This is a genomic window from Motiliproteus sediminis (assembly GCF_017912535.1).
Taxonomy (GTDB): Bacteria; Pseudomonadota; Gammaproteobacteria; order Pseudomonadales; family Balneatricaceae; genus Motiliproteus; species Motiliproteus sediminis.
In genome coordinates, this window is sequence record NZ_JAERQK010000008.1 from 1 (window position 1) to 115343 (window position 115343).

Below are 115343 nucleotides of genomic sequence, written 5' to 3' on the forward strand. Positions count from 1 at the left end.
AGCACAGCATCAGCGGCGACTACGTCACCCACGTGCTGGACCGGATAGCCCAGTTCCGAGGTTATCCGAAAGCCATACGGACAGACCAAGGGCCGGAGTTTACCGGCAAAGCGCTGGACCAGTGGGCTTATCGACACGGTGTTGAACTGAAACTGATTCAGGCGGGCAAGCCGACCCAGAACGCCTACATTGAAAGCTTCAACGGTAAGTTCAGGGATGAATGCCTCAATGAACACTGGTTTACCAGCCTGCCTCACGCCCGTGATCTCATAGCGATCTGGCGGCAGGACTACAACGAGCACCGCCCACACTCGGCACTGAACTACGCGACCCCCGCCGAGTTTGCAGCCAAAGCACGGCAGCAGCCGAAGGGCGGTACAGAGCGGAAATCACGAGATAAATGAACAGGACTTTACTAGAGGAAAACTGGTACTAAATCTGGGGGCAGGTCATAACACCATTACTTTTCTCTTGTGCGAGATTTATAACGATATTAGTTCAGATTAATGTGGGGGCAGCAGGAAAAGCATGCCGTCCCTAGGGCCCTGTAATTTCTATCTTTGGCACCTGATAAGGAAATTACCTTGCGTCACCGGCATCTACGATATTCAGATAGCGCACCCAATAGTAGCCTTCCACCTTTCTTCTTAGCCCAACAAAAAAAGCCAGAGCATTGCTCTGGCTTTATAACCCTGGACAACTTATGCGCAAAAAGTAAGCAAACACTAACTTGCGCGTTTTACATCCCAAAAAATCCCTTTAAAATCAACTAGTGGCAGTTTATGCGCAAAAGCCCACCCTAACTCTTTGATTTACCGTACAAGTCGGGACAGCTTATGCGCAAAACAACAGTGTGTGTGGGTTGGGGCAAAAGATGTCCGAATTACTCCCTCATCATGCGGCCTCCAGAGATTTCTAGGAGCATAATGTGTCCTAGCGCCAGAGCATAAGCTGTCATTTTTGTCAGTTTTTGGAGCATAAAGTGCCAGCCCTCTCAACTCGGGGCTTTGCGGAAAGTCTACACCTGCTCCTGAACCTCGCAAGACTCCCAAACTAATCCGTTCTCGATAACATTGATAAAACGCTCTGCCGAGAAATCATTAGGGTACAGGGAAGTGACTACTGACGACTCTGAGGAGTTCGACGGGCCATTAGCAGCGAACATCCCCGCGGGATCATTAAGTAGGTGCCGATCATCTCGAAGCGCAATCAGAATTTCCTCAACAGAGATTTTCAGGAAGCCGGAAAAATGCTCATGATCATGTTCCAACGAGGTATCAACAATCCACCCACGAACATCTTGAACCGCTTTTCCCTCTTCTATTCCCAGGGACGAAGCCAGTTCCCTATCACTATCCAGTGCAACCGTTACCGCATCCACTTTTCGCCGAAGCTGCAACCCCGCTTTTCGAAGTGTCGTCACCTTATGTAACCAAGCATCCTTTAGCGAGCGACGCAGGTATGTCGATTTAACCTCCAGCACTAACACGTGTCCGTCTCTGAAGCAGATTAGATCTACCTCTCCAGGGTCATCATCGGCTGTGCGCACTGGTTGGTAGTTGGGAAGGACGGAAAAACCATGTCCTCTTAGCTGCTCAGCCAACCGCTGTTCTATTCGCGCTGTTTCGTCGCGAGCCTCAGCGCGCCTGGCTCCCAGCCTTCTTAGGTTGTTGATGGCAGCAGAGGAATTGTTTTGAACACTTGTCATCCACGGCAACTGGAACAGGTAACGGCCCATTTTCAAAATTGGCCGTTCAAATAGTTCTGGGGATTTTGTCCCCCCTTGTTTGCGCATCTCTGAAGACAATCCCCCTAGATCACTGGTCCAAAAATCTAGGATTGCCTCCGCCGCTTTAGCCAGCCCGTTGGGAAATGCCTCACTGACCGTCCACGGGCGTATGCTTTCTATTTTGGCTTTCTTTTCAGACCAGGTGATTGGAAACCTGTTTTGCAACCCCTCCATCAGGCCACCCACTGCGAGCCGGCTTAAGGCCTGTTGCCAACTGCCGGTCTGATTGAGGTAGTCGTTATACGGCATCACAAAATCAACGTGGTAAAAGATCGACATCAACTCCAGCGATAGCAGGGCCTGAAACAGATCTACGCGCAAACCCGTTTCTGTCTGCAGGGATTCACCAAGTCCATAGACATCGGTTAAGCGAAGCGTCGTTCTAAGTGCTTTGATATAAGCAAGCTGATTCTGTTCGCTGTTCTCTGCGCGCCCCATTTGCGCCTCTGCCAGCCCAGATCCCATAAAAACTTGTACAGCACGGTAAAACCAATACTGGTGCAACCGAGCAAGCTTTTCGCCATTGTGCTCCCAGATCTGACGAAGCCTGAGATCTCGCTCGACAATGACCAATTCTGAACCCGAAAACTCAAAGCGAATCCCATCGTCATAGCAAAACGCGTCTACTGACCGCGTCATAAAGCTATTGAACTCAAGCTGTGCGGAAACCAACGCGCCAAAAATGCGATAACGATCAAGGTGATCACGCGCAAATTCAGGTGATGGAAACAGAAATGGCGACAGATGCTCTCTTAAAGACGATCCCAGCATCTCCTCCGTCACACGAAAGTCGTCCGCAGAACTGAGCCCAAGCCTCCAGAGCAAGATGTCGTTGAGCGCCTCCCAACAATGTTGGGTTTCAATTCCACCATCACTCTCCGAGACGGAATCGGGCAAAAGATTTTCGAAGGCGTAGAGGCTTGAGTTGACCAAGAGCTCAAGAGGCGACAATTGCTTCAACTGACAACGCAAACTCTCGAGTTCAGAATGACGCTCCATATGCGCTTGGCGGAAGGTTTCGCAGATCCTCACCAACTCCCCAAACTCATGGGGCTGGGTGTTCGCTAGCTGCTTTATTTCCCCCCAACGCAGACTCTCTTGCCGCAGCACCAGGCCAGAGTATCTGACCGAACGCCAAACTACGTTTGGCGTCACCCTTGCCACATGTGCAAGTAACGGGAAACTGGCTACTCGCTCCTGGCGGAGATAGTTAGAGAGGGCCAACGAGAACGGCAGGCTTTCATAACTGTCGTCCGCAAGATCCCAAAGAAAAGCACACTGCCAAAAATCAGCATCGTTATCCGATGCTTTCCTCTTTCCCTTGCGCGGAGCCGGCTTGCCCGCCAAGTAGGCTTCTATGACCTCTATTGCCGCATCGGCGCTAGAAAGCCCCATCAAAGTGCATTGGCTGAACTTTCGCTCGTAGTAATTGCTACTGGCATCCATTCCTAAAACTCGAATCACTATCCATTAAGTGGAGGTGGTCTCACCTGCCCTTACTAGCCTGTTGATATATGTAGTCATCGCTTCTTAGACAACCACCAAATCCACAGAATGAACAAAAGAACAGCCGCACCTGGATATTTCATTGCCACCAACAGCAGGCCTATCGTTGCCAAGTCCATTTGGGCTTACCACCTCCATTACCTCATTTACTACCTTGTACTCACACCAATCTTAATCCGGCTATCCGCTCTTAAACTAGACGAACCTTGTTCACCATAACGACGTTTAGCAATAGATTCGAGCCTCTTTGATCTCCGTGGCAAGCCTCACGGATTCAAGAAACACCTATTGATCAGCCGGACAAAAAAGATTAAAAACACCAACAATTCATATTCTTATGCAGAGGGAACAGCATAGTGGCAACTTTTCTCAGATCTCTAGAGTACATGCTCCACAACCTGGCTCGCGGCATCGCGGGCACGTTGCTCTACTTCAGTTTTGGGCTCGCTGCACTTTGCGGCTTGTATCTCTTGCCATGGCTAATGTTTGAGCACAACGAGGGCCTGCGGGATTTAGATATGCTGGAGCTGGCAACGCTAATCCTCGTGGGATACAGCATAAGAACCTTCTTCTCTCGCTGTAAGCATGCCGGATGGCAACGGCGCCAGGCCCTGAAGCAACTGGGGTTTATTTTGGGGGCTTTTGTTCTCTTCGTATCGGCACTAGTACTCGCTGTTTGCTACTGGGGCCAAGACGACGGCCTGTATGCCTTCGAACTTCCGCGCCTATACAGCAACGGCTCACTACTCGCGATATATCTTGGATTGTCATTTTGCGTTTACGCCGCAGCACCTATCCAGCAAAAGGAGCCCCGCGTCGCTTCCGTCCCCCTATCAGAACAAAAGCACGAAGAGACAGATCCTTGGGGTAACGCCAATGGCACAAAGGAAAAAAGCACGACGGAGGGGGATAAATGAGAAAAATAGCCCTCATATCGTTGGCCACATTAGCTCTGCTTCCCTTGGATGCTCAGGCTAAAAGTGACCCTTTCACTAACAACGACTCGGCATTTTTGATCGAATCATGCAGGGAAGCCGTCGAGATATACCAAAAGCGGGACCAACAAAACCTTTTGGCCGGTATCGCAACATCCATGTCAGAGGCGCTTCGAGCAGGATTCTGTATCGGAGTGGTTCAACAGCATATCAACAGTTCTGATAACTGTTACGGTACAGACTGGTTAGAGGCCGCATCAACCATCGCTGCGCTATCAGTCACTACTCGATGGAATACGAGGAAGCGCCTGCTCCAAGAGGCTGTCTGCGATGACTGACGGCCTCACTATTCCCGAAGCGATTCGGCGCATTTTTGGCGTCGATGTCGCGACCGAAAGCCCTCTTCTCAAAAATAAAGCGATGTCGCTGGAGCGCAACGGTCTGATAAAAAGTTCAAGGACCAAGGCCGTTGAAAGGTCATCGATAATGATAGGCGTGGACCAGCTAACGCCGCTGCATAATGCACTGGTTCTGAACGCAGTGTTCTCCGATCCAAAGCAGGTAAAGAAAATTTTTACCGACCGGACCTACCGGACGGAATGTGCCCAGATTTTAAAAAAGCTGTTCGGAGAACGAGACAGCCTGCTGGGAATAGCGCTGCGGACAGACGCAGCATTTGCCCTCTCGGAGGCGCTCGACAGTAACTGGGATTTGAACGATAAACGACTGCCTAACCCATTCGAACAGCTCCCCCAAGTCGCCCTCGGAAAAGACCTAAGCGTATTGCAGGCTCTTCTCGCCCAGGCCAGTACCTTAGCTCCAGCAGACAGCGTTCTTTTAGCCTACCTGAAAGGTGACTTGAAAAGAGCCGCCGAACTGGTCGACGCCTGCGGCTTCCCGCCCGAGTCCGAAGTGGGGCTCCTGGGACATCACATCAAAGCAAAGCTCAAAGAGGCTGCTGATTTTGATGACCTCTTGGACATGCTAAGAAAATCCTAACTTTTTCTGTTTTAGCGCTTGTTAGTGCATTGCACTATCAGAAGGTGTCCTCGTGTTTAACAAAACGACGAGGAAAACCTCATGCTAAAAGTAAAATTCATCGGCGCAACCCAAGGCGTAACCGGCTCCTGCTCCTGGCTTTGGCACACCGAATCAGATACCCAGCTACTGATAGATTGTGGGCTCAATCAAGGCCGCCACGAAGATGAGTGGCACAATTATCAGGACTTCGAATTCAATCCCAAAGAAATCAAGTACGTCCTGCTGACGCACGCGCATATCGATCATTGCGGCCTGCTGCCCAAACTCATCCAGGGCGGGTTCAAAGGCTGGGTGTACTGCACTCAAGCGACACGCGACCTTGCCAAGGTAATGTTGGCCGATACTGCAAACAATTCAGATCTATTTACCCGCTCAGAAGTGGATGCGATCAAATGGGTAGCCATCGACGCCCACGGTTTTTACTGGAACAAATTATTCCGACTGGGAGATGGGCTCAGCGCAACGTTCAAGCGAAACAGCCATGTCCTAGGCTCATGTGCCATTTCAATCGCATGGGAGGCCACGCCCGGCATCGGCACCAAAGGACTAAAAAATATCTATTTCAGTGGAGATATCGGCTGCCAAACGGAAGACAACCCCTATCTACCCCTGCTCAAAGATGACCATGCACCGTATCCCAGTGCGGACTACATCGTTATCGAATCAACGTACGGAGGAAGAAACCGCCCCAGCGAGTACAAGGACGCCGAAGCTCGCGTTGAACGGTTAGGGCAAGAAATTACCCGCACAGTCTTCGAAAAAGGGGGGCGCGTCCTTATTCCAGCATTTTCATTTCATCGCACCCATGAGCTCATCATGGATCTTTATTGGTGGCAAACCGCCTGCTGGGAGAAATCGGACCTGGCCCATTACATGGGCACACTTCAGGAGAAGCCGAACGGTAAACACCGTTACGAAAACCCTCTCTGTGTTCTGGTCGAAAGCCCTCTCAGCGCCAAGCTCAATGAAATCTATGCACGGGAGCTTCGCAAGAAAACGTCGAATGGAAAATTCCAGTACCTGAACAATCAGCTGCCAGATCGACTAGGGATCTCCGCCCATGAAGTTGGCGGGCTGTTTGAGCAACTGGCCGACCAGAATAGCCTCTATAACGCGGGTCATCTCATCAGCTATGGACCCAAGACCGAGAAAAAGCGTAAAGCACAAACCGATCAGGAAAAGTTACTAAACAACCACGTTATCCTCGCAAGCTCGGGCATGTGCGATCATGGCGCAGCGGCACGGTTCCTCAAACTTATGCGAAATGATCCTCGAAATACCATTTTACTGACCGGCTTTCAGGCCTCTGGATCCGCAGGCGGGCACTTACAAAAGCAGGCCAAAGACGGCACGCAATCCGCTATGGCCGAAGTCGTTGACCTCTCAGCCTACTATTCGGGACATGCGGATCAGCAAAAGCTGCTTGATTATGCCTTCTGCTTGGGAACCTATGCGGGTGACGCCCGTCCAGCAACCATCTTCATAAACCACGGAGAGACCTCCCAGAAACAACAGCTGAGAGAGCAACTATTGAGCCGGGCGTCGGAAACATTCCCAGGAGACCGTCCCATCGATAATGTACTTATCGCCAATCGAAAGTGGTTTGACTTAGATAGCGGTAAATTTATCGAAGAGCATGAGTTTAACCGTGATATCGAGGAGCTATTCGCCAAGCTCTGTTCAGAAGTCAGCGGCATCAAAAACGAATTAGACCTCATTCGCAACACTCTTCCCCGCTGACGGCGACGGCGCTATCGGTTAAACGACAAAGGTCGTTCAATCCGATAGCGCCGTTACGCTCTTGTGCTTACAGACATTATTAATACTTAAACCATTCATCGCTTTAATGATCGAAAGCGCCCGGATCGAACGATATCACGTGAACAGTGCTGTCGTTTCTCGGGCATAAAGTGCTAATCCCAGAATAGCGAGGCTTCAAGGAAGCCAATCCTACTCAATTGAACATTCCCCAGCGGTGAGGAGCGCATCATAGCCCCCACGCCACTCCGTCCCGAGATAGTCGATAATTGTGTTTGCTAAGTGTCGCAATCATCAACATGCCTGCCAGCTGAAGTTAGAGCTTCTATGATTGGATCATAAAAGGTTATCCCTGTGATCGGGTCAAAACTGTCGCCAAGAGATTCAGAGCCGTCGATGAGTAGCTGAGCCTTAGATTCTGCAGCATTCATGAAAAAGAGCTGGGTAGCTAACCAATCCTCCTCTGTGTACTCATAACATGAGAAGTGCAAGCTGATGGTAAAGTGGCCGCCAAGTGCTGTTGCTGTGGCGTCAATGCTAATTTCGAAACTTTCCTGCTCTTCATCACCCATCTTCATTGACCCACGGAACGAGTATACCTCGTCAATCAAACAGACCAATCGGATACAGGAGAGTGTTCTAAGAGCTATATCGGTGGTGCAGTGATCGAGATCTTCTATAGGGCTGAGTACTGGGATTTGTGGGCTGATTCCTTTGGGATACTGCTGTTGGAGTTCAGTAAGTCGGTGGTGTGCGATTGCAATCTGTAATGGTTTTTGAAAATTCGAGGTGAGCGGGCCGAACTCATTGGCATGGGCGCATGCAGTCCAGTATGCTTCGGTGAGGCTCATTAAGTACTTCCACTGAGTGCTTTCGAGTTCCGGAAAAACGTGTTTAGCGGCTTCCAACATGTCGGTTAAGGGTAACAATGAGTTGCATGCACGTTCCGTGCTCTCGAACGTTTGCAACTCCTCTTTTAGCTGATTGAGGGTCTGTGTTTTGTCGAAGCAGATAATCTCAGTTGCACCGCCAAAGAACTTGCACGCGTCCCTCCAGGCTTCTGTAAATTTTGGATGTTTGTCGAAAAAATTATCCCCTACCGATAGTTCGTCTAGTTCTCCTGGGGCGATAGCGCAGTTAGGTTGTATGTACCGATGAAAGCCCTCTAACCCCTTCTTTGTGTCACTGTATCGGAGTAGGTTTATTTCCCATATTCTCCCCTGCGCCGTCGTTGAGAAGTACATAGCTACTCGTATCGACAATCTACACCTAAAGGCGCTGGATAAGTCGTATAGCGATTCTCGGGAAGTGGGGCGCAGTTTTTCGCCTGTTGTAGTCATGGACACTCTCTTATCCTCTTCGGTTGATCGAGAGGTAACAGGCTTTAGGAGGAGATAAGCGCCGTTTTTTTAAATAGTGCGTGGGCGTTCAACTTCGGCCTTGCGGGCTCGGACCTCCAAAAACCAGCGTTTTCGAAAACCAATTGTTAAACAAGGATCTGTTGATGGAAAAAACTTACTTTATCCGCCATTCGGGACAACTTGACGTTGATGATCACACGATTGATTTACTCTGGAATGGTGACTTTATCGGGCTTCACTTTCCTCAAGATAACGTCGCACCTTTCGAGGACGGGGACTCGAAAAGCTTAGACCCTAATGATTACAAAGATACGGCCCGACACTCATTGGAGCGTTTTCACACGCTTGCTCGGGAGGGTGGGTATGTTTTTGCCGCCTATAGGGATAAGGAAGGAGCTAAATTAGGGTACGTGGCTCCCGACTCTACGGTTGAACTTCTGAGAGGAAAATGGGGGCAATTGGATGAGTTCGAAGGCAGGGATGCGATCCTCAAGGTACTAAAACTATCTAGCACAAAACAACTCACGGCCCTACAAAGCATCTCTTTCAAGGCGGTGCAGCCTCAGCAAGGCACCTTTTGTCAGTGGCACAAAATCGGCCGACGTGTCGAAGCAACCTTCAACGGAGAGCGGCCAAGCACCCTCAACGACCTGACTCCCGACTTGCAAGAAGTCATGTGCATGGAATACCTGAGGACGGACCTAGCAAAACGGCACGGACTTCCAAAATTACAAACAACCATCCTGCCCGTGGGTCGCACATTGCTTGATCTTGATATCTTTGGCTTGGCTGAAGATGGACAAACAATTTCAGCTCAGGTCACCTTCCACAAACTCGGTGACGCCGATGAAAAACTGCACAGACTCAAGCCATATGCTGGAACGGGAAATCATGCTGTCTATTTCTGCAATTGCGCCGATTCCTGCGAAGTAGAGGGCGTAAAGGTCTTCCCAATAAGTACTGTTTTTGACGAGTTCTGCAAAGGGTCTAAAGACGGCATAAGGTGGTTTGAAGTCGCTGTAGGTGACAACACGTCTTTCTGACAGCGGGCTGGACACACCTATTGATAAGCCTAAATACTTAAACCATTCACCTTTCTTTAACGATCGAAGGCGTCCGGTTCAAGCTCTATAACGGGGACAGTGCTGTAACTCTGTTCCCATTCGCTCCTTTTGGCGCCTGCTTTCACTAGGACAATCGCACCGCTACGCACATAAAGATCAACGTCGTCGCCGATATCGACATCAAGCGCTTGCAACATCTCTGGCGTCAACGGGACCTCACGATTCCTTCCAATCTTCGTTCTCATAGTCTCCTCCAGATGCAGTCGCAGTTCATGCTATTGGCTTTCACTTCAGACTTTCTACCGGTAAGCCTCGAACCGCTGCAGCGATAGCCCGCGCATCTTCGAGTGCATGATGGGGTCGGTGAGCCGCATCTAAACGCGCCCTCAGTTCCGAATGCCAGAGTGGATGAAAGTGCTCGAAGAGGTACTGCACCACAAACGCTTGATCATTGGGTTGGGTAAGTCCCGCCCCAAGAAACAGTCGTTGAATCCACCAGCCGTCCCATTGTTCGCTGTCTGAAAGGACGACCTTACCCGCCAAGGCTTGGTTTAATCGCGCGCACGCATCGCGAACATCAAGGCCCTCGTCGATCAGGGTGCGGCGGCTAAGGTTGTGGAGTTTCTGCGCCTCGGTACTCCAGTGATCCCAGGGCTCAAGACTCGTGTCGGGATTGATTAGAAAACGATCCGAGTCGTCTGTTTTCAGGCACACCCAGCCAATCTCGATGGGGTAGGAGCGCGTATCCAATCCGCTTGCTTCAACATCGATAATAATCATGATGCACCTTCCTCCGTTAGTACTTACTGGCTGACCAGGCGCGAAACCGGGACTCGTTTGTCCTATCCCAAATAATCGCAATCTGCATGCGAGCGTTGCCCATTAAAACGACCACTTAGCCGAGGTTGATGCTTTTCTTCAGGGCACTGTACAGCTCAGCCGGGACCCAATAGGCGATGACCTGCCCGCGTTCGGTGATCGCCAACAGCTGCTGTTTACGCATCCATTGGCGTAGCTCACGCCGCAGCTTGGTTTTAGGTAAATACTGAATACTGTCCATCCCTTTGCTCCTCAAATACCTATCCCCTTTCGACCAAGCACGTGTATCACCCGAAGGATTCACGCAGGCACAGAGCAAGGGGTTCCCCTGTGCCAACAGTCTGACCGTTACCGGTCATGGCCGCGAAGCTCGATACCAATCGGCGGATCCGCAATAGAAGCGCGCATCGCTAATTTCGGTGGAGAGACAGAGCGTGTCGAGAAACGCATAACGATCCGGCTCTTCACGCCGCTTCGCCGCAACAAAACCCTCGACGCTGACGGGATAGGAGAGATCGATTTGGGACAGAGCCTCAAAGGGATCCTTGCTCGCCGCTTTGTCTTCAATCCACTTGAGCCATTCAATCTGCGTTCGAGTTAGTACTCCCGATAGGGCAAAGCGGGCGCGAGCTTCGCTGGCAAAATCACGCAATTCAGCGGCCTGAGCACGGCGTGCCATCAAGTCAGTGAGGTTGTCGTCGCAGGACTGTTGCCGCCGAATCGCCTCATTCACCAGCCGTCGCAGTTCCTGGCGATGCCCTTCGAGGACAAGCCGCTCCTTTTCCCGCCGCTCGGCGCGTTCCTGTTTGATGATCTCCTCTTCAAACGCTTCCAGTATGTCGTGGACCTGGTCCTCCAATTTTTGCCGTTTGCCATCCCGAAACGCCGCACCGTAGCGCCGACCAGTACGTATCTCGAGCCAACCCGCACCTGTGTAGGAGCGCTCCGTTTCTTGGAAGGAGTAACGTGATTTCACCTCAATGGCGGTCAAATGTTCGCGGATCAGAAAGGCTACCTCCCGGCCACCAATCTGCACCCAATTGGTCGGCTTGCGTTCATCCTCTCCTGTCCCGATACGCAGCCTCCACCGTCGTGTTTTGAACGCGCGCACCAACTGGTCATACAGCAGCAACGCCCGCTGGAGCGTTTCCGGAAACACATGCACGACCGGTATCCCCTCAACCGCTGGCGACAGGTAACGATGACGGTCATCGCGTGGGCAACGAGGTGAGGCATAGGAGCGATGGGCGCGTCGAATCAACGGTAACGCCTCGGCCATCTTCAGTTTACGTGGTGGGATGACGTCGGCAGGGCGCTCGTACGGTTCAAAACACGCCAACGGTGTGGTTTTTGTGCGGCTCGTTCTCCGCTTTTTCGGCGCGGGCATGACCACGGTAAGATCGGGGTTCCCCGACAACGCAGGTCGAAGCGGCGTCGTACTGAATGCCGCCTGCGTCCAGTAGCCGGCTGTCGGCAAGGGAATCTCCTGCTCTCGGCACAGCCGCGTCAGCTGCGCCGCAGTGACGCCCCACAGCACAGCCAAGCGACTGCGCGGCATTGACCACACGGCCTCATAAAGCGTCTGCCGGGTCAGTGATTGATCGGGTTCCATGCCACACCTCCAACATTTTTCAGCACCCTTGGCTTCACGCATTCACTCAGGTCACGCCAGATCCAATGACACCTGCAGCACACCGCGAGTACGCAAAAACTCAGCGGCGGTATCCAGCTTGCGGAACCGCCGCACCGACTCGCGCCGCGAACGCAGCTGAAAGCGCTCACGTCCCATCCGCGCCTGGATCGCATAGCCGCCCTCGCAGCGCACGATCAAAAATTCGCGAATCGCATGGGCGGCAATCAGCGTTGCCAAGGTCTCTTCTTTCAGCAGTTTCATCCGAACCTCCCACCAAAAAATCGAGCCACGGAACCAGGCATACCAGGTGTGGCTAGCCACTAGTGCCACCCCTGGCAACCACTAACTACACCCCGTCCGCCAAGGTCCCCACCTCAGGCGGTGCGTTTTGAACATAACCGCCTATTACGCGCAGTCGCTTCCTTGACGCATTTAGGCACCCGGTCTTGCACAGGGCAGCCCGCATACGGCCCACCGCACTGGATCCGCCCGGGATAAAGCACATCATTCACGATGGCATTTCTGTCAACCCAGCCCGGCCCGTTAAGTTGCCAGCGGCAATCCAAACTGATGACCTCGCCAATGTCGACGTTCAGCTCCCGTACCCTAAGGCAGCGAATAAGGCGACCAGGTGCGAACCTGCCCTCACGATCTGTCACCACTCTTCCGTAAACGATCAGGGGCATGAAATCGGGGTGTTTTTTAGCGAATTGGGCCCGCCACTGATCACATACAGGGGGATAATGCACACTCCAGTCTTCGATTACGTAGCTCAGCGGGAAGTCACGGTATTTTTCGTTATTAGCCATCAGGCGGCCCTCTCTTCATTGTTATTGTTATTCTCAAACCAACAGGCCCGCAGCAGCGGGGCGCCGATGAGCGGCTCCAGCTGCAGCAACTGCTGCTGATGGATAAAGGGCTGTGGCGCTCCCTTGCCACGCCGCGCGGCCCACAGCAGGGGGATGTCGTGATCAACGCAGTAGCGGCTGATACGTGACGACTGAGTGCCGGCCTCGCGGGCCAAAACCGCTAGTGGTGTGTACTGCTGCCGAAAAGCGTTGATCGAGGTGCGACAGATTCCTGCATCCTCAAAAGTGAGGTATTCGCGCGCAATAAGATCATCGATCACCAGAGGGTCACAGCCGATCAATTGCGATGCTTCGTAGGGCGTTAAACAGGCTCGGTGTGCCTTTTGCTCCGCCACCCAGGCCTCAACAGCCTGACGCGGCAGGCGCATCTGATTCAGAGCCTCGTCACGGGCTAGTGCGAAGGGCATCGTACCGTCCAGTACGCGTTTAATAAGACACGCCGCGATCTCTGGCCCCTTGAGTTTTTTGCGCAATACCTCGTCCAAGGTGCAGACTTCAGTCTCGCCCGAGGACGCCAGGATCCCAGTAGCAAATCGATCACGAAAGGCAGCCACATCGCTTTCACAGAATGAGGACGAGCGTTCTGGAATCGTGCGCACGCGAAATACGCGGCGACGACGCAACTCTTCAAGCACAGATTCGGGCAGCCCTAATCGCCGTGAGGCTTCCCGACCAATCAGACTGTCAGCGGTGGCGTCCTTGCACGGCAGCCCGCCATGGGTATCGATTAGCCAGCCGCGCCCTGAACCGCCCGGGTGTGCGGCCACACTACCCAATTTAATTAACGTGCGAACGGTCGGCACGTACACCCCGATCAATTCCGCTGCTTTATTGATCCCCACATAACGAGGCCCCTGCTCACCGACGGCCGACAGGTGACAAGGATGTAGTCGCGCAGGTTGCGTGCGCCCACCTGACCACTCGCAGAAAGCCTTGAACAGAAAATCACAGCCGGTCACGCGCTGTCCGGCCTTGAACAAGGCGCCATAAAGACGCTCGTTCTGAGCACGCAGCCCGAGAGCGGAAACAGCGTCATTGCCACTGCTCGCCACCCGGTCCAAGTACTGATGAAACCCACGCGGCCAGTCCGATAATGCCTCGGCTGTCGCAACCAACTCGCCCTCCAAACCCGCTACATAGTGCCCCTCACGCGGCCGCTGCCCACCAAGCTTCTTAATCAGTTTCAGCAGCGACTCGAGATCCAGTGCTATCAACTGGTCAACCGGAAACCGCTCGGCGGCCAAGCGTGCCTCATCCACCCACTCCTGCTGACAGCGAGCGTGGACCAGGTGAAGCAACGCCAGCACGGCCTTGTTTCCATAACCGGGCGCCTCGTGAGTTAGAAAGTCCGCTTCGCAGCGACAGACGCACAGATCCGGCCGCGACCACGACAGCTTCATGCCGCAATCTGGACAGTGGGTCACAGGACGACACTGATGAATCGGGCAGGCGATCGCATGCCCCAAACTCCAGTACTGCTGATAGTAACCATGCTCCTGCACGCACAGCGGGCAAACCTTACTGGACTTGAGGTCCAAGTACGGTTTGGTGGGTGTGGGTACACCGTTAGTAAACGCAGTGCGAAGACGCTCAAGTTCGTCATCGTTGCGATAGAGCAACGGCGACAAAGGCAGTATTGGAATAACGGCTGCACGGGCCGCATTTGGCTCCAAGTCAGCCATGGCCGTCAGCGAGTTGATGGACTCGTAGCCGTTCAGTGCCGCCAAGCGGAGCAAGTAGCCCCGCTGCGACTCACCATCAATGAGTGGAGGCGTGGAGACCAATTTATACAGGGGTAAGGTCACGTTCATTTTTTCAGCCCCAGCTTGCGCATCATGCGGTCATACACGGGCGTTTCCATCCCAAGAATCTGGGCAATAGCCGTCGTCGACGCCCGTTCCTCAAACTTCGGCGAGAAGGGGTTCTCGCCATTCAGGGGCAGCGTGCAGATCGCTGAACCGACAGCGTCGGCCAGGTGCTCCCACGTAACATAATTGCGTTGGTCGGTGTCACAATCAGCAACAACTTGGGCGAAAATGTGCGCCAACTGTCCTTTTTTACCGGACGACGCACAGTACAAACGCCACAGTGCGTCATCGGTTAGCAGCTCGGGAAACTCGATGGGGCTACAGACATCAACCATCGCCGCCACCGTATGGTAGAGCTGTGACTGGTCCTGAGGATCAGCGAAATTGAGCTGCTTGAGGATAATTGGCCGACACGCTCGTCGATCCAGTTGATCATTAGCGCTTGAGGCCTCCAAGACATCGGGCGTGCCGGCCAGCACAATGGCGATCTGCGTATCGCCAATGAGCAGCTTGATCTCATCAACAAAGTTCACCTGCTGCTTGGTAGTACGATGCTGAATAACATGCTGACTCTCATCAATGATCAGCATATTGATCCCCATCTGCTTGATGCCCTCGCGCAAAATCCGTCGCAATGGGCGGAGACGGAAGTTGTATTTGAACGGGATCTGCAGAGCCTCGAGGAGTTTGATGGTGAAGTCGTTGACGTTGGAGGCAGATTCCAACTCGCAATAACCGATTCGGGCTTGACGCTGATCGGGGCTATCTTGAGCCTGATGCCGGTTCGCAAAGGCTTTGACGATGGCCGATTTTCCAAGACCCGAATCCCCCGCGATGATAACGGCGAAGGGATTGAGTTTGGCCTGAGAGCGCACAAGCGCCTGCCCCATCAAGCGGTGTACCTGGTCGCTGACCGGACAGGATAAAAAAAGACAATCGAGATTGCGTAGGATCGTTTCGTACGGGACTTTCACGGGTAATACCTCATTTATTGTTGTTGTTATGAGAGGCGGCCATGACTACTGGCCGATGATTTCGTAAGCCCCGCGCTCGCGAACCGTCGGCTGAAAACGCACCGTCTCGGTATCAGAAGCTGGGGGGTTAGGGGCGGGGCCTTCAGCCAACGTCGACTGAGCTTTCTGTGCTGCCTTCGCGTCCTTGGCAACACGCGCTGCCCTTGCGTTCATGCGACGCTGTGTTTGGGTCTTGTTGTATTCATCCAACTCCATGTCGGCAATGTGGCGGTAAGCCCTCACAAGCTCATCAATGCTGGCCGAGCTCCCTTTGCGCGGAGCGTTGTCACGCAGAAACTTGTGGAGATAAAGGCTCATACCTGGCCCGTAATCCGGCCGTGAACAGTTAGCCACAATGGGCTCGCCCGTTTGGGGATGGATCACCCAAACCCGCCCGAGATCCAACGCGTTGTAGCGGAAGTCCACCTTTGTCTTGCCGACCTCGCGAAACATCGCGTTCAACTCGGGCGAGTTGTAGTGCATGTTGGCAAAGTTGACGCCTGTGTGGGATAAGGCGCGATCCGTTTGGGTATCACCCAGTAGCGGTTCCAAATTATCGGGATCGGGTACTTTTTTCACGTGATCAATCAGCATCCGCTCAGCCCATCGCGCCGCAGGGCTTGTGCCAAGCGAACGGTGGTATTGCTGGTGATACACGTTGGTCACCCAGTAGGAGAAGATACGGCGCAGCCCGTCGAGGGTAATGCACGCATGTTTTTTGGAGTCGTACTCACCGCGCATATTGGGATTCGACAGCGTGGTCCCACGCAGGGTATGGATCAACTGATCATTGGAGGTCCGAAACCAGCGTTCAATCGCCCCTTTTAGCCAACCGGTTTTGCGAGGACAGCGCCGCACATCGATACCGAACGCTTGTGTGAGACGCTTAAAGCTTTCCGAGTGAAACTCGGCGCCGTTATCAACCACCAAGATAACCGGCACCCCGTACATCAGCCACTCCTTGGCGCCCGGTTCATCCGACAGCGGTTTTGGCAACATGGCCAGCTTAAGGGCAAGGCTCGCCGTCAAATACGACGGTGGCTCAAGACCGATATAAAATCCGAGAATTGCGCCCGTGTTGCGACAGATGCAGGCCGTCAGATAGGGCCGCTGAATGGGATTTCCGGCCTTATCAACGATGATGATATCGAGCGGGGTATGATCAATCTCGACGTATGCAAGCGCCTGCTCACCAATGCGCTGTTCCAAGATACAGCGAAAATCTTCGCGAACGGCTTCCGGCCCCTCGCTGATAAAGGCCCGCTCGTAGGCGGTGAGCGCTTTAACTTCGTGGTTTATCACATCATAGGATGGATAGTCTAAGCGCAGTGACTTGGGCTGCTTCTCATTATCCGCTTGGATAAACTCACGCACCTTCTTCTGGATTTGCGTGATCTTCCAGGTTTTCTTATCACGTCGCGCCAGTTCGATGACGAGGTGAATGTAGTTGAGCGCTTCAGGGCAGACACGGCGAGTGCGGTTTCCTTTGCAATCATGTCGCGGTAGCAATGACGCGCTATTTTTTCCACTGAGCAAATACTTCTTAATCCAGCGGCGAAACGTTTTGTAATCCGTTTTTTTGTCGCGTTGTCCTTTGAAGCACCGCTTCATTGCCTCGGGGTCTTTTTGGTATGCCTTAAACCACTCGTTGTTACCCGCCTCCAACCGGGCGGCGTTAGTAACACTGTGCCCCAACGCCAGGATCACACGAACGACACGCGTCGCGACATCCATGATGAAAAAATCATCGTGGCTCAAATTGAGCATGCGACTGACCAGATTCTCTTGGTCCTCGGGGAGGTGGTTGCGCTTACCAAAAAGCGTCAAGTGACCTTGCTGCAATAGCTTAATGACTTCGCGCTGACTAATGACCCACGTGTGTTGAGATACTTTCTCCTGCAATTCGTAAAACCCGTCGTCAAGCCGCCGAACCACGGTGTACTCCTGCTCATGAATGGCGATGCATTCCGGATCAATGAGTTGAAGGCTCATACCGCGGCCCTCACTACCGTATCGAGGGTTATCGGTTGGTTGCGCGGATAGTCGATACTTCCCAGTAAGGCCATGCGACAGATGCCTTGAAACAGTCGTTCGCTTGGGTCAATTGCTAATGCGTCTCTCAGCGAAATCGACTTGCGATCAATCACGACTTTCATAACGTCACGCTCGAGAGAGGGCGGGCAAATAGACGCGGCGTGATACTTCAAGAAACGCGCGTTATCGAGCGCAGGCTGACAATCAAGTTCGGCACGGGTAATGAGTCGATAGGCTATACCCAACCGACCCAGTCGATCGATCATGAACTGGGTTCTTTCAATGACTCTTGGGGTCCGTGCTTCATCATCATCTTTGTTCTCGATAATTAGCGAACGCCCATCTAACGAGCGCGCTTCAAAATCGGGCACATGCGTCTTTACAACGCCTCCGAGCGTATAAGTAATCACGACTGGCTGTTCTTGATAGGAGCCGACAGTTAAGCAGGCCTCCAGGACGTAGGCCTGCATGTATTCGATATCGCTTTCGCACTGAACGGTGCGATTGAGCTTGCACGAGCTGAACTCTGACGTGGACCTCATATTGGACCGAGAAACGACGTCTCGGACACGGCCGTCTCGAACTCTGGGGTCCCCGAAGCGGAGATCGATGATGTCGTCGGAGGCCAGGAATTGCGCCTCTCTCACGGGAGAAAACTGGAATAAAAAATTTGCCATAACGGGTCTTGCTTCTTTTTATTGTTTTTGATATATTCATGCTGCGGTGCTATGCATAGGCTAATATTATGTTAGCATGCCTATCTGCGGGCGCAAGGTTTTTGCGCCCGATTCGCGTGCCTGCAATTCGAGCTACCGACCCTCCCTGCCTTGAACCGCGCGCCTTCATGCTGATCCCAAGTCCCGATGATCGCTGTAGCAAGCACTTCCATTACCGCGACTTCCTATTTTGCGGCGAAACTCAAAACAGACTAGACCTACCAAACACCCCAACGGATCCGCAGACCTATGAAGCGATTAAAGCCCTGGCCTGCGAGATCCTCGACAAGGTCGTCGACGAATTTGGTGATATTGAACTGACGTTCGCCTTCTGTTCAGCAGAGCTCGCCAAAAAGATCCGAAAAAATCCTCGCCCACGCATTGCTCCTGAGCGCGACCAGCACGCAGGCTACGAGCAGAATTCATGCGGCAAACAGATCTGTAACCGCGGAGGGTTTGCTGCCGACTTCCGACACCCCTCGGTGCCTAGCGACCAGTTGGCCCATTGGGTTATTGGCAAGTGCGCCTTCGACCGACTTTACTACTACGGCAGCAGCCACCCCCTTCATGTCAGCACTGGTCCCAACCACAGCCGCACGGTCGTCCTCATGCAGGAGCGAGATGGAAGGAGAGTTCCACGCGTCATCAAAGAAGACCAATTCAACACCCTCATAAATGCCGATGGACTTTGATACCTATCAGTCACTAATAAAAAACCTAAAAGGCGGCAAACAGCTACCAGACGCCACCTACCTGCACACCACCCTACTCGAAGACATCGCATCCGAACTGCACGAATTCGTGCAGCGCATTACCCAAGCCGTCAAGATTGATCCGGACTCTTGGAATGTCTTGAAATGCTACAAGCGCGACTTCCGCATCTCACTACTGCATTACCCCCAGTTTTTTGACGACGCCTATCCAGCACTCGCCCGAAGCACCACGATAGATTTAAAAAGCAAAACTATCCGACACAACGACTACCAGAACTCCGACAACCCCCCAATCCTCCACCGCAAAGAACTCTTCATCCCTGCATCGCATCCGGAACACATCAATTTTTGCGCAATCACCGAAGAAGGTGAGGCGGCAGGACTTTATGAGAACGCCCGCCTGATCGGTTTCCAGAAGTCCTGGGAGCGACTGGTCGAGCAACATGGCTACACCCTTATCGACGGCCGCTTGTTTAGGTCCGCAGCACTGACCCCAGCCTCAGATGATCCCACCGTTGATCGCCACAAAACCGCGATCCCACGCCAAGGGCTTTCAGCCCCCATGAAAGCCCTCGCCAAGCACGGTTACTTAAGCGGCGAGCACAGCGTATTTGATTACGGCTGCGGCCTCGGAGACGACCTCAGAGAACTCGAAGCGCATGGAATTGATGCAACCGGCTGGGACCCTGCGCACCGCCCCGACGCAGACATATTCTCCGCCGACATAGTCAACCTCGGCTTTGTCATCAATGTAATTGAGGATCGCGATGAACGGATTGAAGCCCTGCTCCGCGCCTATGAGCTGGCCGACAAAGTTCTGGTGGTTTCGGCGATGCTGGCTAGCGACAGCCATATCCAGAAATTTCAGCCTTACAAAGACGGCGTCCTGACTTCACGCAATACATTCCAAAAGTACTACGCGCAGTCAGAGCTACAGGCATTCATCGAACAGACGCTCGAAGAGAGCGCCATAGCGGTTGGCCCAGGTATCTTTTACGTCTTTCGAGACAAGCTCCAGGAGCAAGCCTTCTTTGCGCGCAAGCAACGTCGCCACCACCAATGGAGACAGCTAAGCCATCGTCCCACTCGCTCGGCCAGCAAAACCCAACGGCTGCTTGAAGAGCACCACGAGCTGTGTGAATCCTTCTGGCATACCTGCCTGGAACTGGGGCGCCTACCCGCTACTGATGAATTCGATAGAGCCCAATTCATCATTGATACCTTTGGCTCGCCCAAGCGACTGTTCAACGCACTGAACAAAAAAGAGAATCAGAGCGATTTCACCAGCTCCGTTGCCGCTCGAAAAGAAGACATGATCATTGCGCTGGCGCTTGCTCACTTTAGCAAACGGAAGCCCTACACCCGTCTTTCAGATGGATTCAAACGCGACATCAAAGCCCTCTTCAGCAACTACACCGAAGCCCTAACACTTGGAAAAGAAGCGCTTTACGAAGTCGCTGACACTACCTTGATACAGCAGGCATGCGAGGAAGCCCACCAACAGCTGCCCGCCAGCTTTTTGTCACCCGACCATTCGCTGACCCTACATGCCAAATTTCTAGAGCGACTGCCGAGAATTCTGCGCATTTACGTAGGTTGCGCCACTCAGCTTTATGGCGACGTAGACGAAGTCGATCTCATCAAAATTCACATCCGTTCAGGCAAAGTCAGCCTGATGGTCTACGAGGGCTTCAACAATTCGCCCTTACCACTGCTAAAGGAGCGCATCAAAATCAAAATGCGGGAGCAAGGTGTGGATTTCTTTGATTACGTTGATGAATTCCGCCCCCAGCCGCTGTACAACAAATCGCTACTGATCGACGAATCCTTTGATGACTTCAACAAGCAAACCTCTTTCGACAGGCAATTGAGAAAGCGCGTTCTCGTAGAAGAATTGATTGGACCTAGCGCCGATGAGCTTACCCAAGCCCTCGATAATCAAAACACTGAAATCAAGGGCTATCGATTCTTCTCAAGAGCGTCGTGAGCATTGCGCTCTGCCCATACCTGCCGCTTCTTCTCACTTCCAGAACGGCGTCTACGCTTAGACTTACCAACAACAAAACAAACTTAACAAAATGACGCTTCTAGTTATCGCCCTATGCTGCACGGCCGCCCTGGGCTATCTAGCCCAATCCGTTGGACTCTGCATGGTCCGCGGCGTGAACGAATGGCTAAACGGTAAACCGGAATTTTTGATAGCCATTCTCTTGGCCGGCACTACAGCATGGGTCGCCGCGGCCATAGCTTATTTCGCAGGCCTCCCACTACCCTTTAGGACATTTTCCGCCGACGGATGGGTTGTTTTAGGCGGACTGCTATTCGGGCTAGGTACCGCCTTCAACCAAGGCTGCGGTGTCTCGACTCTCAGCAAGCTGGCTCGCGGGCAACTGCAGATGACCTCAACACTTACAGGATGGGTAATCGGCTGGTGCATACTCGCTCAATGGCCAATACCACAGCACCCAGGGGAGCTAGAGCCTCCTTCCGTAATCACATTCAGCACCCTCGCCGCCTTATCGTTAGGACTGAGCCTTTGGGCTCTTCTCGGCGACCAAAAACGAAAAAAACTTTGGTTTAGCATGATGGGGATTGGACTGCTTGCTGGACTCCTATTTCTGTACGAGAGAAGCTGGCCTCCAAGCGGCTTCCTACACAACCTGAGTGCGGCATTGCTGCACAATGACAATTTAAGCTGGCCCACTACTCCCCAATACATGCTGCTGCTGGCATTGTTGGGAGGCATGGCTTTCTCCGCTTGGCGCACCAAGCATTTTGATCTTTACATCCCCCATTGGCACTCCTGGTTAATTCACCTAACGGCGGGAACCCTAATGGGATTGGGAGCTTCACTCGCCCTAGGCGGAAATGACTCGCAGCTGCTAATTGCCTTACCCGCTTTTTCACCAGCGGGAGCACTAGCGATTACAACCATGGTGCTTGGTATATTTTTAGGCCTTAAAGCCCGGAAGGTATGGGTCCAGCCACAGCCAATTTAAGACTCATTTTTTCTGCACCGCCCCCATGGTAGATTCATCCTTATAGAAATCTGGATGTGTGCCACTGCCACTCTTAATAAACAGACCTATGGACCTGGCTAGATAACCACATGGACGCAACGAAAAAGTTGACTATTGTTGACGCTGCCGAAGAGGCCCTCAAAAACCTTGGCGGCGAGGGGTCTGTGGCCGAGACATACGCCCGGATCATAGAGCTAGAGCTCTATAGATTTGGAGCCAAAGATCCACTAGCCGTCCTTCGCATCCAGATGGAGAGACACTGCGAATCTACTACCTGGTCTGGCTCAGCAAAAAAGAAGCGTTTCCGGAAGGATGACTATGGACGGTTTTCTCTGATTGATAACCAAAGGCCCTTAATCGAAAAACCAAAAAGTGACAGCCAACACCTGATCCGCCAGCTCGCAGACAAACTTAAGCAGGACACCATAGACAGAATAGTGGACCACCTTTACAGCCTTGAGCCCGAACAGTTCGAAAACTTTTGCTCCATCTTCCTTGAGCGATACGGCTTCGAGGAAATGTCAGTTACACCAAGGGGAAAAGATGGAGGCATTGATGCATTTGGAAAACTAGAAATCGGCATGTCCAAGCTAGATGTGGCCGCGCAGTGTAAGAGATACAAGCGCAACAACAAAGTATCAAGACCTGATATCGACCAATTTAGAGGTGCCATTCAAGGCAAATACCATCAAGGAATCTTTGTGACCACCAGCACCTTTTCAAAAGACGCCAAAGCGGCTGACATACAACCAGGCTGCGTACCCATTGTGCTAGTAGACGGAGAAAAACTAGCCGAAATCATGATAGAAAAAGGTATAGGGGTTTCCGTTCATAACATCCCAATCTACGACTTCGAGATGGATCTTGTGTAGCAGATGCAGGTCATGACCAATCAGCATCAAGGCTTTTCATAACAAAGGTGCTCCATTTAACCTCATGCCGGCTCAGAAAGTCCTCGCTCTTCCGAACGGCCACCAAACCAATCCCTTCTTTTATAGCAGCAGTGATAATAGATTGGTCGTCATGCTCGACCATAGTTCGCCCCCGCGGGGATGGGCCATGGCGCAAAGTCACCACCAATAATCCATTTACCCCCAACAGCTCGTTCAAGCGATGAAAGACCTCCCGCAAAGATGATGCGGGAATATGCATCAGCACAGCACTGACAAGGATCATATCGAAGCGACCCGAAATATTAACGAGCGAAGGCAAGGACGAAGAAGACCACTCGATGGGAGCTGAAGTGGATTTTCCCTGCGCCAGCTTACGAAACTCAGCACAGGGTTCAACTGCTACAACTCGGGCACTTCTATCTGCAAACCAACGCGCATCTCTTCCCGAGCCGGCACCAATATCGAGAACTTTTTCAACGCGATTTGGCAAAAAGGGCATCCATTCTCCATGAATGGATTCAAACGACAAAGAATCGTACTGCGCTAAAAGCTCTCGAGCTTGAACTTCGTATTCGGCCACCGACTGGTTAACAAAGCTCCGCACCATCAAGCCCACCTAGACTTTCAGTGCACTCAGACGCTCGCAAACTTCTCGCCATGGTATGTCCTTGGCCTCATGAGACCATGAAAATCTCAACGCCCCCTCTACCAGGTCTTCCGACAAACCCATTGCCGTCAGTACGTGGCTGGGTGTGTAGCTTGAGGAAGTACAAGCCGAACCATTGGAAATGGCCACCAGATCCTTTAACGCAACTATCGCCGCCTCAGAGTTAACGCCAGGGATCGAAAAGTTCAAGATATATGGAGCGGATCCATTTCCGTTGTACACCGCACCTAGAGAAGACAGAGCCTCTATCGCTTGCGCTTTAATCTCAGAGCAGGACGCCATCCTCGCCTCATGGTTCTTAAGCGCAAGCTCTGCGGTCAACCCTAAGCCTGCAATCAACGGAACAGGAAGGGTTCCTGGCCTCAGTCCTTTTTCTTGGCCGCCACCATACATGAGAGGCTTGAGTGGAACCCGTTGGTATCCCCTTCTGCGGGCCACCAGCGCCCCGATACCTTTCGGCGCATAGATTTTGTGACCACTAACAGAAATGAGATCGATGCGGGGGTTTCTTAGTGGCGCGATTATCTTTCCAAAGCTTTGCGCAGCATCCACATGCAGATAGGCACTATGCCCCTCCAGCGCCGCACAGTAACCATCTAAGTCCTGCACCACTCCCGTTTCATTATTCACGTGCATCAGCGATACCAGCAGCGTGTCCGAACGAAGGGACCCACTGAGAGCTTCAGCACTAATCCGACCATTCTCTTCAGGCTTCAGGTAGGTAACCTCAAAACCTCGCGACTCCAATACCCCCAAAGGCTCGAGCACCGCCTTATGCTCGATCGCGGAAGAGATTATGTGTTTCTTCCCTGTCTTTAGCCCCTCAACCTCCAGCCCCAACAGTGCGATGTTGTCGCTTTCCGTAGCCCCACTGGTAAAAGTAACTTCAGACTTATCAGCACCAACAACCTCGGCGATCTGCTGGCGCGCTTTCTCAACCGCACGCTTAGCCTGAACACCAAACTCATGGGTGCGACTACCCGAATTACCAAACTCATCGACCATCAAACGAGTAACCAATTCAGCAACTTCGGAGCAAACGGGAGTCGTTGCGCTGTAATCTAGATAGACCGGCATCACTTTACCTGAGAACTTTTCACAAAATGGTTGTTATGTACGTGACGATGTTTGTGTAAAATAACACAAACAAAGAGACAAGGTTACCTGCTAATCACCATGGATACGTCGTTCGAGTACATATTTCCCGCAATCAGGGGCATCCAGGCTGGGCGCGAGTATTACGTCTCGATGTGCCCCCTTAAGCTCATCCCAAGAATCTTCCTATTTGATGAAGAAGAGCTGGTCCCAGAGCTGCGAGCGCAGCGTATCCTGAACAACTCACGCATCCCACAACTCGCACGCTACATCGTAGAAAACGAAGACAATTACGTCTTCTCATCAATCACCGCGTCCATCGATGGCGACGTTCACTTTGAGGCGCTTGGCGATAAGGGAGAGGCCAGCAGAGTAGGCAGCCTCAAGATCGATATGAACTCCCAATTCATTATTAATGATGGGCAGCACAGACGTGCGGCCATCGAAGAGGCCATTAAAGCCAATCCCAAACTCGGCGATGAAACCATCTCGGTTGTTTTCTTCGTTGACCGAGGGCTCCAGCGTTGCCAACAGATGTTTGCCGATTTGAACCTAAACCAAGTCAAAACTAGTCGTTCGATTGGCATCTTGTACGACCACCGTGATGATCGCGCACAAGTCGCAAAACGCGTTGCCATCCAATCCAACGCTTTCAACGGTTTGGTCGAAATGGAACGCAACTCGTTGTCCCCCCGATCACGCAAACTCTTTACTCTAAGCGCCATCTACCAGGCCAACACAGCCCTACTACAAGACCTAGAGGTCGATTCCCAAGAAGCGGCTGGAACTCTGTGCATCGAATTTTGGGACGAGGTCTCTAAGCATATCGAAGAGTGGCAAAAGGTTAGAGAGCTGAAAATAACGTCTGGAGAAACACGCCAGGACTACATTCACTCGCACGCCATTGCACTGCAGTCCCTTGGTATCGTCGGCAACCGGTTGTTAAAGCGTAAGCCGAAATCCTGGCAACGCTATCTAAAAGACCTTTCCTCTATCGACTGGCGTCGGGACAACGCTAAAGAATGGGAAGGGCGCACGATGATAGGGGGGCGAATTTCTAAGGCCTCTCACAATATCACTCTGACCGTTAATCTGATCAAACAGAAGATAGGGCTCGACCTCTCACCAGAGGAGCTTCGCGCAGAAGAAGCCTATCAACGAGGCAATAATGAAAACTGAAAACAACTCTCGTTATTCCGCTTTTAACGAGCTAGGCCTTAAAGCTTCCATTGACGCACTAGTTGCCAAGACCCAAGAGATTTATCTGAGTGACGACATCCCATGGGTGCTCGGCTATAGCGGCGGCAAAGATTCCACGGCCATTCTACAGATCGTATGGCGAGCAATAGAAGAGCTTGCCCAGCAGGGAAAAGCGCACAAAACAGTCCACATCATCAGCACAGACACCCTGGTCGAAAATCCGGTTGTTTCTCTCTGGGTGCAAAAGTCTATTGAGCTGATGCAACAAACGGTCAAAGCTCGCGACCTCCCGCTGGCTCCGCAAATGCTCAAGCCCGAAATCAAAGACCGCTTTTGGGTGAATCTGGTTGGTCGAGGGTACCCCTCACCCCGAAACAAGTTTAGGTGGTGCACACCAAGACTCAAAATCGCACCTTCTAACAACTTCATTCGCAATGTAGTTAAGCAAAATGGTGAAGCCATTCTAGTGCTTGGTACTCGTAAGGCCGAGAGCTCCACCCGCTCGGCCAACATGAGCAAATACGAAGATAGTACCCGCGCAAACCTCAGCCGTAATAAGGAGCTCGATCGAGTATGGGTCTACACCCCAATTGGGGATTGGACAGACGACGATGTCTGGATGTACCTAATGCAAAATAAGAACCCTTGGGGATTAACAAACAATGACCTACTAGGGATGTATCAAGGTGCGACTGATGGAGGTGAGTGCCCGTTGGTTGTCGACTCTTCTACCCAAAGTTGTGGTGATAGCCGCTTCGGATGCTATGTCTGCACCATGGTCGGCGAAGATAAGTCCCTCGCGGCCATGATTCAAAATGATGAAGAAAAGGAGTGGATGGAACCGCTACTCCACATCAAATCGTTAATTGATGTCAACGATACTGACCCGAAAGAACGTGTAAAGAAGCTTCAAGCAGACAAAGAAAAGCGTGATTTTAGACGGATGACAGGTAGTTTGACGGTCCACGTCAGCGACAAGTCTGGAGCTGGATTGGTGCACGGCCCCTACAAGCAGTCTTTCCGTGAACAACTGCTAGAAGAAATCCTGAGGGCACAGATGCAGCTACAACAAAATGGCCCCGATCAAGTTCGAGGCTGGGAACTGATCGAGATAGCTGAGCTAGAAGAGATCCGCCGCATCTGGGTAAGCGAAAAGCATGAAGTTGAAGACCATCTGCCGGCCATTTACGAGCGAGTAACGGGGCAAGACTACCCAGGTGCCAAACATCACAAAAGCCCAATCTTTAATACCGAAGATATGGCCCTATTGAAGTCACTGTGTCCTAGCGAAGACAAACATCAGGTGCTGTTCCAAACGGTTCGTGAACTGTTACACATTGAATACCAGCACCGCTCAAGCCTTAAACGTTCCAAGCTGCTCGAGAATATTGACGAAGCACTTGAGCGGGGAGCCTTCGAGAACGCTGAGGATGCTACGGAATTTGCGTTAGTACGAGAGAAAGAGCGAAAACGGCTGAAAAAGAACCGTGTCGCCAACGACCCCAAAGCCATAGCCCTGTTGGATCATGAAATCCAACTGATTGATTCACGTCTTGATGAGCTCAAACGCAACCGTGAAAAACTTATCGACATTGTGGAAGTAGCCTGATTTATGTTGTTTGAAAAGATAGAGCTCCATGATTTTGGTATTTACCAAGGCTCCCACGAGATCAAGCTCGACCAGGCATCACCAGAGAAGCCCATATTGCTATTTGGAGGTCTCAATGGGGGCGGCAAAACCACCTTCCTCGACGCCTTGAAACTCGTACTGTTTGGTAAGTTTGCTGATTGCTCTAACAGGGGCTCTCTTTCGTACCCAAACTACCTACGCCAAACGATAAATCGGTATGCAGAAAACAGTGAAGGGGCTCAGATCAACCTAAGCTTTAAACACTTCCACGAAGGCAAAGTCGACCGCTACGAAATTGAGAGGTATTGGAAAGCTACAGACAAGACAGTTAGCGAGGGCTTCAGGGTATTCCGCAACGGATGTCTCGACCCAATCCTCAGCGAGAATTGGTATGACTATGTTGACCAATTTATTCCCGCCAGCATCGCTAACTTATTCTTTTTCGACGGTGAAAAGATTGAATCTTTGGCCGAACCAGAGAAATCGGCGGAGCTTTTAAAGACAGGCATCAACTCGCTGCTTGGACTAGACATCGTAGATAATTTGGCAAGCAACGTATCCAAGCGCATTAAGCATAGGAAAAAAGTACTCAAAGACGACGCACAGCGAGAAAAAATAGATACCATTGAGACCGAACTTGAAGAGCTCGAAAGCCAACGGCAAGAGTTGAACCTAAAGCGCGCCTCAGTCGAAACCAAAATCGATGCCGCTAAAGCGGGACTTTCACGATTTCTGGATGAATATCGTAAGGAAGGAGGAGAACTATTCGAGCAGCTAGAAAGTCTAAAAGCTGAACGTAAACATATTCAAACCCAGCAATTAGAAGCTCATAACAAATTGAAGGTTATTGCTGCGGGACCTGCGCCACTAATGCTAGTGCGCGATCTGCTGGATGCGGCCAAAATACAAGCGATCACGGAGCAGGAAGCTAATAATAATAGGGTTATGCTAGATACATTAGCTCAGCGAGACAAGGACCTATTGAAGGCCCTTCAAAGCAGCAAAGCCCCAAACTCGGCGATTGATCAGGTATCAAGATTCCTAAACTCTGATCGGAAAACCCGCGAAAAGAGCCTAGCTACCCAGTGTTACCTAGATACCGCGCCCGAAGCATTTTCCACCTTTAATGACGAGTTGTTCGCAGGTATTGAGCAGCAGATAAGGCATAGTGTTAGCGAGTTGGAAGTGCTAGCTGAGAAAAAAGCAATCAACGAGCGGCGTTTAAATGATGTACCCGAAGAAGAGCTTATTGCAGGAATTCGTGTAGCCATCGACGAAACAGAGAATATGCTAGCTAAGCTTGAGGGTGCAAAAGAGCATATTGAGCAAGAAATAGCTCAGATAGAAGCTAGAGCCGAAGCCAAACACAGCGAACTCTATAGAGAGCTTGAGTCAGAGCAGTCTGGGGCTTCCAAGGCGCACATTGATAGAAAGGTCATTAGCCAAAGCGGTTCGATACTCTCAACGCTACGGCGCTTCCGCGAAGAGATTACAAAGAAGAATCTGTCGCGGCTTGAAGCTCTGATTCTAGAGAGCTTTGACCAGCTCAGCCGAAAGTTCGAGCTGGTCACACGAATAGAAATTGATCCTGAAACTTATCACTTAACTCTGTTTGGGCATAACGAACAGCGGATACCTCCAGCCCGCCTGTCCGCGGGAGAACGTCAGCTCTTAGCTGTATCCATACTCTGGGGCTTAGCCAAGGCATCAGGAAAGCCACTACCTACAATCATCGACACCCCACTAGGCCGTCTAGATGGCGAACATCGTACGCAGCTTGTAAACAACTACTTTCCGTATGCTAGCCATCAAGTGATCTTGCTATCAACCGACGAAGAAATTAATGGCAAATACTACGATCAAATTAAACCTTATATCGGCCAAGAGTTTCATATCTCCTATGATGATAATGAAAAAACATCAACTGTTACAGAAGGGTATTTTTAAGCGATGAGCCTCGAAACTATTCGCCTTTCTGAACGAGGCAAGCAACAGTTAATAACGCTCAAAAAAAGAACGGGTATCGACAACTGGAACGTTCTCTGTCGGTGGGCTTTTTGCAGATCTTTAGCAGAACCTTCAACCCCTCCAAAAGAGGATATACCTTCGGATAGTTCGGTTGAAATGAGCTTCAAAGTTTTTGCTGGCGAGTATCAGAAAATATACCTAGCCATCCTCAAACAGCGAGCATTTAACGAAGGAAAATCAACAGAAAATCATGAGTTACTAAGCGAATTAAGAACACATATCCATAGAGGAATCTCATTTATATCAAATGAGACAAAATCAATTAGTGATTTGATAGAAAAGCCTATTGCAGCGAATAAGAATACGGCGGTTTAATAACCGCCGCATTCTTATAAAGAAGAAAACAATGACTAGTCAATATTAACTACATTTCCCTCCAATACCTCTTGAGAGACAGAATAAGACTCTCCCTTTACATCTTGATATAGTCTTCTTGCCCTTTTAACCTGCTGTTTGCTAATAGGCGCCAAATGAGACTTCAACATTTCAACCAACAAGTTTGAAAAGTCCCTTCCTGTTTGCATTTTCAGCTTACCATCTATCAAAATACAGACACTAGACCAAGGCGCAGATGATAATGACCAGTCAAAACCTGAGAGCTTTTCAAGCAACTCTTCCCAGGTCAATAGCTGTTGATCGATAACATATCTTACAGATTCGACAACACAGCGTTGAACGACTCCTTTTAGAAATGCATGCTCACTACCAGGCTTATCCTTTGACTTCCTGAACGAGCGCAAGTCATCAAATTGAATAGCAATTTTATCCAAATTTCCGCAAGAAGAAAAAAGCTGAGTAACCCTTTCATCAATAACCTTATAAGACAATTCAAGATCATCGTCCGTAGGCCTTTTGGAGACTGCGTGACCATCTATTTGCGTATGAAATGACAATGCTTTTACTATTTCATATAGCTGACTTATTGAAGTTAACGCGTGCCTGTCGCTATCTTTAACATTACCAGCTATTGAAAGCTGCCCTTCGTCACCTGACTTGTTAAAAACTGAAACACGCCCCTCTTCGCCCAGCAAAACGTGCTCACTGATTATTCGGCGTGTGACGATTGCATACCCATCATCTTCATCTAGCGCCAAGTTCTCGCTTTTCGTAGTGGTTTTTGCATTCTTGTTTATATTTGTGAATAGCCTTCGGGTCTTTTCCTTCCCTTCTGGGGTATCATAATGACTTACTAAAATAACGCTGATTTCTTCATTCCCTAGCTCTGGATTTTTCTTGATCGCATCTTTAATTGCTTTAAGTCGATGTTGCCCATCGAGTGCAAAATACTGCTGCGCGCCATCAAAAGTCAGGACACCGAAGCTACTATCCAGGCCAGATATCACACCATCAGCATCTTCCATACTTACCGGCATATATTGAGGATCACCACCATATGCAGCAACGATAAGAGAGCCAAGAAACCGATGTTCCGATCGCAGCAAATAGTCAGTTATTTCCTTTGTTCTTTCAGAGATCCCTCTCTGTATTAGCGAGTTCAGCTCTTGGTTTCCGCCCAGCTCGTATGCATAATTAACTTCTTTAGCAACCTGCGCGTACTTCATGACACAAATATAATAGTTCCAATCACCCACCTTTGCCTTTAGCGCAGGTATTAATGTTTTATTTGACAAAATATTTCTCCTTAAAAAGCAGGCTCAAAAGCAGGAGCTCGTTTATCTTTATTAACCTTCCCTGTAATACGACTTCTATTTCGTGTATTACCAGGTGGATTCAAAAGGGCTATAAGCCTATCTTCAATATCTTCGATCTGGTCTTGACCAGCCCCTTCCATAGTTACGAACCAATAATCCAGCTCCCAAAGATTAAGGACTTTTTTCAATTTCTCATCTCTAGTCATCATGCCAGATTGAGTCCAATGAACAGCCGGAAATAATTTAACAATTTTTTGATAATCGTTTATAAACCGCTGACGCAAACTACTATCGCCTTTACTAGCAGAACCCACATAAACAGCTTGATTAAAGTCTATTGATGAGGTATCGCTTTTCATAGAAAACAAGGTTCTCCAAACGAAAACATACACTCCCTTTATTTTTGGTATCACATCAGCAGATTTACCATCAACAGAAGATATTGTTTCCCATCCATTACCACAAACATGAATATCTTCACTCAAAGCCATGCAATACTCTTCGTCTTGAAGATAATCAACAGGAAGAGAAATTTCCAAAGGGACAGGAGTACTTCTTTTATATCTGGCTAACGTTCTTTTCATCTCTGATTTTTTCCCAATGAAATACCGACAGACTGTATTTTATTAGTTCGAGAACCTTTGAATGTATATTGCCCCTCTATTTTGTTGCCAGCAGATGAGATATTCATCAACAATGTACCAAATGCAGATTTGCTTTTATCTGCAGGTTTAAGACTAAGAACCAATGTACCATCAACAACCTGCCCATCAACAAGGTATCTGCCATGGGTTGACTTATCACCCTCTTTGAAGTCCTGAGAAAACCAACCTTTTAGTTGATGACCATATTGCTTCTCAATGCTAAGCATATAACTTATGCTCGAAACAGCATTTTCTATTGAATCTGTTGAGTTCCCAGCTTCATCACTCATTAACGTAGCATTCCATTGCCCCGTAAGCTCAACACCTCTATATATTTGTTTCCTAATCCAAGGCGTAAAAGCCGAATTCCAAACAACAGCAACAAACCAGACTAAAAAGGCCGCAACTACTCCACTAGGAACCCCCAGCAGTATTGTTTGAACTTCCGAACTCAAAACAGAATCCTCTCCTTAAAACCTCGCCATGAAAATAAAAAAACAATATACTTAACTAGTAAGAATAAGTTTCATCTCAGTACCAACCAAAAAATCAATTGCAAAAAAATACAAATTTTTTATAAGCGCTAAATTAATTAACAAAACAAAGACAAACTCAGACATAAAATCAGCTCGGCTATTTATTGAAAATCAAAACAAATGAGATAGACGTCTTATCTTGGCACCCATAAGCATAATGGGCGATATAGCACTTACGGGAGATAAATAACCACTAAGTATAAAAGAAAAAATCATATAAACATCCTTGTATTACGTTTCCATACCTCAAACCGACTGGAAGATGAGGTTTATTTTTCAGCACCTTAACCCATAACCAAGTCGTTTGCCAATACCCGACTGAATAGCCACCAGTACTCTAGACACTCTCCACCCGTTGCTCGTACCCCCTCTACGATTTGGCTCCAACTTATGCGCTGTTGACACGGTTGGTCATCAATATCGACGATTGTAACAATCGATTCGATCGCTGCAGTATAGTTCGATGCGATGGCCACTGTAAGCCTGCATCAAAGCGCGCAATTTTGATAACCCGTCTCTGTTCAGAGAGGCCAACACTGCAGTAGGGGTAGCTCTTTATAGCTAGTTTGCTTTGTTCCTACCTCCCATTAACGCGAACGCGGCGTTAGCTTTCCGCATACTTCGCAGATGCAGGTGACACCGCGTAGCAATACAAGCCGCAATCGCTAGACTATAAACGGCAGCGGACATATCCAATGGACTTAGACCTTGTATCGCCACTTATCATGGTGGAAACTCATTTGATGAAGGGTGGGTGCTTCAACGGATGAGATTAAAAGGGAATAAATAATGACCAAATCAATTGAAAAGACACTCTGGGTTGAAGCGGTTCAACCTGAAAAAATAAATGGCCAAAAGTACATTCCAACAGCTCTATGTTATACAGAAAATAGTGGTCTAGCATTCGGCTCCGAAGCGATAGATATGCGTGAAGATGGACATATCGTAAATTCTGAGTTTAAGGTCGCATTGGGAGAGGTCGTTCCAGGAGGATCAATAGCAAACCGCCGAGAATTTCAGGTTGATGTAGGCGAACCGAAGAATGCTTATAACCTCACCAAGGACTATTTCGACAATGTACTAAAAAATGTCGAAGATAGATTTCCTAGATCTGAGAGCACAAACTATAAGCATCCTGCAAAGATTATTGTTGCTGAACCTTTGAGCTTTCAAATAGAAGGATATAGTCCAAAGTGGATTTCAAATTATAGAGAAAATATACGTCGCATTCTTGACCGATATGAGGAGGTAGAGTTTCTACCTGAGCCTTTTGCAGTATTTCAATATTACCGTTACGGTTGCCGTATTCCAATTCTTCAAGATACAACGAAGCACGTAGCATTTATTGTCGATTTTGGAGGTGGAACCTTTGATGCCTGTGTCATCGAATCGACGAACAAAGGCGATATAAGTATATCTGGAAAGAGCTCAAAGCCACTGGCCGCTGATTCAGTTCCTATAGGCGGCTTCTTTATTAATCGTGAAATAGCAAGCTACTTGATTAAGAGAAACCTAGAGAATGGAAAAAGAAAAGAGGCTGATAGATATATAGGGCAATACCAGCGGATTTTAAAAGGGGAGCTAAAGCTAGAAGATCTCGGTACAAAAAGCAAATGCTTTATTAATAATTACAAGAAATTGGAGGCGGCGGCAGAAAAATTCAAATTAGATCTGTCTTTGAAGATAAATAATTGGAGGCTGGACACCGATGCCTATGAAAAAACAATCGTCGATGTTCCTCTTGATCCATTTGTAAGCGATGTGTTTGTGAAGGACGAATTCTATGCACATCAGATGAGAACTATTTTTGTTCACGAAGTGTGGAACAAGAAGTTAAAAAATACGGTTTCTAATGTCTTAAATCGCTCATACGAAGCGCTAAATGAGCGAATGATTTCTGTTACGCTTATTTCTGGTGGTTCATCTAATCTGCAGTGGTTACAAGAGTTGCTTGTTAAAGATTTCGCGGAGCAATTAGAAAGTGCAGAGCCAGTCCCCATAAGCCATTCTTTTCAAGAAGTAGTAGCTAATGGGCTGGCCATTGAATGTGCTCGTCGATATTACGATACAGATAGTGAGTTTGTCGCAGTTACTTACAATCCAATCAAATTATTTTTAAATCCTGATGGCACTGGTCTTGTTAAAGACAGAAGGTTCAAATCTGTCGGAGAGAAGATAGATATGGCGCAAGCTAAACCTGCTGACCTCGTACCTTCTGCGCAGTCTTTAAAACACTTTTTTGACTCAGAACTTCAGTGGAAGATTAGGCTAAATAAGTCCCCAAGACATTATTTGGACTATTACTTCAGCCGCCCTGATTCGGATCACGAACTCGATTCGTACAATGTGGAAGAGACTAGAGTTAATACAAGGGATAGCAAGCATTTCGACAGTAATATCACAGTTCAAATTATTATCAGGCAGGACGGCACGGTCACACCAAAATTTATTTATAGAGTTAGCAATCCAGAATTTGGCGCAGAAGAAAACTCAGTTACAGGTCGAGCTTTTCATATTGATATGACTGTCGATGCACATGAAATCAAAACGGGTGATCACTTTATAGGTTTCGACTTCGGGACAAGCAACTCTTCTCTATGCGTGCTTGATAGTAATAAAATCAAAATTACGACCCGTCGCCAACAATCATCTTCATGGTCTGGACTCTCTGCATCTATATCTCAATTGCCCTTCCCGGTTGCCTTCTCTATTAGAAAGTTTCTTAGTACAACTCAGGAGCGTGATATTCCTGTAGCAGCGCGAGAAGCTTTTGAAAGTTGTTTGGCATTCATGGCATACACGGCTGCTGCAGAAGCATCATTGAACAGTCCAATAAATATATTAATGCGCCAATTTCGACACAGATCAATGGGACCTTTGAAAGCAATGCTCGAGGGTGCGTTAAATATAATTGGCAATAATGCAAAGTTTTCAAATAATTTTAGTGATTTATTTTCTACTGAAAATAAAGTCAAGTTGAATAGAGCGATAGTTGATTTTAATGACCATAAGCATGACAAACTCGGAGAGCGAGATGCTGACTGGCAAGAGCATGTTGAACTTGTTGTGAAAGTCATCTCTAAAGCTATGAAAAACAAGTTGTTTGGTTATAGTGCTGAATGTTGTTCCGCTCCTTTTAGTTCTGATAGCTACGAAGGTTTATTTAAGGCTGCAAACGACAATGCGCCCTTTATAAATTCATATAAATACACTTCAAAACAGAATATTAGCGATTCCTTTGCGCTGCTATACGATAAATCTTGCGGAGAGGCGTTATGTCTATCCCCATTTATATTCTGGTTTGACAGGATGCACGCATCTGCGCCTCATGGGTGTTTCTGGCTGGACATGAGAGTAGATGATGCTGTGATAGTAAAGCCATGCGATGAAAAAATTAGTATGAAGTCATCAGATCTTCATAGTTCGCTTGCTCAAGTATTCGATAAGCTTTACGAAGATGGCGAGTTGCTTGGTGGGACGATAGCTATTGATATGGTGTTGAGATGAAGATGCTAAGCGCGAAGGCTGAACGTTGGCTGATATGCGATGATGACTCTTAGTCATAGAAATTGCTATGGAATGCATATCATTCTTTACACGGAAGAGGCGCCGAAGAACTGAAAACTATACATGTCTAACAAATCAAGGAGCAGCCTCTGGCTGGACGCACTTAACGCCCGCTCGTTATTGAGGTTTTACCCAAGTCTTCAATCGTCGGCCTTGTGTTTGTAGCTGCCACCTCGCGCCCCAACGCCCAATGTCCGCTGGGGCCAGTAGCAGACATTGAAAAGCCTGCTAAGCCCCTAATTGCAGAAGAAAAGAGTGAGACCAAGACCAAAAAAGCCGGAAATAATCCGGCTTTTATAGCGATGGACACTTTATGCCCTGAAAGTTAGCAACCGCCAACAAGCCTATTTTTTGATCAGAAAAAGTCTTTCGAAATCAATGGGTGGCACTTAATGGTCTTAAGCATGCCCTGCAAGCCGCATTCTAGCGCTTCCTGCAGGACAACTTATGCTCCAAACTACAGTGTGTGGGTTCGCGCAGCCTAGACCGTTAACTTAACCGCACTTGGAATCGCCGCAGTTAAGGCAGGTGTAGCAGCCGTCCATCAGGATCGCCGCTTTGACGTTGCACTTGCCGCACAGTTGCGCATCGGCCGGGAAGGCGCCTTTTTCGTCATTGGCGGGTGTTTCGGTAGCCGTGCCGCCGCTTTTTGCGGCTTCGTATTGGGCGCGTTTTTCGGCGATCAGTTTCTGCTGATGCTCATCCAGCCCTTCCGATTCCAGCAGGCCGATCATCTTCATGTGGGTTTCGATCGCTTCACCGATCTCTGCCACCAGTGACGGCATGAACTTGCCACCGCGCTTGAAGTAACCGCCCTTGGGATCGAATACCGCCTTCAGCTCTTCCACCATGAAGGTGACGTCGCCACCCTTGCGGAATACTGCCGAGATAACCCGGGTCAGGGCGACCACCCACTGAAAGTGGTCCATGTTCTTGGAGTTGATAAAGATCTCGTAGGGGTGGCGCTGTTCGTGCTCGGTGCCCATGTTGAGAACGATATCGTTGATGGTGATGTAGAGCGCGTGCTCGGACATCGGCGTCTTGACCTTGTAGGTCGAGCCCATCAGAAACTCGGGGCGCTCAAGGTCTTCATGGACGCGTTCGAGCGAGGATTTGGCCTCTTCCGCCGCTTTTTCTGCCTGTTTCGCCTTCTCTTCGGCGGAGATCACTTTGTAGCCGGTGATCGCTTTTTCAATTTTAAATGCCATGTTGCTGTTCCTGTCTCGGTCCGCCGTTAGAACTTGCCGTAGTAGCCTTCTTTGAGCGCATCAAAGAGGTTGGCCGCGGTGTGAATCTCGCCGTCGTATTCGACTTCTTCATTACCCTTGAGTTCGACGCTGGTGCCGTCTTCAAGCTGGAACTGATAGGTGGTATTGGCCAGATCCTGCTCTTTAACCAGCACGCCCTGGAACGCTTCGGGGTTGAAGCGGAAGGTGGTGCAGCCTTTCAAACCCTGTTCGTAGGCGTACAGATAGATATCCTTGAAGCTGTCGTAGGGATAGTCGGTCGGGACGTTAGCGGTCTTGGAGATCGACGAGTCGATCCAGATCTGTGACGCCGCCTGAATATCAACGTGCTGCTTGGGGGTGATGTCTTCAGCGGTAATGAAGTAATCGGGCAGCTGCGCCGCAGGATCGTCGCTGTAGGGCATGGCGTCGGCATTGACCAGCTCACGGTAGGCCAGCAGCTCGTAGGAGAATACGTCGACCTTCTCTTTGGACTTCTTGCCTTCGCGAATGATGTTGCGCGAGTAGTGGTGGGCAAAGCTGGGCTCGATGCCGTTACTGGCATTGTTACCAACCGACAGCGAGATGGTGCCGGTCGGGGCGATGGAGCTGTGATGGGTGAAACGACAGCCTTTTTCGGCCAGCGCGTTAACCAGTTCTGCATCCACCTCGGCCACTTTCTGCATGTAGCGGCTGTACTTGGCGTGCAGCACCTTGCCTTTGACCTTGTCGCCGACCTTGTAACCGTCGGTGGCCATCTCCGGGCGCTTGCGCAGCATCTCGCCGGTAACCTCGAACTCTTCATCCATGATCGGCGCGGCGCCTTTCTCTTCTGCCAGCTCCAGGCCGGTTTTCCAGCCAGTCAGCGCCAGCTCGCGGGTTACCTGTTCGGTAAAGGCGACCGAGGCTTGATCGCCGTACTGCATGGTCATCATGGTGACGGTGGAACCCAGCCCCAGATAGCCCATGCCGTGGCGACGCTTGCTCATGATCTCGTGGCGCTGCTGCTCCAGCGGCAAGCCGTTGATCTCTACCACGTTGTCCAGCATGCGGGTAAAGATGGCCACGGTCTTGCGGAAGTTGTCCCAGTCGAAACGTGCCTTGTCGGTGAAGGGATCAAGCACAAAGCGGGTCAGGTTGATGGAGCCCAGCAGGCAGCTGCCGTAGGGGGGCAGAGGCTGCTCACCGCAGGGGTTGGTGGCGCGGATATTTTCACAGAACCAGTTGTTGTTCTGCTCGTTGACCTTGTCGATCAGGATAAAGCCGGGCTCGGCAAAATCGTAAGTGGACGTCATGATGGCGTTCCACAGGTGCTGGGCGCGGATGGTCTTGGAGATACGGCAGGCAACCAGACCTGCACCGTTGGTGACGTAGTTGTCCTTGGTCGGCCAGTCGCGCCAGACCACCAGCGATTCGTCGCTCAGGTCGATACCGTCACGCTCGACCTCTTTCTGGGTCATCGGGAAGGCCAGCTTCCAGTCTGCGTCGGACTTGACCGCATCCATAAACTCGTCGGTGATCAGCAACGACAGGTTGAACTGGCGCAGGCGGCCGTCTTCACGCTTGGCGCGGATAAAGTCCACCACATCCGGATGACCAATGTCGAAGGTCGCCATCTGGGCGCCGCGACGACCACCGGCCGATGACACGGTGAAGCACATCTTGTCGAAGATATCCATGAACGACAGCGGGCCGGAGGTGTAGGCGCCGGCACCGGACACATAGGCGTTCTTGGGGCGCAGGGTAGAGAATTCGTAACCGATACCGCAGCCGGCTTTGAGGGTCAGACCGGCTTCCAGGTTTTTACCCAGAATATCGTCCATGGAGTCGTGAATGGTGCCAGACACGGTGCAGTTGATAGTCGAGGTCGCCGGTTTGTGTTCCTGTGCACCGGCGTTGGACATCACCCGGCCGGCGGGAATGGCGCCGTGGCGCAGGGCCCAAAGGAACTTGTCGTACCACTCCTCGCGTTTCTTCTTGGTGGTTTCAACATCGGCCAGCGCGCGGGCTACGCGTTGAAAGGTGGCATCCATATCCGCGTCGAGTACGCGGCCATCCTTCGCTTTCAGACGGTACTTGGAGTCCCAAATATCGACCGAGGCGGGCTGGTGCGATACTTCCTTTTCTGTCTGAGTCACAACCTGGAGGGTAGCAGTCATTTGCAGTAAACCTTTCTCTTTATATTACAAGGCGTTAAGTGTGTCTGACATCGTTCTCACGACGATTTCCAGATATTGTATGCAGGCCTGACTCCGCATACAACATATAGTGCTGGTGAGCTTTTGAACAGGTAATGTCGATTTTTTGACCACTGCCAAAATATTGGCGCTTGACGGGCGGAGCCCTCACCACGACGAGGTTTGCAAACACTAACTTACCGTCTTTGATTGTGATTAACAGGCTCTTTTTATAACAAATCGATATATAAAACGCAGATGCACAAAACCCATATCTAGGGTCGGCTGGAGGCTGGCACCACTACAGGTTGCGCTTTTGACTGATTTCGATCAATGACGGAGTGCGTTTTTTTGGTGCAGCGACTGGGGGGCAAGCCCAAGCCTGCCGATGGCAGCCCGTTGCTATTCCTGCACTGCCGTTGAGCAACCGTGGCGCAACTGTACCGGTGCAAAAAGCCCCAATTGTACCTGTACCTGACCGGTTCAGGAGGCTAGATTGGCTGTTTTTCCGGCGCGGGAGACCCCATGTCCACAACTGAGCGCGATTCCCTCTCGATCCGGCTGATGCCGGTGCTGTTTGTGTGGCTGTGGAGTACCGGCTTTATCGGTGCCAAATACGGTTTGCCGTACGCCGAACCCTTTACCTTGTTGGCCGTTCGCATGTTGATCACCCTGGCAGCGCTGGGGGCGTTGGCGCTGTTCATGCGCGCGCGCTGGCCCGGTATGACGCTGGCGGGCCACACGGCACTGGTCGGTGTGTTGATCCACGGCCTTTATCTCGGTGGCGTGTTTTACGCCATAGATGGCGGAATGCCGGCCGGACTGGCCTCACTCATTGTTGGCTTGCAGCCACTGTTGACTTCGTTGGCGGCGGTCGCCTTTCTGGGTGAACGGGTCCGCTGGCAGCAGTGGCTCGGCCTGGCGTTGGGTCTGTGCGGGGTGATGCTGGTGTTATGGGAGAAGCTCGGCAGCGTCAGCGGCAGCTTCCCCTTATGGACTCTTGCCTGGGTGCTGGTGTCATTGGTGGGGATATCGCTGGGAACGGTCTACCAGAAGCGCTTTTGCGTTGGCGTGGAGCTGATCCCCGCGACCTTTATTCAGTACTGCGCCGCGCTGGCATTTTTTGCGGTGGGGGCGTTCTGGCTGGAAACCCGCGTTATCGACTGGCAACTGCCTTTCGTGTTGGCACTGGGATGGCTGGTGTTGGGATTGTCGGTCGGGGCGATACTGCTGTTGATGGCTCTGATTCGGCGCGGTGCGGCCTCGCAGGTGGCCAGTCTGTTCTATCTGGTACCGCCCGTTACTGCACTGCAGGCTTATCTGCTCTTTGATGAGCGGTTCGGACCGTTGGCGATTCTGGGCGGTTTGATGACCGTGGCCGGGGTGGCGCTGGTGGTGGTTCGTCGCACCTGAACCGGCGGCTCTCTGCTACCCTTGGTGAGGGTGTCTAAACAGGAGAACCGCGGTGCAGATCAAACGCTTGGATCACGTGGTGCTGCGTGTGGCCGACACCGCACGCAGCGCCGATTTCTACGCCACGCTGCTCGATTGCAGCGTTGAACGCCGGGTCGACAAGATCGGCCTGGTGCAGCTGCGTGCCGGCGATAGCCTGATCGATCTGCTGCCGGTAGCAACGCCCCCCGCCGATGCCAACCTTGATCATTTCTGCCTGCTGATCGAACCTTTTGACGAAGCACTCATCCGCCAACGCTGCCAGCGGCTGGGTATCGACTGCCCTTGCGCAAAGCGCCGATACGGCGCCACCGGTTTTGGCCCTTCCATCTATCTACAGGACCCGGACGGCAACCGGGTGGAGCTGAAGGGGCGGGGCGGCGTATGAGCGTCACCGAAAGCCGGGTGTTCTACCTTATGGGCGCCTCCGGTTCCGGCAAGGATTCCTTGCTGAGGGGCTGTCGGCGCATTTTTACCGAGGCGGATCGCTGTTTTGTCGCTCACCGTTACATTACCCGCGAGCCGGAGCTGGCTGGCGAAAATCATATCTGGCTGAGCGAGCAGGAGTTTGCCAAGAGGCAGCAACTCGGGGCCTTTGCCATGCACTGGCAGGCCCATGGCCGGCGTTACGGCGTGGGCGCTGAGATCAACCACTGGCTGGATCAGGGCATCAGCGTGCTGGTCAACGGTTCGCGCAGCTATCTGCCGAGTGCGCAGGCGCTTTATCACCACCGGCTGGTACCCGTGATGATAGAGGTCGACGACGATACCCTGCGTCAGCGCTTACTGCTGCGCGGGCGTGAAGACGCCGCCGAGGTTGAGCGGCGGATCCGCCGGGCAAGAGAGCAGGCCGTGCCCCTGGGCAAGCGGATGCTGCGGGTTGATAACAGCGCCGATCTGGAGGCGGGTGTTGATGCTCTGGTTCGTGTGATTCGTGGTTATGGCATCGCCAGCGACCTGCCGGACCGGGCCTATGGCGGTGATTGCTAACTTACTGCTTCATGCTATCCGGCACATATAACGGTCCCTTTTTTCCGCCATCCGTCGTTGCTCGTGGTCGCCAACGCGCCACTATGACTCCGCCTTGCGCCCAGGATGATGAAAAAACCACCTCGTTCTAATGTGCCACCAAGTGCGACGCAGCACACTAGCAGCTTTCTAAGGTCGCGTTACGCTAAATAGGCATAGCCTGATAAGCAAAGATTCTGAGGTCAGTTAGCAAACCGGCTGATGCTCGACTATAGTATCAATCCCCACCTTGAGCATACTTGTAGTGTTGAGCCCCGTCCCGCAGGCGGGGCTCTTTTTATCTGGGCCCTCTGCAGCGTGCCGCCAGACATCTTTCTACCCGGTTTCAAAATTCCTCTTATCCTGCACAGTAGCCAACTCTGCTGCCGCTGTTTCCGCCTTCAGCTCGGTGGCGACAAGCTATGCTTAAAACTCATTCAGGAGTGACTATCGGATGTTCACAAAGGTGGTTTGTCGCGCTGTGGCGCTTCTCTTGCTGCTGTTATCACTGCCAGCCAACTCCGACTGGGGCGAGCAACTGGGACTGAAGAGTGGTCATCTGCTGGTGGCTACGCCGCAGCATAAAGATGGCAGCTTTGCCCGCTCGGTGGTGCTGCTGGTGGGGTACGGCAGTAGCGGAGCGCGAGGGTTGATTGTCAACCGGCGCGGCGATTCTGATCTGGCAGCGGACTTCGGGGACGTGGTTACCGCTGCGGTTGCGTCCCAGCCGCTGTTTTTCGGTGGTCCGGTGGGGCCTGAGCATCGCCTGATGCTGGCCAATTTTCGCAATCCCGATGATGGCGCTTTTGAGGTGGTCCCCGGCGTGTTCTTCGTTCACGGGCGTCGTCTCCTCAATAGCCTCACGCAGGTACCGGAATCCGGTGCTGTCTATCGCGTGTTTACCGGCTTTGCGGGCTGGGGACCGCTGCAACTGGAGCATGAGGTGGCGCGTGGCGACTGGTTTGTAGTGCCGGCTTCGCGCCACTATGTGCTGGATGTGGAGCCGGAGCAGCTATGGAGTGAGCTGATCCGCTACTACGAGGCTCAGATGGCCAGCCTTGAGCGTTCTTCTACCAGCGGGGATGGTTAGCGGCGTGTTCCCCTTGCTCCTCAGGTCGCGGTTCGCGCACGCGCCGGGCGGCAGCCCATCGGTCTCATCTCCCTGCCTTGGCCGGCAAAAGAATTACCCGTTGTGCAGAAGAAACCGATGAGTGGCGTGTTATCAGGACAGAGCGATAGTCGTGGGGTGAGTCATTGATGCTGATCAGAACCGGGGTTGTGGCACGGGGAGGGCTACTGCTGCTTGCCCTGCTGCTGGCGGGGTGCCAGGGATTGCGAGATCTTGACCAATGGTGGCAGCAGCAGGGCGAGTCGCCTGCCCAGCAGGCGTCGGCGGCGGAAGCGGCGTATCGCCAAGGGTTGCAACTGTCGCTGGCCGGGCCCGAAACGCAGGAGCGTGCCGTTGCGCTGTTTCAACAGGCTGCCGATGATGGCCACCCCGGCGCGGCCTACCTGCTGGGAATGAGCTATCTGGCCGGTCAGGGCGTCGGGCGCGATCCCCGTCAGGCGTTACGCTGGCTGGAACCCCTGGCCGAGCGAGGCCATGCCCGGGCGCAGTATCATGTGGGCGAGATCTATATGAACGGCGCGGGCGTTGCCGAGGAGCGTGCCTGGGCGGTGCATTGGTATGAGCGCTCTGCGCGGCTCGGCTACGCCAAGGCACAGTTTGCTGCCGGTGTGGCGTATGCCAGTGGTATGGGGGGCGTGACCGACCTGCAGCAAGGCTTTTTCTGGTTGCGTCTCGCCGATCAGGCGCAACAGCCCCACACCGCGGCTTTGTTACAGCGCCTTGGCCCTCAGCTTGGGGCTGCCGAGCGCGCCGCGGCTGATGCTGAGGCAAGAAGCTGGCAGGCCGATAGCACTGAGCGGCAAGTGCCGCGCGGGCTGGTGCGTTTTGTTCAGTATGTGTTGACGCTGGAGTCGTTGGCACCGGGCCCGCTGGATGGCGTCTGGGGGCCACGCACCGCCGCGGCATTGCAGCGTTTTCAGCAGCAGCACCAGGTTCAGGGCGGGGGGATTAATGCCGCTACCATCGCATCCCTGCGTCAGCGGCTGTTGGCCGATGCGATTTAGCCTTGGGCCATGCCTTAGCTTGAGGGAGTTTCCGTTTCCGGCGTTCCATCCAACTGCCGCTCCATCTCTTCGGTGACGTCGCTGGGTTGAATGCCGAGCAGGTCATTAACCTGTTGCATCAGGGCTGAGTCCAGGTTCTTGTTGCTGACCCGGTTGAGTTGTTCGATAGCCGCTGCGGCCTGTGCTTCCAGATCATCTTCGGTGGCTTCCACCATAGCTTTATAGCTGGCGACCTGGCCGACTGCAGAGTGCGGTGCAGCCCGCTCCTGGGCTCGATCGGAGGCGTGCGCTGCATTGGCCCGCCCCAGCCCTTTGCCTTTACCGCCGCTGTTGTCATCGTTTCCATCGGCGTCATCTGACGATCCCTGATCGTCGGCCGACGCCATGCCGCTGATGCCTTGGTGGCCGCCCTTTTCGGCGCCGTTGCCCGCGCTATTACCGCCACTATTACCACCGCCGTTGCCGCCGCCGTTACCACCGCCGTTACCACCGCCGTTGCCGCCGCCGTTGCCGCCGCCGTTGCCGCCGCCGTTACCACCGCCGTTACCACCGCCACCGCCTCCTTTGGCATAGAGCTGAGCGTCCTGATCGAACAGCGGGGTGAACAGGGGCAACGCAGCCAGCGGCAGCGCCAAAGCGGACACTGTGATAGCACGGACACAGAGTGATGCCAGGGGGGACAACATGAGACGCTCCGGAGTATTGGGATTAAACTGGGTAAAGTTTAGCATCAGTGCATGAATCGCGCGGAACAGGAGTATTTGATGAACGATGCATTATGGCTGGGCGGTTTGGCGCTTGGTTTTGCCGCCTATGCGGTGTTGCACTCCGTGTTGGCTTCAACCCGCTGCAAGCAGTGGGTCGGGGATCAATGGCCTGCGCTGGTCCCGGCCTATCGGCTGCTCTACAACCTGATAGCGGTGCTGCTGTTGCTGCCGATTCTGGCGCTGGTGTGGTTGTGGCCGGGAGATCTGGTTTGGCAGCGCCCAGAGCTGTTGGTCTGGCCCGCGAACATCCTGGCGGTCGCGGCGGTAGCCGCTTTTATCCACAGTTTGAACAGCTATGACCTCAGCCTGTTCAGCGGCAGCCGTCAGTGGCAGTGGCGCCGCGGTGATTCGAGCCACCCGGTGGACGATGGCCCGGTGAGTATCGATGGTGGTGAAAGCTTCAGCATCGGTTTCTGGCACCGCTTTGTGCGCCACCCCTGGTACTGCTTTGCGCTGCTGGTGTTGTGGACCCGCGATATGAACGCGGCCCAGTTGGCCTTCTATCTGTTGGTGACGGCCTATTTTGTGATCGGTTCGCGACTGGAGGAGCGCAAGCTGATCGCCGCCTACGGCGATCGATACCGACGCTACTGCCAGCGGGTGCCAGGGCTGTTGCCGCTGCCCTGGCGCTGGCTCAGCCGCGGCGAGGCGGAGCAGTTGCAGCAGCGCACCGCTGATCAATAGGGGCGTTCGGCCAGCACGATGGCACGTTTGGGAGCCGGGTAACCCTCGACGGTGAGTTGAGGATCGGCAGGGTCGAGGAAGTCGCTGAGAGAGTGAAAGCGCATCCAGTCGGTGGAGCGTTGCTCGTCGGGGCTGGTCTGGTTGACATCGACGCAGCGCACATTGACGTAACCGACCCGCTCCAGCCATTGGCACAGGGCAGCCACACTAGGCAGAAACCAGACGTTGCGCATCTGTGCGTAGCGTTCGCCCGGCAGCAGAACCGTGTGTTGGTCGCCGTCGACCACCAGCGTTTCCAGTACCAGTTCACCACCGGGGCGCAGCAGGTCCTGCAGTTCCAGCAGGTGATCGATGGGGCTTTTACGGTGGTAGAAAACCCCCATGGAGAATACCGTATCAAATACCCGCATCGGTCGCGGTAGCTCCTCGATACCGAGGGGTAACAGCTCTACCGGGGTATCGCCGATATACCGCTTCAGGCTGCGAAACTGAATCAGAAACTTCAGTGACGGGTCGATGCCGATCACCTCGCGAGCCCCGGCCGCATGCATGCGCCAACAGTGGTAGCCACTACCGCAACCGATATCGAGCACCCGGCGGTGGCGCAGGTCGCTGATATGGGGGGCTAGCCGGTCCCATTTGAAGTCCGAGCGCCACTCGGTGTCTATCTCCAGTCCGAACACGCGGAACGGCCCTTTGCGCCACGGCATCAGTGCACGGTAACTGGCTTCCAGCTGCTGTGCCTGTTCGGCGCTCAACGACTCGGTGCTGTCGATCGTGACGGTGCCACGATCCAGCGCAAGCCTGTCCGCCGTGAGTGCGGGTAAGTTGTCCAGCGCCTTCAGCCAGCCCGGTAGATCGCCGTGGTTGACCCGCTCCAGCTTGCCATCCAGCGCGTTTTGCAGCGCCGGACGATAGGGGGCCAAGACCTCATCGGCGTCAAGACGCTGGTAAAAGTCGGCGAAATCGATCATTTGAAGGCCACCAACGAAGCAAAGTTAAAGCACTGGAACCAAGGTTGGACACGGCTGAAACCGGCATCGCCGAGGCGCCTGCGGTGGGTCGCCAGCGTGTCGGGCCGCATCACCTGTTCCAGTGCGCTGCGTTTCTGGCTGATCTCCAGGTCGCTGTAGCCGTTGGCGCGCTTGAAGTCATGGTGCCAGTCGGTCAGCGCCTGATCTTCTCCGGCGTCGTCGAAACAGATTTTCTCCGACAACAGCAGTACGCCGCCCGGCTTCAGCCCGCGCCAGATCCGGGCCAGCAGTGCGGCCCGTTGTGCCGGCGGGATGAACTGTAAGGTGAAGTTCATGACCACCACCGACGCGTCCTTGATCGCCACGTCCTGAATGTTCGCCAGAATCAGGTCGACCTGATCCTCTTCGGTAGCAACCTGCAGATGCTCGCGGCAGCGTTCGATCATCGCCGCGGAGTTGTCCACTGCCACCAGTCGGCAGTTGGGCTGGCGAATCTGCTGGCGCATCGACAGGGTGGCGGCCCCGAGGGAGCAGCCGAGGTCGTAGCAGCGACTGTCAGGCTGGGCGTAGCGCGCGGCCAGAATCCCCAGCGACTTGATCACCGTGCTGTAGCCGGGCACGGAACGGTTGATCATGTCGGCAAACACCCCCACCACCTGTTCATCGAACTGGAAATTGACGATGGCGTCGAGGGGGCTGGCGTAGAGTTGGTCGCGAGGTTGGACGTTTTTATCGGACATGGCGGGCAGGGTCGGGAATGGCTGATTGAAGTGAGTGCGCATTATACGTGCGCCGCTGCTTTCTCGCCAAAGGGCCGTGGTCCCGCGGGCGGTATCCGGGGCTAGTCAAGTCGGATCTGCTGCAGTTCCTGCCATAACAGCTGACCGCAAGGGCCTAGTCGGTCGGGTCGGGGGACCACCAGATGCAGGGGGATTCGGCGCAGGTTGCCCTCACGAATGGCCAGTACGACCAGCGCGCCGCGTCGAATCAGTGGTTCGACCCGGTGGCGCGGTAGCCAGCAAAAACCGATGCCGGTTTGCAGCAGTTCGATTGCCGCTTCAAAGCTTTCCAGGGTCCAGCGCTGCTCGGCGCGCAGCCAGCCCTGATTCTCCATCGGTTTGCGACCGCTGTCGCGGATCACCAGTTGCAGCTCGCGACTGAGGGCGTCAGCCGTCAGGGGAGCCGAGGCCTGCGCCAGAGGGTGTTGCGGGTGAACTACTGGCAGGATATCGACTGCGCCGATCGGTTCGCCCAGTACCCCTTTGGGGAGCGGTCCACAGATGGCCAGATCGACACTGCCTTCGCTGATCGCTTCGTGGGTACCGGTGATAATGGTTTCGCGGACCTGCAAACGGCTACCCCGGCTCTGCGGGTAAAACTGTTGCAGGGCACGGTAGAGCATGGGGCGTGGCAATAGCGGCTCCACCGCCAGTCTCACCTCGGGTTCCCAGCCGATGCCAAGGTTGTCGGCCAGGCTTTCGAGTAGGTGGGCATCGTCAGTGAGTTGGCGGGAACGACGCAACAGCACCTCACCGGCGGCGGTCAGTACCGCTTTGCGCCCCTGTAGCTGCAGCAGCGGAACGCCCAGTTGCTGCTGCAGCTTGGCGATGGCGTGATTGAGTGATGAGGCACTGCGGTGGAGAGCGTCGGCTGCCTGCTGGTAGCCGCCATGATCCACGACGGCTTGCAGGGCGCGCCACTGTTCCAGCGTTGTACGGTGTCGATTTGGCATGGTTGTTTCTAAAAAATCGAATGAATTGTGCGAATTAATGCGATTTTATTTCATAAAAACTAATAAGAGAATGGCTCCAATCTGATCGAATCGTCAGCTCGAACACTCAAGGAGTCTACTCATGAATCGTCTTCTGGTTATCCAATCAAGCCCTGTTACCGACAACTCGCACACCCGCCAGCTGATCGGCCGCTTTGTTGACGCGGCGCGACGTACGCAGCCTCAGCTAGAGATCGTTGAGCGTGATCTGGGTCGCAATCCGCCGCCCCATATCGACGAGGTGATGATCGGTTCCTACTACACCGCACCGGCTGAACGCAACGGCGCCCAGCAGCAATCGATTGCGCTATCGGAGGAGCTGGTAGACGAGCTGCTGGCCGCCGATACCCTGGTGATCGGTGCGCCGATGCATAACTTTTCCGTCACCTCCGGACTGAAAACCTGGATTGACCATGTGGCCCGGGTCGGTCGGACCTTTCAGTATGGTGCCAATGGCCCCGAGGGGCTGGCAACGGGCAAGAAAGCCTACGTGTTGACCGCCAGTGGTGGCGATTATCGCCCGGGATCTGCGGCCGAAAGCTACAACCACCTCGATCCCTACCTGCGCACGGTGCTGGGTTTTATTGGCATTACCGACGTGACCTTCGTCAACGCGGTGAGTGTGGCGTCCGGCGATGAAGGTCGCCTTAACGCCGAAGCGCAGATCGAGGCGTTGTTCGGCTAGTAACGGTCGGCAACGATCCCCCCTCGCCGGTGGCAGGTGGCCTAGAATAGGTCCATCTGCTCATCGGCTTTTTTACGCGGCCGCCAGGCCTTGCCCCAGCTAGTGGCGATGTAGACCACCTGAATATGATCGCCCGCAGTGATGGTGATATCTTCCAGGCCGATGGTGCCGTGGGCTGGTTCCTCGCCGTTGATGAACACCAGAATGCCCAGCTGTTGTTTGGGGAAGAGCCGGTTGATTTCGCCGTATACCGGATCGAGGCGTTTGATATAAAGCCCGCTCTCCAGCTCTTCACGGCCGGGAAAGACGCTGCGGGCATAGGTGGGGCGTAGCCCCGCACTGACCAGGTGGCGGTGCAGAAACGCCTGCACGCAGGTGCCGGGCAGGTGCAGGGTGTGGGGAGAACCGTCCAGATCCAGCTGCAGGGCCTGCTCGCTGGTGTGGTTCAGGTCCAGCGGAGCAACGGTAAAACCGATCACCTCGCACAGTCCGACGACAGAATCCTTGGGAGCAAGGCGGTGGGCGCTGTAATTGCGCTCTTCAACCCGGAACGGCAGCGATTCGGTGACGCTGCGTTTCTGTCCCCAGATCTGCACCTGCTTCTGCTGGTAGTTGAAGGTCAGCTGGTGGTCCTGTTCGAGCCCGTGGCTGTCCAGTTTGCGCACCTTGTAGATCACCGTGTGCGGTACCTTGTTACTTTCGCTGTCGAACTGGGGCAGGCAGGGGTTGTTATCACGATGGAAGTGATAGGGGAACTGCAATGCGTCCTCGTAACTCAGCCGCGACGGGTTTTTGGTGCCCTGTTCGATCACTCGCTCGAGCAAGAAGCCGACCCCGGTGAGGGCATCGACTACGTCACGAAAGGAGTAGATCAGGGTGGCAAACTGGTCGTCACCGGTTTTGCTGGAGCGGTTGGCCAGCATGTTGTGGCGCACGTGCTGTAACTGGTGGGAAAAACAGAAGATGAACACACCGCCCGGCTTCAGGCGTTTGAACAGGTTGTAGAACAGGTCCTTGAGTTCCTGCGGCGAATCCAGGTATTCCAGGGAATAGACCGACAGGATCAGGTCGAAGCTGGTACCGGGGTAGAAATCGGTCTGGCGCATATCCTGTTGTTGCAGGTGTACCGGCGCGACCTCGTCAACAAAGGGGGCCAGGTTCTGACGCGCACGCTCCAGCATGTAACCGGAGATATCGATGCCGTGACAATTGGCCCCTTTACGCGCCAGCGCAATCAGGTTTTCGCCCATGCCACAGCCGATATCCAGTACATTGGCGTTGGTTAGGTCGATATCGATCAGTTGCAGTTGCCGCTCGCCCGGAGCCAGCCAGCCGTAATGAACTTCGTCGAGGGCGATCTCCCAGGTGCTGGAGTAGGAGTCGCAGAACTGTTGCTCGTCCCAGTGTTGTGAAGCCATAAGCGCAAGCTCTCGCGGATCAAAGGCGATTGATCATTAAAGTGTAAATACCTTGTGCTATCAAGGGGCTCTATTTACCGCTGGCGGTTGCAAGCGGTAAAGTAGCAGGGTGTCGGCTGCGGCACCGCATGGATGCACTCTCGTTTTCCCGTTACTCCCGTTAGGGGTTCAGTAGTACTGTTTATCGAGGTTGTCATGCTGCCCAAGGGGCTCTACGAACTGCTGCCGTATCTGTACATGTTGTGCGGTGGGTGGGCGATAATCGAATATGGCGGCGTAGCGATCCTGCTTGGCACCGCGCTGTTTCTATACGGTGCCTGGGTGTGGAGCATACGCTCCGATCGCCGACGTCGTTCGGAAAAGTTGCGCAATCGTGCCAGCTCCAGCCCCTACTGGAACGAAACCCTATACGAGCTGATGCCCTTTGGGTATATCCTCAGCGGCGTTTATATGCTGGTGTTGTTACCTCACCAGGTACGTTTTATCTCGGGGCCGCTGATGATCGGCACCGGTATGCTGCTGGTGCTGATTCGCTTCAATGAGCGGCGTAAATTCACCCGGGTGATGCCGGAACCCAATACCAATCCGGTTGATCGGCTGGAGCTCAAGTCCCAGCACTGGCCCGACAATCTGGGTATCGCCACCCTTATTCCCGACACTATCGAGGTCCACGAAGAGCCGCAACTAGTACTGGCACCTCAGGGCCAGCGCTGTACCAACTGCACTATCCGTGACCTGTGCGCCGGGGTTTCGCTGAAGAATGAAACCATCGGCGAGATCATGCGCCTGGCGCAGACCGTTGATCCCAAAGATGCGTTCGAACTCTATCACTCCGCGGTCACCAGAATTGAGGGGCGTGAGGTGCCGGAGTCGGAGCTGCGGCCGGTGCTGCAGAAGCTGGCGGCCTACTCATATCTCTGCGCCACCTGGCGGCGCACCGGTCGGCTCGGCGACTAGGCGGGCGCGCTACGGCGCGCGACAACGTGGATATAGCGCGCCATGTGACGGTAGGGCTCCTGCTCTCGCAGCGGACGCTCCAGGGCGATGATGTCGTCAAAATCGGCGGCGCGTTGGGTAATTCGGGGCATGTAGTCGAACAAGCAGCGAACGCCGCGCTTCAGTTCAATCGTCAGGCCCGCCTGTTCCAGCCAGCTATAGGCGGCGGCCGGGTCAATGGGGTTGGTGGGCGTCAGTTTGCGTCCGTCGCCGGCGAGCTTATCCTGCTGCAGCTTCACCAGAATCCCCCCCATTGCATTGCGCAGCACCAGTGAATGGCGGTTGTAGAACATCAGTGACAGCACCCCATCCGGTGTCAGGCGCGCAGCTAGCTGCTGCACCAGCGCGCGGGGATCACGAGTCCATTCCAGCACCGCGTGGCACAGTATTCGGGAAAATTGCGGGGCTCCCGGCAGGTACGCTTGCAGGGTGCTGTGGTGCAGTGTCACCCGTTGGCTGAGTTGGCGCTCGTCGAGCAACAGTTGCGCCTGCTGCAGCATCGGTTCCGCCGCGTCCACCAGGGTAACGCTGTGTCCGGCCGCCGCCCAGATGGCGCTCATCTGCCCCTGGCCGCCGCCAGCGTCAAGCACCCGGGTGGGTTTATCGGTCAACCAGGGCTGCAGATCGTCCTGAAGCAGAGCAAGACGCAGCTGGCCTTTAAGGTTGGCGTAGATGTTGCGGCTGAAGCGGGGAGCTAGCTGGTCAAAGTGGTGGTCGTTGGTCACGGTAACGGCGCCGGGCTGCTGGTGGCGCTATTATGCGGTCACCGGCAGATGGCTGCCAACCCTGTCGCGGCCCGGGGGGCTTGCCGGCTGCAGCGGCTTCGGTGGGAGAGAAGAGGCGAGGCATCGTGCCACGCTCGCGAAGAGAAGGAACGTGCCCTGGGGCGTGAAGGTGGAATACGAAGGTCGGGAGCAGCCGTCTGCCGGCAACAGGGCGCTAGCCCGCATTACCGGCGCGGCGCGTGTCCAACGATACGACCTTGGGGTCTTTGCGAAAGATAAAGCGGTGCAGCATGCCGGCATGGATCTCGGACATATCGAGGTAACGGAAGCCGATGTCGAATTCGGTTTGCGAAAGTCGACGGATATAGATCAGGCGGCAGCGGCAGAGAAAAGGCTGCGGTTCGCCCGGCAATTTGCAGCGCAGGTGGACCTCCACCGGTTCCTGCATCGGATCGCGGTCCTCAAATTCACAGATATGCTGCTTGATGGCAATGTCGCCGTGGATCATCAACCCGCCGGGTGAGAGATTGCTGATGATCGCTTGCCGGGACTCACCTTCACCGTTGGTCAGCTCGGCTTCGAGCCGGGTATGTACTCTGGGAAACTGGCGCAATTCATTCATGGCTGACTCCCCGAGCCCGCTTAGCCTGTCATTGCCGGCAGGTAAGGGCTCACTACTGGACAATGCCCTCATTATCGGCCTGTGCTTCGGTGATTCACAAGCGTCAAGTGGCAATCGGTTGATTTACATCACGTGGGGAAGGGGGGACGTCGCCAGCGCGGTGCACTGGCGACGGGAGCTGGACGGGTTATAGCGGGGTGCCGGAACCGTCAGCGTGCCAGGTAAAGATGCCGAACTTGAAGCCGACCAGATCACCTTTCTGGTCCCAGGTCAGCTTGCCCATGGCGGTATCGACGCTGTTGCCGCGCAGATAGTCACCCACTTTGTAAGGGTCGGTGCTGTCGGTCGCGTCCATCGCCTTGGCAAAGGCCTGTACACCGGCAACGGCTGTCCAGACGAAGGGGCCGGTGGGATCCTGTCCCTTGGACTTCATCAGGTCGACAATCGCTTTGTTTTGCGGCAGTAGATCGTAGCGCGAGGGCAACGTGACCAGCAGCCCTTCGACCGCTTCACCGGCGATGTTAGAGATCTCCTTATTCCCCAGCGCTTCCGGTCCAACGAACTGCGGGGTGTAACCGGTGTCGTGGCTCTGGCGCATGATCAGGCCCGCTTCGGGGTGGTAACCGCCGTAGTAAACCAGGTCGATGTTCTCGCGCTTCATTTTGGTGATCAGCGAGGAGAAGTCCTTGTCGCCGGCAGTGATCCCTTCAAACATCACTACGTTGACACCGGCGTCCTTCAGGTAGTTGTGAACCGAGGTGGCGATACCTTCTCCGTACTGTTGTTTGTCGTGGATGATGGCCACGCGCTGAGGCTTGATCTTGTTAGCGATCAGCTCACCGGCGGTGGGGCCCTGATCGGAATCGAGACCGATGGTGCGGAAGATCAGCTGATAGCCTCGTTCGGTAATCGCCGGGTTGGTTGAAGTGGTAACCGCAATCACGCCCTCATCCTCGTACACGTCGGTGGCTGGCTGGGTGCTGCTGGAGCAGAGGTGGCCGAACACGAACTGGATACCGTCGCTGACCACTTTGTTGGCCACCGCAACCGCCTGTTTCGGATCGCAGGCGTCGTCATACTCGTTGATTTCGAAGGTGTTGCCATCGACGCCACCGGCCTTGTTGATCAGCTCAATGGCGGCATGGGCGCCCTGGAACCACATGTCTCCGTACTGGGATACGCTGCCGGTCATAGGGCCGGCGATGGCTACCGGGATGGTGTCCGCCTGAGCGGTGGTGCCCATCGCGGCCGAGAGCGCCATGACGGCGACGGATTTTTTGAACAGTGTCATTAGGGGTGCTTCCTCGTCATTGTTATTGCTTTTGTTTTCGATTGGCCCCGCCTCGGCGATCTGGCCGAGACTGGATGGGTGAACGCTAGCACAGGGGGTTGAAAGCTGTAAATAAATCGAACAGTCGTTGTGTTATTTCAACGCTTGCCGGTAGCGCTTACAGTCAAGCTGACTATAACGCTGGCGGTAATCGTTGCGCAGTGCCTGCCAGCGCTGCATCTGCTTGCGGCTGCCGCCATGGCGGCGCTGTGCAGTATAGCGATCAATGCGTTGCTTGACGCTTTGGCACTGCTTGAGGCTGCCTTTGTCGCTGCGGGTTTGGGCGCTGCTGGCAGGGCTCAGTAGCGCAAGGCTGAGGGTCACAACAAGCAGGCGTATCGCGCGCTGGTGGCGAATCGTCATGATGGGCATCCTTGCCGTCAGGGGTTAAGCCGTATAGCGGCTGACCGCCATAAGCCTAGTCAATATTCTGGATCGTTCAAACAAAAAAGACGCCCGTGGGCGTCTTTCGTGGTGACTGGCAGGATTGCGATCAGGCTTGCAGGTCGATGACCACCCGTCCGCGCACCTGGCCTTGAACAATGTCCTGCGCCAGTTGCGGCAACTGTTCCAGCGTTGCGACCTGTTCGATCTCGCCGAGCATTTTCTCCGGCAGTAGCTCTGCCAGCCGCTGCCAGGCCTGGGTCCGGCGCGCCACCGGGCACATCACGGAATCGACCCCCTGCAGGCGCACATTGCGCAGGATAAAGGGCATCACCGTGGACGGCAGTTTATAGTCGGCCGCCAAGCCGCAGGCGGCTACGGTGCCGCTGTAATTGGCTTCGGCCAGCAGGCGGGCGAGGATCTCCCCGCCAACGGTATCGATGGCGCCGGCCCAGCGGGATTTTTCCAGCGGGCGGGCACGGGTAGCCATCTCGTCGCGACTCAGCAGGGTGGTGGCTCCCAGGTCGCGCAGGTAGTCATGGGTGCTTTCACGGCCGGTGATGGCGGCAACTTCATAACCCAGCGCCGCCAGCAGGGCAACGGCCACGCTGCCCACGCCACCTGCGGCACCAGAGACCACCACCGGGCCCTGGTCCGGCGTCACGCCGCCCTCTTCCAGAGCCATTACGCACAGCATGGCGGTCAGTCCGGCGGTGCCCACCGCCATCGCCTGCTTGGCGCTCAGGCCATCAGGCAGGGGTACCAGCCAGGCAGGGCGGACCCGCTGCATCTGGCTATATCCGCCCCAATATTTTTCGCCCACGCTCCAGCCGGTGAGTACCACCCGATCACCGGCGCTAAAGCTGCTGCTGCCGCCATCGACCACTGTACCGGCCAGATCGATACCCGGCACCATCGGCCAGTTGAGGACGATCTTACCGGTGCCGGTCACCGCCAGACCGTCCTTGTAGTTGAGGCTGGAGTATTCGACCTTGACCAGCACCTCTTCGTCCGGCAACTCGGCGGTGGTCAAGTGCTCAATCGCGGCAAGGGTTTTGCCGTCATCGCTTTGGCGCAGTACCAGCGCCTTGAAAGGAGTGTCGCTCACGGAATGTCCTCCGGTGTGGGTTGGCTGCGGTGGGCAGCGGGTATGAGGCACCTTAGGGTGTATAAGTTAATTTGTCAAACAAATAGAAAAATAGACGTTGCCATGGTAAAGTTCGCCCTTATCACTGTTTGAATCGGAGTGCCGATGGCAATCAAGTACGACACCCTGGTGACCCAGAGCCTGGCCAAGCAGATAGCCGAGAATCTGCGTGAAGCGATTCTGGATGGGCGGCTGAAAGTCGATCAGCGTTTGCCGACCGAAGAGGAGTTGGCGGCGCGGTTCTCGGTTTCCCGGCCGACGATTCGCGAGGCCCTGAAGCGTTTGGCCGCGCAGAATCTGGTGCGCTCTCGCCGTGGGCCGGCCGGGGGCACCTTTATCACCCGGCCCAGTGATGCCGAGCTGCGGGTGACGCTGCAGAACGCTACCACCCTGATGGTGACGCTGGGCGAATTTGATATCGACGCCATTACCGAGGCGCGGCTGGAGCTGGAACGACTTTGTCTCAAACTTGCGGTAGAGAGGCGTCAGCCGGAGCATCTGCAGCGGATGGCGGACGAGTTGCAGCGGCAGCGCGAGCCCGTCAGCGATGAGGAGTTCTGCGCGGCGGATGTACGCTTTCACCGTGCGCTGGTGGATGCCACCGCCAATCCGGTGTTGCAGTTCAACATGGTGACGGTGATTGAAGCGCTGCAGCCGTTGATGAACATGATTGCCAATCGCACCCGCGAGCGTGAGGTGATTGTCGACCACCATCAGCGCTTGCTCGATGCGGTCAGCGCCAGCGAACTGCCGGCGGCGGAGAAGGCGTTGACCGGATTGGTCGACTACCTGCGTCAGCAATATCAATTGGCACGTGAACGTCAGGCCGCTCGTGGTTGACAGCGATGTCGGCGCAAAGCCCCGCTCGGTCAGGCGTTGCAGTGATTGCGGCAAGAGCGTCTGTTGGCGTTGTTCGGTGGTGTATGCGGCAACCGCGCGGGCGGCTGAGCCTAAGGCTGTATTTCGCAGTGCATGATCGGATTGCCGTAGCCTTCAAAGCCCCAGCGGATCAGCGCCTCGTTACCCTGCGTCCACAGCATGATGTTGCTGCCTTCATACTTGGCCCCGCTGCCTGAGGGGACCAGAAACAGAATCTGATCCTGGTCGCCGCGGCTGACCTTGGCGGTCGCCGGGTCGCTGTTGTAGTAAAGCGCGGATACCTGATCGCCCTCGCTATCGTCGCAGAGGTAGATGAATGGGCCGGTGGCTTGCAGCAGGTCGAAGCGGCTCTGTAGTTCAGCGATGCGGTAACGGTAGCTTTCATCGATGCACTGGATCGGCATGGCGCTTTTCCAGCAGTCGTCGCGCCCCTTGATCCAGCCGCGCTGCTCGGCTTGCAGCTTATCAAGGTGGCCGGGTGGAACAACCTGCACCGCGCCCGCAAAGGCGCGTGCCAGGCGGCGGTCGAGGGCGGCCAGGTCGGGTTGCTGGCAGACCAGGGTTTCGACGCTGCCGGTGGCCGCGCTGCAGTCGAAACTGGGCTGTTGGGCGCAGCCGCCAGCCAGCAGCCCACCGAGGGCTATCGTTCCGAGAGCCAGTCTGCGCATCAGGACTGCGATGCGCGTTCAGCCAGGTGACGAATGTAATCGTCGAGGTTTTCGTTCATCATCTTGCGGAAATCGTCGCTGAACATCTCCAGCATCTTCTCTTTGTCACCCGCAAGGTCTTCGGTCATCAGCGACGATTCGAACGCGTTGTAGCGTGCTGCTGCATAGCGGATGCCCATGCCCACCACGCCGCTATTGTCATCCTGCGCAAGCTCGTTGGCCAGGGCGATAAACTTGTCGGCAACGGCGTAAACGGCTTGGGGATCGAAATCTTGGCTCATGAATACCTCTGCGTGTTCAGCGCCGGCGGCGCTCGATGGTGGGGGATTCGTACTGACTGTAATCGACACCGGCAGGTTGCCACAGCGAGCGGGCGGTCAGCTCTGCCTGGCGTTCGGCGATACTTTGGCGGAACACCGAGCGATGGGTGTCGTCCATAAGCTGGCTCATCTCCTCGTTGGAGACCAACCCCATAAATACCCCCGCCTGAATGAAACCTTCGCAGCGGTGCTTGTCGACGTCGGCGACTTTCAGTCCCTGCTTGGCGGCGTTGAAGATCCGCAGCAGACGCTGACGAACCTCCTCTTTAAAACTGTCGTGATCGGGCTGCATGGCGTGTTGTATGCTGAGTGAGGCGATGATTCTGCCCCACTCGGCCCCGGCTGGCAACTTGCCTCGGCTAGCTGTTGCGGGCGCGCATGAACCCACGTTGGGGGTTGAACGCCACGATAGCGGCGCTGACGAACAGTAGCGTACAGCCGGTAACAATCCCGATGGCTTCGCCGTGCCACTGCCCGTAAAGGGTAAAGCGGATCAGTTCTACCGCATGGGTAAAGGGATTGAGGCGGCAAAGGGTGTAGAGCCATTCTCCCGCTTCCTGCATCTTCCATAATGGATAGAGGGCGCTGGAGAGAAAGAACATCGGAAAAATTACGAAGTTCATCACCCCGGCAAAGTTTTCCAGTTGCCGGATAAAACTGGAGATGAATAACCCCAGCCCTCCCAGCATCAGGCCTGTCAGCAGCAGTACCGGTGCCGCCAGCAGGTAGCCTGAGGGTGGCGGTTCTACCCCGAAAAACCAGGCGATGGCGAGAAATGCATACACCTGCGGCAGCGCCACCAGAGCGCTGGCGATCAGTTTGCATAGCAGCAGGTAACTCCGCGGCAGTGGGCTCATCAACAGCACCCGCATACTGCCCATCTCACGGTCATACACCATCGACAGTGAACTCTGCATGGCGTTAAAGAGCAGCACCATGGCGCACAGTCCCGGTGCGATGTAGACCTCGTAGGTGATGTAGGTGTCGTAGGGTTGGATGATGCTGATGCCAAGGGCAGCGCGGAAGCCGGCAGCAAACACGGCCAGCCATACCAACGGCCTGACCAGGGCGCTGAAGAAACGGGTACGCTGGTGAACAAAGCGCAGCAGCTCGCGGAAAAGAATGCCCACAAAGGCTTGCAGGTAGGCGCTCATGTTCATCCGTTGACCTCTGCCCTGGGGGCCGTCAGAGTTTCAAATGCATCGACCAGGCGTTCTGCTCCGACGCGAGCGCAGATCTCCGCGCTGGTGCTGTTCGCCAGCAGCCGGCCGCGATGGATCAGGGTGACCGGGTCATCGGGCTGGATCTCCTCAATCAGGTGAGTGGCCCATAACACCCCTAATCCCTGATCACGACATAATCCGCGGACATGGCGGTTGAGATCGGTACGGGCATGACTGTCGAGACCCACGGTGGCTTCGTCCAGCAGCAGCAGCCGGGGGCGGTGAAGCAGGGCGCGGGCGATCTCCACCCGCCGTCGGTGGCCACCATTGAGGGTGCGCACCCGCTCTTTGGTGCGCTGTTCCAGCCCCACCCGCGTCAGTTCATCGTTGATTCGGACCTTGCGCTCGCGCCAGCCGATCCCCTGCAGGGTGGCGTGGTAGTTGAGGTTTTCCGCCACCGACAGGTCGAGATCAAGGGTGCTTTGCTGAAACACCATGCCGATACGGCCGAGCACTTTGGCCGGGGCGCGTTCGAGGTCGATGCCGTCAAGGACGATCCGCCCCTGCTGCAGAGCAAAGAGGCGACTGATCAATGCGAACAGGGTGCTTTTGCCGGCCCCGTTGGGGCCGAGCAGCGCATGGAACTGACCGCTCTGCAGCTGAAAGCTGAGGTCACGCAGAGCCGGGGTGTTGCCGTAGCGAAACTCCAGTTGCTCCACCGCCAGCAGCGTAGCCGGCGACACCGTGGCGGGCATCAGGGCTTCACCGCAATGCCCCAGGGGTAGCGCCCGACCTTGATCGATTTGCGTACCTTGAGGTTGTCAACGTCGATCACTGACACGTCGCCGCTCATGCCGTTGCTGGTCAGCAGCAGCGACTGGTCAGGGCTGAACTCCAGATGCCAGACACGACGGCCGACCAGCAGATAGTCCAGCACCTCAAAGCTGTTGGCATCGACCACCGCCACATGGTTGGCCGGCCCCAGAGCAACAAAGGCATAGCGGCCGTCATCGGTCAGTTTGATCCCTACCGGCTGCACCTTGTCGGGATGGATGCCACGAATGGGGAAGCGCAGGGTGTGGCGGATCTCGCGGCTGGCGACGTCGATCACCGACACGGTGCCGCCGATTTCGGCGCTGGCCCAGAGCGTTGAGCCATCCTTGCTGAACTCCACGTGACGCGGCCGCTGATCTACCTGGGTGTTGTCGATCAGCTCGTGGGTGGCGGTGTCGATCCAGTGCAGCATGCTGGTGGTTTCCGAGGTGTTGACCGCCACCGAACCATCGGGGCTGACCGCCATGCCTTCCGGCTCGACGCCGACATCAATCTGCGCCACCACTGTGCGGCTGTCGGTATCTACCACCGTAACCAGCGCGTCGTCTTCGTTGGCGATATAGAGGCGCTGGTTGTCGGGATGCAGCGAGAACTGCTCCGGATCAGCGCCGGAGGGCAGTTCATGAACGATCTTGCCGCTGGCAACGTCCATCACCTGCACGGTGTCGTCGTCACTGGCGCAGATGTAGAGCAGGGAAAAGTCCTTGCTGAAGGTGATGCCGCGCGGGCGCTGGCCGACCTCGATGGTGTTGATCACTTCCAGCGTATCGAGGTCGATCAGCGACAGGCTGTCATCCTTTTCGTTGGAGACATAGGCGATAGCGGCCAGCGCCTGAGTGCTGCACAGCGCGCCGGCGGTCAGCAGAGCAAGAGCAAAACGGTAGCGGCGTAGGATCATAACGAACTCCTTAATGGTCGGCGATCAGTTGGCAACGACTCTCGGGCCGGTCGAAGCCGAGGGTGTCAAGGTCGGTAATGGGGTGAAGGAAGCCCTCCTGCGGCGACTGGGCGATCAGGGCTCGTGGCTGGATCAGTGGTATCGGCTGGCGTAACTGGCCGTTCCAGGGGCGGAAGCTGAGCTTGCGCCCCTTGAACCCGGCGAGGGCGAAGTCGGGGTGTAGCAGTCGCTGTTTGAGCGGTATGTCGGCGGGCAGGTTACGGATTCTCCCAGCCTCGGCAACGCTGCGGACCGCCGCCCAGGCGGCGTAATCCTTGGCAGTCATCCAGCGTCCGCTCTGCTTGCCAAAGCGACTCTGCAGCTGGGCAGCGCCCCACTGCTCCACCACCCGGTGCCAGAGTACCGGTTTCAGTCCCTGGGTGCCGACCACCGGGCGTGGATACCAGGTGTTGTAAAGCACGAACTCGCCGAAATCACCGGGCTCGTCGGCCACCACCACCACGTCGTATTCGTCGGTCTGGGTAAACAGCGGCAACTCTTTTTGCGCGGTGCGGCGCAGGTCAGCATCAAAGGTCCAGTTTTTTTCGGCGACGATCTTGCCGCCGAAACGCTTGGCGGAGCGTTTGATGGCATCGGCATAGGCGCGGTCACCTTCACGGGTACCAACGATCAGCAGCCAGCGCCGCAGCTTTTTGGCCAGCAGCCACTGCGCCAGCGCATCGGTCAGCATGGCGCGGCTGGCCTGGGTGTGAAGGACGTTATCAAGGCAGCTCTCAGTGCGCAGTTCGTCCGCCTGGCTGGCGCTGTTGAAAATCACCATATCCCGGTCGGCAAACTGGCGCGACAGGTCGACCAGGTTGGCCGTTGGCACGTTGGCCACCAACACCCGTGCGCCTTGCTGATACCAGCGTTCAGCGGCATCGGTCAGGGTAGCGGGATCATCGCTGCGCGCTTCCAGCAACTGGTAGTGCTGGCCGAGAAACCGACCAGCGGTGTTGTTGTCCGCAATTCCGAGGCGCGCGCCCTGCAGGCCGCTGTCCTCCGGTTCCGGAAGCACGTTGGAGAGCAGCGGCGTGGCGGGCAGCTGAAGCTCCAGATAGCCGATCGCGATCTGCTTGATCGGCTTGGCCGCCAGGGTGGCGCTGGTTGAGCCGACGATCAGTGCCAGCCCGAAAAGCCAGTGGCGCAGAAACGGTGCCATAGATACTGCTCTCCGAGATTCATTGTTGTTGATGGTTTTTCGGATCAGTGACTACAGCGTAGAGCCCGGCTAGGAGCACGGAAATACGCGAAAAGTACCGAAGAATTACTCCTCTCGTACTATTTCGACCCGGGGGAGGGCGGCTCTAGCATAGGTCGGGACAAGTACAACAAGTAGATAGGAGAGCCCCATGTTTAAGCCTGTGATAAACGCGACCGCGCTGGCGCTGATGATCGGATCGACCGTAACCCTGGCCGCCGGTGACCTGACCAGTCGCCCGCAAGAGCTCCCTGATCTGGTGCTGGGTAACGACCAGAGTGACTACGCCATGTCGCACAAGAGCTACGAGCTGGAAACCGGTAAATCCTACAGCCTTAAAGTGATCTCCAGCGGCTACAAGGAGTACGCCATCGAAGCACCGGCCTTTTTTACCTCTATTTATCTGCGCAAGGTCGAGGCTGGCGGCATGGAGATCAAGGCTACTACCCTGACCCAGCTGGAGTTCGAGGAGGAGGGTGAGGCCGAGGTTTACTTTGTACCGATCAAGCCCGGTGACTACCCCTTCTACGCCGCTGGCCTGGAAGGCAAGGGCATGGTGGGGACTTTCCGCGTTCGTTGAGCGGCGGGTCCAAGGTGCTACTACCAAGGGAGTAAAAGCAGAGCACCAAAGTGGTCTGGGTCCGGATAACGGCCATGCCTAGCATAGGGGTATACGTTCGGTCGTGAACGCCAACCATAACTACAAGATTTAGGTGATAGTGATGAAAAAAGTCCGTGTTTTTGCTGCTGGCCTCACGGCTGCAACGCTGCTGACCGGTTCGGCCCAGTTGTGGGCGCATGGCGACGTAACCCCGCAAAGTGTCGATGTGAGTGGCTTGGAACCGCTGGGTGAAGAGTGGGTGGAGGAGAACCCCTATCGCGGCAATGAGCTGGCGATCAAGATCGGCCAGTCTGCCTATGCGCAGAACTGTGCCCGCTGTCACGGACTCGATGCTATCTCCGGCGGCATTGCGCCGGACCTGCGAGAGCTGCCGGAAGGTCTGGAGGGTGACGAGTGGTATGCCTATCGGGTGATCAATGGCGCTACCCGCAATGGCGTGCCCTACATGCCGAAGATGGCGGATTTTCTCAGCCAGGAAGCGCTGTGGTCTATTCGCAGCTGGCTGGATACTGTCGCGGTCGAATAACTGTCGTGGTTGAACCGATCTGGAGGCGTGTATGAATCGCAGCTACAGCGTAACCACCATCGTGCTATTGCTGGCCCTGCTGGTCGCTACAGTGGCGCAGGCTCGCAGTTACGACGACGTGGTCGCCAGCGGCTATCTGAAGGTGGCGGTTTATGACAACTATCCGCCCTACTCTTTTATGCAGCAGGGCGAGCCGCGTGGCGTCGATGTGGAGATCGCCAAAGCGCTGGCGGCGGGTCTGGGCGTGCGGCTGGAGCTGAGCTGGATGATTCCGGACGAGAGTCTCGACGACGATCTGCGTAACTATATCTGGAAGGGGCCGGTTCTGGAGCGTGAAGCTGATGCGACGATGCTGAAGCGTCCGGTGGCCGATGTGATGATGCGGGTGCCTTATGATCGCGAATTCGCCTACAAGGTGGATCCGGATGGACGGGTGATGAACGAGCTGGTGCATTTCTTCGGCCCTTACCAACGTGAGCAGTGGGTGCTGGGTTATCACACCGAGCGGATGGATCCGTTCGAGAATCTGGCCGTATTCCAGTACGACCGGGTCGGGGTCGAGATCGACAGCTTGCCGGATCTGTATCTGAGCGGCGCCTTTCGTGGCTCGCTGCGCGAAAACGTGGTGCACTTCAACCGCTTCAGTGAAGCCTTCGACGCGATGATCGACGGCCAGGTGTCTGCGGTGATGGGGCAGCGAGCCGAAGTAGAGTGGGGTATGCGCCTAAGCAGTAAAGTGGCCAGTCTGTCGGTGCCGCTGCCCAATCTGTACAAGCCGCGCTGGGATATCGGCATGGCCGTGCGCGAGAACTACCGTCAACTGGCTTATGCGCTCGGCGATACCGTGGAACGCCTGGTGCTAGAGGGAGATATGGCGGCGCTGTTTGATCGCTACGGGTTGGTTTTCGAAGCGCCGGACTACTACCTTCAGGCCGGTCAGCGCCAGTAAATGGCAGCAAAATTACTACTTTAGACCCCTTTTAATATAGGGGCATGGCGAAGGCAGGGGAGTGGCTCTATTCTTTACCAGTTGCCTTCGAACAACGGCTCGCTGCGAGTCATGGTAAGGCATCCAGATCCAGGTTGCATGATAGTCGAGCTCGTCTGAGCCGCAGCAGTATGGCGAAGGGCGAACCCATAACAATAATTCAGGGGGAACCGCCAATGTTAAAGTCCCTGCACATCGATCCGGGCAAGTGCACCGGATGCAAGCAGTGCGAAATGGCCTGTTCGTACGAACACGAACAGAGCTTCAATCCGTCCTTGTCGCGAATTAAAGTTTTTGATTTCCATGAGCAGGGGCGCTTCGTTCCCTACACCTGCACCCAGTGCACCGAAGCCTGGTGTTTGCAGGCCTGCCCGGTGGATGCCATCTCGGCCAACGAATCACTGGGCGCCAAAGTGGTCAGCGCCGACCTGTGCGTTGGCTGCAAGGTCTGCACTATCGCTTGCCCGTTCGGAACCATCAGTTACAACCCCCGCAGCGGCGTGGTCAGCAAATGCGACCTGTGTGACGGTTCACCCAAGTGCGCTGAGGCCTGCCCCACCGGAGCGATCACCTTTGTGGATGCGTCCGCTACCGGGCTCGACAAGATGCGCCAATGGGCGCAGAAAACTGATACCGCAGCCGGTTAAAGGAGGGTTCGACGATGTCTTGGACAGGTAAAATCTTGCGTGTCGATCTCACCAGCGGCACGGTAAAAAGTGAACCGCTCAACACCGAGTGGGCGCAGCAGTATATCGGCCAGCGCGGTCTGGCAACGCGCTACATGTGCGCCGAAGTCGATCCAGCGGTGGATCCGTTGGCGCCTGAGAACAAGGTTATTTTTGCTACCGGTCCGTTGACGGGTACGGCGGCGTCCACCAGCGGACGCTATTCGGTCATTACCAAAGGCCCGCTCACCGGTGCTATCGCTTGCTCGAACTCGGGCGGCTTCTTTGGTGCAGAGCTAAAGTTTGCCGGCTGGGACATGGTGATCTTTGAAGGCAAATCACCGACACCGGTGTATCTATACATCGAAAACGACGATGCCAAACTGATGCCGGCCGATGATCTTTGGGGGCAGTCCGTATGGGCGACCGACAAGGCTCTTCACGATCGTCATCAGGACCCTCAGCTACGCGTAGCCGCCGTGGGTCGCGCCGCGGAAAAAGGCTGTCTCTATGCCGGCGTGGTTAATGATCTGCACCGTGCTGCCGGGCGTTCCGGTGTGGGTACGGTGATGGCCTCCAAGAACCTCAAGGCGGTCGCGGTGCGCGGCACCAATGGGGTATCCAACATTAAGGATCCGGCGCGCTTTATGAAAGCGGTGGCGGCGGAAAAAGCGGTGTTGGCTGAAAACGCGGTCACCGGACAGGGCTTGCCGACTTACGGTACCCAGGTGTTGATGAACGTGATCAACGAGATCGGCGCCATGCCGACCCGCAATGCGCGCGATGTGCAGTTTGAAGGTGCCAGCGACATCAGTGGCGAGGCGATGCACGAACCGCGCAAAACTGATGGTCGTCCCAATCTCACCACCAACGCGGCATGCTTTGGTTGCACCATCGCCTGTGGGCGGATCTCCAGCATCGACGAGAAGCACTTTTCGGTCGAGAACAAACCCCAGTATCACCACAACTCCGGTGGTCTCGAGTACGAAGCGGCCTGGGCGTTGGGTTCTGACTGCGGGGTCGACGATCTGGATGCCGCCACCTACGCCAACTTTATCTGTAACGAAGACGGCATCGATCCGATCACCTTCGGTGCCACCCTGGCGGCGGCGATGGAGCTGTTTGAGGAGGGCGTCATCACCACCGAGCAGACCGGGGGTATCGAGCTTAAATTCGGTTCTGCCGAAGCACTGGTGAAGATGGTTGAGCTGACCGGCCGCGGTGAAGGTTTTGGCGCGGAGCTGGGGCTGGGTTCCAAGCGTCTGTGTGAAAAGTACGGGCGTCCCGAGTTGTCGATGACGGTCAAGGGGCAGGAGTTCCCGGCCTACGACCCGCGCGGTATACAGGGCATGGGCCTGACCTACGCCACTTCCAATCGTGGCGCTTGCCACGTGCGTGGCTATACCGTTGCATCCGAAGTGCTGGGGATTCCTGAAAAAACCGATCCCCACGTTACCGAGGGTAAGGCCGGACTGGTGAAGGCGTTCCAGGATGCCACCGCGGCGGTGGACTCTACCGGTCTGTGCCTGTTCACCACCTTCGCCTGGGGGCTGGAAAACTTCGCCCCGCAACTGGATGCGGCGTGCGATGGCGAGTGGACAGTGGAGCGCTTGGCGGAAGCGGGCGAGCGGATCTGGAACCTCGAGCGCGCCTTCAATCAGGCCGCCGGCCTCACCGGCGCTGATGACAACCTGCCCAAACGGCTGTTGAAAGACGCCGGCAAGGTGGGGCCCACCGCGGGGATGGTCAACCGTCTCGACGAAATGCTGCCGGAGTACTACTCCCTGCGCGGCTGGACCGACGACGGATTAGTACCGGACGAAACCCGTCAGCGACTGGGCATTGCCGACAGTCTGTAATCCTCCCATCGGCGGCGCCCCAGAGGCGCCGCTGCTTTTTCTGCTGACGGAGAGCACTTATGCGCTATGTCATCATTGGCGCCGGCCCTGCCGGTGTCACCGCCGCGGAGACCCTGCGTGGCGAAGACCCGAACGGCGAGATCATATTGGTGGGCGAGGAGCCGGAGCCGCCCTACTCACGGATGGCTATACCTTATCTGCTGGTCGAAAAGATCGGCGAAGCTGGCACCTACCTGCGCAAGCAGGACGATTTTTACCGCAGTCGCGCGATAGAGTTGGTGCAGCAGCGCGTAACAGCGCTGGACACCGCGGCGCAGGGGCTGTCGCTAGCCGATGGCAGCACGCTGGCGTACGATCGGTTGTTGATTGCTACCGGGGCCACGCCGGTTCGTCCGCCCATCGATGGCATCGATTCACCCCAGGTCTCCACCTGCTGGACACTGGCGGATGCGCGTCGCATCGTCGAATCCGCCCAGCCCGGCTCCGAGGTGGTGCTGATGGGGGCGGGTTTTATCGGTTGCATCATTCTTGAAGCTCTGGCCATGCGTGAGGTCAAGCTCACCGTGGTGGAGATGGGTGACCGCATGGTGCCACGGATGATGAACGACAAGGCCGGCAACCTGATTAAACAGTGGTGTATCAACAAAGGGGTGCAGGTGCTGACGTCGGCACAGGTCACCGCCATCCGCGCACCGCAGGCGGCTGCCAACAATGGCGGCGGGCTGATGGGTGGGATCAAAAAGCTGTTTGGTGGCGGCGAAAACGCGGCTGAGCCTGCGGGCAAGGTGACGGTGGAGCTCAAGTCGGGCGAAAAGATTGCTGCTGATCTGGTGATATCTGCCACCGGTGTACGCTCCAATCTGGCATTTCTGCAGGGCTCCGGCATCGATACCGAGCAAGGTATCAAGGTCGATCGCCAACTGCGTACCAGTGCGGATAACGTCTGGGCGGCCGGTGACGTTGCCCAGGGGCGGGACTTCTCCACCGGCGATTATCAGGTGCAAGCGATTCAGCCTACGTCCGTTGAGCATGGCAAGATTGCCGCGCTCAACATGGCGGGCGCCAGTGTCGAGCATCGCGGCTCCATCAACATGAACGTGCTCGATACCCTGGGGCTGATCTCGTCGTCGTTCGGGTTATGGATGGGGGTTGAGGATGGCGATAGTGTCGAGCGCTACTGGCCGGAGGCGTTCCGTTATATCTGCCTGCAGTTCCGCGGTGATGTGCTGGTGGGGGCCAGTTGCGTGGGCATGACCCAGCATATCGGCGTATTGCGGGGTCTGATTCAGACCGAGACCCCGCTCGGAGCCTGGAAGCAAAAGCTGATGGAGGATCCCACCCGAGTGATGGAGGCCTACCTGGCTAGCGCCCAGGGGGCCACTCTTGTAGGATCGAGGGCATGAAGATCCAACTGAAGTTTTTTGCCTCCTTTACCGCGCATCTGCCGGATAACGCCAAGGGCAATATCGCCGAGGTGGAGTTGCCCGAGGAGATCACCGTGCTCGGCGTGTTCGAGCGTTTTGGCGTACCGGCGGATCAGGCGCAGATCGTGCTGATTAACGGGATTTTTGTGTTGGAGCCCGAACGTGCGTCGCGCACCTTCTCTGAAGGCGATGTGCTGGCGGTCTGGCCCGCGGTAGCCGGTGGTTGACACTGCCGGCGCGTTGACGGAGAGCGTCGTTAAGGAGATGGGGCTGACCCCGGGGGGATTCGCCCGCACCCTCCCCAATGCCGCCGGCCATTGGTCGGTGGAGGGGCAGGGTCTGCATTATCTTCTGTTCGATACAGCCGCGCCGGCGCAATGCATAGAGATCCTTCTTACCGAGCAGCCAGATCGCTGTATCGCCTCAATCTGTCTGCCAGTGACGCGGGTGGAGTTGCGGTTTACGGGGATGGATGAGGTTCAGAGGCAGGCGTTTCTGCAGCGTTTCGATCTTTACTTCCAAAAGGGCGGTGGTTAAACCACGGCGCCCGCCCTTGGTTTTCTCTCAGGGGGTATCGAGCACCCGCAAGGTGACCGACTCCACCCACTCCTCGACATCCCGCCGATAGCTCCTGATATGGGGCGTGCGCAGGTGGTCTTCCAGCGCGCCGGTGCTGGACCAGTGTTCCAGCAGGGTGACCTGATCCGGATTACGCTCGAGCCGATCGATACTGCAGTCGGCATCGATCAGAGGCTGATACTTCAGGCAACCCTGTTCATGCAGCACCTCTGGTACCAGCTGCTGTACTCGCGCCAGATAAGCATCACGCATGCCCGGTTTGAGCTGGATGGTGGCGATCACGGTAATCATGCTAGTTCTCCTCGTCCGCTGGCGTCACCAGCTCTCCAGGCCAGAGTGCCAAGCCGCCCTGTAAATTATAGAGCTTGCTGAACCCCTGCGGTGCCAGCGCTTCGATGGCCCGCCGGCTGCGACCGCCGCTCTGACAGTAAACGATCGCGTCGCGGTGGTGATCGAGTTGGCTGAGCAGAGGATGTTGTGGCAGCTGGTCCAGGGGAATATTCAACGCGCCGGGCAGGTGGCCGCGGCGGAACTCCTCCAGCGAGCGCACATCCAGTAGCAGCGGTTGCTCCAGGCGGCGCAGTTCGGCGGCGCTGACCTCTGCCACCGTGCTGACCGCGCAGGCCGTGGTGGCTTCATCCTGCAGTTGAATCTGTTCACGCGGCAGTGAGCAGCAGGGGCAAGCAGGATTTTTGGGTATGTCGATCTGGGTCTGCTGCCAGTTGTGGGTACTGATCAGACTCAGTTTGCCCACCATGGGTTGCAGCCGCTGCTGCCGCCACTGTTTGCCGCCGACAATCAGCTTGATCGCTTCCAGGGCCTGCATACAGCCGATCACCCCTGCCACGGCGCCGATGACGCCGGCCTCGGCGCAGTTGGGTACGTAGCCGCTCGGTGGCTGCGGCAGCATGCAGCGATAACAGGGGCCTTCATCGGCCCAGAATACCGCCATCTGGCCGTCGAAGCCGAGGATCGATCCGTACACCAGTGGCATCCCCAGCTTGACCGCGCAATCGTTGACCAGAAACTTGGTGGCGAAGTTATCGCTACCATCGAGCACCAGGTCGTACTGGCTGAAAATCGCTTCGGCATTGGCGGCAGTCAGGCGTTGACGATGGCAGTTGACGGTGATCAGCGGGTTCAGTTGTTGTAAACGCGCCTGGCCGGCTTCGGCCTTGGGGCGGCCAGCATCGCTGCTGGCAAACAGCACCTGACGCTGCAGGTTGGAGAGGTCCACCTCGTCGTCGTCGACCAGTCCGAGGGTGCCGATGCCGGCGGCCGCCAGGTAGAGCGAGGCGGGTGATCCCAGGCCACCGGCGCCCACGCACAGCACCTTGGCAGCGAGCAGTTTCTCCTGACCATCGCGACCGATATCCGGCAGGATTACCTGGCGGTTGTAGCGCCGCAGCTCCTCTTCACGCATAGCGAACCCTCGTGTTGTTGTTCTGGTGTCGAGTTTTGATCTTAGGCTTCCAAACTGCACAAAAACAAGCATTCATGCGGCTTTCAGCGGGGTAGTAGTACTAAGTGAGTAGTTTTTTGCACCTCTGGTTGCATTGTTGGCGTGGTTGCAGCGGCGAAGAATAGATCAGACACGTGGAAGTCGTTTTGGTGCTTCCCTGTGTTCCCCAGAGGCAGCGTTCCGGGGTGGTTATAGCGGGCCGCTGTGTCTTCGAGCGTACAACAATAAGAGCTTCCTCAAAGGAGAATGCGATGAACAGAATGGGCCACGGGTCAGCAGGCTTTGCCGTCACGGCATTGGTCGCCGCGCTGTCCCTGTCGGGCGGTGCCAGCGCAGCGGTTACCGACAAAGACATCCTCAACGACCAGGCAACCACCAATGACGTTGTCAGCAACGGCTTGGGCCCGCGGGCGCAGCGCTACAGTCCGCTGAGTCGCGTCAACGGTGATACCGTCTCCGAACTGCGTCCGGTGTGGGCGTTCTCCTTCGGTGGCGAAAAGCAGCGTGGTCAGGAAACCCAGCCGATGGTGAAGGACGGTGTGATGTACGTCACCGGGTCCTACTCGCGGGTTTTTGCCATCGATATCAAGACCGGCGATGAGCTGTGGCAGTACGATGCCCGTCTGCCGGACAACATCATGCCTTGCTGCGACGTCATCAACCGCGGCGTGGCGCTGTACGACAACCTGGTCATCTTTGGAACCCTCGATGCCAAGCTGGTGGCGCTGGATAAAGACACCGGCAAGACCGTGTGGAAGAAGACCGTTGCCGACTACAAGGCCGGTTACTCCATCTCCGCCGCACCAATGGTGGTCAAGGGTAAGGTGATCACCGGCGTGTCCGGTGGTGAGTTCGGTATTGTCGGCAAAGTGGAAGCTTACGATGCCAAGAGCGGTGAACTGGTCTGGACCCGCCCCACGGTTGAAGGTCATATGGGTTACCTGAAAGGTAAAGAGAACGGTATCACCGGTGGCGAAGCGGGCAAGACCTGGCCCGGAGATCTGTGGAAATCCGGTGGTGCGGCCACTTGGCTGGGTGGTACCTACGATCCCGACACAGACCTGCTGTTCTTTGGTACCGGTAACCCGGCTCCCTGGAACTCGCACCTGCGCCCCGGCGACAACCTCTACAGCTCCTCCCGTCTGGCGATCGATCCCGATACCGGCGAGATCAAGTGGCACTTCCAGACCACACCGCATGACGGCTGGGATTACGACGGCGTGAACGAGCTGATTTCCTTTGATTACCAAGAGGGTGGCAAGACCATCAAGGCGGCAGCAACCGCTGACCGCAACGGCTTCTTCTACGTGCTGAACCGCACCAACGGCGACTTTATCCGCGGCTTCCCGTTCGTGGACAAGATCTCCTGGGCCAAGGGGCTGGATAAGAATGGCCGCCCTGTCTATGACGATGGCAACCGTCCCGGCAATCCGGCTGGTTCCAAAGACGGCAAGAAAGGTGAAACCGTGGTAGCGGCGCCGTCGTTCCTGGGTGGCAAGAACTGGATGCCGATGGCCTACTCCAAGGATACGGGCCTGTTCTATGTGCCCTCCAACGAGTGGGAGATGGATATCTGGAACGAGCCCACCGCCTATAAGAAAGGCGCGGCTTATTTGGGTGCGGGCTTTACCATCAAACCGATCAACGACGAGTATATCGGCGTATTGCGGGCCATCGATCCCAAGAGCGGTAAAGAGGTATGGCGTTACAAGAATAACGCGCCGCTCTGGGGCGGGGTGCTCACAACGGCAGGTGGCCTGGTGTTCACCGGTAATCCCGAGGGCTATCTGATGGCCTTTGACGCCAAGACCGGTGAGATGAAGTACAAGTTCAACACTGGTTCCGGCATTGTCGGTTCACCGGTTACCTGGGAACAGGATGGTGAGCAGTACATCGCCGTGGCTTCCGGCTGGGGTGGTGCGGTGCCGCTGTGGGGCGGTGAGGTTGCCAAGCGTGTGAAGCACCTTAATCAGGGCGGTACCATCTGGACCTTCAAGCTGCCACGTTCGGCGGAGATGGCTGCACGATAGCCCTTCCCCCAGAAGGTGATATAAAAACGCCGGGCTTTGCCCGGCGTTCCTTTATCTGCGACCACTGACGTGAGTTTTACGCCTGCTTGATCCGAGGGCCGAGAAACACGCCGCACTGATCGACGGGCAGCGGACGCGAGAGCCAGTATCCTTGAATCAGGTCACACTGCATCCGCTTGAGCGCTTCGCGCTGTTCCTTGTGTTCAACCCCTTCGGCAATAGCCCGTAGGCCGAGACCGTGGGCGAGCTGGATGGTTGAGCGGATAACATGGGCGCCCTTGGGATCATCAATCACGTCGATCATCGACTTGTCGAGCTTGAGATAGTCCACGGGCAGTCCCTGCAGATAGGTGAGCGAGCTGTAGCCGGTTCCGAAGTCATCAATCGCCAGCTTGACTCCCAGACTCTTGATCCGCTCCAGGGTGCGTTTACCGTCGTCAAGATTGTCGATCAGCATCGATTCGGTAATCTCAAGGATCAGGGTGTGGGGGGCAACACCGGTACCGGCCAGGACCTCGTCGACCGTGGCCACGATGTCGGACAGCATCAGCTGACGTGGCGATACGTTGACGCTGACACAGAGTTCATCGTTGCCCTCGGTCTGCCACTGTTTGAGTTGCAGGCAAGCGGTTTCCATCACCCAGCGTCCCACATCGACGATCAAGCCGCTCTGCTCCAGTAGCGGAATAAATTCCATCGGCGAGATGAAACCGTACTCCTCGTGCTGCCAGCGGATCAGCGCTTCGAAGGAGACGATCCGGTCATCGTCGAGGCTCTGCTTGGGCTGATAGTAAAGCTCAAACAGCTGGTGGCGGATGGCAGCCGGCAGGTCTCTCAGCAGGCGAGTCTGGCGTGCCGCTTTCTTCCGCATCTCGTCGTTGAACATCTGGAACAGGCCGACCCCTTCGCTTGACGCGTGGCGCAGGGCGTAGTCGGCTGCTGCCATCAGTTCGTCTACCTCACGGGCGTCATCAGGGTAGATGGACATCCCTCCGCTGAGACTGATCTCCACCCGCTCCCCATCGAGCGTGATGGGGTCGTTAAAACGCAACAGTGTGCGTTCGCCAAGCAAGACGCCATCCTCCGCCTGACTCAGATCCTCAAAGATAATGGCGAAGTCATCACCACCAAGGCGGGCGACGGCGGGCAGATCGTTGTCGCCGTCCCGCAATCCCAGTCCATCGGAAAGGCGGATCGAGCTGCGCAGACGGTCGGCGATCGCCATCAGTACCCGGTCGCCCACGGTATGGCCGAGGGTGTCATTAATGGCGCCGAAATCATCAATATCCACGAACATCAGGCCCAGGCGGTTTTTATGCCGGTCGGCGCGGGCCATCGACTGCTGCAGTTGGCGGTACATCAGGGCACGGTTGGGGAGTGCGGTCACGCTGTCGTAATGGGCCAGTCGTATCAGCTCCTGATGATGACGTTGCTGATCCCGGTTGGCTTTGATGAAGATCGCCAGCAGCAGCGCCAGCAGGCCGACCCGAGCGCTGATGCCGACGAACAGCTCCTGGCGCAACGGCGCGGTGAGTGCCTCGATCTGTGCCGGCGACAGGTAGTGGTGCAGCTGCCACTGACCGTCGCTGACGATATCCAGCACCAGTGTGGTGACCCGGCCATCGCTCTGGTCGAGGGCGTTGTCATCCGCACCGCTAAGAAAGCCGTGGCGGCGGTCGGCAATACGAATACCGTGGGTGTCCTGGGTGAGCAGAAAACCTGTGGGTTGCTCCGGAAGCCGCCATCCGGCTGCGCTGGCAGCGGCTTTGTCCTCGGGGGTGACCGGCACGAAGGGGCGGCCGACCAGCAGCGCCTCCAGCACGTTGGCGCGGAGTACGGCGGAAATCATCCCTTTGAACTGCTGCGTGTCGAGATCGAACACTGGCACCGAGTACAAAAGGCCATAGGTATCGCGGACATCATCTTCGCTGGTTGAGCCGTACTGGCTGTTGTCGCAGGTGCGCATCAGCGGCGAACTGATCGCAGGCACCTGAGTGATATCGTTGGAGAATGACCAGCTGGGGTAGTGCTGTTCGAACCATGCCAGTTGCTTCACGTAGTGACGATATTCATCCAGCTCGTACTCTTCCGGCACATCCTCATGCTGGTCGGCTCCAATGATTGAGTTGATGCCGACAATTTCGCCGTCGTACATGAAAAACGGCACTTCGCCCTGATCTGGCTGAAAACCATCGAGGATGTAATAGATCTCTGACAGACGAATACTGTGGGCCAGGTTTTTGTAGATCTGCTGAATGGTCTGGTGGGTGCCGAGCGGTAGCCTGCCCTCTGCTACCACGTTGGCGTCAGCGTTTGGCCGGTTGCCGCCCTCAACGTTACGAATGCTCGGGAGTAACGAAATGGTGCGCGTATGTTCGTAAACCGCTCCCAGCAAGCGCTCGATCTCATCGCGCTTGCCATCCAGCAATCGCTGCTGGTGTTCGCTGATTCTTTGTTCCGTGCGCTGCTGATAATCGGTGACGAGGCTGTTTATGTTCAGCCCCCAGAGAACCAGGATGACGGTGACCATCAGGCGGACGAGGCTGGAGCCTGCGAAGGTCTTGGCTTGGCTTTTTTTCCAGAGGCTGGCAATAGAGTCCTGACGGTCCATGGAAGTCCTTGAATACGGGTGCTCGACAGCGTCGACACCACAAAGTTGCATGGCGGTTACAGCATAGGGGAATCGCTGCCTTATTTAGATGATGCGCATCAACAATTGGTGAATCGGTGCGATCCAGGGCGGTAACGCGAGATACGGTAATCGCCCGCGACTGACGCAGGCTTGCTCCATTTTTGGGAGGCGACGAAGAGCTCTCAGCAATGGGCTGGTTGTTTTTGATACTAACGGCAAGGTTGCCCGGTGTTATATGAGCGGCGAGAGGGGCGCTGTTAATCCTTGTGGGTGGGTAAAGTGACATATGTTTATCGCTGCCGATGGTTCACTGATTTTTTTTGTTACTCTATGCGGCTTTTTTTGCTATTGAGTGATTCTGTACGAGAATTGATCATGACAGCCGTTGCTGTATCCCTCAGTACTGGCAGACCAGCTCGGATTGCCCGGTGTGGTGCAGCAACAAACCTATAACAACAATCGCTGCGACGATGCGCGTGGCACTACCCGCTGTCAGTCCCGGCTTGATAGCCGCGGCGGCACGATGAAGGTGGCGAAATATGGCGATAACAATAATTAGCGCGCCAAAGGTGCAGGACCGGTCAGTGAAGCGCAGTGCGCCTCGCCTGATGCGTATGCCTTTGGTTACCCTTGTCTCTGCTTTGATGTGGCAACCTGCCCATGCGCTGGAGTTTACCCTCGGCGAAGTTGAGGGGCGGTTCGATTCCAACCTCTCCATCGGTGCCAGCTGGCGGATGGAGGATTCCGACCAATCGCTCATCAGCGTGTTGAATGGCGGCACCGCCGCTGGCAACGCGGTCAACGATGATGGCAACCTCAATTTCGAGAAGCGCGATACCTTCTCCAAGATCTTCAAGGGCGTTCACGATCTGTCCCTGACCTACAAGAATATGGGGGCCTTTGTTCGCGGCAAGTACTGGTACGACTTTGAGCTGAAGGACGAGTCCCGCCCCTGGGGGCATGTCAACAACGGCTACGCTGCGGGCGATGCGCTCAACGACGACGGCTTCAACGACTACGCCAAATTCTCCGGTGCCGAAATTCTGGACGCTTTTGTTTACGGCAACTTTGATCTGGGTGACATGCCCGCCACCGTACGTGTCGGCCGGCAGGTGGTGAGCTGGGGCGAGAGCACCTTTATCCAGGGGGGCATCAATGCCATCAACCCCATCGATGTGGCCGCCTTCCGTCGCCCCGGCGCGGAGATCAAAGAGGGCTTGCTGCCGGTTAACATGCTATTTGGCAGCGTAGGGGTGACCGACGCACTCAGTGTTGAAGGCTTTTACCAGCTGGAGTGGGAAGAGACCGCCATCGATGGTTGCGGCACCTACTTCTCCAATGTGGATTACATCGCCCAGGGATGTGATGTGTTGACGTTGGGCTCGGTCGCGTTCCTGAATGGCTTTCCCCAGTTCGCTGGCGATGCGGCGGCGTTCAATAACGGTTTCTATGTTGAGCGCGGTGGTGAGGGCCATCGGAAGCCGGATGATGACGGGCAGTTCGGTTTGGCGTTTCGCTACTATGCCGAGGAGTTGAATGCCACCGAGTTTGGTTTCTACTACATGAACTATCACAGCCGCTTGCCGGTCGCCAGCGGTATCACCACGGGCTACAACTGGTTGATTGGTGATGTAACGGGTGACGGCATTCCGGATACCACGCCGCAAACCTTTATCCCGGTAGGTAATCCGGCGGGGGCATTGGGACAGAATCCGGTTTACTTCAGCGAGTACCCGGAAGATATCCAGTTGCTTGGCTTGAGCTTTGCCACCACGGCAGGTGAGCTGGCGGTATCCGGCGAGATCAGCCACCAGCGCGATGTACCCATTCAGATCAATGGCGCCGACCTGGTTGGGGCCATCCTGTTTGCGGGTAATCAGACCGGCAATCCGATGAACGGTCGGGTTCAGGCTGCCGTTGCCAATACGGTTGCGACGCAGTCCGCTTCAGGCACTGAAGTGCGAGGTTACGACCAGTTTGATGTCACCCAGGCACAGGTGACGGTAGCCAAGTTTATCGATCAGATGATGGGTGCCAGCCGCATCACCCTGGTGGGTGAACTGGCGGTTAACCACATCCACAGCTTTAAGGATGCCGATGAAGGCGGAATCCGCTACGGTCGTGCCAGCGAGTTTGGTCAGGCCGGAACCGATGGTTTCGTTACCCAGGACTCCTGGGGTTATCGCGCGCGGGCGATCTTCTCTTATCCGGATGTAATCGCCGGAATCAACCTCAAGCCCAGTGTCGCCTGGTCCCATGATGTGAACGGCTACTCGCCGGTTAATACCGGCTTTGTCGAGGACCGAAAAGCGATCAGCTTCGGTTTGGGGGCTGAGTACCGTAATACCTATACCGCCAATCTGTCGTACACCCGCTTCTCCGGTGGCGACTACGATACCCTCAAAGACCGCGACTTCCTGTCCGCCAGTCTGGGTGTGTCTTTCTAAGCGTGAATTTGATACCGGGAAGGTGCGTCCTTCCCGTGGAGAGGACTTTTGTTATGCGATTACAGAACCTGAAGATGCTGCCTGTCGCAGCGCTGGTGGCGGGAATGAGCTGGCAGGCTGCGGCCGCGGTTTCAGCCGACGAAGCGGCGCGACTGGGCAATGACCTGACTCCGGTCGGAGCGGAGAAGGCCGCCAATGTCGAGGGCACGATTCCGGCTTGGAATGGTGGCTTTAACGCTGATTTTAGCGGTGACCGTTTTGTCGATCCGTTTGCGGGCGAGCAGCCACAATTGACGATCACTGCGGCCAATATGGAGCAGTACAAGGACAAGCTGACCCCGGGCCAGATGGCGATGCTGGCCAAGTATCCCGACAGCTACAAGATGAATGTTTATCCCACGCATCGCACCGCAGCGTTCCCGCAGCATGTGTACGACCTGGCGGCCAAGAACGCGGTTAACGCGAAGCTGGTTGATGGCGGTAACGGCATCGACAACTTTGACGAGACGCTGCCCTTTCCGATCCCGCAGGATGGCATCGAGGCGATCTGGAATCACGTCACCCGTTACCGCGGCGGCTCGGTGGAGCGGACGCTGGTGCAGGTGCCGGTCCATCGTAACGGCGATTTTACCCCGGTGCGTTTTTACGAGCGCCTGGTGTGGCCTCAGTACCTGAAGGAGGGCTTCGATCCAGACAAGGATGGCAATATCCTTAGCTACTTTACCCAGAAGGTTGAGGCGCCGGCGCGCCTGACCGGTAACGTGCTGCTGATCCACGAAACCCTCAACCAGGTCAAGCAGGGGCGTCAGGCATGGGTCTATAACGCCGGTCAGCGCCGTGTTCGCCGTGCGCCGCAGGTGGCGTATGACGCCCCTGGCACCGCGGCGGACGGGCTGCGTACTTCCGACAATCTGGATATGTACAACGGCGCACCGGATCGCTATGACTGGAAGCTGGTGGGCAAGAAGGAGCTCTATATCCCCTACAACAGCTTTAAGCTGGCTTCGCGCGACCACAAATACACCGACATCATCAAGCCGGGGCATTTGAACTCCGATCTGCTGCGTTATGAATTGCACCGGGTCTGGGTGGTGGAAGCGACCCTGAAAGAGGGTGAGCGCCATATCTATGCCAAGCGTACCTTCTATATCGATGAGGACAGCTGGCAGATCGCGGTGGTTGATCATTACGACGGCCGTGGCGAGCTGTGGCGCGTGGCTGAAGCGTATGAGATGCAGTTCCGCGATGCCAAGGTGCCCTGGATTGCTGCAGAGGCGCTCTATGACCTGCAGTCGGGCCGCTACCTGGTGGGTAGTCTGACCAACGAAGAAGAGGCTGGATTCCAGTTCGGCACCGAGTTCAGTCGGCGCGACTTTACCACAGCGGCGATTCGCCGGGCCGGTACGCGCTAGGCGTTAATAACGGCATAAAGAAACCGGGCATGGCCCGGTTTTTTTATGCCCGCTCTATGGTGGCTGAAGGGGGCGTGCCAGGGCTTTAAGTCGTTCCTTTGTGGGCGAAAATGTAACTATCTGGAGCAGCAGTGGTTGTTAATGTTACCCGGCAGGGGCGTTTTTGACATTGAGTGATGAACCGGGGCTCAGTATCGTCTACGCCTTGAAATAACGTATTGGTGGGCTTTTCGTCTCGCATGATGTTGCGGATTAATTGAGTTGTTTGTCGATTAATCCAAAAGCGGTTGCTAGATTGAACATTGTTGTCACCAAATAAAGCCAATAATCATAAAACAGGCTGGTTATGTCAGGTTCAGGCTTCATTCCGGTAGCATTACCGCCCATGGCGCGTCGGTGCTACCCCCTCGGGCACCTTCAGGTGCTGTTCATCCTTTCCCTTGTTTTCTGGCCACTTTGGGTACAGGGGGCTGAACGGCTCGACCGCCTTGAGCGGCCGGCGGTCAGTTCTTCACTGGCGCCTCATTCGTTATTACTGGATATCGCAGAGGCGGATGGTCTGCTGGTGGCGGTCGGAGAGCGCGGGCACGTGGTGCGCTCGGAAGATGCCGGGCAGAGCTGGCAGCAGGCCGAGGTGCCGGTCAGTGTGACCTTGACCAGCGTGCATCTGGTTGATGACCAGTACGGTTGGGCTGCAGGCCATGATGGCGTGGTACTGGTGACCGATGACGGCGGTCGCCGCTGGCGCAAGCAGCTTGACGGCCATCAACTGAATGAACTGGTGGTCAATCATTATCAGGCGCTGCTGCAGCAGGTAGATGCCGGTGAGCGTGATGACCTGGATCCAGAGCTGGTCGCCACGGCGCTGGATGATGCGCTGTTCGCTCGCGACGATGGCCCTTCCAAGCCTTTTCTGGATATCTATTTTGCCGATCGCCAACAGGGTTGGGTGGTTGGTGCATACGGTCTCTTTGTGCGCACCCTTGATGGCGGGCAGAGCTGGCAGCCGGCGATGTTGGCGCTTGATAACCCCGATAACTTTCATTTGAACGCGATAGCCGCCGCCGAGGACGTCTTGATGATAGCCGGCGAAGCGGGGGCGCTGTTTCGTTCAGTCGATCAGGGCCGCAGTTGGGAGCGCCTGGATGCCGGCTATGAGGGTCCGTTGTTCAGTGTAACCGCCCTTGGTTCTGCAGAGCAGTGGCTGTTGAGCGGGCTGCGCGGCCGCTTGTTTGTCAGTGCTGATGGCGGTCACAGCTGGGAGGCCTTTGAAACCTCCACCCGCTCCACGATCAATGCCGCCTCGCTGCTACAGAGTGGTCAGCTTCTGGCGGTAGGCAATGGCGGTGCAGTACTTCGCGGCAGTCAGCAGCACGGCACCTTTGAGGTGCGGATGCAGGCGGATCGGGTGTCCTATACCGGGGTGGTGGAGTTGGCCCCGGGGGAATTGGTTTTGGTGGGCCAGAAAGGGGTGGTTCGCGCCTCGTTGAACGGGTTGATGGAGGCGCGCGATGAGTAAGTCGTCCTTGTCTGCGGCGGGGCTGCTGAGTCAGTCGGAATCGTTACTGGAGCGGTTGGTGTTTCGTAACCGCCCGTTGATGTTGCTGCTGTTTTTGCTGCTGAGTCTGCTGTTGGGCTGGCAGGCCACGGGGCTGCGTCCCGATGCCAGTTTCTCCAAGATGATTCCCGGCGATCATCCTTACATCCAGAACTTCATGGCCCACCGGGATGATCTGGCGGGTCTGGGAAACGCCGTGCGTATCGCGGTAGAGGCGAGGCAGGGGGATATTTTCGATGCCGACTATCAGCAGGCGCTGAAGCAGATCACCGACGAGGTGTTTTTTATTCCCGGGGTGGATCGTTCGGCGTTGAAGTCGCTCTGGACGCCCAATGTCCGTTGGAAAGAGGTGACCGAAGAGGGCTTTGTCGGCGGGCCGGTGATTCCGGATGGCTATGACGGTTCGCCGGAGTCGCTGGAGACGCTGCGGATGAATGTGCTGCGCAGCGGGCAGGTCGGCAGTCTGGTGGCCAACGATTTCCGCTCCTCGGTCATTCATGCGCCGCTGTTTGACGTTAACCCCGAAACCGGTGAGCGACTCGATTATCAGGCGTTTTCCGAGCAGTTGGAAACGCTGGTGCGGGATAAGTACCAGAGTGATCTGATCACGATACGTATTACCGGCTTCGCCAAAGTGGTCGGTGATCTGATAGAGGGCGCCGCCCAGGTGGTGTTGTTTTTTGCCATGGCGCTGGGGATTACCGCGCTGCTGCTCTATCTCTATACCCGCTGCTTGCGCAGTGCGCTGGTTACGCTCGGCTGCTCGGTGCTGGCCGTTGTGTGGCAGCTGGGGTTGCTGCGGGCGCTGGGCTATGGCATCGACCCCTACTCGATGCTGGTGCCTTTTCTGGTGTTCGCCATCGCGGTGAGTCATGGGGTGCAGGTAGTCAATGGCATGGCGCTTGAGGCGGTGCGCGGTGCCGATCCGCTGACCGCGGCGCAGCGGGCCTTTCGGGCGTTGTATATTCCGGGGCTGACTGCGCTCCTGAGCGACGGTATCGGCTTTGTCACCCTGATGGTGATCGATATTGCGGTGATCCAGGAGCTGGCGGTTGCCGCCGCAATCGGGGTGGCGGTGATCGTGTTGACCAATCTGGTACTGCTGCCGGTAGTGATGTCCTACCTGCCGGTCAGCGACAAGGCGTTGCGGCACCTCAGCCGCCAGCAGGCTAGCTACAAACTGTGGGGTTGGCTGCAGCGCTTTACCCGGCCGCAGGTAGCCAAAGTGACCGTGGCAGGGGCGCTGGCGTTGGCCCTGTTTGGGGTCTGGCAGGCGCAGGGGCTGCGCATCGGCGATCTCGATCCCGGTACCCCGGAGCTGCGCCCGGATTCGCGGTATAACCTCGATAACGCCTTTATGACCGACAACTACAGTACCAGCAGCGATATCTTTGTGGTGATGGCGAAAAGCGCTCCCGAGCAGTGCATCATCTATGACAACCTGCAGCTGATGGATCAGTTTCAGTGGCATATGGCCAATGTGCCGGGGGTGCAGTCGGCGGTGTCGCTGGTGGATGTGGCCAAGCTGACGCTGGCCGGTATGAGCGAGGGCAGTCTCAAGTGGCAGGCCCTCAGCCGTAATCAGTATCTGCTCAACAACACCATGAACTTCGTCCCCCAAGGGTTGGTTAATGCGGACTGTTCGTTAACCCCGGTGATCATATTCTTGAACGATCACAAAGCAGAGACGCTGGAGCGGGTGGTTGATGCCGCCACCGCCTTTGCTGATCGTTACAACTCGGATCAGTTGCAGTTCCTGTTGGCTGCCGGTAACTCCGGTATCGAAGCGGCGACCAATGAGGTGATCGGTCAGGCGCAGTACCAGATGTTGGCACTGGTTTACGCTGTGGTCGGTTTTCTCTGTCTGCTGACCTTCCGCTCCTGGCGCACGCTGGTCTGTATTCTTACACCGCTGGCATTGACCTCGATCCTGTGTCAGGCCTTGATGGCCTGGCTCGGTATCGGCGTCAAAGTGGCGACCCTGCCGGTGATCGCGCTGGGGGTCGGTATCGGGGTCGACTACGGCATCTACATCTACAGCAAGCTGGAATCTTACCTGATTCGGGGGATGTCGCTGGGCGACGCCTATCTGGAAACCCTCAGAACCACCGGGCGGGCGGTGGCCTTTACCGGGCTGACGCTGGCGATCGGTGTTGGCACCTGGATGCTGTCGCCGATTAAGTTTCAGGCCGATATGGGCATCCTGCTGACCTTCATGTTCCTGTGGAACATGCTCGGTGCGTTGATCCTTATTCCGGCATTGGCGCGGCTGCTGCTCAGGCCTCGCCAGCCGCGTGAAGACGGACATGAACTGTCCGAGACCCCGGTAGAGGAGATCCGCGATGCGGTTTGAAAAACGAATCCTGGTAGCGATCAAAGGTAGTGTCGGACCCGAGGCCGTGGTCGAGCGTACGCGTTTGATCGCCGGACGGCTGGGAGCGGAGGTATTGCTGATGGCCGCCAGCCGCAGTTTGGGCGCGGCTGCCGAGGAGCATTTGGCGATGGCACGCGCCGCGCTGGAGCAGGCGGGAATAACTGTTAGCGTGGTGCCGCGTCAGCGCCGCGATCTGCTGACCGATCTGGTGCTGACCGCCCGGGAGCGGGAGTGCGGCCTGCTGATCAAGGCGCCGGATCGTCCGCGCGGGCTGGATGTTGTGTTGCCGCCACGTGATTGGAAGCTGTTGCGCTGTTCGCCCTGTCCGGTGCTGATGGTGCGGCGCTCCTCGTCCTGGGTGGGTGCTCCGCTGTTGGTGGCGATCGATGCGGCGCCGGGGGATGCGGCCCATGCCGGCCTCAATCAGAAACTGTTGCGCCTGGGGGGCGAGATCGGCCGTCTGGGAGAGATGCCACTGGAGCTGGTCAGTGCCTATCCGGCGCCGATGCAGTCCAGCGACCGGCTGCATCAGTCCGCCGAGGAGATGGCGCGAGTCTACCGGGCGCAGGCGGAGGCCTTGTGCCGCGCAGAAGCGGTACAGGCGGTGGCGATCCATATCGATGAGGGGCCGGCGGAAACCCTGATACCGCAGCTTGCCCGCGAACGTCAGCCGGGCCTGGTGGTGCTGGGTACTGTTGCCCGGCGCGGCCTGAAGGCTGCGCTGTTGGGGGGCAACACCGCCGAAGCGATCCTGTCCCGTCTCGCCGGTGATGTGTTGACCCTGCAGCCGCAGGGCAGTGACGAGGTGCTTGAGCTGCTGGCCGACACCGACGTCAGCGAGTAAGTAAGGAGTTACCCATGAGTTTGTCTACCACCACGGTGCCGAGCAGCTATGTGCTGTCTCTGGTCAAGCTGCTCGAAGCGCAGGGCACCGACCCGCAACCGTTGCTGGAAGCGGCGGAGATCGAGCCGCAGGAACTGGAACGCGCCGAGATCGAAGCCAAGAAGTACAGCAAGCTTTACCAGAAGTCGATGCTCGCGGTGCGCGACGAGTATTTCGGCATGCCCAGCGGTGGGCGGGTGCCCAACGGTACCTTCCGCATGATGTGTCTGTGCATTATTCACTGCAAAACCCTGGGGCAGGCGGTGCAGCGCTGTTCCGAGTTTCACGAGATCTCCCGCGGCTCCAAGGTCAAGCCGGTGCTGGAGCAGCGTGGACGCAGCGCCTCCATCGGTATGGGGGGGGTTGAGGGCGTCGACGAGGAGCAGTTCGCGGGGTTGATGAGTGCCTGCCCGCCGGCGGTGATTCGTACCGGCCTGTCGGCCTGGCATCACTTTCTCTGTTGGCTGGCCGGGCGCCGGGTGGAGCTGACCGGGGTTGATTTCAGTTTTCCCAAACCGGACGACGCAGCCGACTATGAAGTGCTGTTTCAGGCACCGATCCGGTTTGCTCAGGCGCGCAATCAGTTGCGCCTGGAGAGTGGTCAGCTGGAGCTGCCGCTGGTGCAGACCGAGGAGAGCCTTGAGGGTTTTCTTAAGACCGCACCCTATCAGCTGCTGGTGATGGTTGATGGGGATAACAGTCTCAAGTCGCGGGTGCAGGCGATCATCGGTCGCGATTTCAGCCGTGAAATGCCCAGTGCTGAAGCGGTCGCCAAGAGTCTCAACATGTCGGTGACAACATTGCGCCGGCGGTTGCAGTCCGAAAATACCTCGTTTCAGAAAATCAAGGATGAGTGCCGGCGCGAAGCGGCTACCAACTACCTCAGCTATCCCGATCTCAGCAATAACGACATCGCCGCCTTGATGGGCTTTGACGAGACCAGTGCTTTCTTTCGCTCGTTCAAGAAGTGGACCGGAATGACGCCCGGAGATTACCGCCGCAGTGTTTTGTAGTGGCGGAATATGTAACGGACGGGTGGCTGGACTAGTCTCTGTTAAGGCGCTTTTGAACTCTTTTGTTACCGTTTTTTGATCATCGACATTCGGCCTGGTTGGTCGCTTTTGTTACAGAATGGGGGGGTAAAAGTCATTGTCGCTGTCGCGCGCCTGACGCCACAATGTCGGCTACCTACTACGACGGTTCGCACCGGGGTGCGAACTGAACATCATAAGCACCCGGTTTCGATCCGGGCCAAACGATGGGTGATACCATGATCTATCAAGGAAAAGCCTTCAAGGTGCTGCAGCTCGAAGACCGTGTGGTCGAGCTGCAGTTCGACGCTGAAGGCAGCACAGTCAACAAGTTCGACCAGCTGGCGTTGACCGAGCTGCCGCAGGCGATCGCCGCGATCAAGGCGCAGTCTGATCTGGGTGGTGTGCTGATCAGCAGCGCCAAAGACGCCTTTATTGTGGGTGCCGACATCATGATGTTCGGCGCGGCATTCGCCAAAACCGACGACGAGCTGGTCGAGATGAACATGGGTATCAATCGCGTGTTCATGGAGCTGGAGTCGCTGCCCTGTGCGACCGTTGCCGCGATCAATGGGCTCGCGCTGGGCGGTGGTTTTGAGTACTGCCTAGCGGCTGACTTCCGGGTCATGGTGGAGAAAGCCAAGGTGGGTCTGCCGGAAGTGAAACTGGGCATCTTCCCCGGCTGGGGCGGCACTGTGCGCCTGCCGCGCCTGATCGGCGCCGATAACGCCATCGAATGGATCTGCAGTGGCAGTGAGAAGCGTGCCGATAAAGCCCTGCACGAGGGCGCAGTCGACGCAGTGGTGCCGGCGGACAAGCTGCGTGACGCCGCGCTGGCACTGCTGGCCCAGTGTCGCGCCGGTAAGATCTCTTACCAGGCCCGTCGTGACGAGAAACAGCAGCCGCTGAAACTCGGCCAGTTGGACCTGATGATGACCTTCGAAACCGCCAAGGGCTTCGTGGCCGGCAAGGCCGGGCCGCACTATCCGGCGCCGGTAGCAGCGATCAAGGCGATGCAGAAGCACGCCATGCTGCCGCTGGAGAAAGCGCTGGAAGCGGAAGCCAAAGGGTTCGTCAAAGTGGCCAAGACCGATGTGTGCCAGAATCTGGTTGGCCTGTTCATGAGTGATCAAGCGATCAAGAAGGCCGCCGGAGCTCATGCCAAGATTGCCGCTAAGGTGAAGCAGGCGGCGGTACTCGGTGCCGGTATCATGGGGGGCGGTATCGCCTATCAGTCGGCGGCCAAGGGTACTCCGATTCTGATGAAAGATATCGCCGAGCCTGCGCTGCAGACCGGCGTCAACGAGGCGGGCCGATTGCTGGTGGGGCAGGTCGAACGCGGCCGGATGAAGAATACCGATATGGCGGCGACCCTGGGTCGTATTCGTCCGACCCTCAGTTACGGTGACTTTGCCGATGTTGACCTGGTAGTCGAGGCCGTGGTTGAGCATCCTGCGGTGAAAGGCAAAGTACTGGCCGAGGTGGAGCAGCAGGTGGGCGACAACTGTGTGCTGACCTCCAATACCTCCACTATCTCCATTACTCGCCTGGCTGAATCACTGCAGCGTCCCGAGAACTTCTGCGGTATGCACTTCTTCAATCCGGTGCACCGGATGCCGCTGGTGGAAGTTATCCGCGGCGAAAAGTCCAGCGACCAGGCGATCGCCACCACGGTGGCTTATGCGCAGGCGATGGGCAAAACCCCGATCGTGGTAAACGACTGCCCCGGCTTCCTGGTTAACCGGGTGCTGTTCCCTTACTTTGCCGGTTTTGCCGGTCTGGTGCGCGATGGCGTCGACTTCAAGCGCATCGACAAGGTGATGGAGAAGTTTGGTTGGCCCATGGGGCCGGCCTACCTGCTCGACGTAGTCGGCATGGATACCGCGGTACATGCCCAGGGGGTGATGGCCGAGGGCTTCCCCGACCGCATGGCTAAGGACTACGACAGCATCATCGACTTGATGGCGGCGGCCGAGCGCTTTGGTCAGAAGAACAGCAAGGGCTTCTACAACTACGAGAAAGATCGTAAGGGTAAGCTCAAGAAAGTGGTTTCCGACGAGGTGGACGCGCTGGTCGCCAAGGCCGCGGTCAATAGCATTGAGATCAGCGACGAGCAGATCATCGCCCGGATGATGATCCCGCTCTGCATCGAGACCGTGCGCTGCATCGAAGAGAACATCGTGGCCACTGCGGCAGAAGCCGACATGGGGCTGATCTACGGTATCGGTTTCCCGCCTTTCCGTGGCGGTGCGCTGCGCTATGTCGATGCCCAAGGGCTGGCCGCGTTCTGTGACTTGGCCGACCAATTCGCCGATCTTGGCAAGCTCTACCAGCCGACCGAGGCGATGCGCGCCATGGCTTCCAACAATCAGTCGTTCTATCAGTAAAGGAGGTATCGAGATGAGCCTGAATCCCAACGATGCTGTCATCATTGATGCCGTGCGGACCCCGATGGGCCGCTCCAAGAACGGCTGTTTCCGTAACGTACGCGCAGACGAACTGTCCGCCGCGCTGATCGACGCGCTGCTGGAGCGCAACCCCGGCGTGGATCCCGCCGCGATCGAAGATGTGATCTGGGGCTGCGTTAACCAGACCCTGGAGCAGGGCTTCAACGTGGCGCGTTCGGCGTCGCTGCTGAGTCGGCTGCCCTATACCACCTCGGCGCAGACGGTGAACCGTCTGTGCGGCTCCTCCATGTCGGCGCTGCACACTGCTGCGCAGGCGATCATGACCGGTAACGGCGATACCTTCATGGTCGGTGGCGTCGAGCATATGGGGCACGTGGCCATGACCCACGGCGTGGATATCACTCCTTCGCTGAGCAAGCATGCGGCCAAAGCGTCGATGATGATGGGCCTGACTGCCGAGATGCTCGGCAAGCTGCACGGTATTACCCGTGAGCAGCAGGATGCCTTTGGCGCGCGCTCGCACCAGCGGGCGCATCAAGCCACGCTGGCAGGTGGTTTTGCTAACGAAATCGTGCCGATTCAAGGGCACGACGATAATGGCTTTAACAAGCTGATCGAGGTGGATGAAGTGATCCGCCCGGAAACCACCGTCGAGACCCTGTCGACCCTTAAGCCGGTATTTGATCCCAAGAACGGTACCGTCACCGCCGGTACCTCCTCGGCGTTGTCCGATGGCGCGTCGGCGCTGCTGGTGATGTCTGCTGCGCGCGCGCAGGAGCTGGGGCTGACGCCGCGGGCGAAGATTCGCGCCATGGCGGTCGCCGGCTGCGACCCGTCAATCATGGGTTACGGTCCGGTACCGGCGTCCAAGAAGGCGCTTAAGCGCGCCGGATTGACCGCTGCGGATCTCGACTTTGTTGAGCTCAACGAAGCCTTCGCGGCGCAGGCGTTACCGGTGCTGAAGGATCTCAAACTGCTGGATGTGATGGAGGAGAAGGTCAACCTGCACGGTGGCGCCATCGCACTGGGTCACCCGCTGGGTTGTTCCGGCAGCCGTATCATCACCACCCTGCTCAACGTAATGGAACAGCGCCAGGGCAGCCTCGGTCTGGCGACCATGTGTATCGGCATGGGCCAGGGGGTGGCAACCGTGATCGAACGGGTCTAAGCTGAGTTCAGAGTCGCTCACGCGGCTCGTCTCCTTGGAGAGGCGCCCCGGGAAACCGGGGCGCCTTTTTTGCTCTAGGGAGTGTTCTGTTTGGTTGTCGCTGTCAGTGTTGTTGTCTGCTATGGCTGTAGGGGCTCGCTGTGGTAAAAGTCACGAGTTTGTTGGCTTTAGGTGCTGTTTTTGTTTCTTGTTTCGGTTGTTTCCGGTCGTTTTTGTCACCTCATTGGGCGTGTTTTGCTATTGTTGATATGGTGTCGCTGGGCGATCCTTTCAACACTGTGACGAGCCCGCTGACACCGCTGGTGGGGCGATACTGATAACAACAGGGGAATCCTGAGATGCCTGACTATAAAGCGCCGCTGCGAGATATTCGCTTCACCCTCAACGAACTGCTGGATATGCCGCAGCACTATGCGGCTTTGCCGGGAGCCGAAGACGCCACCTCTGAGCTGATCGACGCCATTCTCGAAGAGGGTGCCAAGTTCGCCGAGAACGAGCTGGCACCCCTTAATCGGGTGGGTGACACCGAGGGTTGTCGCTGGGAAGAGGGTGAGGTGATCACCCCCACTGGATTCAAAGAGGCGTATGCCAAGTTTGTCGAGGGCGGGTGGCCATCCCTGGCGCACGACCCTGAGCTGGGTGGCCAGGGGCTGCCGGAATCGCTGGGTATCGTGATTAACGAAATGGTGGGCAGCGCCAACTGGTCCTGGAGCATGTATCCGGGCCTCAGCCACGGTGCCATGAATACCATCGAGCAACACGGTACCGATGAGCAGAAGCAGACTTACCTGACCAAACTGATCGACGGCAGTTGGACCGGCACCATGTGTCTGACCGAACCCCACTGCGGCACCGATCTGGGCTTGCTGCGCACCAAGGCGGAGCCGGCCGAAGATGGCAGCTACCGGATCAGCGGTACCAAGATCTTTATCTCCGCCGGAGAGCATGACATGGCCGAAAATATCGTCCATATCGTGTTGGCTCGTCTGCCCGATGCGCCGGCCGGCACCAAGGGAATTTCGCTGTTCATCGTGCCCAAGTTTAACCTCAACGCCGATGGTTCCCTCGGTGAGCGTAACGCGGTCGCTTGTGGTTCGCTGGAGCACAAGATGGGTATCCACGGCAACGCCACCTGCGTGATGAACTTTGACGCTGCCAGAGGGTTCCTGATCGGGCCGCCCAATAAGGGCCTGAACTGCATGTTCACCTTTATGAACACCGCGCGCCTGGGGACGGCGCTGCAAGGGCTGGCACACGCTGAAGTCGGTTTTCAGGGATCCCTCGCCTATGCCCGGGAACGTCTGCAGATGCGAGCGCTAAACGGCCCGGCGGCCCCGGAAAAGCCGGCCGATCCGATCATTGTTCATCCGGACGTGCGTCGCATGCTGCTGACCCAGAAGGCCTTTGCCGAAGGCGGCCGGGCGCTGATCTACTACGCCGCACAACTGGTGGACAAGACCAAGCATGCCAGTGAAGAGGAGAAGGCGCAGGCTGAGACGTTACTGGCGCTGCTGACGCCGATCGCCAAGGCGTTCCTGACCGAGGTGGGCTTTGAATCCGCCAACCTGGGGCTGCAGTGCTTCGGTGGTCACGGTTATATCGCCGAGTGGGGGATGGAGCAGAACGTGCGTGATTCGCGTATCTCCATGTTGTATGAGGGCACCACCGGCATTCAGGCGCTCGACCTGCTCGGTCGTAAAGTATTGATGAGCCAAGGCGAAACACTGAAGGCGTTTACCAAAATCGTGCACAAGTTCTGCAAGGAGCAGGAGGGCGACTCCGCCATGGCGCCTTTTGTTGCGCCGTTAGCCAAACTCAACAAGGAGTGGGGCGAACTGACCATGCAGATCGGTATGAAGGCGATGCAAAACCGCGACGAAGTGGGAGCCGCGTCAGTGGACTATCTGATGTACTCTGGTTACGTGGTGCTGGGTTACTTCTGGGCCCGATCGGCCAAACTGGCGCAGCAGGCGCTGGCCGCTGGTAGTGACGAAACGGCCTTCTATCAGGCCAAACTGGCCACCGCTGATTTTTACTTCAAGCGCCTATTGCCGCGCACTCAGACGCTGGCAGTAACCATGACCGCCGGTGCCGAGTCGCTGATGCAACTGGATGACGAGGCGTTCGCGTTTTGAACTTTGTAAATACTACCCGGCCGTTGCGGAGCATGACCCAACCGCGGAGTTTTGCAGCGGCTCACCACCTCTGGAGAAAGAATATGTCTGATACCAAGCAACTGCTGGATACCATGGTTTCCCGCTTCAACGCTTCTGCTGCCGGTGATCTGGAAGCCGTGTTTCAATATCACATCGAAGAGGGTGGTGATTACTATCTGGAGGTCGCTGATGGCCAGTGCGCACTGAGCGAAGGTGAGCACGATGACGCCAGTGTTACATTGTCGCTGGATCAGGAAACCCTCAGTGAAATTCTCTCCGGCGAGACGGACGGTATGCAAGCCTTCATGGCCGGCCGAGTTAAAGCCGGTGGCAATGTGATGCTGGCCACCCGCTTGGCTGAGCTCTTTCCCCTGGCGTAACGTCAACGCCGGAGGCTGCTAGCGGCCTCCGGCGTTTGTTCGTCTGTACGCCTTCCTGGCGACCCATAACAAGCATAAATAGCAGGGAAAACCATGAATGCCGTGCTTGAAGAACCGGCTCGCGACGCCGGTGACTGCTGTTTTTTACCCGCCATCAACCCCGATGGGTTTGATACCATCAACGCCGTGTTCCATGACGCGATTCGGCGTTACGGTGATCGGCCCGCGTTCAGTGCGCTGGGCTTGACCCTCAGCTACAAAAATCTGGAACGTCAGTCCCGGGACTTTGCAGCTTACCTGCAGAGCCGAGGACTGAAAGCGGGCGATCGGATTGCGGTACAACTCCCCAACGTAACCCAGTATCCGGTGGTGGTGTTTGGCGCCCTGCGTGCCGGACTCATCGTGGTCAACACCAACCCGCTCTACACCGCGCGGGAGATGCTGCATCAGTTCAACGACTCCAACGCCAAGGCGATCGTGATTCTTGCCAACTGCTGCGACCGGTTGGCGGAGATTCTGCCCGAGACCGGGCTTTCGACGGTGATCGTGACCGAAATCGCCGACATGCACCGACCATTCAAACGTGTCTTGATCAATAGCGTGGTCAAGCGGGTCAAGAAGCTGGTGCCGCCTTACCACCTGCCCACGGCGATCCCCTTTACCCGGGTGATGAAGCAGGGTAAAGGGCTGCCGCTGACCGAGCACCAACCGCAGAATCAGGATCTGGCGGTATTGCAATACACCGGCGGCACCACCGGGGTGGCCAAGGGGGCAATGCTGACCCACGCCAATCTGGTGGCTAACATGCTGCAGTTGCGTGCGCATTTTGGCGACTTCCTGCGCGCGCAGCAGGAGATCTTTATCGGCCCGCTGCCGCTCTACCATATCTATGCCTTCACCCTGCACTGCATGCTGCTCACCAACACCGGTAATCACAGCGTGTTGATCCCCAATCCGCGTGATCTGCGCGGCTTTGTCAAAGAGCTGAAGAAATGGCGATTTACCGGCTTTGCCGGCCTCAACACCCTGTTCGTGGCGCTTGCCAACGATGCCGAGTTCAAGCAGCTTGATTTCACCCCGCTGCGTTTTACCGCCTCTGGCGGTATGGCGTTGACTCAGGCGGGGGCTGCGCTGTGGGAGCAGGTCACCGGCAACCAGGTGATCGAAGGTTACGGCCTGACCGAAACCTCGCCGGGTGCCACCTTCAACAAACCGGATGACATTGTGATCGGCAGCATTGGCTACCCGTTGCCTTACACCGAGGCCAAGGTGATCGATGTCGACGGTAACTCGCTGCCGAGTGGCCAGGCGGGTGAGCTGTGTCTGCGTGGTCCGCAAGTGATGAAGGGCTACTGGCAGCGCGAGGACGAAACCGCCAAGGTCCTCGATGCCGATGGCTGGTTTCGGACCGGTGATATGGCGGAGCAGAGTCCTGATGGCCGGCTGAAGATCGTTGATCGTAAGAAGGACATGATTATCGTCTCCGGTTTCAACGTCTACCCCAACGAAATCGAGGATGTGATCTGCACCATGCCCGGTATCCGTGAGTGCGCCGCCATCGGCGTACCGGATGAAAAGTGCGGCGAAGCGGTGGTGGTTTACGTGGTCGCCCATGATGAGGCGCTGGACGAAGCGGCTGTGCGTACCTACTGCCGCGAACGCCTCACCGCCTACAAGGTACCGCGTTTCGTGCACTTCTGCGACGACCTGCCCAAGAGCAACGTCGGTAAAGTGCTGCGCCGGGCGCTGCGCACCGACCACCAGAATGAGGCGCCGGCATGAGCGGTAACCGTCGCTTACTGCACACCCGCCACGTGGTGTGCCAGGGTTTCGCTCTGGATAACGGCCTGTGGGAGATCGAAGGGCGTATGAGCGACCTCAAGAGCTTTGCCATGCGCAACCCCGATCGCGGTGGCGAGATTCCGCTGGGCGAACCGCTGCACGACATCACCCTGGCGCTGACTCTGGACGCCGAATTGCGCATTCACGCGGTGCGGGTGGCGATGGATGCCACCCCGTTCAAGAGCTGTGCGGCCATCACCGGGGCATTTCAGGCGCTCAAGGGGTTGCGCCTGTTGCCGGGCTTTAGCCGCCAGGCCAAAGAGCTGCTGGGCGGGGTCAAGGGCTGTACCCATCTGCTGGAACTGTTGGCGCCCATCGCCACCACCGCTTACCAGAGCCTGTGGCAGTCGGAAAACGGCTACAACGGCGACGATCCGGCGGTGACCGGGTTTCTGATCAACAGCTGCCACGCCCTCGCCGAAGAGGGTGAGGTGGTGCAGGGGATGGCAGCGCAGCTGGCGTTGCCCGAGGAGCTGGCCACCCGGCTGGTACAAGGATAAAGGAGCACCCATGACCGATCTGGTTCAGTATCAAACCCGGGGCGCCATCGCCGCGATCGTTCTCAATCGCGCGGACAAGAAAAATGCGCTGACAGTCGCCATGTACCAGCGTCTGCTGGAGCTGCTGCAACAGGCCGATGCCGATGAAAGCATACGGGCAATCCATATTACCGGCAGCGGTGACAGCTTCAGTGCCGGTAATGATATCAGTGACTTTATCGCCGCCGGCCAGCAGGCGGTGCATGACAATCCGGCGCTGCGTTTGTTGCATCAGTTGCATCGCCAACGCAAACCACTGGTGGCTGCGGTTAACGGCGTGGCTGTCGGGATCGGCACTACCTTACTGCTGCACTGTGATTTCGCCTATGCGGCCCAATCGGCCCGTTTCAAGCTGCCTTTTGTCGACCTGGGGCTGGTACCGGAGGGCGGTAGCAGTTCACTGTTGCCGCAGATGCTCGGTCACCGACGCGCGGCGGAACTGCTGCTGGCCTGCGAGAGTTTTGGCCCTGACGAGGCAGAGAGCTACGGTATCCTCAATGGCGTCTGCGCTGATGATCAGTTGCTGGCGACCAGTTGGGCGATGGCCGAACGGCTGGCGACCAAGCCGCCACAGGCGTTACAGCAAGCCAAAGCGATGTTGAAGGCCAATAGTGGCCGACCATTGGCAGAGGTCATCGACAGCGAGGTAGAGGAGTTCATGCGCCGGCTATCCAGCCCCGAGGCGCTGCAGGCGTTGAGTGCTTTCGTTCGAGGTAAGGGCTAGGGCCGGTCTCGCGGTAACAGTTAAAACCAGGGCCAGCGCGGCGGCGCGTAAGGGGTGAGGTGGAGCAACTGCGGCGTGCTGCGCAGGTTGCCGATCACTTGCAACGGTGACCAGCGCCGACTGGGTTGCAGCGCCTGCAGTCGGCGGATGCGCTCTTCAGTCGGCGGATGGCTACGTACCTGGGAGGGTTCAGCAGGGGCATGGCGACGGAAAACCAGCCGCTCGAACAAGCTGATATGGGGCGGGTCCAGTCGGCGTAGTGCCTTGATCAGCGGCTGAGGTGAACCGATCAGTTCGGCACTGCCACGGTCCGCTTCAAACTCTCGCGTACGCGACAACGCCATCTGCAGCACAATACTCAGCTGCGGCGCGAGGATCAGCAGCAGCACCAGCAGCCAGGGCATGGTCATGTCGGTGAGCACGATCATCGGCAGGCTGACCATCAGAATCAGCAAGCCGGCAAACGAAAACAGTGCGGTGATGCGGCTGGTGAGGTCGGCAAACCCCATCAGCTGCAGATCGCCATTTCTGATGTGCGCCAGTTCATGCCCCAGCACGCCTATCACCGCTTCCCACTGCAACCGGTTCAGCAACCCTTCCGAGACCGCAATAACCGGGCGATCGGCACTGCCGGTGGTAAACGCATTGGGGGATGGATGGGGGAACAGATACAGCTGCGGCGTCGGCAGGCCGGCACGCTGGCTGAGGGTGCGTAACGCGCCATAGAGTTGCGGTGCCTGGAGGTCAGTGATCGGCTGCGCACGGTGCATGCGCAGCACGATCTGCTGGCTCAGGGATTGGCTGAAGTGGTAGCTCAGCACCACCGCCGTCAGACCGCCCAGGGCAACCGGCCAGCCGCCGAGCAGCCAGCCGATGTAGCCGAGTAGCAGCGCCATCGCCACCGCCAGCAACTGCGACTGCAGCCGGTTACGGGAGCGGTAATGCCTGAGGGTGGCCTGATCCATTGCGGGTTCTCCGTCAGCTACCGATTGGACAAGGCCAAGTACAGAGTAGTGCCCTGACGTTCAATCATCAGTAGCAGTGTAGATCGACTGAGCGAGGCCGCGCGCGCCAGCTCGTCCAGATTGCGCACCCGGATTCGGTTGGCTGCCAGAATACGGTCATCCTGAAGCAGACCGGCGTAAGCGGCCGAACTGCGCGATTCGATTGCGTACACCTGCACGGCGTCGCCCTCTTCGCTATTGCGCAGGGTTGCCCCCTCAAGCTGTGGTGCGAAGCGGCCGCCATCGACACTGAACTGGGCCGGAGAACCCAGCTCGGCGGTCAGGGTGAGGCGCTCACCGTCACGCAACAGGGTGAGTTCGATGGCGGTGCCGACACTCAGCACCGCCAGCTGCGAGCGCAGCTCTGCGGCCTGGCGCTGTGCTTTGCCATTGAGTGCCAGAATGACGTCGCCGGGTTTGAGGCCGGCCCGGTCTGCTGCGGAGTCGGGAACCACCTGACTGACCAATACGCCGCCCTGAGTTGCAGCGAGGCCAAAGGCCTCCGCCAGTTGCGCTGACAAATCCTGCAGGTGAACGCCGAGCAGGCCCCGACGTACCTCACCGTGCTCGCGCAGCTGGTCACTGATGGCGCTGGCCATGTTGCTGGGGATGGCAAAGCCGATACCCACGTTGCCGCCGCCGGGGGCGATAATGGCGGTATTGATGCCGACCAGCTCGCCGCGCAGATTGACCAGCGCGCCGCCGGAGTTGCCGGGATTAATCGACGCATCAGTCTGGATAAAACTTTCATAGCCCTCGATGCCAAGGCCGGTGCGCCCCAGTGCGCTGACGACACCGGTGGTAACCGTCTGGCCGAGACCGAAGGGGTTGCCGATGGCAATGACGAAATCGCCCACCTGCAACTGGTCGGAATCGCTCAGCTGCAACGCGGTCAGGTTGTCCGCCTTGACCTTTAGCAGCGCCAGATCGACGTCCGGATCGGAGCCGATCAGGTCGGCGTTGAGCTCGCGGCCGTCAGTCAGCCCGATGCGGATCTCGTCGGCGCCACCGATGACGTGGTGGTTGGTGATCACCAGACCGGCATTGGCGTCGATGATGACACCTGACCCGGCACTCTGGGGGCGGCGTTGCTGCGGCAGTTGCTGCGGCGGCAGATTGAAGAAACGCCGGAAAAACGGATCGTCGAGCAGCGGGTTACCAGCACGGCGGTGGGTGAAGGTCGAAATATTAACCACCGCCGGAGTGATCTGCTTCAGCAGCGGTGCCAGCGTGGGTAGCGGTTGGTTTTGGGAATCGACCGCTGGCAATGCAGCCTGGGCGGTCAGCGCGGTGGCGAGCAGCGGCAGGCTGAACAACAGGGCGCGCAGTGCGTTCATGGTGGTCTCCTCGCGAGTTGCCGGTCCTGTGGGCGTTGGTGATTGATCCGGCCGGCAAACCCTGAGCGGGCAGAGGAGGGGGGCAGGGTCGCCGCAGCGAACTGCGGCGACCGGGTTTGCTACGCCGGACGCGGGTTAGCTTTTACCGCCTTCGAGCAGCGGGCTGTCGCCAATTTCGATCCGGCGCGGCTTCATCGCTTCGGGAATTTCGCGCTCCAGATCGATATGCAGCAAGCCGTTCTCCAGACTGGCATCAATTACCTTGACGTAATCGGCCAGCTGAAAGCGGCGTTCAAAACCGCGTTCGGCGATGCCCTGGTAGAGGAAGCGACGATCGCTGTCCTCGCCCTGATCGCCGGGCTTGGCGCCTTTTACCACCAGGGTGTTGGCCTGGCTCTGGATCTCCAGGTCTGCTTTGGTGAAGCCGGCCACGGCCATGGTGATACGGTATTTGTTGTCGTCCATCAGTTCGATGTTATACGGGGGGTAACCACCCTGAGAGTTAGCCGAGGCGTTCTCGATCAGGTTGGCGAGACGGTCGAAACCGATGGATGAACGGTACAAGGGTGCAAAGTCGATATGCATGGTCATATCCTCCAGTTGAGCAATATGTCTGGTTCGTGCCCTTCCATTGGAACGGGCGGTTTAGCGGTCCCTGTCGGCGACCGCTATTTCCCTAGATAGGGTTGCTCAGAACGATTTCAAGAGGCCAGCAAGCCAAATTCGTGCAGTGCTTCCCACACCAGCTTGGTGCCGGTGATCAGCAGTAACAGATAACAGATCAGGTAGAACCGTTGCTCGTTGACCCGGTGGTGCAACCAGATACCGATACTGACGCCAATCGGCGCCAGTATCACCAAAGTCGCTGAGGTCGAAAGGTTGGTGCTGTCAAACTGGCCGAGCAGAAAGTACGGCAACACTTTGACCATGTTGACCACCGCGTAAAAAATCACCGTGGTGCCGGCAAACAACGATTTTTCCAGCTTCTGCGGCAGCAGATAGATATTCAACGGCGGCCCGCCAGCGTGAACACTGAAGCTGGTAAAGCCGGCCAGGGTGCCCCAGAAACTGCCGCGCAGGGGGTCGGCCGCCCGCGCCGGCTGTGGGCCGTGGCGAAGCTGCTTGTAGAAGTAGTTGGCGGTAAACAGGATGGCGATGGTACCGATCAGCAGCTTGATATCGGCTTCGGTCATGTAGCGGAAGGTGAGCGCGGCGATGGTAATTCCCACCACCGCCGAGGGCAGAATGATCTTGAGGTTGGTACGATCGTAACGGCCGCGAAAACCCCACAGACTGACCAGATCCATAACGATCAGAATCGGCAGCATGATGGCGGCAGCCTGAAAGGGTGATATCGCCATCGACATCAAGGGCACGGCCAGCATTCCCAGACCGCCACCCAGCCCCCCTTTGGAGATACCAACGATCAACACGGCGGGAATCGCGACGGCGAAAAAAAGCGGATCGGTGATCACGTGCGGCACTCCGGCGGACAGCAAAGCGCCAGCCTACCGGAGGGCGTGGCCGGGTGCCAGTGGCAGATGCAGCCGGGCGACGGCTCGGTTACACTGGCGCCAGTCAGAAGCCGGAGTCACCTGATCCATGGAACGTGCCACCCCCAATCTCGGCGCTGCGCTCAAGCAGGAGCGCAAGCGCCAGGGCCTCAATCTGTCGCAGCTGGCAGAGCGCTGCGGGGTATCGCGCTCCATGCTGTCCGAGATCGAACGCGGTAACGCCAATCCGACCTTTACCTCGTTGTGGAACATTACCCAGGCGTTGGGGGTGACCATCGACGAACTCACCCGGCGTTGTCAGAACCGGCCACCGGCGTTTATCGAGTCCCTTAGCGGATTGCAGACGCCAATTATGGTCAGTGACGACGGTGGCTGCGAACTGCGGGCGCTGAACCCCTTGTCGACGGCAACCGAATTCGAGTGGTACGAACTGCGCTTCCAGCCGGGTGCGGCGCTGCACTCCCAGCCCCACGCGCTGGGCACCGTGGAGCATCTGTCGCTGCTCGAAGGGGAGCTGGCGGTACGGTTGAATAACCAGCTGCAGCAAACTATCGATAATCGGGGAACCCTGCGCTATCCGGCCGATGTGCCGCACAGCATCATCAACGAAGGCAGCCGCGAGGCGCGCGCACTACTGGTGCTTCAGCGGCAGGGATAGCGCTCGCGCAGCGCCCTGACCGCCACCAGAGTTTCGTTTTGCAGCCGGGCTTCCGGTCGTGCTTCCAGATAATCGACCACCAACCGTGCGTTGGCGCTGTGGCTCAGGGTCGTTTCACCGAGACAGAAAAACGCTTGCTGCCCCAGCTTGCGTTCGTAGATGGCGTTGAGTTCGCGTATTCCCTGCAGCAGGCCGAAACAGTATGCACCGGCGGTGCGCTGGGCGGCGGAGCTACTCGCCAGCCCCTCAGCTGCCGGACGACAACGCTGCAGCAGGTATTCTCCATCGGCGAACGCCGGTAGCGGATTCAGGGTCAACAACAGAACAGCAAGGGGCGCTTTTTTCATTGCCAGGCTCCGGTTGTCTGCGCTATATCAAAAATTTAACGGGTGCTCTTGTGCTATTTTTCGTCTAGCTTCGGCTGTAGTGGATGCTGAGTCAACGGCGACAGGGAGGGGGCACTACACTAATGGTGTTGAAACCTCTACTTTATTTGCCTGCACGCCAGGGCTAGGGACAGATTATGGGCGCCAAAGTCGCACTGTTTTTTTTACTCGATAGCAGCAAGGCTGCCACGCCGCAGAACTACGGCATGCAGTTGCCAATCCAAAAGGTCGCACCCCTTTACGACTCCCTCAACGGAACCTGTCGCTTTGCCAAGATGAGCTTTCCCGACAGCACCGTGTATGGGTTGAGCTACTTCAAAAAGCCGTTTCATGTCGACATGCTGGTGGTGGTCAAGGAGCTGGAAAACTTCTCTTACGCCACCATCACCAGCCAGTGTCAGGCGCAGTTGGCCAAGATTCTCAACGTCAAAGAACAGTTTTTCCATGCCGACTATCTGCACCGTGCTTTATGGCTGCCGCGGGGGCTGCAGAAGCAGGAGTTCGTCAACCTGGTCAGTCTTTACAGCGGTGATCCCGATCCCAAACTGGACAGCGTATCGCGCCTTGATGCCAAAGATTACTGGGTGATGAACTGGCGCGAGGGGTTTATCTTCGGGGGGCGTAATGAGGCTGATTTCAGCCGTTCGCTGGCGCTCTACGGTTTAGGCCTGGCGTATCACCGGGTGATGTCCAAAGCGATCAACCAGCTCGCCCAGGCGGCCGATACCGGCGGTGACGCGCTGATGGGGCTGAAGATCGAAGCCGGTCGTTTTCGGGCCCAGTATCATTTTGACAATCCGGTCCGTCCCAGTCATACGGAGCTGGCCGACGTCTACAACCATATGGTGAAGTCGCTACGGCTGCCTGCGGTGAAAGCGGAGTTCGACCTCAAGCTTGAGGCGGTTACCGCGCTGACCCAACTGAAGCAGAACCGTTCACGCCTGGGTGGCGAGGGGGGGCTGGGTGACCTGTTCCGGCGGGATCATGGTGACGAACCAGCGGCTGGCGCCATTGGTGGTGCGACGCGAGGTGCTATGCCTCCGGTACCAAAACACAAGTCGGAGTCGCATACGCCCCGCCGGCGTCGACCGCTGCTTTGGATTTTGTTGCTGCTGGCTCTGCTGGCGGCGGGCTATTGGTACCTGCCGGGGGAGTACAAGCAGCAACTGAGCGATGCGGTGCCCAAACCGGCGGCTACCTCCCCGGTTCCTGCGCCTTCCCAGTAGTGGATATGGCCGCTTTGGCGTTCAGGCCTGATGGGGTGAATCGCTGGTGACATTACCGTTCTGGTGCCTGTTGGCGGCGCTGCTGTTTACCCTGTTAAGCAAAGTGCCGATGAATATTCTTGGTGCGCGCCAGCAGCCCTACGACAATCATATGCCGCGCATGCAGCAGGCCGGGTACCGCGGTGCGGCCCATCGCGCCTGGGCCGCGCACCAGAATATGCAAGAGGCGTTCGCGCCCTTTGCGGCGGCCGTGGTGGTGAGTCATCTGGGGCATGCCAATGAACTGGTGGCCACGTTCTGGTGCCTGCTGTTTCTGCTCGCGCGTCTGCTTTACCAGTTGTTTTATCTGCTTGATCGTCCCACCTTGCGTTCGTTGAGTTGGGGGGCCGGCTGGTTGGCAACGGTGCTGCTATTTATCAGTCCTTTGATCTGAGTAAAAACATTAATTACCTGGGGTTATTTTTTTACGCCAGCTGCTCGATTAAGCTAGCAAGCAGTTAGTAATCTGCAGAGCATGGATGCCGCTGCCCACTGAGGTTGTCAACATGGAACGTCGTGCCCCCTTGCCATCCGCGGCGAGCGGAAACAGAGCTAAACCCAAACGCTACCTTGGCAAAGTTCGCGTCTATCTGCGTGATCAGGGGGTGGGTTACATCCAGCTGAAAGAGCGCGAATTTCGCTTTGGGGTGACGGATTTTATTGGTGACGAACAGCCGGTCGAGGGCGATGTCGTCAGTTTTGTTCCGCAGCTCCTCAGTGACCAGTATCGCGCCCGTCATATCCGTATCGAACGGCGCGCGGCGGATCGTCTTGACACCCCAGCCGAGCGCTTGGCGCGCGAGGTACGCCCGGAGTCCGCTGAAACCGTTCGTGCAGCAAAAACCCGTGCGCCCGTTCACGTGGCTAACCCCAAGGCGCGGGACCATGTGCGGTGCGGCAGTTGCAGCAGGCTGGTGATTCCCAAAGTGGTGCGGGTCAAGTCCCGCCTGTTCGGTGGCCAGGCGCGCTGGGTTGAATCCTGTCCGCGCTGCAAAGGGTCGCTGGATGGCAAAACCTCGTCACTACGCATGCTCTGGGGTGCCACCGCGGCCATGGTTGGTGGCGCGGTGGTGGTGACCCGCAGCTTCTTTTTTTAGTCCGATTTCTCTCTGGTAGCGCTGATCCGATCTGCTTGCCTGAGCGTAGTACTCGGGTATAAGCTGGAAGCACGACAGGAGAGCCCCTTATGCTACGTATCATGGTGCTGTTGCTGGCGGCGTTGCTCGCCCGGAATGGGGTCGCCGCAGAGTGTCCGGACAGCCTCGATCATCAGGTCCGTCCGTTGGCGGGCGGCGAACCGACCCATCTGTGTGAGGCGTATGCCGGGCAGGTGATTCTGGTGGTCAATACCGCCAGCAAATGCGGTTACACCTATCAGTATGGTGGGCTGGAGCATCTCTATGACCGCTACCGCGATCGGGGTTTTGTAGTGCTGGGGTTCCCCTCCAACGATTTTGGCTCCCAGGAGCCCGGTAGCGAAGCCCAGATTCAGGCGTTTTGCCGCGATACCTACAGTGTTCAGTTTCCCATGTTCCAGAAAGTTCACGCCGCCGAGGGCAAGGCGCATCCGCTGTTTGACCGCCTGGCGCAAGAGTCCGGCCGTTATCCGCGCTGGAACTTTCACAAGTATCTGATCGGTCGCGATGGCCGGGTGGTGGCCGACTGGCGTAGCAGCACGGAGCCGGAAGACGCCGAGATCATAGCGGCGATCGAAGCGCAGCTGTAGTGTTCCGGTTTGCTTCCCTGCCGGCGCTGTTGGCAGTAGGCTAGGCAGCTTGCTCCGGTAGTAGCCGGAAAGTGAATAGGAAGCCTCTATGCGCGGACAGCGACGTCCTGCCTCGGAAAAGAACTACAGCCGTACTCTTGATCGCCACCAAGCCTGGCAAGTGATTCGCCAGATCTGGCCCTACCTGTGGGATTTCCGCCGCCGGATGGCGGTCGCCTTTGTGTTGTTGGTGGCGGCCAAACTGGCGACCGTGACAATGCCCTGGGCGCTCAAGCAGATTGTGGACGGGCTGGACTCGGCCCAGCAGAGCCTGATTCTGGTGCCGGTTTCCATGCTGCTGTTCTACGGGCTGCTGCGTTTTTCTGCCTCTTTTCTCAACGATGCCCGCGACACCGTGTTTACTCGGGTGACGGAGAGAGCCATGCGGCGAATGGTGCTCAAGGTGTTCCGTCACTTGCACCAGCTCGATCTCGACTTTCACCTCTCGCGCCAGACCGGCGGTATCTCCCGTGATATCGAACGGGGGGGCAACGGTTTCGGTTTTCTGATGCGGATGCTGGTGTTCAATATCGTGCCGACGCTGATAGAGATCGGTCTGGTGGCGGCCATTTTGCTATTCAATTTCAGTCCCTGGTACGCGGTGATCATTCTGGCCTCGGTCGGTGTTTACATCGGTTTCACCGTCTGGACGACGGAGTGGCGTACCCGCTTCGTGCGTGAAATGAACGAGTTGGACAACCGCACCAATACGCGTGCCGTCGACAGCCTCCTCAACTACGAGACGGTCAAATACTTCAACAACGAAGAGCATGAAGCCCTCTACTACGATCAGAATCTGGCGGAGTGGGAGCGCGCCCGGTTAAAAACCCGGTTGACCCTGATGCTGCTCAATGGCGGTCAGATGCTGATTGTCTCTGCCGGGATGGTGGCGATGCTGTGGCTGGCGGCGGACGAAGTGGTGGCCGGCACCATCACCCTGGGCTCGCTGGTGATGATCAACGCCTACGTGTTGCAGCTGTTCATGCCGCTCAACTTTTTGGGCACGGTCTATCGGGAGGTGCGCCGTGCACTGACCGATATCGAGAACATGATGGCGTTGCTGCGGCGTAGCCCCAAGGTACAGGATGAGGCCGGCGCGGCGGCGCTCACGGTAAGCCGGGGGCGAATAGAGTTCCGTGACCTGCACTTTCACTACCACCCGCAGCGGCCGATCCTCAAAGGGGTCAGCTTTACCATTGAACCGGGTGAAAAGGTGGCCATCGTCGGCCCCAGTGGCGCCGGCAAATCAACCCTGGCCCGCCTACTGTTCCGGTTCTACGACGCCACCAGCGGCGATATTCTGATCGACGGCCAGTCATTGCGTTCGGTAACCCAGCTCAGCCTGCGCCAGGCGATCGGCGTGGTGCCCCAGGACACGGTGCTGTTCAACGACACCTTGGCCAGCAATGTTGCCTATGGCGATCCGGAGGCAGAACCAGAGGCGGTGAAACGGGCCATCGATATGGCGCACCTGAGTGACTTTGTGGCGCAGTTACCCGAGGGCGATCGAACGCAGGTGGGGGAGCGGGGGCTCAAAGTCTCCGGTGGCGAAAAACAGCGTATCGCCATTGCCCGAGTGATACTCAAGAATCCGCCTATTCTGATCTTTGACGAAGCCACCTCAGCGCTGGATTCCGATGCCGAACGCGCGATTCTGGAAGCGATGCGGGAGCTGGCGGAAAATCGCACGACCCTGGTCATCGCTCACCGGTTGTCCACCATCGTCGATGCAGACCGGATTCTGGTGCTGGATCAGGGACGGATCGCCGAAAGCGGCACCCATGAGCAGCTGCTGCGGCAGGATGGCCACTACGCTCGCTTGTGGCGACTGCAGCAGCGTCAACAGATCGCGCCGGTCGGGGATGCTCCCCAGAACGCCTAACAGCCTTCCACCACCACGACATTGACCTTGGCGCTTTGTTGGCGCAGCGCTTTCCAGGGTTGGTATGCGGCTGAGTTGTACCAGTGGTAAAACTGCACCAGCTGCGGAAACTCGTGCACCACCATGCGGCCCTCAGGCCAGTGCCCTTCCAGTACTGTGCCGGCGGCACCCTTGACCAGAAAGCGACCGCCGTATGGGCGAAGGGTGGGCTGATGTCCCTCCACATAGCGGTCAAAGGCGGCGGCGTCGGTGATCTCCAGTATGGTTACCAGACAGTAGGCCTTGGCCATGGTCAGCAGCGCCAGCGCTTGGCCAACTGGGCAATCCGTTCCCCGAACTGTCGGGCAGTGGCCAGATCACCGGGCAGCGGGCCCTGGCTGGTATCAGCGTCAGAGGGAGACTGGGCCATCAGCCCACAGTAAGCGCCGAGATAGTTAATATCGTTACGGTCGGCAGCCAGGCTGTTGGCGGGCATCATGCCGGCGCTGGCCCAGACCATGCTGTGTTGCATGGCCAGAGTGAACAGGTAGTGAAGTGTCGAGAGCTTGTCCCCGTTCATCGACGCGGAGTTGGTAAATCCGGCGGCCAGTTTGTCTTTCCAGCCCTGTTCGAACCAGATCTTGCTGCTGGCGTCGGCAAACTTCTTGAACTGCCAGGAGACACTGCCCATGTAGGTGGGTGAACCGAACACGATGGCGTCGGCCGCGGCCAGGGTTTCCCAGTTGTCATCCGACAGCTCGCCCGCTTCATCAATCGGCATCAACTCGGCGTCACTATCGGCAACGGAAGCCATGCCGGCCCGTACCGCTTCGGCCTGTTTCTGCGTGTGGCCGTAGCCGCTGTGATAGACGACAACCAGCTTGGTCATAACGTACTCCCCGGTCGGTAAACGAGTGAAACTGCGGCGCATGCGAGGCGCCGTTGTCACTCTAGGGTAGTGGAAAAATTAGCCGGCTGCGGGGAGCTGTCCTCCCGAAGTAGTAGCCAATCGGTCGCAAGGTAGCATTGGCGGGCAGGTGCCACCCCCCTAGTCTCGATAGCCATATCTGACCACTGGCCGACCCCTTGAGGAGTGAACTATGCGACCGATGACCCGACTGACCGCAGTGCTGCTGGCGCTGTTGACCCTGCTGCCTGCGGTGGCGAATGCCGACCGCGGCACCTCACGGCAGGCGAAGTTGCTGCTGGATAATGCCATTCTCGAGCTGGAGAAAAGCGGTCCTGAGGCCGCCTTTGCCAGTTTCAATAACCCCAGTGGCCCCTTTGTGCAAAAGGATCTGTATATCTTTGCCATCGACATGAAGGGTAAATACTACGCCTCCGGGGCTAATCCGGCGCTGGTAGGCAGCAGTTTGGCGGAGGTCTCTGATGCCGCCGGTACGCCGGTCGGTCAGCAGATTCTCAAACTGGCTGAGGTCATGGGTTACGGCATCGTGGAATATGAGTGGCTTAACCGCCAGAGCAACGATGTAGAGCACAAGTTCAGCCGCATTCGCCGGGTCGGTGACTACGTGCTGGGGGTTGGCTTTTACCTGCCGGAAACCGACTGAATCTTCGTTCTCCGTTCTTCTTTGCTTGGGCGCCTGACGGCGCCCTTTTTATTAATTACTAATAAGTTAGCTGGAGGATACGGGTGCAATCGGGCGTACGACCATCGGCCTAGTACCTGAGCGCCAAAGTACCATTTTGACGGGTCGTGAGCGGCGCTAGTCTGCTGGTGACTCACGGAGCTATAGCCAAATGCTCCGCTATAACAACAGCAACACGATAGGGATACACAGATGATCTACGCAAATCCAGGTGCACAGGGAGCCGTCGTCTCCTTTGAAAGTCGTTACGGCAATTACATTGGCGGTCAGTGGAAAGAGCCTACCGAAGGCCGCTATTTCAGCAACACCAGCCCGGTTACCGGCGAGGTGATCGCCGAAATTCCGCGCTCCTGTGCCAAGGATGTCGAGCTGGCGCTGGATGCCGCCCATGCGGCCAAAGATGGCTGGGGGCGGACCTCGGTCACCGAACGATCCAACATCCTGCTGAAAATCGCTGACCGCATTGAAGCCAATCTGGAGAAGCTGGCGGTGGCGGAGAGCTGGGATAACGGCAAGGCGGTACGCGAAACGCTGGCTGCCGATGTGCCGCTGTCCGCCGACCATTTCCGTTATTTTGCAGGCTGCATCCGTGCCCAGGAAGGCAGCCTGGCCGAGATTGACGAGAACACCGCTGCGTACCACTTCCATGAGCCACTGGGTGTGGTCGGCCAGATCATTCCCTGGAACTTTCCGCTGTTGATGGCGGCCTGGAAGCTGGCACCGGCGCTGGCCGCAGGTAACTGTGTGATCCTCAAGCCCGCCGAGCAGACCCCCATGTCGATCATGGTGCTGGCCGAGATCATCGGCGACCTGCTGCCGGCGGGTGTGCTCAACATTGTGCAGGGTTTTGGTGCCGAAGCGGGGCAGGCGCTGGCCACCAGCACCCGGATTGCCAAGATTGCCTTCACCGGCTCCACTCCAGTGGGCTCGCATATCCTCAAGTGCGCGGCGGAGAACATCATTCCCTCAACCGTCGAGTTGGGTGGTAAGTCGCCGAACATCTACTTCAATGACATCCTCGATCACGAAGATGACTATCTCAGCAAGTGCGTGGAGGGCGCGGTACTGGCGTTCTTCAACCAGGGTGAGGTCTGTACCTGCCCGTCGCGCCTGCTGGTGCAGGAAGGCGCCTACGAAAAGTTCATCGGCATGGTGATCGAGCGCGCCGGCCACATCAAGCGTGGCAACCCGCTGGATACCGATACCATGGTGGGTGCGCAGGCGTCGCAAGAGCAGTTTGACAAGATCATGGGGTATCTGGAGATCGGTCGTAACGAAGGTGCTGAGGTGTTGCTCGGTGGCCAGGCGGCCGAAGTGGGTGCCGAGTATGGCGGCGGCTTCTACGTTCAGCCCACCATTCTCAAGGGCAACAACTCCATGCGCGTATTCCAGGAGGAGATCTTTGGCCCGGTGATCAGCGTCACCACCTTCAAGGACGAAGCGGAAGCGCTGGCGATCGCTAACGATACCGAATTCGGCCTCGGTGCCGGTGTCTGGACCCGCGACATGAACCGCGCCTACAAGATGGGCCGCGGCATTCAGGCCGGGCGCGTCTGGACCAACTGCTACCACGCCTATCCGGCACACGCCGCTTTTGGTGGCTACAAGAAGTCCGGTATCGGCCGCGAAACCCACAAGATGATGCTGGATCACTACCAGCAGACCAAGAACCTGCTGGTGAGCTACAGCACCAGCCCGCTGGGTTTCTTCTGAGTCCTGCCAACCCCGCCGCCCTGGCGCGGCGGGGACCCCTGTCGGGACGCTTTGCTTCATTCCGACGATCTTAGTGGTTATGCTTTCCACAACCGGTGCTTTGCTACCGGTTTTTGTTTTTGGCTCCGGTCGCGGGGCGCTAGGTGGAGCTGCTGATGACCCCCCCCTCTCATTTTGCTGGCCTGGCAGACGCAGGCCTTAATCTGCAGGCGTTGTTTAATCTGCGGGACTTGCCGGTGACGCTCCAATCTCAGTTGGCAGAGGATGCGGCCGACTGGTCTCAGCTGCTGTTACTGGGCCATGCCGGGCCGACCCTGTGGCACCAGCTAACCGATGCCGGTGCGGTGAGCGGCGATGCAGTTGCTCGAGCGGACCCCATCGACGATTACAGTCGCGCTCAGGTTGCCAGGCTGTTTAACGACGAATTGGCAGGGCATCGCTACCGCATCATTTACCCCGGTAGCGAACGGGTGGCTCTGCAGCAGCTCGGGGCGTTGGCCGGATGGCATCATTCGTCGCCGTTTCGAGTTGGGATCAGTGAGCGCTGGGGCAGCTGGTTTGCCTATCGTGCGGTGGTGTTGACCGATACCGGGCTGCATCCCTTCAGCACGCCGGTGGGCGGTTCTCCATGCAGTCGCTGTGTGGAGCGCCCCTGTATCACGTCCTGCAGTGGTCAGGTGCTGGATCGACCGGACGCCACGGCTGCCTGTATCCGTTTTCGTCTTGAGCACAACAGCCCCTGTGCGGGCCACTGTGCGGCCCGCTGGGCTTGCCCGGTGGCAGTGGAGGAGCGCTACAGTGCGGAGCAGTTCCACTATCACTACCGGCGTTCATTGCAAACCCTCCGCTGTTGGGCGGTTCAGGCTGATTCGATACGGAAGTGATCCCGATCGGCTGGAGCTGATAGTGCGGCGGCGCTAGTGACGCGGTTACGTCCGGCGTCTTTAGAATCGTACAGGGCACGATCGGCGGCATCGAGCAGCATCCGCGCCGGTCCATCGTTGCCGATTGCTGTAGCCACGCCGAGGCTGAGCGTTACCTTGCCGCCGGGGCTGGCGTCATGGATCAGGCAGGCCCGTTCCAGGGCGTGGCGAAGCTTCTCCGCCAGCTGTCTCGCGCCGTCCAGATCGGTGTTCGGTAACAGCACTGCGAACTCCTCGCCACCATAACGGAACAGGGTATCACCGGGCCGATGAATGTGGCGGTTCATGATCTCGGCAACTTGCTGCAGGCACTGATCGCCTTGCAGATGGCCATAGTGATCGTTGAAAGATTTGAAGTGGTCGATGTCGCAGAGAATGACCGACATGGGATGCTGCTGTTGCCGGCTGCGGGTCCAGCAGAGATGCAGGTAATCTTCCAGTGCGCGGCGGTTGGCAATGCCGGTCAGCGCATCGGTGTCGGCGAGCTTTTGCAGACGCCGGCTGTGCATCTGCTTGGCGGCATTCTGGCCTTCAATGCGCTGCAGCAGCTCCTCCAGCGCGATCGACAGGTGACCCAACTCGTCACGCCGTTTGATCCGCGGGCGCAAGCTGTAGTCGTTCCGCTCGACCACCTGCTGCATCACTCGCGACAGATCAGTAATGGGCCGCACGATGGTGCGGTTGAGCAACCAAGCCAACAACAGCAGCATCGCCAGACCTAACCCCGCCGTGGTCATCCAGGCTTTTTGCGCCTGCTGGTAACTCTGCTGGGTGAGGGCGCGCGAGAGGGTTGCGGTCAGCGTCAGGCTGGCGTTGCCATCGGCAGCGTTGAGACGGCGCTGGGCGGCAAGACGCTGGCCTGAGAGTTCGATGAAGCGGGTGTCTCCGCCACGAGTGGCAAAACCGGATCCTTCAACGGGAGCGGCTGACGCGCTCCAGCGATAGTCCAACGTAATCGCTTCCTCTTCGGCAAACCGGCTGACCCGGGCGGCATTAAGTTCACGTGCCATAACCAGCGTACCGGCAACGGGGCCCTCGCCGTCATTGGTCAGGATGGGGCGTGAGGCGACCAGCCATGGACCTTGGGTAGTGATCAGAACCCCGCCCGCGGCGCGTTCAGGCAGCGACACGGCGTTGGAAAATCCTAGTAGCCGGTGGATCGGAGTCAGGTTTTGAGGGGTCAACTGTTCCTGAATTTCGCCCGGTAGGCGCTGGATACTGCGAAAAAAGAGGCGCTGGCCCCGATTGTCGTAGATGGCAAACAGATCGATCTCCACCTGTGGCAGGGTGCCGGAGGGTAGGTGACGGTCGATGTAGGCCGGGTTGGTGCCGCGGGCAAAGCGGTAGCTTTCGTCCCAGATCGCCCAGTCCGTTGCCAGCAGATTAAGGAAATTCAGCTCCTGCTGCAGCCGGTGTTCAAACCGCGCCACGATGCCGTCCGCGCTATGGCGTTCCCACGCCTGGAAGCTCGGCCACACCATCTGCTGACGAATGGCAAAGTCCGCTGCACCATAGAGGCTAAACAGCGTGAGCAGAACCAGCAGGACACGGGTGCGAATCGACATAACGGCCAGGGTCTCGAACGGGAACTAATCCCAGTAAAAGGGTCGGTTAACGCTATCAGGTTGTGGGCGCGATGCAAACGGTCGTTCGAACTAATCAATGTTTTATTGATAAAAAGCAATAACGTTCCCGGCTTGCGTGCTGCCGACCATGCCAGCCAGTACTAACGAACTACGACCAAGGGAGGGTTAATAGCCCTCTATGGTGCGGTGGGGTGATAAATGTCACGGCGTTAGCATGGGATTGTGTCGGTGGGAATGGCCCGCCGTGCTGCTAATAACAAGAGGTACGACCCATGTGGAGCAAGCCCGCTTACACCAACCTGCGTATCGGTTTCGAAGTCACCATGTATTTCAGTAACCGCTGACCGGGTCGCGCCCGGTGACACTCCCGGGCGCGGTTTAACCAAATTCAGGAGGCAGGCCGATGCACATACGGGTTTTGGGTTCAGCCGCCGGCGGCGGTTTTCCGCAGTGGAACTGCAACTGCCGCAACTGCCGCGGCTACCGCGAAGGGCGGATCAACGCCGATGCGCGCACCCAGTCCTCCATTACCCTCAGTGCCGACGGCGAACACTGGCTACTATGCAACGCCTCGCCGGATATTCGTGCCCAGCTGGCCGGATTTGCGCCGTTACAGCCCGCCCGTAAGCTGCGTGATACCGGCATCAATGCGGTGCTGCTGATGGACGCCCAGATCGACCATACCAGCGGCCTGCTGATGCTGCGTGAAGGCTGCCCGCTGGAGGTGTACTGCACCGACCCGGTCTACGACGACCTTTGCAGCGGCTTCCCGATCTTTCCGATGCTGACCAAGTGGAACGGTGGTTTGCAGCGTCATCCCGTTGCGATCGACGGCAGCGGCTTTTCAATACCGGCGCTGCCCGGTGTTGAGATCACCGCGCTGCCGCTGACCAGTCAGCCACCGCCCTATTCGCCGCGCCGTGGTCATCCGGTGTCCGGCGATAATATCGGCATTTTCGTTAGGGACCGGCACAGCGGCGGCAGCCTGTTTTACGCCCCCGGACTCGGGGCTATCGAGCCGCACCTGCTGCCCTGGATGGAACGCGCCGACTGCCTGCTGGTCGACGGCACCCTGTGGACCGATGACGAGATGATCACCAACGAAGTTGGCACCCAGACTGGCCTCTCCATGGGCCATCTGCCGCAATCGGGGCCCGGCGGCATGATCGAGCTGCTCGGTCGCTGGCCGCACAAACGCCGGGTGCTGATCCATATCAATAACACCAATCCGATTCTGGATAACGACTCGCCGCAACGTGCCGAACTGGCCCGGCTCGGTATCGACGTCGCCCACGACGGATTGGAGATCGAACTCTGAGGAGTCCTGCCATGTACGCTGCCGATGCTGCTGTCCCACTTGCACCCGCCGGTTACGATGAGCCACCCTGGGATCGCGACGAGTTCGAGCGCCAGTTGCGTGCCAAGGGGGCCTGTTACCATATTCATCACCCCTTCCATATCGCCATGCACCAGGGGCGCTGCTCACCGGAACAGATCCGCGGTTGGGTGGCGAACCGCTTCTATTATCAGGTCAATATTCCGGTCAAGGATGCCAATATTCTGGCCAACTGCCGGGATCGCGACGAACGCCGCCTGTGGGTGCAGCGTATTCTGGATCATGACGGCTACGGCGAGGCCGAGGGCGGGATCGAGGCCTGGTTGCGACTCGGTGAAGCCTGTGGCCTGCCGCGTGACGAACTGCTGAGCCAGCAGCATGTGCTGCCGGGGGTGCGCTTTGCCGTTGATGCTTATGTTAACTTTGCCCGCCGGGCGAGTTGGCAGGAGGCCGCCTGCTCCTCGCTGACCGAACTGTTTGCCCCGGAGATTCATCAGTCGCGGCTGGATACCTGGCCGCAAAACTACCCCTGGATCGAGTCCCACGGCCTGCAGTACTTCCGCAACCGCCTGACCGAAGCACGGCGTGATGTGCAGCATGGTCTACGGGTGACGCTGGACCACTTTACCCGCCGCGACCAGCAGGACCGGGCGCTGGATATCCTTCAATTCAAGCTCGATATTCTCTGGACCATGCTTGATGCCATGAGTATGGCGTATGAGCTTGAGCGTGCGCCGTACCACAATATCGACCAGTCCGTAACCTGCCACCGGGGGATCTACCGGTGAGCGCGCTGGCGTTGCCGGCGGCGGTACCGGCGCTCAATCGCCACTTCCGTTTTCAGTGGGAACCGGCGCAAGACTGTTACGTACTGCTCTACCCGGAAGGGATGGTCAAGCTCAATGGCCCGGCCGGCGAGATCCTCGCCTGCGTCGATGGTGAGCGCGATGTGGCCGCCATCATCGCCTGCCTGAAAGCCCGGTTCCCCGAGGCCGACGGCATTGAGCAGGATATTCGCGAATTTCTCGGAGATGCCCATGAGCAGCGCTGGATCGATTATGCCTGACTCCGCCCCGGGCGAGGTCAGCAACCCGTTGTGGTTGCTGGCAGAACTGACCTACCGCTGCCCGTTGCAGTGTGCTTACTGCGCCAACCCGGTAGCGCTGCGTTACAACGATGAACTGGATACCGACGACTGGCTGTCGGTGTTCGAGCAGTCACGCGCATTGGGAGCGGCTCAGCTGGGTTTTTCCGGCGGCGAGCCGCTGCTGCGTCAGGACCTGGAAATCCTGATCAGGAGTGGGCGGGAGCTGGGCTACTACACCAATCTGATCACCTCCGGCATTGGCTTGAGCGAGGCTCGCATCGCCGCCTTTCGTGAGGCTGGCCTCGATCATATCCAGGTCAGCTTTCAGGCTAGCGATGAAGAACTCAACAATCGCATCGCCGGCAGCCGCAAGGCGTTTGCGCAGAAATTGGCGATGGCGCAGGAGGTTAAGGCCCAGGGCTACCCGATGGTGCTTAACTTCGTGATCCACCGCCAGAATATCGAGCAGATCGACCGTATCATCGAACTGTCGATGGAGTTGCAGGCGGATTACGTGGAGTTGGCCACCGCCCAGTACTACGGCTGGGCGCTGTTGAATCGGGACCACCTGTTGCCCACGCGGGCGCAATTGGAGCGGGCCGAAGCGGTCACCAATGACTACCGTGCCCGGCTTAACGGCAGCGGTCCCAAGCTGATCTTTGTGACCCCCGACTATTACGAGGAGCGCCCCAAGGGCTGCATGAACGGCTGGGGCAACCTGTTTCTGACCATCACCCCGGATGGTACTGCGCTGCCCTGTCACAGCGCCCGTGAACTTCCAATCGATTTTCCCAACGTGCGCCAGACCAGGGTCGAAGAGATCTGGTATCGCTCCAACGGCTTCAACCACTTCCGGGGCTACGAGTGGATGAAAGAACCTTGCCGCTCCTGTAGCGAGAAAGAGAAAGACTTCGGCGGCTGCCGCTGTCAGGCGTTCGCCATGACCGGCGACGCCGCCAACGCCGATCCGGTGTGCAGCAAATCACCCCACCACCACCTGATTACCGACGCCCGCGAGCGGGCGGAGCAGGGCATGCAGCAGCAACCGTTGTTGCTGCGCAACCACCACAACAGCGCGGAGGCGGAGCGACTGATTGCCAAAGGGTGACGCGATACCCCAAAGGGTGATTGATGCCGCCAGTCAGGCGGCGCAAAACAGCCAGCAACGGGCCGAGCTCAAGCTCGGCTTTGGCCGTTGTGGCTGGCTGCAAACGGATCCCGCTGCCGGTGTAGTCAGCTTATGGGCGCTGCGCATTGCCGAGGCCGGAAGCGGCCGCGGATCGTGCGCTGCTGCGGTCCGCCTGACACCGGCCCGGTTCAGCGTCCGTTCGCGGGTGCATGAGTACGGTGGTGGTGCCTGGGTACCGGGCCCTGAAGGTGCCTGGTTCGTCAACGACCGAGATCAGGGGATCTATCTGCAACCTTGGAACGGTGAGCCTCCCCAGTTGTGGTGGCGCGCGACGGCGTGCCGTTACGGCGATCTGGTGCTGGATGAGGCGCATCAGCGCCTGCTGGCGGTGGAGGAGCAGCACCGGGATGGCGAGGTGACGAACCGGCTGGTGGCGATCTCCCGGATCTGTCCCCAGCGGCTGGTGCTTGCAGAGGGCGCGGATTTTTACGCTGCACCGGCACCCTCCCTGAACGGCCAGCAGTTGGCGTGGTTGGAGTGGGATCACCCCCTCCAGCCCTGGACCGCCACCCGCCTGCAGTTAGCCTCGGTCGCTGGCTCAAATCTTGACCCGGTGGCGGGTTCCCTCACCACCCTGGTAGACGGCTGCAAGGCTGCTTCCCGCACAGTGAATGGTGAATCCTTGCTGCAACCCCGTTTTGCCGCCGATGGTGCGCTGTGGGTAGTCAGTGACCGCAGTGGCTGGTGGAACCTCTACCGGATCGATCTGCCCCGGGGCGACAGCTCGTTGAGAGGCATGCTGCCGCTGGTGGCGGAGTTCGCTGCGGCGCCCTGGCAGTTGGGCGGGCAGCATTACGACCTGATCGATGCCGAGCAGCTGGTCGCTGGATTTCTCGATCGGGGTCGGGCGCGCTGGGGGGTATTGAACTGGCGTCAGCAGCGCTGGCAGCCGCTGCCCGGTAACTGGGGCGAACTGGCCGCGGTCCAGACGGACGGTGAGTATGGCTATGCGTTGGCTGGTGATGATCGCCAAACCGGTCGTTTGATCCGCAGCCCACTAGTAAACCCCGCGACATCCGCACAGCCGCAGACGCTGCTGGCCGGGTTTGGCGATGATGCCACGCAGCCAGCGCAACCCTTCAGCTGCGGCGCGGGCCGTGCCCGGGTGCATGGCTTCTATTACCGCGCCGCTAACCCTAACGGTTGCCTGCTGGTTCACCTTCACGGCGGCCCCACGTCCTACCGGGCGGCGGTTTACGACCGGCAGCGCGCGTTCTGGCTGGAACAGGGTTACAGCCTGGTTGAGCCGAATTATCGTGGCAGCAGCGGCTATGGTCGCGGCTACCGGTTGCAGCTTCACCATCGCTGGGGTGAGATCGACAGCGACGATGCTACTACCGTCGCCCGTCATGCCATCGAACAGGGCTGGGCCCAGGTCGGTGCGGTGGCGGTGCGTGGCAATAGTGCCGGCGGTTATACCCTGTTGCGGGCACTGCAGCGCCAGTCACACCCCTTTGCCGCAGCCGGCTGTCATTACGGTATCGGCGACCTCGCCAATCTGGCGCGCCATACTCACAAGTTCGAAAGTCGCTATCTCGACTGGCTGATAGGTGACCCCCAACATCAGCGCCACCGCTACCGCCAGCGCTCGCCGTTACTGTCGGCTGATTCCCTGACGACGCCGGTGATCTTTTTCCAGGGCAGCGACGACCGGGTGGTGCCAGCCGAGCAGACCTACAGCATGTACTGCGCACTGCAAGCGAACGGGGTGGCGTCCCGTTTTCTACTGCTGGAGGGCGAGGCGCATGGCTTTCGCCGCGCCGACAGCCGCGCTAAGGTGCTTCAGGCGGAGTGGGCGTTCTATCAGCGTCATCTGCGCCAGGGGGCGGCAGTCGACGATGTTGCCGGCTCGGAAAGGGTCACCGCACAGCGTGAGGGCAGAGCATGAGCAGGTTGTTCAGTATGAGTGGCAAGGTAGTGCTGGTTACCGGCGCCGGCGCCAACGGCGGCATCGGTCACGCGCTGGCGCTGGGGTTCGCCGAGGCCGAAGCACAGCTGGTGGTAGCCGACATCGATGCCGAAGGGCTCGATCAGACCTTGCGCCAGCTGCAGGCTTGCGGCACCAAGGCGAGAGCCTTGCCTTGTGATATCAGCGATGGCGAGCAGGTCGCCGCGCTGTTCGCGTCGGTGGCGGCCGAGGAGGGGCGCCTCGATGTGCTGGTCAATGTGCCCTTTGCCTTTCCCAGTCGGGTCAAACCACACCAGTTGGCGTTTGAGGACTGGCAGCGGACACTTGATGTCAGCCTCAGTGGCTACTTTCGTTGCTGTCAGCAGGCGCTGGCGCTGATGTTGGCTCAGGGCGGCGGCAGTATCATCAATATCGGTTCCAATGCCGGGGTGTCGGCGCTGGGGCGGGGGGCGATGCCCTACGCCTGCGCCAAGGCGGCGGTGCACCAGTTGACCCGGGAATTGGCGGTGGAGTATGCCGGGCAGGGGATTCGTTGCAACGCACTGCTGCCGGCCCAGGTACTGACCCCGGGTTTGAAAGCGCATCTGAACGACCCGGATTTCCAGCAGCGGGTGCTGCCGGCGATCCTCAAGGGTCTGCCCCAGGGCAAACTGCTGGAACCGGAGGACCTGGTCGGGCCGGCGCTGTTTCTGGCATCAGACGCCGCGCGCGCGGTCAACGGTGCACTGTTGCCGGTGGATCAGGGTAATACGGCACTGAATGCCGGCGGCAGCCACAACTGGACCGGGCCGCAGTGAGTCCGGCCAAGAGCCGTCGGTGCCGCCATCATGGCCCTCCCTGACAGCTGTCAGATACGGAACTGCGCCAGTTGGCGTTGCAGTTGCTCGCTCAGCTGGCTGAGTTCGCGACTGGTGGTTTCACTTTGGCGCACCCGCTCGGCCGTGCTACGCGACAGGTCGCTGACCTGAATGACGTTCTGGTTCACCCCGTCGGTGGTGG

General features: G+C 56.9%; 109 protein-coding genes (1 of these 109 running past the window's edge). 61 read left to right on the forward strand and 48 right to left on the reverse strand.

Features of this window, described 5'->3' with window-relative positions; genetic code table 11:
- Positions 1-404 (forward strand): integrase core domain-containing protein (locus JJQ76_RS13350; RefSeq protein WP_210397366.1); only part of this gene is annotated, 404 nt, incomplete at its 5' end.
- A 614-nt stretch (positions 405-1018) separates the two neighbouring features.
- Here the strand turns inward: JJQ76_RS13350 and JJQ76_RS13355 are convergent.
- Positions 1019-3235: a hypothetical protein gene (locus JJQ76_RS13355; protein ID WP_210397367.1), complete on the reverse strand. Its 2217-nt coding sequence runs from the start codon at positions 3233-3235 to the stop codon at positions 1019-1021.
- Between the two features lie 416 nt (positions 3236-3651).
- On the opposite strand from JJQ76_RS13355, the gene JJQ76_RS13360 reads away from it, so the two are divergent.
- From JJQ76_RS13360 to JJQ76_RS13370, 3 genes are all read left to right on the forward strand, one after another.
- Positions 3652-4212 carry a G protein-coupled receptor family protein gene (locus JJQ76_RS13360; RefSeq protein ID WP_210397368.1) on the forward strand — a complete coding sequence of 187 codons (561 nt, stop codon included), beginning with the start codon at positions 3652-3654 and terminating at the stop codon, positions 4210-4212.
- A gap of 348 nt (positions 4213-4560) precedes the next feature.
- The gene (locus tag JJQ76_RS13365) at positions 4561-5229 is read left to right on the forward strand and encodes a hypothetical protein (protein ID WP_210397369.1); all 669 of its coding nucleotides are present in this window, start codon (positions 4561-4563) and stop codon (positions 5227-5229) included.
- A gap of 81 nt (positions 5230-5310) precedes the next feature.
- Positions 5311-7011, forward strand: a complete 1701-nt coding sequence (locus JJQ76_RS13370) for an MBL fold metallo-hydrolase (protein ID WP_210397370.1) — start codon at positions 5311-5313, stop codon at positions 7009-7011.
- Between the two features lie 296 nt (positions 7012-7307).
- On the opposite strand, the gene JJQ76_RS13375 is transcribed toward JJQ76_RS13370, so the two are convergent.
- Positions 7308-8273 (reverse strand): hypothetical protein, encoded by a 966-nt coding sequence (locus tag JJQ76_RS13375; protein ID WP_210397371.1) that lies wholly within the window; start codon positions 8271-8273, stop codon positions 7308-7310.
- Between the two features lie 260 nt (positions 8274-8533).
- On the opposite strand from JJQ76_RS13375, the gene JJQ76_RS13380 reads away from it, so the two are divergent.
- Complete coding sequence (locus tag JJQ76_RS13380) at positions 8534-9433, forward strand: hypothetical protein (protein WP_210397372.1); 900 nt, start codon at positions 8534-8536, stop codon at positions 9431-9433.
- 56 nt (positions 9434-9489) lie between these two features.
- Here the strand turns inward: JJQ76_RS13380 and JJQ76_RS13385 are convergent, their stop codons facing one another.
- The 10 genes from JJQ76_RS13385 to JJQ76_RS13430 form a co-directional block, all read right to left on the reverse strand.
- Positions 9490-9699, reverse strand: coding sequence for an AbrB/MazE/SpoVT family DNA-binding domain-containing protein (locus JJQ76_RS13385; protein ID WP_210397373.1), 210 nt, complete (start codon positions 9697-9699; stop codon positions 9490-9492).
- Between the two features lie 40 nt (positions 9700-9739).
- Complete coding sequence (locus JJQ76_RS13390; protein WP_210397374.1) at positions 9740-10234, reverse strand: 3'-5' exonuclease; 495 nt, start codon at positions 10232-10234, stop codon at positions 9740-9742.
- Positions 10235-10349: 115 nt separating this feature from the next.
- On the reverse strand, positions 10350-10514 hold the full coding sequence (locus JJQ76_RS13395; RefSeq protein WP_210397375.1) for a hypothetical protein: 165 nt from the start codon (positions 10512-10514) through the stop codon (positions 10350-10352).
- A 114-nt stretch (positions 10515-10628) separates the two neighbouring features.
- Positions 10629-11885: a hypothetical protein gene (locus JJQ76_RS13400; RefSeq protein ID WP_210397376.1), complete on the reverse strand. Its 1257-nt coding sequence runs from the start codon at positions 11883-11885 to the stop codon at positions 10629-10631.
- Between the two features lie 51 nt (positions 11886-11936).
- The gene (locus JJQ76_RS13405; protein WP_210397377.1) at positions 11937-12167 is read right to left on the reverse strand and encodes a hypothetical protein; all 231 of its coding nucleotides are present in this window, start codon (positions 12165-12167) and stop codon (positions 11937-11939) included.
- Positions 12168-12280: 113 nt separating this feature from the next.
- Positions 12281-12715, reverse strand: coding sequence for a hypothetical protein (locus tag JJQ76_RS13410; protein ID WP_210397378.1), 435 nt, complete (start codon positions 12713-12715; stop codon positions 12281-12283).
- Positions 12715-14586, reverse strand: a complete 1872-nt coding sequence (locus JJQ76_RS13415) for a TniQ family protein (RefSeq protein WP_210397379.1) — start codon at positions 14584-14586, stop codon at positions 12715-12717. The genes JJQ76_RS13410 and JJQ76_RS13415 overlap by 1 nt, the downstream gene beginning before the upstream one ends.
- On the reverse strand, positions 14583-15557 hold the full coding sequence (locus JJQ76_RS13420; protein WP_210397380.1) for a TniB family NTP-binding protein: 975 nt from the start codon (positions 15555-15557) through the stop codon (positions 14583-14585). Before JJQ76_RS13420 ends, JJQ76_RS13415 begins: the two co-directional genes overlap by 4 nt.
- A gap of 45 nt (positions 15558-15602) precedes the next feature.
- Positions 15603-17588, reverse strand: coding sequence for a Mu transposase C-terminal domain-containing protein (locus tag JJQ76_RS13425; protein ID WP_210397381.1), 1986 nt, complete (start codon positions 17586-17588; stop codon positions 15603-15605).
- A complete protein-coding gene (locus tag JJQ76_RS13430) occupies positions 17585-18100 on the reverse strand; it encodes a hypothetical protein (protein ID WP_210397382.1) in 516 nt (171 codons plus the stop codon). The genes JJQ76_RS13425 and JJQ76_RS13430 overlap by 4 nt, the downstream gene beginning before the upstream one ends.
- A 374-nt stretch (positions 18101-18474) precedes the next feature.
- Between JJQ76_RS13430 and JJQ76_RS13435 the strand changes: the two genes are divergently transcribed.
- From JJQ76_RS13435 to JJQ76_RS13450, 4 genes are all read left to right on the forward strand, one after another.
- The gene (locus tag JJQ76_RS13435) at positions 18475-19038 is read left to right on the forward strand and encodes a hypothetical protein (RefSeq protein ID WP_210397383.1); all 564 of its coding nucleotides are present in this window, start codon (positions 18475-18477) and stop codon (positions 19036-19038) included.
- Positions 19028-21046: a DNA phosphorothioation-associated putative methyltransferase gene (locus tag JJQ76_RS13440; RefSeq protein ID WP_210397384.1), complete on the forward strand. Its 2019-nt coding sequence runs from the start codon at positions 19028-19030 to the stop codon at positions 21044-21046. The genes JJQ76_RS13435 and JJQ76_RS13440 overlap by 11 nt, the downstream gene beginning before the upstream one ends.
- A 91-nt stretch (positions 21047-21137) precedes the next feature.
- Positions 21138-22058: a YeeE/YedE thiosulfate transporter family protein gene (locus JJQ76_RS13445; RefSeq protein WP_210397385.1), complete on the forward strand. Its 921-nt coding sequence runs from the start codon at positions 21138-21140 to the stop codon at positions 22056-22058.
- 110 nt (positions 22059-22168) lie between these two features.
- Complete coding sequence (locus tag JJQ76_RS13450) at positions 22169-22951, forward strand: restriction endonuclease (RefSeq protein WP_210397386.1); 783 nt, start codon at positions 22169-22171, stop codon at positions 22949-22951.
- Between the two features lie 10 nt (positions 22952-22961).
- On the opposite strand, the gene JJQ76_RS13455 is transcribed toward JJQ76_RS13450, so the two are convergent.
- The gene (locus JJQ76_RS13455) at positions 22962-23579 is read right to left on the reverse strand and encodes a class I SAM-dependent methyltransferase (RefSeq protein WP_246480821.1); all 618 of its coding nucleotides are present in this window, start codon (positions 23577-23579) and stop codon (positions 22962-22964) included.
- 9 nt (positions 23580-23588) lie between these two features.
- A complete protein-coding gene (gene dndA / locus JJQ76_RS13460; RefSeq protein WP_210397388.1) occupies positions 23589-24716 on the reverse strand; it encodes a cysteine desulfurase DndA in 1128 nt (375 codons plus the stop codon).
- Between the two features lie 99 nt (positions 24717-24815).
- Here dndA and dndB point away from each other — a divergent pair, with 99 nt between their 5' ends.
- Genes dndB through dndE form a run of 4 tightly spaced genes read left to right on the forward strand, consistent with a single transcriptional unit; the run spans position 24816 to position 29907 of the window.
- Positions 24816-25913 (forward strand): DNA sulfur modification protein DndB, encoded by a 1098-nt coding sequence (dndB, locus tag JJQ76_RS13465; protein ID WP_210397389.1) that lies wholly within the window; start codon positions 24816-24818, stop codon positions 25911-25913.
- Entirely contained in the window at positions 25903-27543 is a 1641-nt protein-coding gene (gene dndC / locus JJQ76_RS13470; RefSeq protein ID WP_210397390.1) for a DNA phosphorothioation system sulfurtransferase DndC, read from the forward strand. Before dndB ends, dndC begins: the two co-directional genes overlap by 11 nt.
- 3 nt (positions 27544-27546) lie before the next feature.
- Positions 27547-29511, forward strand: coding sequence for a DNA sulfur modification protein DndD (gene dndD, locus JJQ76_RS13475; RefSeq protein WP_210397391.1), 1965 nt, complete (start codon positions 27547-27549; stop codon positions 29509-29511).
- Between the two features lie 3 nt (positions 29512-29514).
- Positions 29515-29907, forward strand: a complete 393-nt coding sequence (gene dndE, locus JJQ76_RS13480; RefSeq protein ID WP_210397392.1) for a DNA sulfur modification protein DndE — start codon at positions 29515-29517, stop codon at positions 29905-29907.
- 35 nt (positions 29908-29942) lie between these two features.
- Here dndE and JJQ76_RS13485 read toward each other — a convergent pair whose 3' ends face one another.
- From JJQ76_RS13485 to JJQ76_RS13495, 3 genes are read right to left on the reverse strand one after another with little or no spacing between them, the layout of a single operon-like run.
- On the reverse strand, positions 29943-31223 hold the full coding sequence (locus JJQ76_RS13485; protein WP_210397393.1) for a DNA sulfur modification protein DndB: 1281 nt from the start codon (positions 31221-31223) through the stop codon (positions 29943-29945).
- Between the two features lie 11 nt (positions 31224-31234).
- Complete coding sequence (locus JJQ76_RS13490; protein ID WP_210397394.1) at positions 31235-31828, reverse strand: hypothetical protein; 594 nt, start codon at positions 31826-31828, stop codon at positions 31235-31237.
- Positions 31825-32343 carry a hypothetical protein gene (locus JJQ76_RS13495; RefSeq protein ID WP_210397395.1) on the reverse strand — a complete coding sequence of 173 codons (519 nt, stop codon included), beginning with the start codon at positions 32341-32343 and terminating at the stop codon, positions 31825-31827. The genes JJQ76_RS13490 and JJQ76_RS13495 overlap by 4 nt, the downstream gene beginning before the upstream one ends.
- An 870-nt stretch (positions 32344-33213) precedes the next feature.
- Here JJQ76_RS13495 and JJQ76_RS13500 point away from each other — a divergent pair.
- Positions 33214-35931, forward strand: a complete 2718-nt coding sequence (locus tag JJQ76_RS13500) for an Hsp70 family protein (protein ID WP_210397396.1) — start codon at positions 33214-33216, stop codon at positions 35929-35931.
- A gap of 554 nt (positions 35932-36485) precedes the next feature.
- Here the strand turns inward: JJQ76_RS13500 and JJQ76_RS13505 are convergent.
- Positions 36486-37199 carry a TSCPD domain-containing protein gene (locus JJQ76_RS13505; RefSeq protein ID WP_210397397.1) on the reverse strand — a complete coding sequence of 238 codons (714 nt, stop codon included), beginning with the start codon at positions 37197-37199 and terminating at the stop codon, positions 36486-36488.
- A 26-nt stretch (positions 37200-37225) separates the two neighbouring features.
- A complete protein-coding gene (locus JJQ76_RS13510) occupies positions 37226-39376 on the reverse strand; it encodes an adenosylcobalamin-dependent ribonucleoside-diphosphate reductase (protein ID WP_210397398.1) in 2151 nt (716 codons plus the stop codon).
- A gap of 543 nt (positions 39377-39919) precedes the next feature.
- Here JJQ76_RS13510 and JJQ76_RS13515 point away from each other — a divergent pair.
- The 5 genes from JJQ76_RS13515 to JJQ76_RS13535 all read left to right on the forward strand — a co-directional run bounded on the left by JJQ76_RS13515 (position 39920) and on the right by JJQ76_RS13535 (position 43987).
- Positions 39920-40807, forward strand: coding sequence for a DMT family transporter (locus tag JJQ76_RS13515; protein WP_210397399.1), 888 nt, complete (start codon positions 39920-39922; stop codon positions 40805-40807).
- A gap of 52 nt (positions 40808-40859) precedes the next feature.
- Complete coding sequence (locus JJQ76_RS13520; protein WP_210397400.1) at positions 40860-41234, forward strand: VOC family protein; 375 nt, start codon at positions 40860-40862, stop codon at positions 41232-41234.
- A complete protein-coding gene (phnN, locus tag JJQ76_RS13525) occupies positions 41231-41836 on the forward strand; it encodes a ribose 1,5-bisphosphokinase (RefSeq protein WP_210397401.1) in 606 nt (201 codons plus the stop codon). The genes JJQ76_RS13520 and phnN overlap by 4 nt, the downstream gene beginning before the upstream one ends.
- A 472-nt stretch (positions 41837-42308) precedes the next feature.
- Positions 42309-42944 (forward strand): YqgE/AlgH family protein, encoded by a 636-nt coding sequence (locus JJQ76_RS13530; RefSeq protein ID WP_210397402.1) that lies wholly within the window; start codon positions 42309-42311, stop codon positions 42942-42944.
- A gap of 167 nt (positions 42945-43111) precedes the next feature.
- Complete coding sequence (locus tag JJQ76_RS13535; protein ID WP_210397403.1) at positions 43112-43987, forward strand: tetratricopeptide repeat protein; 876 nt, start codon at positions 43112-43114, stop codon at positions 43985-43987.
- Between the two features lie 14 nt (positions 43988-44001).
- On the opposite strand, the gene JJQ76_RS13540 is transcribed toward JJQ76_RS13535, so the two are convergent.
- Positions 44002-44673 carry a hypothetical protein gene (locus tag JJQ76_RS13540; protein ID WP_210397404.1) on the reverse strand — a complete coding sequence of 224 codons (672 nt, stop codon included), beginning with the start codon at positions 44671-44673 and terminating at the stop codon, positions 44002-44004.
- A gap of 78 nt (positions 44674-44751) precedes the next feature.
- Here JJQ76_RS13540 and JJQ76_RS13545 point away from each other — a divergent pair, with 78 nt between their 5' ends.
- Positions 44752-45438, forward strand: a complete 687-nt coding sequence (locus JJQ76_RS13545) for a methyltransferase family protein (protein WP_210397405.1) — start codon at positions 44752-44754, stop codon at positions 45436-45438.
- Here JJQ76_RS13545 and cmoB read toward each other — a convergent pair.
- Genes cmoB through JJQ76_RS13560 form a run of 3 tightly spaced genes read right to left on the reverse strand, consistent with a single transcriptional unit; the run spans position 45432 to position 48144 of the window.
- Positions 45432-46412 carry a tRNA 5-methoxyuridine(34)/uridine 5-oxyacetic acid(34) synthase CmoB gene (cmoB, locus tag JJQ76_RS13550; protein WP_210397406.1) on the reverse strand — a complete coding sequence of 327 codons (981 nt, stop codon included), beginning with the start codon at positions 46410-46412 and terminating at the stop codon, positions 45432-45434. The two genes, JJQ76_RS13545 and cmoB, sit on opposite strands and share 7 nt — an antisense overlap.
- Positions 46409-47194 (reverse strand): carboxy-S-adenosyl-L-methionine synthase CmoA, encoded by a 786-nt coding sequence (cmoA, locus tag JJQ76_RS13555; protein WP_246480811.1) that lies wholly within the window; start codon positions 47192-47194, stop codon positions 46409-46411. Before cmoA ends, cmoB begins: the two co-directional genes overlap by 4 nt.
- 59 nt (positions 47195-47253) lie before the next feature.
- Positions 47254-48144 (reverse strand): LysR family transcriptional regulator, encoded by an 891-nt coding sequence (locus tag JJQ76_RS13560; protein ID WP_210397407.1) that lies wholly within the window; start codon positions 48142-48144, stop codon positions 47254-47256.
- A gap of 121 nt (positions 48145-48265) precedes the next feature.
- Between JJQ76_RS13560 and JJQ76_RS13565 the strand changes: the two genes are divergently transcribed.
- Positions 48266-48868: an FMN-dependent NADH-azoreductase gene (locus JJQ76_RS13565; protein ID WP_210397408.1), complete on the forward strand. Its 603-nt coding sequence runs from the start codon at positions 48266-48268 to the stop codon at positions 48866-48868.
- Between the two features lie 41 nt (positions 48869-48909).
- Here the strand turns inward: JJQ76_RS13565 and JJQ76_RS13570 are convergent, their stop codons facing one another.
- On the reverse strand, positions 48910-50286 hold the full coding sequence (locus tag JJQ76_RS13570) for a class I SAM-dependent DNA methyltransferase (RefSeq protein ID WP_210397409.1): 1377 nt from the start codon (positions 50284-50286) through the stop codon (positions 48910-48912).
- A 195-nt stretch (positions 50287-50481) separates the two neighbouring features.
- On the opposite strand from JJQ76_RS13570, the gene JJQ76_RS13575 reads away from it, so the two are divergent.
- Positions 50482-51243, forward strand: a complete 762-nt coding sequence (locus JJQ76_RS13575) for a hypothetical protein (protein WP_210397410.1) — start codon at positions 50482-50484, stop codon at positions 51241-51243.
- Here JJQ76_RS13575 and JJQ76_RS13580 read toward each other — a convergent pair.
- From JJQ76_RS13580 to JJQ76_RS13600, 5 genes are all read right to left on the reverse strand, one after another.
- A complete protein-coding gene (locus tag JJQ76_RS13580; RefSeq protein WP_210397411.1) occupies positions 51240-52007 on the reverse strand; it encodes a methyltransferase domain-containing protein in 768 nt (255 codons plus the stop codon). The genes JJQ76_RS13575 and JJQ76_RS13580 overlap by 4 nt on opposite strands.
- Before the next feature lie 214 nt (positions 52008-52221).
- Complete coding sequence (locus JJQ76_RS13585; protein WP_210397412.1) at positions 52222-52629, reverse strand: PilZ domain-containing protein; 408 nt, start codon at positions 52627-52629, stop codon at positions 52222-52224.
- A 187-nt stretch (positions 52630-52816) separates the two neighbouring features.
- Positions 52817-53920: a branched-chain amino acid ABC transporter substrate-binding protein gene (locus tag JJQ76_RS13590; protein ID WP_210397413.1), complete on the reverse strand. Its 1104-nt coding sequence runs from the start codon at positions 53918-53920 to the stop codon at positions 52817-52819.
- Positions 53921-54052: 132 nt separating this feature from the next.
- On the reverse strand, positions 54053-54322 hold the full coding sequence (locus tag JJQ76_RS13595; RefSeq protein ID WP_210397414.1) for a hypothetical protein: 270 nt from the start codon (positions 54320-54322) through the stop codon (positions 54053-54055).
- A 130-nt stretch (positions 54323-54452) separates the two neighbouring features.
- A complete protein-coding gene (locus JJQ76_RS13600) occupies positions 54453-55451 on the reverse strand; it encodes an MDR family oxidoreductase (protein WP_210397415.1) in 999 nt (332 codons plus the stop codon).
- A gap of 144 nt (positions 55452-55595) precedes the next feature.
- On the opposite strand from JJQ76_RS13600, the gene JJQ76_RS13605 reads away from it, so the two are divergent.
- Positions 55596-56330: a FadR/GntR family transcriptional regulator gene (locus tag JJQ76_RS13605; RefSeq protein WP_210397416.1), complete on the forward strand. Its 735-nt coding sequence runs from the start codon at positions 55596-55598 to the stop codon at positions 56328-56330.
- A gap of 110 nt (positions 56331-56440) precedes the next feature.
- Here the strand turns inward: JJQ76_RS13605 and JJQ76_RS13610 are convergent, their stop codons facing one another.
- The 7 genes from JJQ76_RS13610 to JJQ76_RS13640 all read right to left on the reverse strand — a co-directional run bounded on the left by JJQ76_RS13610 (position 56441) and on the right by JJQ76_RS13640 (position 61453).
- Positions 56441-57037 (reverse strand): MliC family protein, encoded by a 597-nt coding sequence (locus tag JJQ76_RS13610; RefSeq protein ID WP_210397417.1) that lies wholly within the window; start codon positions 57035-57037, stop codon positions 56441-56443.
- Positions 57037-57318, reverse strand: coding sequence for a DUF3144 domain-containing protein (locus tag JJQ76_RS13615; protein ID WP_210397418.1), 282 nt, complete (start codon positions 57316-57318; stop codon positions 57037-57039). The genes JJQ76_RS13610 and JJQ76_RS13615 overlap by 1 nt, the downstream gene beginning before the upstream one ends.
- Before the next feature lie 16 nt (positions 57319-57334).
- Positions 57335-57649: a hypothetical protein gene (locus JJQ76_RS13620; RefSeq protein WP_210397419.1), complete on the reverse strand. Its 315-nt coding sequence runs from the start codon at positions 57647-57649 to the stop codon at positions 57335-57337.
- 67 nt (positions 57650-57716) lie between these two features.
- On the reverse strand, positions 57717-58511 hold the full coding sequence (locus JJQ76_RS13625) for an ABC transporter permease (RefSeq protein WP_210397420.1): 795 nt from the start codon (positions 58509-58511) through the stop codon (positions 57717-57719).
- Between the two features lie 2 nt (positions 58512-58513).
- On the reverse strand, positions 58514-59275 hold the full coding sequence (locus tag JJQ76_RS13630) for an ATP-binding cassette domain-containing protein (RefSeq protein WP_210397421.1): 762 nt from the start codon (positions 59273-59275) through the stop codon (positions 58514-58516).
- Positions 59275-60252 (reverse strand): YVTN family beta-propeller repeat protein, encoded by a 978-nt coding sequence (locus JJQ76_RS13635; RefSeq protein ID WP_210397422.1) that lies wholly within the window; start codon positions 60250-60252, stop codon positions 59275-59277. The genes JJQ76_RS13630 and JJQ76_RS13635 overlap by 1 nt, the downstream gene beginning before the upstream one ends.
- Positions 60253-60262: 10 nt before the next feature.
- Positions 60263-61453 carry an ABC transporter substrate-binding protein gene (locus JJQ76_RS13640; RefSeq protein ID WP_210397423.1) on the reverse strand — a complete coding sequence of 397 codons (1191 nt, stop codon included), beginning with the start codon at positions 61451-61453 and terminating at the stop codon, positions 60263-60265.
- A 190-nt stretch (positions 61454-61643) separates the two neighbouring features.
- On the opposite strand from JJQ76_RS13640, the gene JJQ76_RS13645 reads away from it, so the two are divergent.
- The 8 genes from JJQ76_RS13645 (at position 61644) to JJQ76_RS13680 (ending at position 68113) form a co-directional block, all read left to right on the forward strand.
- The gene (locus JJQ76_RS13645; RefSeq protein WP_210397424.1) at positions 61644-62072 is read left to right on the forward strand and encodes a cupredoxin domain-containing protein; all 429 of its coding nucleotides are present in this window, start codon (positions 61644-61646) and stop codon (positions 62070-62072) included.
- Positions 62073-62214: 142 nt separating this feature from the next.
- On the forward strand, positions 62215-62640 hold the full coding sequence (gene pedF / locus JJQ76_RS13650) for a cytochrome c-550 PedF (RefSeq protein ID WP_210397425.1): 426 nt from the start codon (positions 62215-62217) through the stop codon (positions 62638-62640).
- Positions 62641-62671: 31 nt separating this feature from the next.
- Positions 62672-63589, forward strand: a complete 918-nt coding sequence (locus JJQ76_RS13655) for a substrate-binding periplasmic protein (protein ID WP_210397426.1) — start codon at positions 62672-62674, stop codon at positions 63587-63589.
- A 215-nt stretch (positions 63590-63804) separates the two neighbouring features.
- Complete coding sequence (locus JJQ76_RS13660) at positions 63805-64275, forward strand: 4Fe-4S dicluster domain-containing protein (RefSeq protein ID WP_210397427.1); 471 nt, start codon at positions 63805-63807, stop codon at positions 64273-64275.
- Positions 64276-64289: 14 nt separating this feature from the next.
- Positions 64290-66152: an aldehyde ferredoxin oxidoreductase family protein gene (locus JJQ76_RS13665; protein WP_210397428.1), complete on the forward strand. Its 1863-nt coding sequence runs from the start codon at positions 64290-64292 to the stop codon at positions 66150-66152.
- A gap of 59 nt (positions 66153-66211) precedes the next feature.
- Positions 66212-67555, forward strand: a complete 1344-nt coding sequence (locus JJQ76_RS13670; RefSeq protein WP_210397429.1) for an NAD(P)/FAD-dependent oxidoreductase — start codon at positions 66212-66214, stop codon at positions 67553-67555.
- Positions 67552-67803 carry a sulfur carrier protein ThiS gene (thiS, locus tag JJQ76_RS13675; RefSeq protein ID WP_210397430.1) on the forward strand — a complete coding sequence of 84 codons (252 nt, stop codon included), beginning with the start codon at positions 67552-67554 and terminating at the stop codon, positions 67801-67803. The genes JJQ76_RS13670 and thiS overlap by 4 nt, the downstream gene beginning before the upstream one ends.
- Positions 67796-68113 carry a hypothetical protein gene (locus JJQ76_RS13680; protein ID WP_210397431.1) on the forward strand — a complete coding sequence of 106 codons (318 nt, stop codon included), beginning with the start codon at positions 67796-67798 and terminating at the stop codon, positions 68111-68113. Before thiS ends, JJQ76_RS13680 begins: the two co-directional genes overlap by 8 nt.
- A 27-nt stretch (positions 68114-68140) precedes the next feature.
- On the opposite strand, the gene JJQ76_RS13685 is transcribed toward JJQ76_RS13680, so the two are convergent.
- Together JJQ76_RS13685 and moeB are read right to left on the reverse strand one after the other, a co-directional pair.
- Positions 68141-68446, reverse strand: coding sequence for a putative quinol monooxygenase (locus JJQ76_RS13685; RefSeq protein WP_210397432.1), 306 nt, complete (start codon positions 68444-68446; stop codon positions 68141-68143).
- Position 68447: 1 nt separating this feature from the next.
- Complete coding sequence (moeB, locus tag JJQ76_RS13690) at positions 68448-69578, reverse strand: molybdopterin-synthase adenylyltransferase MoeB (protein WP_210397433.1); 1131 nt, start codon at positions 69576-69578, stop codon at positions 68448-68450.
- A 290-nt stretch (positions 69579-69868) separates the two neighbouring features.
- Here moeB and JJQ76_RS13695 point away from each other — a divergent pair, with 290 nt between their 5' ends.
- Positions 69869-71647, forward strand: coding sequence for a PQQ-dependent methanol/ethanol family dehydrogenase (locus tag JJQ76_RS13695; RefSeq protein WP_210397434.1), 1779 nt, complete (start codon positions 69869-69871; stop codon positions 71645-71647).
- Between the two features lie 76 nt (positions 71648-71723).
- Here JJQ76_RS13695 and JJQ76_RS13700 read toward each other — a convergent pair whose 3' ends face one another.
- Entirely contained in the window at positions 71724-74258 is a 2535-nt protein-coding gene (locus tag JJQ76_RS13700; RefSeq protein WP_210397435.1) for a putative bifunctional diguanylate cyclase/phosphodiesterase, read from the reverse strand.
- Positions 74259-74863: 605 nt separating this feature from the next.
- Between JJQ76_RS13700 and JJQ76_RS13705 the strand changes: the two genes are divergently transcribed.
- The 13 genes from JJQ76_RS13705 (at position 74864) to JJQ76_RS13765 (ending at position 93201) form a co-directional block, all read left to right on the forward strand.
- Complete coding sequence (locus tag JJQ76_RS13705) at positions 74864-76726, forward strand: DUF1302 domain-containing protein (RefSeq protein ID WP_343232540.1); 1863 nt, start codon at positions 74864-74866, stop codon at positions 76724-76726.
- A gap of 53 nt (positions 76727-76779) precedes the next feature.
- Positions 76780-78138, forward strand: a complete 1359-nt coding sequence (locus tag JJQ76_RS13710; protein WP_210397437.1) for a DUF1329 domain-containing protein — start codon at positions 76780-76782, stop codon at positions 78136-78138.
- Positions 78139-78523: 385 nt separating this feature from the next.
- Entirely contained in the window at positions 78524-79657 is a 1134-nt protein-coding gene (locus JJQ76_RS13715) for a YCF48-related protein (protein WP_210397438.1), read from the forward strand.
- Positions 79650-82049 (forward strand): efflux RND transporter permease subunit, encoded by a 2400-nt coding sequence (locus JJQ76_RS13720; protein WP_210397439.1) that lies wholly within the window; start codon positions 79650-79652, stop codon positions 82047-82049. The genes JJQ76_RS13715 and JJQ76_RS13720 overlap by 8 nt, the downstream gene beginning before the upstream one ends.
- Positions 82039-82914, forward strand: a complete 876-nt coding sequence (locus tag JJQ76_RS13725; protein ID WP_210397440.1) for a universal stress protein — start codon at positions 82039-82041, stop codon at positions 82912-82914. Before JJQ76_RS13720 ends, JJQ76_RS13725 begins: the two co-directional genes overlap by 11 nt.
- A 14-nt stretch (positions 82915-82928) precedes the next feature.
- Positions 82929-83966, forward strand: a complete 1038-nt coding sequence (locus JJQ76_RS13730) for an AraC family transcriptional regulator (protein ID WP_210397441.1) — start codon at positions 82929-82931, stop codon at positions 83964-83966.
- Positions 83967-84223: 257 nt separating this feature from the next.
- The gene (gene fadB / locus JJQ76_RS13735; protein ID WP_210397442.1) at positions 84224-86371 is read left to right on the forward strand and encodes a fatty acid oxidation complex subunit alpha FadB; all 2148 of its coding nucleotides are present in this window, start codon (positions 84224-84226) and stop codon (positions 86369-86371) included.
- Positions 86372-86384: 13 nt separating this feature from the next.
- Positions 86385-87560 carry an acetyl-CoA C-acyltransferase FadA gene (gene fadA, locus JJQ76_RS13740; RefSeq protein ID WP_210397443.1) on the forward strand — a complete coding sequence of 392 codons (1176 nt, stop codon included), beginning with the start codon at positions 86385-86387 and terminating at the stop codon, positions 87558-87560.
- 338 nt (positions 87561-87898) lie between these two features.
- Positions 87899-89695: an acyl-CoA dehydrogenase C-terminal domain-containing protein gene (locus JJQ76_RS13745; RefSeq protein ID WP_210397444.1), complete on the forward strand. Its 1797-nt coding sequence runs from the start codon at positions 87899-87901 to the stop codon at positions 89693-89695.
- Between the two features lie 83 nt (positions 89696-89778).
- Entirely contained in the window at positions 89779-90096 is a 318-nt protein-coding gene (locus tag JJQ76_RS13750) for an SCP2 sterol-binding domain-containing protein (RefSeq protein ID WP_210397445.1), read from the forward strand.
- A gap of 93 nt (positions 90097-90189) precedes the next feature.
- The gene (locus JJQ76_RS13755) at positions 90190-91878 is read left to right on the forward strand and encodes an AMP-binding protein (protein WP_210397446.1); all 1689 of its coding nucleotides are present in this window, start codon (positions 90190-90192) and stop codon (positions 91876-91878) included.
- Complete coding sequence (locus JJQ76_RS13760) at positions 91875-92438, forward strand: DUF2889 domain-containing protein (RefSeq protein ID WP_210397447.1); 564 nt, start codon at positions 91875-91877, stop codon at positions 92436-92438. The genes JJQ76_RS13755 and JJQ76_RS13760 overlap by 4 nt, the downstream gene beginning before the upstream one ends.
- A 10-nt stretch (positions 92439-92448) precedes the next feature.
- Complete coding sequence (locus tag JJQ76_RS13765) at positions 92449-93201, forward strand: enoyl-CoA hydratase/isomerase family protein (RefSeq protein ID WP_210397448.1); 753 nt, start codon at positions 92449-92451, stop codon at positions 93199-93201.
- 20 nt (positions 93202-93221) lie between these two features.
- Here the strand turns inward: JJQ76_RS13765 and JJQ76_RS13770 are convergent, their stop codons facing one another.
- The 4 genes from JJQ76_RS13770 to JJQ76_RS13785 all read right to left on the reverse strand — a co-directional run bounded on the left by JJQ76_RS13770 (position 93222) and on the right by JJQ76_RS13785 (position 97017).
- Positions 93222-94166, reverse strand: a complete 945-nt coding sequence (locus JJQ76_RS13770) for a zinc metalloprotease HtpX (RefSeq protein ID WP_210397449.1) — start codon at positions 94164-94166, stop codon at positions 93222-93224.
- 17 nt (positions 94167-94183) lie between these two features.
- Positions 94184-95542, reverse strand: coding sequence for a DegQ family serine endoprotease (locus JJQ76_RS13775; RefSeq protein ID WP_210397450.1), 1359 nt, complete (start codon positions 95540-95542; stop codon positions 94184-94186).
- A 135-nt stretch (positions 95543-95677) separates the two neighbouring features.
- Complete coding sequence (locus JJQ76_RS13780) at positions 95678-96127, reverse strand: Hsp20 family protein (protein WP_210397451.1); 450 nt, start codon at positions 96125-96127, stop codon at positions 95678-95680.
- Positions 96128-96243: 116 nt separating this feature from the next.
- Positions 96244-97017 (reverse strand): sulfite exporter TauE/SafE family protein, encoded by a 774-nt coding sequence (locus JJQ76_RS13785; RefSeq protein ID WP_210397452.1) that lies wholly within the window; start codon positions 97015-97017, stop codon positions 96244-96246.
- Positions 97018-97144: 127 nt separating this feature from the next.
- Between JJQ76_RS13785 and JJQ76_RS13790 the strand changes: the two genes are divergently transcribed.
- The gene (locus JJQ76_RS13790) at positions 97145-97714 is read left to right on the forward strand and encodes a helix-turn-helix domain-containing protein (protein WP_210397453.1); all 570 of its coding nucleotides are present in this window, start codon (positions 97145-97147) and stop codon (positions 97712-97714) included.
- Here the strand turns inward: JJQ76_RS13790 and JJQ76_RS13795 are convergent.
- Positions 97699-98061: a Rap1a/Tai family immunity protein gene (locus JJQ76_RS13795; protein WP_210397454.1), complete on the reverse strand. Its 363-nt coding sequence runs from the start codon at positions 98059-98061 to the stop codon at positions 97699-97701. The genes JJQ76_RS13790 and JJQ76_RS13795 overlap by 16 nt on opposite strands.
- A gap of 176 nt (positions 98062-98237) precedes the next feature.
- On the opposite strand from JJQ76_RS13795, the gene JJQ76_RS13800 reads away from it, so the two are divergent.
- The 5 genes from JJQ76_RS13800 (at position 98238) to JJQ76_RS13820 (ending at position 103012) form a co-directional block, all read left to right on the forward strand.
- Positions 98238-99326 (forward strand): hypothetical protein, encoded by a 1089-nt coding sequence (locus tag JJQ76_RS13800; protein ID WP_210397455.1) that lies wholly within the window; start codon positions 98238-98240, stop codon positions 99324-99326.
- 46 nt (positions 99327-99372) lie between these two features.
- On the forward strand, positions 99373-99759 hold the full coding sequence (locus JJQ76_RS13805; protein ID WP_210397456.1) for an MAPEG family protein: 387 nt from the start codon (positions 99373-99375) through the stop codon (positions 99757-99759).
- A gap of 112 nt (positions 99760-99871) precedes the next feature.
- A complete protein-coding gene (locus JJQ76_RS13810; protein ID WP_210397457.1) occupies positions 99872-100462 on the forward strand; it encodes a hypothetical protein in 591 nt (196 codons plus the stop codon).
- 89 nt (positions 100463-100551) lie between these two features.
- Positions 100552-101091: a glutathione peroxidase gene (locus tag JJQ76_RS13815; RefSeq protein WP_246480814.1), complete on the forward strand. Its 540-nt coding sequence runs from the start codon at positions 100552-100554 to the stop codon at positions 101089-101091.
- Positions 101092-101179: 88 nt separating this feature from the next.
- Positions 101180-103012 (forward strand): ABCB family ABC transporter ATP-binding protein/permease, encoded by a 1833-nt coding sequence (locus JJQ76_RS13820; protein WP_210397458.1) that lies wholly within the window; start codon positions 101180-101182, stop codon positions 103010-103012.
- Here the strand turns inward: JJQ76_RS13820 and JJQ76_RS13825 are convergent.
- Both JJQ76_RS13825 and JJQ76_RS13830 read right to left on the reverse strand, forming a co-directional pair.
- Complete coding sequence (locus JJQ76_RS13825) at positions 103009-103302, reverse strand: DUF1330 domain-containing protein (RefSeq protein ID WP_210397459.1); 294 nt, start codon at positions 103300-103302, stop codon at positions 103009-103011. The genes JJQ76_RS13820 and JJQ76_RS13825 overlap by 4 nt on opposite strands.
- 2 nt (positions 103303-103304) lie before the next feature.
- A complete protein-coding gene (locus tag JJQ76_RS13830) occupies positions 103305-103880 on the reverse strand; it encodes a flavodoxin family protein (protein WP_210397460.1) in 576 nt (191 codons plus the stop codon).
- A 211-nt stretch (positions 103881-104091) separates the two neighbouring features.
- On the opposite strand from JJQ76_RS13830, the gene JJQ76_RS13835 reads away from it, so the two are divergent.
- The 3 genes from JJQ76_RS13835 (at position 104092) to JJQ76_RS13845 (ending at position 107198) form a co-directional block, all read left to right on the forward strand.
- Entirely contained in the window at positions 104092-104562 is a 471-nt protein-coding gene (locus JJQ76_RS13835; RefSeq protein ID WP_210397461.1) for a cache domain-containing protein, read from the forward strand.
- Positions 104563-104793: 231 nt separating this feature from the next.
- Entirely contained in the window at positions 104794-106314 is a 1521-nt protein-coding gene (gene exaC, locus JJQ76_RS13840) for an acetaldehyde dehydrogenase ExaC (protein ID WP_210397462.1), read from the forward strand.
- 155 nt (positions 106315-106469) lie between these two features.
- A complete protein-coding gene (locus tag JJQ76_RS13845; protein WP_210397463.1) occupies positions 106470-107198 on the forward strand; it encodes a hypothetical protein in 729 nt (242 codons plus the stop codon).
- Here JJQ76_RS13845 and JJQ76_RS13850 read toward each other — a convergent pair.
- The gene (locus JJQ76_RS13850; protein WP_210397464.1) at positions 107174-108802 is read right to left on the reverse strand and encodes a sensor domain-containing diguanylate cyclase; all 1629 of its coding nucleotides are present in this window, start codon (positions 108800-108802) and stop codon (positions 107174-107176) included. The genes JJQ76_RS13845 and JJQ76_RS13850 overlap by 25 nt on opposite strands.
- A 293-nt stretch (positions 108803-109095) precedes the next feature.
- Between JJQ76_RS13850 and pqqA the strand changes: the two genes are divergently transcribed.
- The 7 genes from pqqA to JJQ76_RS13885 are packed head-to-tail and all read left to right on the forward strand — an operon-like array spanning position 109096 to position 115141.
- Complete coding sequence (gene pqqA, locus JJQ76_RS13855) at positions 109096-109167, forward strand: pyrroloquinoline quinone precursor peptide PqqA (RefSeq protein ID WP_210397523.1); 72 nt, start codon at positions 109096-109098, stop codon at positions 109165-109167.
- 59 nt (positions 109168-109226) lie between these two features.
- Positions 109227-110141 carry a pyrroloquinoline quinone biosynthesis protein PqqB gene (gene pqqB / locus JJQ76_RS13860; RefSeq protein WP_210397465.1) on the forward strand — a complete coding sequence of 305 codons (915 nt, stop codon included), beginning with the start codon at positions 109227-109229 and terminating at the stop codon, positions 110139-110141.
- Positions 110142-110152: 11 nt separating this feature from the next.
- Positions 110153-110947, forward strand: a complete 795-nt coding sequence (pqqC, locus tag JJQ76_RS13865) for a pyrroloquinoline-quinone synthase PqqC (RefSeq protein WP_210397466.1) — start codon at positions 110153-110155, stop codon at positions 110945-110947.
- Positions 110944-111225: a pyrroloquinoline quinone biosynthesis peptide chaperone PqqD gene (gene pqqD / locus JJQ76_RS13870; protein WP_210397467.1), complete on the forward strand. Its 282-nt coding sequence runs from the start codon at positions 110944-110946 to the stop codon at positions 111223-111225. The genes pqqC and pqqD overlap by 4 nt, the downstream gene beginning before the upstream one ends.
- Positions 111218-112354, forward strand: a complete 1137-nt coding sequence (pqqE, locus tag JJQ76_RS13875) for a pyrroloquinoline quinone biosynthesis protein PqqE (protein ID WP_246480816.1) — start codon at positions 111218-111220, stop codon at positions 112352-112354. The genes pqqD and pqqE overlap by 8 nt, the downstream gene beginning before the upstream one ends.
- Entirely contained in the window at positions 112341-114323 is a 1983-nt protein-coding gene (locus tag JJQ76_RS13880) for an alpha/beta hydrolase family protein (protein ID WP_210397469.1), read from the forward strand. The genes pqqE and JJQ76_RS13880 overlap by 14 nt, the downstream gene beginning before the upstream one ends.
- A 14-nt stretch (positions 114324-114337) precedes the next feature.
- Positions 114338-115141 carry an SDR family NAD(P)-dependent oxidoreductase gene (locus JJQ76_RS13885; RefSeq protein WP_210397470.1) on the forward strand — a complete coding sequence of 268 codons (804 nt, stop codon included), beginning with the start codon at positions 114338-114340 and terminating at the stop codon, positions 115139-115141.
- Between the two features lie 50 nt (positions 115142-115191).
- On the opposite strand, the gene JJQ76_RS13890 is transcribed toward JJQ76_RS13885, so the two are convergent.
- Positions 115192-115343, reverse strand: the end of a protein-coding gene (locus tag JJQ76_RS13890) for a methyl-accepting chemotaxis protein (RefSeq protein WP_210397471.1). Its footprint extends 1525 nt past the window's final position; 152 of the gene's 1677 nt are visible here — the last part of the coding sequence; its start codon lies beyond the right edge, outside the window; its stop codon occupies positions 115192-115194.

Bases quoted from the DNA above. Each gene is read 5' to 3' on its own strand.
- JJQ76_RS13630 (WP_210397421.1), bottom strand. From the start codon at position 59,275: ATGCCCGCCACGGTGTCGCCGGCTACGCTGCTGGCGGTGGAGCAACTG.
- pqqC (WP_210397466.1), top strand. From the start codon at position 110,153: ATGTACGCTGCCGATGCTGCTGTCCCACTTGCACCCGCCGGTTACGAT.
- JJQ76_RS13795 (WP_210397454.1), bottom strand. From the start codon at position 98,061: ATGAAAAAAGCGCCCCTTGCTGTTCTGTTGTTGACCCTGAATCCGCTA.
- JJQ76_RS13585 (WP_210397412.1), bottom strand. From the start codon at position 52,629: ATGAATGAATTGCGCCAGTTTCCCAGAGTACATACCCGGCTCGAAGCC.
- JJQ76_RS13770 (WP_210397449.1), bottom strand. From the start codon at position 94,166: ATGGATCAGGCCACCCTCAGGCATTACCGCTCCCGTAACCGGCTGCAG.
- JJQ76_RS13700 (WP_210397435.1), bottom strand. From the start codon at position 74,258: ATGGACCGTCAGGACTCTATTGCCAGCCTCTGGAAAAAAAGCCAAGCC.
- JJQ76_RS13380 (WP_210397372.1), top strand. From the start codon at position 8,534: ATGGAAAAAACTTACTTTATCCGCCATTCGGGACAACTTGACGTTGAT.
- JJQ76_RS13575 (WP_210397410.1), top strand. From the start codon at position 50,482: ATGCTGCCCAAGGGGCTCTACGAACTGCTGCCGTATCTGTACATGTTG.
- JJQ76_RS13820 (WP_210397458.1), top strand. From the start codon at position 101,180: ATGCGCGGACAGCGACGTCCTGCCTCGGAAAAGAACTACAGCCGTACT.
- JJQ76_RS13730 (WP_210397441.1), top strand. From the start codon at position 82,929: ATGAGTTTGTCTACCACCACGGTGCCGAGCAGCTATGTGCTGTCTCTG.
- JJQ76_RS13845 (WP_210397463.1), top strand. From the start codon at position 106,470: ATGACCCCCCCCTCTCATTTTGCTGGCCTGGCAGACGCAGGCCTTAAT.
- JJQ76_RS13595 (WP_210397414.1), bottom strand. From the start codon at position 54,322: ATGACGATTCGCCACCAGCGCGCGATACGCCTGCTTGTTGTGACCCTC.
- JJQ76_RS13645 (WP_210397424.1), top strand. From the start codon at position 61,644: ATGTTTAAGCCTGTGATAAACGCGACCGCGCTGGCGCTGATGATCGGA.
- JJQ76_RS13625 (WP_210397420.1), bottom strand. From the start codon at position 58,511: ATGAGCGCCTACCTGCAAGCCTTTGTGGGCATTCTTTTCCGCGAGCTG.
- JJQ76_RS13755 (WP_210397446.1), top strand. From the start codon at position 90,190: ATGAATGCCGTGCTTGAAGAACCGGCTCGCGACGCCGGTGACTGCTGT.
- fadB (WP_210397442.1), top strand. From the start codon at position 84,224: ATGATCTATCAAGGAAAAGCCTTCAAGGTGCTGCAGCTCGAAGACCGT.
- JJQ76_RS13715 (WP_210397438.1), top strand. From the start codon at position 78,524: ATGGCGCGTCGGTGCTACCCCCTCGGGCACCTTCAGGTGCTGTTCATC.
- JJQ76_RS13885 (WP_210397470.1), top strand. From the start codon at position 114,338: ATGAGTGGCAAGGTAGTGCTGGTTACCGGCGCCGGCGCCAACGGCGGC.
- JJQ76_RS13635 (WP_210397422.1), bottom strand. From the start codon at position 60,252: ATGATCCTACGCCGCTACCGTTTTGCTCTTGCTCTGCTGACCGCCGGC.
- JJQ76_RS13515 (WP_210397399.1), top strand. From the start codon at position 39,920: ATGTCCACAACTGAGCGCGATTCCCTCTCGATCCGGCTGATGCCGGTG.
- JJQ76_RS13500 (WP_210397396.1), top strand. From the start codon at position 33,214: ATGACCAAATCAATTGAAAAGACACTCTGGGTTGAAGCGGTTCAACCT.
- JJQ76_RS13725 (WP_210397440.1), top strand. From the start codon at position 82,039: ATGCGGTTTGAAAAACGAATCCTGGTAGCGATCAAAGGTAGTGTCGGA.
- phnN (WP_210397401.1), top strand. From the start codon at position 41,231: ATGAGCGTCACCGAAAGCCGGGTGTTCTACCTTATGGGCGCCTCCGGT.
- JJQ76_RS13810 (WP_210397457.1), top strand. From the start codon at position 99,872: ATGGAACGTCGTGCCCCCTTGCCATCCGCGGCGAGCGGAAACAGAGCT.
- JJQ76_RS13365 (WP_210397369.1), top strand. From the start codon at position 4,561: ATGACTGACGGCCTCACTATTCCCGAAGCGATTCGGCGCATTTTTGGC.
- JJQ76_RS13605 (WP_210397416.1), top strand. From the start codon at position 55,596: ATGGCAATCAAGTACGACACCCTGGTGACCCAGAGCCTGGCCAAGCAG.
- JJQ76_RS13510 (WP_210397398.1), bottom strand. From the start codon at position 39,376: ATGACTGCTACCCTCCAGGTTGTGACTCAGACAGAAAAGGAAGTATCG.
- JJQ76_RS13445 (WP_210397385.1), top strand. From the start codon at position 21,138: ATGACGCTTCTAGTTATCGCCCTATGCTGCACGGCCGCCCTGGGCTAT.
- JJQ76_RS13660 (WP_210397427.1), top strand. From the start codon at position 63,805: ATGTTAAAGTCCCTGCACATCGATCCGGGCAAGTGCACCGGATGCAAG.
- JJQ76_RS13615 (WP_210397418.1), bottom strand. From the start codon at position 57,318: ATGAGCCAAGATTTCGATCCCCAAGCCGTTTACGCCGTTGCCGACAAG.
- JJQ76_RS13775 (WP_210397450.1), bottom strand. From the start codon at position 95,542: ATGAACGCACTGCGCGCCCTGTTGTTCAGCCTGCCGCTGCTCGCCACC.
- JJQ76_RS13800 (WP_210397455.1), top strand. From the start codon at position 98,238: ATGGGCGCCAAAGTCGCACTGTTTTTTTTACTCGATAGCAGCAAGGCT.
- JJQ76_RS13435 (WP_210397383.1), top strand. From the start codon at position 18,475: ATGCTGATCCCAAGTCCCGATGATCGCTGTAGCAAGCACTTCCATTAC.
- exaC (WP_210397462.1), top strand. From the start codon at position 104,794: ATGATCTACGCAAATCCAGGTGCACAGGGAGCCGTCGTCTCCTTTGAA.
- JJQ76_RS13565 (WP_210397408.1), top strand. From the start codon at position 48,266: ATGAATCGTCTTCTGGTTATCCAATCAAGCCCTGTTACCGACAACTCG.
- pqqB (WP_210397465.1), top strand. From the start codon at position 109,227: ATGCACATACGGGTTTTGGGTTCAGCCGCCGGCGGCGGTTTTCCGCAG.
- JJQ76_RS13655 (WP_210397426.1), top strand. From the start codon at position 62,672: ATGAATCGCAGCTACAGCGTAACCACCATCGTGCTATTGCTGGCCCTG.
- JJQ76_RS13850 (WP_210397464.1), bottom strand. From the start codon at position 108,802: ATGTCGATTCGCACCCGTGTCCTGCTGGTTCTGCTCACGCTGTTTAGC.
- JJQ76_RS13640 (WP_210397423.1), bottom strand. From the start codon at position 61,453: ATGGCACCGTTTCTGCGCCACTGGCTTTTCGGGCTGGCACTGATCGTC.
- JJQ76_RS13490 (WP_210397394.1), bottom strand. From the start codon at position 31,828: ATGAAAAGAACGTTAGCCAGATATAAAAGAAGTACTCCTGTCCCTTTG.
- JJQ76_RS13530 (WP_210397402.1), top strand. From the start codon at position 42,309: ATGTTCACAAAGGTGGTTTGTCGCGCTGTGGCGCTTCTCTTGCTGCTG.
- JJQ76_RS13390 (WP_210397374.1), bottom strand. From the start codon at position 10,234: ATGATTATTATCGATGTTGAAGCAAGCGGATTGGATACGCGCTCCTAC.
- JJQ76_RS13835 (WP_210397461.1), top strand. From the start codon at position 104,092: ATGCGACCGATGACCCGACTGACCGCAGTGCTGCTGGCGCTGTTGACC.
- JJQ76_RS13570 (WP_210397409.1), bottom strand. From the start codon at position 50,286: ATGGCTTCACAACACTGGGACGAGCAACAGTTCTGCGACTCCTACTCC.
- dndC (WP_210397390.1), top strand. From the start codon at position 25,903: ATGAAAACTGAAAACAACTCTCGTTATTCCGCTTTTAACGAGCTAGGC.
- JJQ76_RS13695 (WP_210397434.1), top strand. From the start codon at position 69,869: ATGAACAGAATGGGCCACGGGTCAGCAGGCTTTGCCGTCACGGCATTG.
- JJQ76_RS13780 (WP_210397451.1), bottom strand. From the start codon at position 96,127: ATGCATATCGACTTTGCACCCTTGTACCGTTCATCCATCGGTTTCGAC.
- JJQ76_RS13670 (WP_210397429.1), top strand. From the start codon at position 66,212: ATGCGCTATGTCATCATTGGCGCCGGCCCTGCCGGTGTCACCGCCGCG.
- fadA (WP_210397443.1), top strand. From the start codon at position 86,385: ATGAGCCTGAATCCCAACGATGCTGTCATCATTGATGCCGTGCGGACC.
- JJQ76_RS13430 (WP_210397382.1), bottom strand. From the start codon at position 18,100: ATGCAGGCCTACGTCCTGGAGGCCTGCTTAACTGTCGGCTCCTATCAA.
- dndE (WP_210397392.1), top strand. From the start codon at position 29,515: ATGAGCCTCGAAACTATTCGCCTTTCTGAACGAGGCAAGCAACAGTTA.
- dndB (WP_210397389.1), top strand. From the start codon at position 24,816: ATGGATACGTCGTTCGAGTACATATTTCCCGCAATCAGGGGCATCCAG.
- JJQ76_RS13720 (WP_210397439.1), top strand. From the start codon at position 79,650: ATGAGTAAGTCGTCCTTGTCTGCGGCGGGGCTGCTGAGTCAGTCGGAA.
- JJQ76_RS13825 (WP_210397459.1), bottom strand. From the start codon at position 103,302: ATGGCCAAGGCCTACTGTCTGGTAACCATACTGGAGATCACCGACGCC.
- JJQ76_RS13790 (WP_210397453.1), top strand. From the start codon at position 97,145: ATGGAACGTGCCACCCCCAATCTCGGCGCTGCGCTCAAGCAGGAGCGC.
- JJQ76_RS13410 (WP_210397378.1), bottom strand. From the start codon at position 12,715: ATGGCTAATAACGAAAAATACCGTGACTTCCCGCTGAGCTACGTAATC.
- JJQ76_RS13505 (WP_210397397.1), bottom strand. From the start codon at position 37,199: ATGGCATTTAAAATTGAAAAAGCGATCACCGGCTACAAAGTGATCTCC.
- JJQ76_RS13545 (WP_210397405.1), top strand. From the start codon at position 44,752: ATGAACGATGCATTATGGCTGGGCGGTTTGGCGCTTGGTTTTGCCGCC.
- JJQ76_RS13710 (WP_210397437.1), top strand. From the start codon at position 76,780: ATGCGATTACAGAACCTGAAGATGCTGCCTGTCGCAGCGCTGGTGGCG.
- JJQ76_RS13685 (WP_210397432.1), bottom strand. From the start codon at position 68,446: ATGATTACCGTGATCGCCACCATCCAGCTCAAACCGGGCATGCGTGAT.
- JJQ76_RS13610 (WP_210397417.1), bottom strand. From the start codon at position 57,037: ATGCGCAGACTGGCTCTCGGAACGATAGCCCTCGGTGGGCTGCTGGCT.
- JJQ76_RS13815 (WP_246480814.1), top strand. From the start codon at position 100,552: ATGCTACGTATCATGGTGCTGTTGCTGGCGGCGTTGCTCGCCCGGAAT.
- cmoB (WP_210397406.1), bottom strand. From the start codon at position 46,412: ATGATCGATTTCGCCGACTTTTACCAGCGTCTTGACGCCGATGAGGTC.
- moeB (WP_210397433.1), bottom strand. From the start codon at position 69,578: ATGCGTGAAGAGGAGCTGCGGCGCTACAACCGCCAGGTAATCCTGCCG.
- JJQ76_RS13750 (WP_210397445.1), top strand. From the start codon at position 89,779: ATGTCTGATACCAAGCAACTGCTGGATACCATGGTTTCCCGCTTCAAC.
- JJQ76_RS13765 (WP_210397448.1), top strand. From the start codon at position 92,449: ATGACCGATCTGGTTCAGTATCAAACCCGGGGCGCCATCGCCGCGATC.
- JJQ76_RS13415 (WP_210397379.1), bottom strand. From the start codon at position 14,586: ATGAACGTGACCTTACCCCTGTATAAATTGGTCTCCACGCCTCCACTC.
- JJQ76_RS13395 (WP_210397375.1), bottom strand. From the start codon at position 10,514: ATGGACAGTATTCAGTATTTACCTAAAACCAAGCTGCGGCGTGAGCTA.
- JJQ76_RS13355 (WP_210397367.1), bottom strand. From the start codon at position 3,235: ATGGATGCCAGTAGCAATTACTACGAGCGAAAGTTCAGCCAATGCACT.
- JJQ76_RS13560 (WP_210397407.1), bottom strand. From the start codon at position 48,144: ATGCCAAATCGACACCGTACAACGCTGGAACAGTGGCGCGCCCTGCAA.
- JJQ76_RS13745 (WP_210397444.1), top strand. From the start codon at position 87,899: ATGCCTGACTATAAAGCGCCGCTGCGAGATATTCGCTTCACCCTCAAC.
- JJQ76_RS13370 (WP_210397370.1), top strand. From the start codon at position 5,311: ATGCTAAAAGTAAAATTCATCGGCGCAACCCAAGGCGTAACCGGCTCC.
- JJQ76_RS13590 (WP_210397413.1), bottom strand. From the start codon at position 53,920: ATGACACTGTTCAAAAAATCCGTCGCCGTCATGGCGCTCTCGGCCGCG.
- pqqE (WP_246480816.1), top strand. From the start codon at position 111,218: ATGCCTGACTCCGCCCCGGGCGAGGTCAGCAACCCGTTGTGGTTGCTG.
- JJQ76_RS13375 (WP_210397371.1), bottom strand. From the start codon at position 8,273: ATGTACTTCTCAACGACGGCGCAGGGGAGAATATGGGAAATAAACCTA.
- JJQ76_RS13405 (WP_210397377.1), bottom strand. From the start codon at position 12,167: ATGAAACTGCTGAAAGAAGAGACCTTGGCAACGCTGATTGCCGCCCAT.
- dndD (WP_210397391.1), top strand. From the start codon at position 27,547: ATGTTGTTTGAAAAGATAGAGCTCCATGATTTTGGTATTTACCAAGGC.
- JJQ76_RS13540 (WP_210397404.1), bottom strand. From the start codon at position 44,673: ATGTTGTCCCCCCTGGCATCACTCTGTGTCCGTGCTATCACAGTGTCC.
- JJQ76_RS13440 (WP_210397384.1), top strand. From the start codon at position 19,028: ATGGACTTTGATACCTATCAGTCACTAATAAAAAACCTAAAAGGCGGC.
- cmoA (WP_246480811.1), bottom strand. From the start codon at position 47,194: ATGCGCACTCACTTCAATCAGCCATTCCCGACCCTGCCCGCCATGTCC.
- JJQ76_RS13385 (WP_210397373.1), bottom strand. From the start codon at position 9,699: ATGAGAACGAAGATTGGAAGGAATCGTGAGGTCCCGTTGACGCCAGAG.
- JJQ76_RS13425 (WP_210397381.1), bottom strand. From the start codon at position 17,588: ATGAGCCTTCAACTCATTGATCCGGAATGCATCGCCATTCATGAGCAG.
- pedF (WP_210397425.1), top strand. From the start codon at position 62,215: ATGAAAAAAGTCCGTGTTTTTGCTGCTGGCCTCACGGCTGCAACGCTG.
- JJQ76_RS13665 (WP_210397428.1), top strand. From the start codon at position 64,290: ATGTCTTGGACAGGTAAAATCTTGCGTGTCGATCTCACCAGCGGCACG.
- JJQ76_RS13400 (WP_210397376.1), bottom strand. From the start codon at position 11,885: ATGGAACCCGATCAATCACTGACCCGGCAGACGCTTTATGAGGCCGTG.
- JJQ76_RS13620 (WP_210397419.1), bottom strand. From the start codon at position 57,649: ATGCAGCCCGATCACGACAGTTTTAAAGAGGAGGTTCGTCAGCGTCTG.
- dndA (WP_210397388.1), bottom strand. From the start codon at position 24,716: ATGCCGGTCTATCTAGATTACAGCGCAACGACTCCCGTTTGCTCCGAA.
- JJQ76_RS13760 (WP_210397447.1), top strand. From the start codon at position 91,875: ATGAGCGGTAACCGTCGCTTACTGCACACCCGCCACGTGGTGTGCCAG.
- thiS (WP_210397430.1), top strand. From the start codon at position 67,552: ATGAAGATCCAACTGAAGTTTTTTGCCTCCTTTACCGCGCATCTGCCG.
- JJQ76_RS13450 (WP_210397386.1), top strand. From the start codon at position 22,169: ATGGACGCAACGAAAAAGTTGACTATTGTTGACGCTGCCGAAGAGGCC.
- JJQ76_RS13830 (WP_210397460.1), bottom strand. From the start codon at position 103,880: ATGACCAAGCTGGTTGTCGTCTATCACAGCGGCTACGGCCACACGCAG.
- JJQ76_RS13535 (WP_210397403.1), top strand. From the start codon at position 43,112: ATGCTGATCAGAACCGGGGTTGTGGCACGGGGAGGGCTACTGCTGCTT.
- JJQ76_RS13455 (WP_246480821.1), bottom strand. From the start codon at position 23,579: ATGGTGCGGAGCTTTGTTAACCAGTCGGTGGCCGAATACGAAGTTCAA.